Origin of the sequence: Polyangium spumosum, from assembly GCF_009649845.1 — a bacterium.
GTDB lineage: Bacteria > Myxococcota_A > Polyangia > Polyangiales > Polyangiaceae > Polyangium > Polyangium spumosum.
Map to the genome: position 1 here is coordinate 342,731 of NZ_WJIE01000007.1, position 114,520 is coordinate 457,250.

Genomic DNA, 114,520 nt, shown 5'->3' on the forward strand with positions numbered 1-114,520 from the left:
CCTCGTCTCGACCACGAAGTTCGAGGTCTTCCGCGTGCTCGACGCGCTCGCCGGGCTCGGCCTCGTCACCTTCGCTTTCGTGCGCCTCGGCCACGCGCCCAGCGCGGCCGGCGTGCTCACGGCCCTCGTCATGCTCGTGGCGGCCACGGTGGTCCTTTATTCGATCTGGATCCTCGTCATCGCCGCGGCATTCTGGGTGGTCCGCGTGGACAACCTCGCGTACCTCTTCGACTCGATCTTCGATTTCGCGCGCTGGCCCGTGTCCGTGTTCAAAGGAATCTGGAAGTTCGTCTTCACCTTCGTCATCCCGCTCGGCGTGATGACGACCTACCCGGCCGAGGCGCTGCTCGGCGCGCTCGCCACAGAGACCGCCGTCGCCTCGATCTTCGGCGCGACCGCGCTCGCCGTGGCCGCGCGCGCCGTCTGGACCCGCGCCATCGGCCATTATACCTCCGCTTCGAGCTGAACGTCCCGCGATGCCCTCCGATCTAGCCCTCGACACGAAAGTCACGCCCGTCCCCGGTTCGTCCGGTCATTACACAACCCATTTGCCCGACGCCTGGAGCTGGAACCTGCCCTCGGGCGGCGTGCTCATGACCGTGGCGCTGCGCGCGATCGAAGACGCCATCGGCGACGCGACGTTTCGCCCGGTCTCGGCGACGTCGCTCTTCTGCACCCCCGTCCCGGCGGGGCCACTCGAGGTGCGGGTCGAGATCCTCCGGCGAGGGAATGCGGCCGTGCAGGCGCGCGCCGCGCTCCGCGCCGAGGCGTCCCCGGGCACGGACCTCGAGGTGAGCGCGACCTTCGCCCGGGAGCGGCCCGGGATCGACCTCATCGACACCTCGCCTCCACGTGTCCCCGATCCCGAGCAGGCCCCGCCGATCGTGGAGCCGCGCCGCTCGACCCCTGGCCGGACCGAATACCCGTTCCTCGACAACTTCGACTCGCGCCTCGGGCTCGGGCACGTCTGGTGGGAGCCCGGCTGGTCCGCGGGGCCTGCTCGTTATGCGCGCTGGATGCGTTACAAGATCCCCCAGCGCCTGCCGGACGGCACGCTCGATCCCTTCGCGATCCCGCCGATCGCGGACCTCATGCCCCCCGCCCTGCGCCAGAAGCTCGGCCCGGACGGCCCGCCTTTCCACGCGCCGAGCCTGGACCTCACGGTGCATTTCCTCGACCCCACGACGAGCGAATGGCAACTCGTGAGCGTGTGGGCGCGCAGGGCGCGGATGGGTCACGCGACGGCGGAGGTGGAGGTCTGGGGCGCGGACGGCAAGCTCACGGCGTACGCGACGCAGACGATGTTTCTGCGCAAACCGACCCGGTAGCGCCGAGTGCATTGACGAACCACGCGGACCCCCGCACGATGCCTCGCCATGGAACGAAAGAAGGCGCGATGGGCGGCGATGCTCTCGCTCGTCGCGGCGCTCGTGTTGCCTTCCCGCGCGCGCGCCGACGCCGTCCCGCCCGCGCCGACCTCGTGTCCCAGCGGGACCCACGGCATCACCGGGCACCTCGGCGCGGGCTGCGCCCCCGACCACTGCCCCACCGGCTCCGAACCTGCCGTCTGCGACGGCGGCGCGCGGCCTTGCTGCTTGATGGAGCTCTGCAACATGCGCGACGGGAGGTCCTGCGCGCCGAACGCGTGCGCCGAGGTGCGGATGTGCGTCGCCCCCGGCGTCATCCGGACCCCGGGGTCCGGCGCCAGCCATCGAGAGGCCGTGAGCTACGTGAACGAGGACAAAGGCTGCGCGCCGGGCTCGACGCAGGAGATCGTGGCCACGTGCCTGAAGACGACGTCCGCGACGAGCGCGCCGGGCCGCCGCGGCGCGATCTGCTCGTGTGATCTCGGCGCGAACGAGCCCGGGGCGCTCCCGCTCGCCGCGGGCGTGATGGTTTGTCTCTTCGCATGGGCGCGGAGGCGCGAAGCCCGATGCTGAAATGGCTACTCGTCGGCCTCGTGGTGTTCTTGATCTACCGGCTCGTGCTGAAGCGACCGCGTTATGATCGGCTCTTCTCCCCGGACCACCTGATGGAGCTCTCCCGCGGGCTCGGCCGCGCCAAGGAGGCCGCGCTCGGGCGCGTCGGGAAAGGCCCGCCGGCGGATCCGTTCGCCGAGGGCAATGCGTTCGTCACGTCGGCCGACATCGCCGTGGTGTACACGGTGGCGAAAGCCGGCGAGGACGGACACGAGCACCACGTCTCGCTCTCGCATCGCGGCGGCCCGTTCGCCCGCGCGGCGGCTGGGTTTCTGGCCGCGGCGATCCGCCGCTTGCTCGGGGTCGCAGAGGCGCCCGGCGTGCTCGCGGTCTCGAGCTCCGGGGTCTACCACTTGATCTTCCAGGTCCCCGCCGCGGAGGAGGCGCGGTTCGCAGCGCGCTCCGTCCCGGAGCTCGACGAGGAGGCCGCGCGGGCGCTGCTCGGCGCGGCCATGGACGAGCGGGGCGATTTGCTCGCGCGCCTCGGCAAGCTCGACGTGAAGCTCCCGAAATGATGTTCTTGGGGTTCCGAAAGGAGCTTCTCATGACACGACGACTTCGCTTCTTCGCTCTCTCTTGCCTCGCCACGCTCGGCGCCGCCTCCGCCTTCGCGACCGACGCCGACGCCTGCGGCGGCTGTTTCCATGCGGCAGACGATCCCGAGACCACGGTGGTGACGGGCCATCGCATGGCCTTCGCCATCTCCCCGACGCAGACCGTGCTCTGGGATCAGGTCGAATACACAGGATCGCCGCAGGAGTTCGCGTGGGTGCTCCCGATCAAAAAAGGCGCGCGCCTCGAGGTCGCGAGCAACGCCTGGTTCGAGGCGCTCGACGCGGCGACCTCGACGCGCGTCGTCCAGCCGCAGCTCTTCTGCGCCGACTTCGGCGGCGGCGACTTCGACAACTTCGAGAGCACGGACAGCGGCGGCAGCGGCTGCGGTTGCTTCATGATGAGCGCGGACTCGGCGAACTACGCGGGCGGGGGCACGGGCGGCGGCGAAGACCTGGCCCCGCCGCCGCCGCCGGTGGAGGTCGTCCGCCGCGAGACCGTCGGGCCCTACGAGGTCGTGACGCTCGCGACCGACACGCCCGGCGTGCTCACGGATTGGCTGCAGACCCATGGATTCGCGGTCGACGCCGAGATCCAGCCGATCATCGACCAGTACGTCGCGGAGGACTTCGACTTCATCGCGATGCGGCTCGCGCCGGGCGAGGGCGTGCAAAGCATGAAGCCCGTGCGCGTGCTCTCGCCGGGCGCGACGCCCGTCATGCCCCTGCGTATGGTCGCGGCGGGGACGGGCGCGAACACGGCGATCACGCTCTACGTGATCGGCGAGGGGCGCTGGGAGGCGAAGAACTTCCCGAACGCGAAGCTCGAGCAGGCCGAGGTCACGTGGGACTTCGCGACGCAGAGCTCCGATTATTCGGTCCTGCGCAGCGAGGTGCTCGCGAAGGACAACGCGCGCACGTTCCTGTCCTCGTACGCGCGGCAAGGTCCGCTGCTCTCCCCGGTGCAAAACTCGACGGGGCAGATGACGCGGTACATGACGGACGCGAGCCCCCAGCAGTACTCGACGATCGGCGATCTCTTCGTGCAGACGGCGATCCTGAACGGCGAGGCGTCCGAATTCGAGGCGGACTGCGCCGGTCGCTTCCTGAAGTACGCGCCGAGCGCAGACGTCGTCGTGAACCCCTGCGCCGAGGACGGGACGTGCGCCGCGGTCGAGCCGGGCCAGATCGACGCGCGCGACTTCGAATGCGCCGGTGTGATGGAGGGGACGACGCTCGACGACCTCGCCGTCGCGTTCACCGGAATGCACCCGTCGAGCGTGTGGCTCACGCGGATCGAGGGCAACCTCTCGCGCGTGGCGCTCGAGCTCGACCTCGAGCTGCAGGCGGAGAAGACGCAGGTCGAGGTCGACAACTGGCTCACCGCGGGCAAGAAGCAAAACACGCCCTGCGTGGAGTCGGCCGTGGCGCCCCTCCTGAAGGACACGGGCGCGACGCCGCGCGAGCGCCGGCAGCGCAAGGAGTTCGCCGCTGCATTGCTGGCGCTCGTCGGCATCGGCGCCGCGCTCGGCCGCAGGGTGCGCCGCGCGCTGCCGGCGCCCTCGGCGCAATGAAATGAAGGATCCGGCGGGGCCCTCGGAGGAACGTCTCGCATGACGGTGACGCACATCGCAGACCGGAGGGCGCGCGACGAGCTCGCGCGGCTCATGGAACGCTTCGCCCGAAGGCCCCGCCCGATCCACGTCGTGAAGAAGTCCGCATACTGGCACCAGCGGGCCGCCGGCGCGGCCCTCTTCGCCGTGACGTTCGGCGGCCAACACAAGTACCTCAGCCATTACGTCACCACGCTCGGCCACACGATCTACGTGCCCGACGATTTCGACGACTGGGCCCCGACCCGCGCCCTCGAGATCCTCCGCCACGAGGCGGTGCACGTCGCTCAATTCGAGCGGTACGGCTGGGTCGTGATGGTGCTCTTCTACGGCGTCCTGCCCTTGCCGATGGGCCTCGCCTGGTTCCGCGCCCGCTTCGAGTGGGAGGCGTACGAGGAGACGTTACGCGCCGTCGCCGAGGTCGAGGGCCTCGCCGCGGCCCGCGCCCCGGCGCTGCGGGAGGAGATCGTGCGGCGCTTCACCGGGCCGGATTATGGCTGGATGTGGCCTTTTCCGCGCACGATCGAGCGCTGGATCGACGAGGCGCTCGTGAAGATCGAGGGCGAGCTCGCGCAAAGCGAGCCCTCGACACCGTCTGCCGAGAAGCGTTAGCCTGCCCCGGAGGTAAAGCCGCCGTGTGGATCATCCTGGCCCTCTTCGCCGCGCTCGTCGTCGCCGTCACGATCTACGACGTGACGCAGACGAAACACGCGATCCTGCGTAATTTCCCGATCATCGGCCATTTTCGTTATCTGCTCGAGGCCGTGGGGCCGGAGCTCCGGCAATACATCGTCACGAACAACGACGAGGAGCGCCCCTTCAGCCGCGACCAGCGCCGGTGGATCTACGCGTCGGCGAAGAAGGAGAACAACTACTTCGGGTTCGGCACGGACAACGACCTCGAGCAGAGCCCGAACTACCTCATCGTCAAGCACGCCGCTTTCCCGCTGCCGGAGCTGCACGCAGGCGAGCCCGGCTACGACCCGGGCTACCGGGTGCCGTGCGCGAAGGTGCTCGGCGGCAAGCGGGCCCGGAAGAAGGCATTTCGCCCGAATTCGGTGATCAACTCGTCGGCGATGAGCTACGGCTCGCTCTCGGGCGCGGCCGTCGAGGCGATCAACCGCGGCGCGAAGCTCGCGGGCTGCATGCAGAACACGGGCGAAGGCGGCGTGTCGCCCCACCACCGGCACGGCGGCGAGCTCGTCTGGCAAATCGGCACGGGGTATTTCGGCTGCCGCGACGAGCAGGGGCGCTTCAGCATGGAGCGCTTCCTCGAGACGGTCGCCTCGGCGCCCGTCCGCGCGATCGAGATCAAGCTGAGCCAGGGCGCGAAGCCCGGCCTCGGGGGCGTCTTGCCGGGCGCGAAGGTGACGGCCGAGATCGCGAAGATCCGCGGCATCCCCCTCGGACAAACCTGCATCAGCCCCGCGGCGCACACGGCATTCTCGTCGGCCGACGAGCTGCTCGATTTCGTGGAGAAGCTCGCCGAGGCCTCGGGCCTGCCCGTGGGCATCAAATCGGCCGTCGGCGAGGACAGGTTCTGGAAGGACCTCGCGAGGCTGATGGCCCGCGGCGATCGCGGCGTCGATTTCATCACGATCGACGGCGGCGAGGGCGGCACGGGCGCGGCTCCCCTCGTGTTCAGCGACCACGTGGCGCTGCCCTTCAAGATCGGGATGCCGCGCGTCTACCGCGCGTTCGCCGAGGCCGGGCTCGCCGAGGACCTCGTGTTCATCGGCTCGGGCAAGCTCGGCTTCCCCCACGCCTCGCTCCTCGCGTTCGCGCTCGGCTGCGACATGATCGCGGTCGCCCGCGAGGTGATGCTCTCGATCGGCTGCATCCAGGCGCAGGAGTGCCACACCGGCAAATGCCCCACGGGCGTGGCCACGCAGAACCGCTGGCTCGTGCGGGGCCTCGATCCGACGGACAAGGCCGCGCGCTTCGCCAACTACGTCACGGTCCTGCGCAAGGAGCTCTTGCAGCTCGCGCGGGCCTGCGGCGTGCCCCATCCGGCGCTCGTGACGCTCGCAGAGCTCGAGATCCTCGACGACCGGCTCCACGCCCGCCCGGCCGCCTCGGTGTTCGAGTACCAGCCCGGCTGGGGTTCTCCCTCGGCCGCGGACATCGAGGCCATCCGCGCGATCATGGCCGGCAAGCCCGCGCCCGCGCTCCCCGGCGCCGAGGGGCTCGTCATCGCGCCCGGCTGAGCCGCGCCCTTTCGCGTCTTCGAAAACGAAAGCGCCGCCCGAGGGGGCGGCGCTTTTTCATTTCACGCGGGCCCGGGAGAGCGCCGCGGCAGGCTCACTTCGCGTCGACGGGGATCTTGACCGTCTCGACGAACGGCTCGCAGGTCGACTCCGTGCAGACGGCGCCCTTGAGCTGGGCCTCGATCACCTTCTTGCCCGGCGCGGAGGACGTCGCCACGACGGTGAAGCTGAGCTCTTCCTTCGAAACCTTCGCGTCGGACGCGACGAGCTTCGCCTTCTCCACGCTCACGCCCTCGGGCGCCGTGAGAATGAGCTTGTGCGGGTACTCGAGGTTGACGTGATACGCGCCCTTCGCCTTGACGGTGATGGTCGCCGAGCTCTTCTCGCCGGACTTGCCCGTGGCCGGCGAGATCTTGAGGTCGTACTTGTCGCCCGCGAACGCGGCGCCGGCAAAGGCAAGGATGGCAACAGCAGCGAGCGAAAGGGCTTTCTTCATGACGACCGTCCTCCTACGTGACTTCCGTTTTCAGCACGTCCCGTGCCAGACGTCAACGCCGCCGCACACCCGAAACGGCCGCGAGCAAATACCGTAAGCTCGCGATTTTCCGTCGTTACAAGCCGGGACGTCGGGAGACGCAACATACGGGGATGGATCAAGAACGGACCGGGTGGCCAAATATTCATCCACCCAGCAGCGGGACGATCCGGTGTTCGGCCCGATAAAACTCGAACTGCTGCTCCGTGCCGTGCCAGTACGCCACGCGCACGCGGGAGGGGATGGTGAGGCCACCCTCGGTGCGCTCCTCGTCGACGTCGACCCCGAACGGGATCCACGTGAAGCGCTTGTCCTTGGTCTGGTTCGACCAGCGAAGCAGGCTCGCCGAGCGCACCCGGCCCACGTCGTCGAGGGCGATGGCCACCGTGTGTGGCTCGCCGGCGATCCGGAGCGTGGCGCGGATCGCGTCGGGCCCCTCGACCTCCCACCGCACGCCCCGCGAAGGCAGGAGCGAGGCCGGCGCGAGGATCGACTCGATCGCGAGCCGGCCCGCCGCCGAACGGCGCACGTCGAGCCCCCGCGCATGCGCCACGGGCACGGCCCCGATCGCATAAAACTCGGTGCCCGCGTCCTCACCCTCGAGCCAGTCGTAGCCCACGAACTTGCTGCGCCCACCGCCCACCGAGGCCTTCCACACGAACCCGCGCGGCGGCGCGAGCAGCGCCTCGGCCTCCATCGGGCGCCACGCGTCCGTCGGCGACAGGCGCATCTCGCCGCGGATGGCGAGGCGCACGGCCGGATCGAGGGGCGCGCCCTCGGCGAGCGCATGCCGGAAATAACGCGCCACCGGCTCGGGGAGGCCATCGAGCTCGCTGGGATCGAAGCGGCCTTCGATCGGCCGTGGCAAAAGAGCGCGCCACTTTCGCTGGATCACGCGGTCGCCATAGAGCCGCCGGCCCGCGAGGAAGACCGCTCCGCCGAACAACGTGCCCGTGACCCCGTAGACGATGCGGGGGATCAACCTGCCGCCGCCACGAGAAGCCATCCGCTCCTTCGCCTTCCTTTCAGGGCGTCGCGCCGGCGTCCATCTTCGCACGCGAGAGCAGGATGGCCACCTCCATCGGCATGGGCGTGCCGCAGAGCTCGCTCACCTCGGGCTTGAGCGTCTCGGCGTGTGGCTCGTATCCCTCGGCCTCGAGGAGCACGTTCACCGGGCCGCTCGTCCAGAGCTCACACACGAGCGTGGCGAGGTCGACGGGCGGCGGCTTGTTGCGATCGAGGTGGCAGACGAAATTGGCCCCGTCGTCGAGCGTCCTCCACGTGCTCGTATCGGACAGGACGAACGGGGGTTCGTCCCCGGCGCTCCACTCGACGACGATACGAAGGTCCGGCGGGAGCGGCTCGCCCTCGGCGCGGATGTCGAGGACGAAGAGCGGCTCGGGAGGTCGTACGGGACAACCCCCCTCGCCTCCCTGCCCGCCGTCCACGCTGGGCGGCGGACGCGGAGGGCTCTCACATGCAGAGAGCCCCGTGAGGACGACCCCGAGAACCCCTACGCCCAAGGCGAACGCTCTGCGTGAAGACACAGTGCGTCGAGATTAACCGATTTTCCGGACGATCAGTTGGGCGGGGGCGGCGGCGGGGCGATGGTGCCGAGGTTCAGGCCACCGGGGTACTGATAACTCGTGGCCGAGCCGTACCCCATGACCTGGATGCCCACGGGCTCCGTCGCAGTGAGCACGTGCGCGCCGTTCTTTCCAGGCCCGAGCGGGACACGCGTGATGCCGAAGTTCGAGCTGATCGGCGTCGGCGAGGCGCCGAGCACCTGCCCGTCGAGGGTCACCGTCGCCGAGAGCGGCTGCACGATGTCGACGTAACTCTCGTTGTAATCGTTCGGCGCGAGGAAGACGTACTTCAGGCGGTACTGCTCGACGGCCGTGGCGAGGCTCTGCGCCGGATCCCCATTGTCGCCGAACAGGTCGACGAGCTGGGTGCCGAGCTGGAAGGAGGCGACGGCGAACTCGTGATCGCCGACGATCTCGAAGTCCTGCCCGACCTGCCCGAGGTCGAAGACCTGGCCCGCGTTGATGCTGAGCGGCGCGCCCGGCGGCGTCGCGCCCGGGTAGGTGAGCTTCGTGCCGTTGACGTTGCCAAAGACACGCACGACGTGGCCAACGGCGCCGCCGCCCGGCGAGGTCGGGACCGTGACGAAGTAGCGCTTGCCGAGGGTCTCGGCGGGGAAGACGGACTCCTCGATGTGGTCACACGCCACCACGCCTTCGGGCATCTGCGTGCACGGGATCCCCGCGATGACCTGGACAGGTTTGTCCGCGTACACGAGCGAGCCGGCAGGATCGGAGCTCGGCGCGAAGAGGACCTCGACGACCTCGCCGCGATTGACGGAGAAGCTCGCGAGGCCGTTCGCCGGGGTGGACGGGATGCCGCCGCCACCAACGATCTCACCCTTGCCCGAGACCTTGACCTGCACGTTCGTGCCGTCCTGCGTGCCGGTGACCGCGAAGTACGCGCCGATGTTCGCCCCCGCCCACCCCTTGTAGCTCGTGATGCGGTAGTTGCCGGTCATGGCCGTGGCCGGGAGGAGGAGCGAGGCGTCGTTCGAGTAGGAGAAACACTCGAGCGGCCCGGGGAAGCCGCAGAACTGCCCTGGGCACGAGCTCCAGTCCTTGCCGGGCGGGCCGCCCTGCGGGCCGTACTCGAGCGCGTTGAACTGGTACACGGTGACGGGGCGCGAGCTGACGAGGTGGTAGGCGCCGTCCGCCACGCGCACCGTGGCCGAGAGCGGCGTGGCGCTGCCACAATTGTTGGCGTCCGGGCCCTTCAGCTCGGGCACCCACGGCAGGTAGATCTTCGCGAGGTCGTTCGCCGGCACGGTCGCCGTGGCGACGGTGGTAGCGCCCCGCGTGACCGTGACCTCCGCCGGCTGATCCCCCGCGTTCGCCACGACGACCGCGTAGTCGAAGATCGACCAGACGTTGTTCGCCACGACCGTCGGCCAGAAGTCGCAGCCGATGTACGTGCGCGCCGCCGCGGCCTCCTCGCACGTCACGGGGTCGACGCCGGGATCACCACCACCCGCGCCACCCGCGCCGCCGACGCCGACGAAGATGTCGCCGCCCATGCCGCCGTTGCCGGGACCGCCGGGTCCGCTCGGGCCCTCGCCTCCCGCGCCGCCGTCGCTGAAGTCGTTGCGGCCCGACGTGGCAGAGCAAGAGGCCGCGAGGGCCCCCGGAGCGAGGAGGAGCGCGAAAGCGACGAGGGTCGTGTGCTTGAGCCCGGAGGAAGTCATGCGCCCGATTATCGGGCCCGCGCGAACCGAGGCACAAGGGCGATCGGGCGCCCCGCGAAGTTCAGTGCGCGGCGCGGTTCCGCTCGTGGATGCTCTCGAGGATGATGACCGCCGTCTCCTCGATCGCGCGGCCCGTGACATCGACGACGGGCCAGTCGGGGTGAGCGCGGAAGATGTTGTGCGCGAACTCGAGCTCCGTGCGGACGTGCTCGCGCATGGCGTAATTCGTCTCGGGGGGCATGCCGAGCTGGCGCAGGCGCGCCTGGCGGATCTCGCAGAGCTGATCGAGGCCGATCGTGAGGCCGACGATTCGATCACTCGGCGCCTCCTCGATCTCGTGCGGGAGCGGGACGCCGAGCACGAGCGGCAGGTTCGCGACCTTGAGGCCGCGCTGCGCGAGCAGCGTCGAGAGCGGCGTCTTCGAGGTGCGCGAGACGCCGACGAGGATGATGTCGGCCTTGCGGAAGTTGCGCGGCTCCTTGCCGTCGTCGCTCTTCACGGCGAACTCGACGGCCTCGATGCGGCGGAAGTACTCGTCGCTGAGCGGGAGCATCGCGCTCGGCAGGTTGATCGGCTCGCGGTCGAGGAAGGTGCCGAGCTTGCCGATGAGCGAGCCGATGACGTCGATCGCCTCGATCCGCAGCTCCGCCGTCGCCGAGTGGATGAACTCGCGCAGCTCGGGGCTGACGACCGTGAAGACGAGCAACGCGCCCTCCTTCGCGGCGCGCTCGAGGACCGGCCGCGCGACCTCCTTCGTGCGGACACGCGTGTGCAGGCGGATCTGCACGCCGGCTTGCGGGAACTGGAGCAGGGCCGCGCGGACGACCTTCTCCGCGGTCTCGCCGGTCGAGTCGCTCAGCACGTCGATGAACTTGGACATGGGCTTGCTCATTCTGGTCTTCGTCTCGGTCGGATCGTGGACTCGCGCTGGTTGAGGCCACATCCCTCGAACGACAAGCCTACCCAAAAAGGTTCTTCAACTTGTCCATGAAACTCTCGCCACGCTCCGGCTCCTGCGGCACCTCGCCGAGCGTCGCCGCGAGCTGCGTGACGAGCTCCTTCTGCTCGTCCGTCAGCCGCTTCGGCACTTCCACGCTGATTTCGACGAGTTGATCGCCGCGGCCACCCGTGACGCGGTGCACGATGCCCTTGCCTTTGACGCGCAGCACCGAGCCCGGCTGCGTGCCCGAGGGGATTCGAAGCTTGCCCTTGCCATCGAGCGTGGGGATCTCGACCTCGCCGCCGAGCGCGGCGACCGGGAAGGAGATCGGGAGCGAGCAGACGATGTCGTCGCCGACGCGGCGGAAGAACTCGTGCGGCGCGACGCGGATAGTGAGCTCGAGGTCGCCCGGCGCGCGATCGGGGCGCGTGCAGTTGCCGCCGCGCTCGACGAGGCGCGTGGCGCCGTTCTCGATGCCCGCGGGGATCGTGACCTCGATCGTGCGCGCCTTGGCCACGACGCCCGCGCCGCGGCAGCTCTTGCAGGGGTCGAGCACGATGCGGCCCGTGCCACGGCAGCGCGTGCACGGCCGCTCGATGGCGATGGGGAAGACGCCCTGCTGCATGCGGACGCGGCCGCGGCCGAGGCACATGCTGCAGCGCTCGGTCTGCGTGCCCTTCGCCGCGCCGACGCCGCCGCAGTCGTTGCAGGGCTCGACGCGCTCGTAGGTGATCTCCTTCGTGCAGCCGAACGCCGCTTCCTCGAAGCTGATGCGGATCTCTTTCTGGAGGTTGCCGCGGTCGCCGACCTTGATGCCGAGGGCGCCGAGCAGGTCGCCGAAGAGCCCGTCGATGTTGAGGTCGTTGAGATCGACGTAGTTCGCGCCGCCGAAGGGCCCGCCCGCCGGCGAGGCGCCGCCCACGCCCATCGGGCCGAAGCGATCAAACGCGGCGCGCTTCTGCGGATCACTCAGGATCTGGTAGGCCGCGTTGATCTCCTTGAAGCGCTGGTGCGCGCCGTCGTCGCCCGGGTTCTTGTCCGGGTGGTGCTGCCCTGCGAGCTTGCGGAAGGCGCTCTTGATCTCGTCCTGCGTCGCCGAGCGGTCGACGCCGAGCACATCGTAGGGATCACGCACGGAGGCCGGAATAGCACCGATCCGGACGAGGGACGAGGGGGGTACGGCCGGACCGGCGCACGTTCAAGGGAGGGCTTTTCGGGTCGGGCACTCGCCTTCGCCCTGGTAGTCGCCGAGCGTGCGCGCCTGGGCGAGGACGTAGTCGTACGCGGTCTCGATCGGGACGCCGGCGAGGCTGTACTTGTCGGGCGGGAAGACATCGGCCGCCTTCGTTTGCCTGAGCTCGTCGAGCGTCGTCTCGCCGTCCATGTCGAGGTCCGCGTCGGCGATGTACTGGGCGTAGCGCGCCGTGACCTCGGCGCCGGCGGTGATGTTGTTGAAGAACCAGTGATCGCCGTGGATCGTGGGTTTGACCGGCACGCTGCCGCCGGCCGGGACCGCGAAGCCGGGGATCTCGTCCTCGGTGGCGCAGTCGTCGTACGACGTGCCCGCGGGCAAGCCCCAGCGGAAGGTCTTCGTGGTGGCGCCGTTCGTCATCGAGCCCTCGATGTAGAGGGACCAGCCGTTGTCGGCGAGCAGCTTGCGGTCCGCTTCGGCGGTGGGCTCGAGCGCCTTCGTGTTCGCGTCGGCGTTCGGCAGATCGAAGCCGAAGCGATCCCAGCGGGTCGCGCTCGCGTCACTCCACGTGGTCACGACGTACCCGCCGGCCGGGACCTTCTTCAGGTCGAGCACGTACACGTCGGGCGCGGAGAGCGACTCGGACGCGTCGGAGCGAGAGGCGCGGAAGTTGCCGATCGTGATGAGGAAGCGGTCGTAGGTGACGCTCCAGCCGTCCTGGATGTCCTCCTCGCCCATGCCGGCGGCGAGGCCGTTCGGGATGGTGTCCTCGGCCTCGACGAAGATCTGCGCCGAGCCCTTCTCGGGCGTCGCGCCGTCCTCGCCGCCGCAGCCGACGGCGAAGAGGGCCACGGTGGAGAGGACGAGGAGCTTCGGTCGCATCACGCACACTCGCTTCACTTGAATCACCTCCGCAAAAGCAACGTGAAGCGTTTAGCAAGCGAGTTGCATTAGCGCAAGGGCGAACGAGCGCGAGCGGCGCGGCGCTTCGGCGCACGTGAGGGCAGGCCCGCCGGGGGCGGCGTGGATCACTTGGTGAGGGTGTACTCGTCGATGACCGGGTCGGTCTCGTCGGGCCGGAGCTCGTGCGACTCGATGGTGAGCGAGGTCTTGCTGGCCTTGAGGAAGGAGTAGAAGCCGAAGACGCTCTTGCCGTCGTAGGTGAAGCTCTTGTCGGTCCACACGCGCGTGCCGTTGCCGTACGCGTCGGCGCCGGCGCCGGCGCAGACCATGTAGACGGTGCCCTTCGCGCCCGGCATCTGCACGACCGGGTCGAGCGTGCCCTCGGCGAGCGGGCCCGTGAGGGGCTTCGTGCGCTCGTAGTTGTGGTCGTGGCCGAGGACCATGAGGTCGACCTCGTACTTGTCCCAGATCGGCACGAAGAACTGCCGCCCGAGGAGCACGTCCGCGTCATCGCCGTGCGACGAGGCGGAGAACTCGGCGTGGTGATGCACGCCGACGATCCACGGCACGTTCGCGCGGTTCGTGTTCGCCGCCTCGAGGTCCTTCTCGAGCCACGTTTTCAGGAGCGCGGCGTATTCGGGGTTTCCGTTCGGCGACGTGACCCAGAAGTCGTCGACGACGACGACGTGGACCGGGCCGATGTCGACCGAATAAAAGAGCTCGCTGTACTTGGGGAACCTCGTGATGTCCTGGGGGAGGACGACGCTGCTGTAGAAATGGGTGGTGTGGTTCTCGTGATTGCCGTGCGTCGAGAGGGTGAGGATCTGGCCGAGCGTGAGGAGGCTGCCGTCGGCGTCCTTCGCGGCGAGGTCGAGCCAGAGGTGCCATTCCCCCTGATCGGTGGCGAGATTGATCATGTCGCCCGAGAAGAGCTGCGCGGTGACCCCGGCCTTCATCATGCGGCGCTGGATGAGGCGCCAGGCCTGGTTGTCCTGGCCGCGCGCGTCGCCCGAGACGCCGAGGAGGACCTCGGTATTCGGGTCCGTCGGCGTGGTCGTGAAGGAATGGACCTCGCTCCAGACCTCCTTGCCCGCGGCCCCGCCGCCGACGCGATAATAATAGGTGGTCGCGGGCGAGAGGCCGCAGACGTAGGCCTCGTGCATGCGGTCCTCGCCTTGCGGCGCGAGCTGGCCCTCCGGGGTCACCCAGGTGACGCCGCGCCTGCGATTCTCGGCGGGCCAGGTCGACGGGTCGGGCGTGGTGCCCCACTGGACCTCGGTCGCGAGCGTCTCCATGTCCGTCTGCCAGCCGAAAGCCGCGGAGGTGGCGGGGTCGGCGCGGCCAGGAGAGCCGACCTCGACGTTGCCGCCGAGGCCGAGGCGGACGCGGCGGATGTCGGGCGCGGCGGAGACCCTGGCGCTGCCGCGCTGGAAATCGATGTATTCGGGGCGGGTGGCGATCTCGAATTCGCAGCCCTCGGGCTGGAAGCGCTCGATGTTGGGCTCGGGGGGCGGCGGCTGCGGGTTCTGGCTCGGCTCGTCCGCGCACCCGGCGGCGAAAAGCGCGCCCCCCAAGAGGCCCAAGGAAACGATCGTTTTTTTCATGAAGCCACCTCCACCCTCCACACGGCGAGCGGGAGCAGCCTAGGCCGGCCGAGCCCCGGCGGGAACCATTTTGCGCGCGGACGCTACACGACGAGGCGATATCCGCCGCCTGCCGACCGCGAAACGCGCCCCTCGCGCTCGAGCTTCACGAGGTGCGCTTCGAGGCTCATCCGCGCAATGGGCCAGACGAGCGGCGGCGTGTCCGCGTAGGCGACGGGCAAGAGCACGTCGAGGCTCGCGCCCTCGGGAGGAAACGGCCTGAGCGCGGCGAGGACCTTGGCCTCGCGCGCGAGGCGATGCGTGATGTAACGGCGGAAGAGCGTGGTCGGCTCGTCGATGGGCTCGCCGTGCGCCGGGAGCGCGACGGAAGCGGACAAACCCGCGAGGCGCTCGAGCTGCGCGAGGTACGTGATCATGTCGCCCTCCGTGGGCTCGATGAGGATCGTGCCCTCGCTCGCGACCATGTCGCCGACGATCGCGGCGCCCGTGTCCTCGTCGAAGAGGCAGATGTGCCCCGGCGCGTGGCCCGGCGTGTGGAGCACGCGGAGCCGCATCGGCGAGGGCCCGTCGAGCACGATGCGCTCGCCCTCCTCGACGTGGCGATCGACGCGGACCTCCCCTTCGAGGCGCAGCGCCGTCTCGTGGTGCGCGAGCAGCGGCAGGCGGAGCTCGTTCGCGAAGAACCAGGCGCCGCCCGCGTGATCGGCGTGGTGATGGGTGAGGACGATGCCGATGGGGTGACGGCCGCGGCTCTCGAGGGAGCGCGCCCACGCGAGCCACTCGCGCCGCTCGTCGTCGAACGGCGTCGCCGGCTCGACGAGCAGGACCTCCCGCTCGCCGAGCGCGTAGCTGTTCGTGTGGGTGGCGGGAGGCAAGGTGGGCGTGAGCGACGGAAATCGCTCGACACCCAGCGTCACGCGCCACGGCCGTCCCATGTCGTTTATCGCTCGAGCACGACGGCGAGCGCCTCGCCGCCGCCGATGCAGAGCGTCGCGAGGCCACGTTTGTCGCCGCGATCCTTCATGGCGTGGATCATCGTCGTGAGCAGACGCGCGCCGGTCGCGCCGATGGGGTGGCCGAGCGCGACGGCGCCGCCGCGCACGTTGACCTTGGCGTTGTCGATGCCGACGAGCTTGTTCACGGCGAGCGTGACGACGGCGAAGGCCTCGTTGATCTCCCAGATGTCGATCTGCTCCTTCGTGAGCTTGGTCCGCGCGAGCGTGTTCTCGATGGCCGCCGCGGGCGCGGTCGTGAACCACTCGGGCTCCTGGGCGGCGCCGCCGTAGCCGGCGATGCGCGCGAGCGGCTCGAGGCCCATCTCCTTGACGGCCTTCTCGCTGGCGAGCACGAGCGCCGAGGCGCCGTCGTTGATCGACGAGGCGTTCGCCGCGGTGATGGTGCCGTCCTTCTGGAAGGCGGGCTTGAGCGTGCCGATCTTGTCGGGCCGGGCGTTGGGCGGGCCCTCGTCGAGCTTCACGACGACGGGATCACCCTTCTTCTGCGGCACGTTCACGGGCGTGATCTCCGCGTCGAAGAGGCCCTCCTTCTGCGCGGCGATGGCGCGGCGGAAGCTCTCCTTGGCGAACTCGTCCTGCGCCTCGCGCGAGAACTCGTACTTCTTCGCGCACGTCTCGCCGGCGTTGCCCATGTGGAAGTTGCCGTAGGGATCCCAGAGGCCGTCGTGGATCATGCCGTCGACGATCTTGTTGTCGCCCATGCGATAGCCGTTCCGGGCCTGCATGAGGTAGTACGGCACGTTCGACATCGACTCCATGCCGCCGGCGACCACCACGTCCGCGTCGCCGAGCGCGATGCTCTTGGCGCCGAGGATGACGGCCTGCATGCCCGAGCCGCAGACCTTGCCGACCGTCGTCGCCGGCACGTTCTTGGGGATGTTCGCGTAGATGGCGGCCTGGCGGGCGGGCGCCTGGCCGACGCCGGCGCCGAGGACGTTGCCCATGAAGACCTCGCCGACGCGATCGGCCGGGACCTTCGCGCGCGCGAGGGCCGCCTCGATGGCGACGGCGCCGAGGCGCGGGGCGGGGAGGGCGGAGAGGGCGCCGAGGAAGGCGCCGATGGGCGTGCGGGCGGCGCCGACGATGTAGACGGGAACGGGCAAGGTCATCACATCCTCCGGAGGCTCGGGCGCAACGTAGCGCGCGCCTCGGAGAAGCGAACTACTCCATCATGTTGCACTGCACAAGAGACGCCTCCCGATCTGCCTCGAGGGCCTTTGCGAGCAGGCGCCTGCCGCGGTGGAGGCGGCTCATGACGGTGCCCACGGGCACACCGAGCTTCTCGGCGGCGTCCTTGTAGGTCATCTCCTGGAGGTCCACGAGGATGAGGGCCTCGCGATACACGGGCTGGATGGCCTCGAGGGCGCGGAGCGTGGGCGGCGAGAGCGCGGTCATCTCGGAGACGGCGGGCGCGGCGGTCCAGGCGTTCGGGTCGGAGTAGAGGACGTCGAGGGCGCGGCGCTCGCGACGATTGCGGCGACACTTGGTGATGAAGACGCTGAAGAGGATCTGGTGGACCCACGCCTTCAGGTTGGTGCCGGGGCGGTACTGGTTCTCGAAGCGGAGGGCGCGCTCGACGGTGTCCTGCACGAGGTCCTCGGCGAGGGCGCTGGAGCGCGACATGCGGAGGGCGCGGCCGAAGAGCTCGGGGGCCAGCGCGGCGACGCCTCGGCGGAGATCCTCGATCGAGTGTGCGTGAAGGGTCTTCGGGGTGGCGAGGGCCTGAGCGAGCATGGGTCGTGACCTCCTGGTGACCCCTCGCTTTCGCAAGGCGGGTGCCGAGGCGTGGCCCGCCCCAAGTGTCTGAAATGATTGGATCGGAAAGGGAGGTGGGTCCCGCGGACGTGTCTCTCCGACACCGGGGCGTGTCCCTCTGCCAACGCAGCGTGGGAAGGCGGGGGATCGTTCGGGCGTACGCCGCGCGCTTCAGCCCGCCAGCGGATCCGCCCCCCGCGCGAGCGCCGCGAGGATCTCCGGGACCAGGTCGGGAATCTCGCCCGCGAACAGGCCTCGATCGCAGCCGGTGCGGGCGCGCCAGAGGTCGCCGGCGAGCGCGTGGACGAGCACGCCCGCGCAGGCCGCCTCCTCGGCGGACATGCTGCAAGCAAACGCCGCGATGAGGCCGGTCAGCACGTCGCCGGAGCCGGCCGTGGCGAGGGCCGGGTTGCCCGCCATGCAGATGAAGAGGCGGCCCTCGGGCGTGGCGATGATCGTGCGGGCGCCCTTGAGGATCACGGTGGCGCTCGTGCGCGCGACGGCCTCGCGGACGGCGCCGAAGCGGTCCTGCTCGATGGCCGTCGCGCTGCGGCCGAGCAGGCGGCCGAGCTCGCCCGGGTGCGGCGTGAGCACGAGGCGGCCTCTGGCTTGCGCGAGCGACTCGGGGCGGCCGGCGAAATGGGTGATCGCGTCGGCGTCGACGACCTTGAAGCCGTCCCAGCCGAGCACGACGTGATCAACCGCCGCCCGCGCCTCCGCGCCGAGGCCGAAACCAGGGCCGATGGCGACGGTGCGGCGTCCAGCGAGGGCCGCGTCGAGTGAAGGGCCGATGCGGCTCGGGTCGATCCGCGTGGTCATCACCTCGACGACGCGTGACTCGAGCGACGTCGCGGCGTCGGGCCAGGTGCCGATCGTGACGAGGCCGGCGCCGGCGCGCATCGCGGCCTTCGCCGTGAGGAGCGAGGCGCCGAGCTTGCCGGGTGAGCCCGCGACGACGAGCACGTCGCCGGCCTTGTGTTTGTGCACGCTCGCCTCGCGCGGGGCGAAGTACGAGCCGACGGTCTCGCGGCGGATGACCTCGGCGACGACGCCGACGTGGGCGAGGATCGGCGGATCGGGGACGCCGAGGTCGACGACGTGCACGTTGCCGGAGAGGCGCGCGCCTTCGGGCGTGAGCATGCCGATCTTGAGGTGGCCGAAGGTGACGGTGTCGTCGGCGCGCACGGCGATGCCAAACGGCGAGCCGCTGTCGGCGTCGAGGCCCGAGGGGATGTCGAGCGCGACGAGGCGGGCGGAGGCGTCGTTGAGGACGGCGATGACGTCGGCGAGGTGGCCGGTGATGGGCCGGTCGAGGCCCGTGCCGAAGAGGGCGTCGATCACGAAGTCGGCGCGCGCGAGCGCGGCGTGCAGCGGGCCGAGGCTCGAGCCCTCGGGCACCTCGAAGAATCGGCCGCCGAGGTCGATGTACGCGTCGTGGTTGATGCGCGCGTCGCCGGTGACCTTCTCGCTCCTGCCCGCGAGGTAGACCTCGACCTCGGCCCCGCGCGCGTAGAGGTGCCGCGCCACGACGAACCCGTCGCCGCCGTTGTTGCCCGTGCCGCAGACGACGACGACGCGCGCCTCGAGCGGGTACCTCGCGGGCTGACCGGGGCTCTGCACGTGGCGGACCGGGAACGAGCGGGCGCGCGCCGCGATCACGTCGGCCTCGTGGCTCGGCGCGCACGGGCAGCGGCGCGCCTCGATCATCGCGGAGATCACGTCGGCGGCGCCGCGCCCTGCGTTCTCCATGAGGACGACGCCCGGCACGTGGCAGGTCTCGATCGCGTACTTGTCGAACGCGCGCATCTGGGCGCGCGTGAGGACGGGGATCATCGCGAACGGCCTCGCATGCCGCGGTCGACGGCGCGACGAAGATCCCGCACCGCGCGATCCATCCCGAAGAACACCGCGTCGGCGATGACCGAGTGGCCGATGTTGACCTCGACGATGTCGGGGATGGCCACGACGGGCCCGACGTTGTGGCGCGTCAGGCCGTGGCCCGCGGCGACCTCGAGGCCGAGCGCCGAGGCGCGGGCCGCGGCGCGCTTCAGGCGATCGAGCTCGTGCTCGGCTTGCTCCCCCGACGCGTGACAGTACTCGCCCGTGTGCAGCTCGATCTGCGCGACGTGGAGGGCGGCGGAGGCCTCGACCATCTCCTCGTCGGCGCCGATGAAGAGGCTCACCTTGATCCCGCGCTCCTTGGCCATCTTCACGGCGGCCTCGATGCCGGCGCGCTTTCCCTTCACGTCGAGCCCGCCCTCGGTCGTGCGCTCCTCGCGGCGCTCGGGGACGAGCGTGATCACGTCGGGACGCACCCGCGACGCGATGCCGATCATCTCCTCGGTGACGGCCATCTCCAGGTTGAAGAGCGTCTGCACCGAGGCGCGCAGGCGCGTGACGTCGTCGTCGGTGATGTGGCGCCGATCCTCGCGCAGGTGCGCGGTGATGCCGTCGGCGCCGGCCGCTTCGCAGAGGCCGGCGGCGAAGACAGGATCGGGGTACCGCGTGCCGCGCGCGTTCCGCACGGTGGCGACGTGATCGATGTTGATGTGGAGGCGGACCGGCATGGCCGGACTCTACTACACGGCGGGAGTCAGCGCGTCACGGCCGCCGTGCTGGCCTGCGTGAGCAAATCCTGAATGTGCTTCACCAGCTTCGCCGGGTCGGTCACCACGCCCTCGGCCAGCAACGCTTGCTCGTAGAGCAGCTCGGACCAGAGCTTGATCGGCTCTGCGCTCGGGTCCTTCTCGGCCAGCGCGCTCAGGTTCTTCACGATGGGGCTCTCGGGGTTGAGCTCCAGGATGCGCTTCGCCTGCGGCGCGTCCTCGCCCATCATGCGCATGATCCGCTCCATGTTGACCCCGAGGTCCCCCTCGGCGGCGACGAGGCAGCTCGCGCTGTCGGTCAGGCGCCGCGAGGCGCGCACGTCCTTCACCCGATCACCGAGCGTCGACTTCACGGCCGAGACCGCGCTCTTGATCTGCTCGCCGGCGAGCTCGTCCGCCTTCTCGTCCTTGTCGCCGAGGTCGATGTCGCCGTGGGCGATGCTGCGCAGGCGGCGCTTGTCGTATTCGGTCAACGACTGCACGACCCACTCGTCGACCGGCTCGGTCATCAACAGCACGTCGTAGCCGCGCTTCTTGAAGGCCTCGATGTGCGGGCTCTTCTCCAGCGCGCGGCGGCTCGTGCCCGTCAGGTAGTAGATCTCCTTCTGCGACTCGGGCATCGCCGCGACGTACTGCTTCAGCGAGAGGAGCTGATCCTCCGGCGTGTTCATCGAGCCGAACCGGCAGAGGTCCGCGATCGTGTCCTTGTTCTTCCAGTCGACCGACACGCCCTCCTTGAGGACCTTGCCGAACTCCTTCCAGAACTTCGCGAACCGCTCGGGCTCGCTCTCCGAGAGCTCCTTCAGCCCCTTGAGCACCTGCTTCGTGATCTGCGCCTCGATCTGCTTGAGGGCCTTGTCCTCCTGCAGCATCTCGCGCGAGACGTTGAGCGAGAGGTCCTCCGAGTCGACCACGCCGCGCAGGAAGCGCAGGTAGATCGGCGCGACCTTGTCGCAGTCCTCGACGATGAGCACGCGCTTCGCGTAGAGCCGCACGGCCCGGCGATCACGCTGGAAGAGGTCCGGCGGCGCCTTCTCGGGCACGTAGAGCAACGCGTGGAACTGCACCGGCGCGTCGATGGAGACGTGCAGGTGCCAGAGCGGCGTCTCGCCTTCGTAGCCGCCCGTCACGTGCCGGAAGAACTCGGCGTGTTGCTCTTCGGTGATCTGCGACTTCGGCAGCGTCCAGAGCGCCGCCTTGCGGTTCGCGACCTCGCCGTTCACCGAGATCGGGAAGTGCACGAAGTCCGAGTACTTGCGGATGATCTCCTTGATCCGCCACGCCTTCGTGTACTCGCGCGTGTCCTCCTTGAGGTGCAGCGTGATCGTCGTCCCGGGGTGCTTGCGCTCGCCCGCGGCGACCGTGAACGAGCCCGCGCCCGCCGAGCGCCAGAGCACGGCCTCGGCCCCGGGCAGCATGGAGAGCGTCTCCACGTCGACGCGCGCGGCGACCATGAACGCGGCGTAGAAGCCCACGCCGAACTGGCCGATGAGCTTGACCGCGGCGTCCTTGTCCTGGGCCCTGCGGAGCTCCTCCGCGTGGGACTTCAGGAACTCGAGCGAGCCGCTCTTGGCGATCGTGCCGAGGTTCTGGACGACCTCGTCGCGCGTCATGCCGATGCCGTTGTCCTCGATGACGATCGTGCGCGCCTCGTCGTCGAGCTTGATCGAGATCGCGGGCTCGCCCTCCTGCTCGGTCACGTCCTTGCGCGTGAGGGCGAGGAAGCGGGCCTTGTCGAGCGCGTCGGAGGCGTTCGAGACCAGCTCGCGGAGGAAGACCTCCTGGTTCGCGTAGAGCGAGTTGATGACGAGGGACAGCACCTGCTGCACCTCCGCCTGGAACGGCATCTCCACGGCGGCAGGGGAGGCGGCGGGGGGTGCTTCGGGGTTCGGGGAGGCTTCTTGGCTCATGGCGACGACGAAATGGATCCGCTTTCGGGAAATGCAATCCCCCTCCCCGCACGAAATCCGGCGCTGCTACAGTGGCCGCGTGTTCCCGACCGAACGTCCCCGCCGGCTCCGCCGCTCGTCCGCGATCCGGAGCCTGGTCCGCGAAACCTCCCTGGCCCCCTCCGACCTCGTCCTGCCCCTCTTCTTCAACGAGGTGCTCGACGCGCCACGCCCCGTCTCGACCATGCCGGGCGTCTCCCAGCTCCCGGTCGCCGCGGCCGCCGAGCAGGCGCGACTCTGCCGATCGCTCGGGCTCGGCGGGGTCATCCTCTTCGGCCTGCCCCGGACGAAGGACGCGAGCGGCTCGTCCGCCTACGATCCGAGCGGCCCGGTGCCACGCGCGGTCGCGGCCATGAAAGACGCGGCGCCGGATCTCCTGGTGATCACGGACGTCTGCGTCGACGAGTACACCGAGCACGGCCACTGCGGGATCTTGAAGCCCGGCCCGCGCGGTGATCTCGAGGTCGACAACGACGCGACGCTCGAGGTGCTGGCGAAGGCCGCGCTCGTGCACGCGGCGGCGGGCGCGGACGTCGTGGCGCCGAGCGACATGATGGACGGGCGCGTGGGGGCGATCCGGCGCGCGCTCGACGGCGAGGGCCACGAGGGCACGGCGATCCTGTCGTACGCGGTGAAGTACGCGTCGAGCTTCTACGGCCCGTTCCGCGAGGCCGCGGACTGCGCGCCGAAGTTCGGCGATCGCGCGGGATACCAGATGGATCCGGCGAACACGCGCGAGGCGCTGCGCGAGGCGCGGCTCGACGAGGAGGAGGGCGCGGACCTCCTGATGGTGAAGCCGGCGCTGCCTTACCTCGACGTGATCACGCGGGTGCGCGCGGCCTCGCCGCTGCCGCTCGGCGCGTACAACGTGAGCGGCGAGTACGCGATGATCAAGGCCGCGTCGGCGGCGGGGATGATCGACGAGAAGCGCGCGGTGCTCGAGCTGCTCACGTCGATCCGGCGCGCGGGAGCGGACTTCATCCTGACGTACCACGCCGTGGACGCGGCGCGCTGGCTCGGCTGATGGGCATCACCACGCGATGGGTGATGCTCGCGGGCGCGCTCGTGCTCGCGCTCGTGGGATCGAGCGGCTGCAACACGATCAACGCGCTCGGCCCGAACTGCGACCGCTCGGCGGAGAACAACACGCCGGTGCGGTACGTGGAGGGCACGGTGGAGAACGGCGTCTACATGAGCACGCCGTGGAAAGGGGAGCTGCTCTGGTTCCCCGCGGGGATGCGTTACGAGCTCGAGCACGGGCTCGGCGAGGTGCCGCGCTTCGTGGACATCTGGCTCTCGTTCAACAAGTGCGGGACGAAGGACAGCACGGTCGCGCCCGCGTCGGGCAACCAGGCGGAGCTGCGCACGGTCGACGCGAACAAGCTCGTGATCGTGAACGGGAGCTGCGTGGACTACTGGCTGCTCGTGGTCGCGGGGACAGGGAACGGGGAGCCGGATCCGATGATGGATCCGGAGGCGATGGGCGACCGGAGCTGCGCGGATGAGGATGCGGGGATGTGAGGGGGTGGGGTCGTGCTGACCGAGCAGGAGATCGCGAGTCTGGCGGCGGATCTGGAGAGCTTCCGGGTCGAGCGGAAGCAGTCGTTCACGTCCGCGAAGAGCGCGATCGAAGAGGTGATCTGCGCGTTCGCCAACGACCTGCCAGGCATGGGAGAGACCGGCGTCCTCTTGATCGGCGTTCATGACAAGACGGGCGAGCCCACCGGGCTCGAGGTGACCGATCAGCTCCTCCAGCAGATCACGGGCATCCGCAGCGACGGAGCGATCCTCCCCTTTCCTGTGATGCACGTGTACAAGGCCACGCTCGCGGGAAAGGACATCGTCGTCGTCGAGGTGCAGCCCTCGCACGAGCCGCCCGTGCGCCTGCGCGGTCGTGTGCGCATCCGCGTGGGTCCTCGTCGTGACACGGCCACGCGAGACGAAGAGCGCATCCTGACCGAACGACGTCGCAACTGGGACGGGCCGTTCGACCAGCGCCCCATCCGTGGATCGACCCTCGACGAGCTCGACCTGAAGCTCTTCGAGCGAGAGTTTCTGCCCAGCGCTGTCGCGCCGGAGGTCCTTCGCGAGAACGGCCGCTCGATCCCCGAGCAGCTCGCCGCGCTGCACCTCGCGTCACCGGACGCCGTGCCGAACGTGGCGGGGTTGCTCATCCTCGGTCGCGAGCCGACGACCTACCTGCCCGGAGCGTACGTGCAGTTCCTGCGCGTGGACGGCACGGAGCTGACGGATCCGATCGTGGATCGGAAAGAGCTTTCAGGCCCCTTGCCGGAGGTGCTGCGGCGCATGGACGAGATCACGAGCGCGCACATCCATGTCGCGACCGCCGTGACGGGTGGTCCGGTGGAGCGACGCTCGCCGGACTACCCGATGGCGGCGCTCCAGCAGCTCCTCCGCAACGCGGCGATCCACCGCAACTACGAGACGAGCAACGCGCCCCTCCAGTGGTACTGGTTCTCGGACCGGATCGAGATCCACAACCCGGGTGGTCTCTTCGGCCGCGCCACGCCGCAGACGTTCGGCAAGCCCGGCGGGAACGACTATCGCAACCCCACCGTCGCCGCGGCCCTCTACCAGCTCGGCTTCGTGCAGCGCTTTGGCATGGGCGTCCCGCTCGCGCGGAAGGCCTGCAAGGACAACGGCAACCCAGAGCCGGAGTTCATCCTCGAACCGTCCACCTTCGGCGTCATCGTCAAGGCACGCGCATGAAGCGGATCGCGTTCCTGAACAGCAAAGGCGACGTCGGGCAGACGACACTCGTCTACCACCTCGCGCACATGCTTGTGGACCAGGGGCATCGGGTGCTCCTGCTCGATCTTGATCCGCAATCCGGCCTGACAGCCATGTGTTTGCCAGAGGATCGAATCGAGGATCTCTGGAGCGACTATCCATTTGAAGACCGCACCGTCTTCGACGCGGTACACCCGCTCCTCCTCGGGACAGGCGACATCCGGAAGCCGCACGTGGAGGAGCTGAAAGAGGGCCTGGCGCTCGTGCCCGGGGACGTCGCCTTGTACGCGTTCGAGGAGACGCTCTCCGATGCATGGATACGTGCCCTCAACGGCGATGCGTATGCCTTTCGCGCACTTTCGGCATTCCATCGGCTCATCGCCATGGCCACCGAACAGCACCGACCGGATGTGACTCTCCTCGACGTGGGTCGCGGCCTCGGCGCCAACACACGCGCCGCGCTTCTCGCCGCTGACTTCGTGGTCACCCCACTCGCGCCAGATCCCTACTCCATGCTGGGGCTTCACAACGCCGGGATGACCCTCCCCAGCTGGCGAGACCACTGGCGGCTGATGCTCGACGGAAGCCCTAACGTAGAACTCGACCTGCCCACCGGGCAGATGGAACCGCTGGGCTACGTCGTCATGCAGGCCGTGATGCGCCTATCAAAACCGATCAAAGCCTACGAGAAGTGGCTGGAACGAATCGCCGGCACGTACCATCAGTCGATCCTACACGACCGTTTCTTCCTCCCCTCTTCCCAGGGGGATCCGTGGTGCCTCGGCATCATGCGCAACTACCAGAGCCTCATGCCGCTCGCGCAGGATGCGCGGAAGCCAATGTTCGACTTGCGCCCGGGTGACGGCGCCATCGGCGCGCACATGGAAGCCGTCCTACGTTGCCGCGAAGACTTCGAGCGCCTCTCCACATCCATCCTCACCCGCGCCGACGAGCTGAGCGCCCAAGCCCCGTAACCGCGGCGAAAGGCGGAACGACTCCCGCGAAGCGCGGAACGACTCCCGCGAAAGGCGGAACGACTCCCGCGAAAGGCGGAACGACTCCCGCGAAGCGCGGAACGACTCCCGCGAAGCGCGGAACGACTCCCGCGAAAGGCGGAACGACTCCCGCGAAGCGCGGAACGACTCCCGCGAAGCGCGGAACGACTCCCGCGAAGCGCGGAACGACTCCCGCGAAGCGCGGAACGACTCCCGCGAAGCGCGGAACGACTCCCGCGAAGCGCGGAACCCCTACTCCGCCGCGTGCGCCTCGCCCCGGCTGAACTGGAGCTGATACAGCCGCGCGTACGCCCCGCCCTGCGCGAGCAGCGTGTCGTGGTTGCCCTGCTCGACGACACGACCCTTGTGGAACACGACGATCCGATCCACCGCGCGGATCGTCGAGAGCCGGTGGGCGATGATCAGCGCCGTACGGCCCTGCATCGCGGCCCAGACCGCCTTCTGCAGGCGCGCCTCGGTGTCGCTGTCGATGTTCGCCGTGGCCTCGTCGAGCACGAGGATCGGCGGGTCGCGGTAGAGCGCGCGCGCGAACGCGATGAGCTGACGCTCGCCCGCCGAGAAGTTCGAACCACGCTCCTCGACCTTCGCCTCGAGCCCGCCCTCGCGACGCTCGAAGAGATCGAGCGCGCCGATGCGCTCGAGGGCGCGCACGACACGCGCCTCGTCGACCTCGACGTCACCCGCCGCGATGTTGCTCGCGATCGTCCCCGGGAAGAGGAAGACCTCCTGCGGCACGACGGCGAACTTCTTGCGCAGCTCGTCACGCTGCGTGGCCTTCACGTCGCGCCCGAACACACGCACGTGGCCTTCCTTCGCCTCGTAGAGGCGCAGGAGCAACGACGCCACCGTCGTCTTGCCCGCCCCCGTCGCGCCGACGAGCGCGATCTTCTCGCCCTTCCCCGCCTGGATCGAGACGTCCCGGAGGATCGGCACGCCGGGCTTGTACTCGAAGTCGACGTGGTCGAGCTCGAACGCGATCGACTCGTCTTTCTTCTCGACCTTCTCGGCCTGCCCTTCCGATGCCGCGGGCACGGGCGCGTCCTCCTCGTTGTTCTCGAGGAGCTGGAAGATGCGCTCCGCGCCGGCCATCGCCGACTGGAGCTGCGTCATGCGCGCCGAGAGATCGCGGATCGGGACGAAGAACATCTCGATGTACGCGACGAACGTGACGAGCGTGCCGAACGAGACGCGGTCCGAGAGCGATCGGACACCCGCGTACCAGAGCACGGCCGCGATGCAGAGGCTCTGCACGAGCTCGATGGCCGCGTCGAGGGCCGCGTCGAAGACGATCGAGCGGTTGTTCGCCTGCCGGTACGCCTCGTTGATGTCGTCGAACTCGAGCGAGCTCTTCTCCTCGCGCGCGTAGGCCTGCACGACGGCCATGCCCGAGATCTGCTCGTTCAGGTAGGCGTTCATGCGCGCCGTCTTGACGCGGATCTCGCGGAACGCGTCGCGGATCCGGCGCCGCGTCCACATCACGCCGAGCGCGACCGGCGGCACGGCGACGAACGTGATCAACGCGAGCTGCCAGTCGCGCTGCAACATCACCACGACGATGAGGACGAGCCGCACGAGATCGCCGAGCGCGTTCAGCGTGCCCGAGGCGAACATCTCGTTGATGGCGTCGACGTCGTTCGTCACGCGCGTGACGAGCCTGCCGACGGGCGTCCGATCGAAGAAGCCGAGCCTGCGCGTATGCAAGAAGCGGAAGACGTGCGCGCGCATGTCCCCCGCCGCCCGCGCGCCCGCGAGCTGCATGAGGTAGACCTGCGGGAACGCGATCGACTGCTCGAAGAGCTTCAAGACGAGGATGAGGGCGCCCATCTGCATGAGCGTCCGCGCCGCGTCCGGCTGATCGAAGGCGTCGAACGTCCGCCCCATGAGCCAGGGCTGGAGCACGGCGAGGCCCGAGCCCGCGAGCAGCAGGAAGAGCGAGATGACGAGCCACTTCGCGTGCGGCCGGATGAAGGGCCAGAGCCCCGCGAGGATACGCGTGTCGAGGCCCTCGCCGAGCCGGTCCTCCTCGTGAAAACGCGCGAGCGCCTTCTCGGCCCGGCTCTTCCCGGGCGCCGCCTTCGTCGCGTCGGTGGCCTTGGGATCCACGGACAAACTCGTCATGCGGGCGCGGCCTCCGGCGAGGGCATCGAGGACGGCAGGTCCTCGGCGCCGAACGCGGCGAGCTTCTCTTCGATCTCCTGCTCCTCGGCGAACGACGCGTACAGGCCCCCGGCGAGGACGAGCTCCTCGTGCGTGCCCTCCTCCACGACGCGCCCGCGCTCGAGCACGAGGATGCGATCACACCGCTTCGCCGCGGCGACGCGGTGGGTGATCAAGACGAGCGTGCGGCGCGCGGCCTGGCGCTCGATGGCGCCGAGGATCGCCGCCTCCGTCTTCGCGTCGACCGCGCTCATCGGGTCGTCGAGGACGAGGACCTTGGGCTCGCGCAGGAGCGCGCGGGCCAGCGCGACGCGTTGCCGCTGGCCACCCGAGAGCTGCACGCCGCGCTCGCCCACGACCGTGTCGAAGCCGTCCGGCAAGGACTCGATCTCCGCGAGCACACCCGCCTCGGCCGCGGCGGCGCGGATCTTCTGCATGGCCTCCGGCGAGTCCTGCTCTTCGAGCGAGTAGCCGATGTTCTGCGCCACGGTCGTCGAGAAGAGGAACGCGTCCTGCTGCGCGTAACCGATGCTCTCGCGCACGACCTCGAGCGGCAGATCGCAGATGTCGTGTCCGTCGAGGAAGACCGCGCCGCGTGGCGTCGGCAAGAGCCGCGGCAGGAGCGTGGCGACCGTGCTCTTGCCCGAGCCCGTGCGCCCGACGATCGCGAGCGATCCGCCCGCGGGGATGCCGAAGCCCACGTCCTCGAGGACCTTCCGCTCGCCGTGCGCGAACGCGAGGCCCTCGACGCGCAGCGCGCCGGAGACGTCCTTCGGCGCGGGGAGCGGGCCGCTCACGACCTCGGGCACGGCGTCGAAGATCGCCTTGAGCCGCATGTAGCTCGCCCGGCCACGCGCGACGATCGAGGTCACGAAGCCGAGCGCGAGCATCGGCCAGACGAGGCGCCCGAGCGCGGCCCAGAACGAGACGAAATCCCCCTTCGAGATGTCGCCGCGCAAGACGAGCGAACCGCCGTACCAGAAGACGATGATCGTGCCCGCCGCGAGGATCGAGCCCATGATCGGCTGCATCGATCCGCGGATACGCGCGAGCCCCAGGTTCTTCTCGACGTAGTCCCGGTTCGACCGCTCGAACGTGGCGATCTCGGCCTCCTCGAGCGCGAAGCTCCGGACGACACGGACGCCCGCCAGGCTCGCGAGGACGCGGTCGCTCATCTTGCCGAGCGCCTCCTGGTTCTCGCGCATGCGCTGGAACATCCGCGTCGAGAAGGAGCGCGTGATCAGCATGAGCACGGGGAACGTCGCGAGCGCCGCGAGCGTCAGCTTGCCGCTCACGCGCGCCATGACGTAGAGCGCGCTCGAGAACGCGAACACCGAGTTGACCACGTTGAGGATGCCGAAGCCGAGGAGGAGGCGGACCTGCTGCAGGTCGCTCGTCGAGCGGCTCATGATCTCGCCCGTGGGCATGCGCCGGAAGAACGCGGGGCCGAGCTTGTGCAGCCGCGCGAGCAGGACGGCGCGCAGCTCGTACTCGACGTTCCTGCCGCCGGTGAACATCGTCCAGCGCGAGAGGACACGCACGACCGCCGCCGTGACGACCACGCCCAGCATGAGCAGCGCATCGTCGGCCGCGTCGCTCGCGCGGAGCTGCTCGGCCGCGTCGACGGCGTCGCGCACGAGGAAGTCGCGCTTCGCCATGAGGAGCTGCTGCACGGCGAGGAGGAGCGCGCCGCTCACGTAGAGCCAGAGGTTCCTGCGGAACTGCGCGCCGAGCCCCGAAGGGAACTCGGCCGGATCGAGCTTTCGCATCAGCGCGCTTTGCGAGGCATCGGGGCCGCAGGCCGCCGGTGAGAGCTCTGGATCGCAGGCCGCTCGCGCCCTTCGGGCACGAGCGCGAGGTCCGTCACCTCGATCCGCGTCGACAGGAGCCCGAGGAGCACGCGCGCGCCGCCGCGCCCGTCGAGCTCGCCGACGACGCCGATCTTGTCCGCAAACGCGCCACTCAAGACACGCACGCGCGCGCCCTTCTCCATCGTCGTCGGTCCCGCCGCGGCCGGCGTCGCGGACGCAGGCGCGGGCGTGGGCGTCGCCGCGGGCGGAGGCGCCACGCGAGGCGGCGCGGGCGTCTGCTCGCGATCACGCGGCGGGGGCGGCGCTTGCGGGCGCTGCGGCTCCTGCGGCCTGCCGGAGCGACGCTCGCGATCGCCCTCGGCCTTGCTGCCGGGCTTGAACAACGTGTCGAGCGACGGCCTGCGCGGCGCGCCGTGCCCCGGACGCGCGCCGTGCCCGAACGGGAGCGCCGAGACGCGTGGCCCCTCGGCCTCACCACGCGCCTTCGCCTCGGCGAGGGATCGCTCGCGCGCGGCGGCTTGCTCGGCCTGCCACTTCTCGGTCTGGGCCGAGGCCTCCGCGTGCGTCCGGGCGCGCTCGCGCTCGATGCCCTCGAGGCGCCGATCGAGCGCGATGTGATCGTTTTGCCGCGACCAGGCGACCAGCGTGTAGATCGGCGCGAGCGCGAGCAGCGCGTCCTCGAGCTGCTCGTCGATCGTCTCCGCGTGCTCGATCGCGAGCTCGCGCGGCACGGCCCAGCCGATCCAGAGCGGCACTTGCCCCTCGGCCGCGCGCTCCAGCATGCCCTCGATCGCCTCGGGGCTCGCCGCGCTCGCCTCCACGCGCTCGGCCCCGACGCCCACCGCGAACTGCTCGGGCAGCGCGCGGAGCGCGGCCGTGAGCTCGGCGGCGAGCCCGTCCTTCGCCGCGAGGCGCGCGCGCAGGTTGTCGATGTCGACCTTCGCCTCGGGGTGCACGGCGAAGCAGACCTCCACGCCGTGCGCGTCGATCCGGAGCGCGAGGAAGGCGTGCCGACCGTACGGGCTCGGATCATCGATCACGGCCGAGATCGATCGCCCTGCGTCGAGCAAGCGATCGAGCTCCTCGCGCGCGGCGGCGTCGCGCCAGAAGAAGACCCACTGGCACTCCACGCGTTTCTTGTTGCGCAGGGTCGGGTGCTCGTCGGAGCCGTGCACGTCGACCGTGATCCCGAGCCCCGCGAGGCGCGTGATCACGCCGCGGGCCCAGGCGAGCGCGCGTTGCTTCACTTCGAGGCGCGGGCGCGAGTAGGCGTTCGACGTCGCCTTCTCGGGGGCGTAGGCGTCGAAATCGCTGTCGGTCAGGTGCAAGGGGGCGTGGGTCATCGCTCTGCTCGAAGGGCGCTCCTCGTGGCGTGGCGGCGTGCGCGCGGAGCTGCCTCGCACGTGCTCTGCAACGAAGGCGGGTGGCGTCGTGGCTCCCCTTGTAGCACTGGCGAAAACCCGGTGATATCCCCTCGCGCCTCCGCGCCGCTCGCACAGCCGAGGCGGACCGCGGAGCCGAGGAACGAGCGCCTTGACCCCGGGGGGCTCCATGTCACCTTGCTCTCCACGATCTCCGAACGCTCGCCCTGCGAAGGCGGGCGTTTTCCCGTGAAATCAGCGGCTCGAAGAGGTTCCGGAGTGTCCATGGAGCAGCCCCGAGACGAGCAGATCAACTGCGCGAGCTGCGGCTCGTCGTTCCTCTTTTCCGCCACCGACGCGGCCGCGCGCGCCGAGCGTGGCCTTTCGTCCCCGCCGACCCTGTGCAAGCCCTGCTGGCGCGAGAAGCGGTCGAAGAACACGGGGCCGGGCCGCGGCGCAGCATCCTCGTCTGCCTCGCCGCGCCCGAGAGATCCGCGCCGCAACGAGCCCCACGCGCGCCCCGGTCGCTACACGGGCGACGTGAACGAATACCGCAGCCCGATGCCCGATCCGCACTTCGCTACGTACCCCACGCACGGCCGCCCGGCCTCCCCGGCGCCCCGCGGCGGCGGTTTCTCGCATCGCGGCCCGGGCCCGCGTGGCCGAGGTTTCCCGATCACGTGCGCGGCCTGCGGCGTCGCGGCGACCGTCCCGTTCAGGCCGGCCGAGGGCCAGAAGGTCTACTGCCGGGCCTGCTTCCAGGCAGAAAAACCGTCCTGAAGGACAGCCCCTCACCCCGAACCCCTCTCCCGCCGGGAGAGGGGAGAAGATTTTTCAGACGATCTCGCAGGTGAGCTCGGGCGTGAACCCGAGCTCGCCCGTGGTGATCGCCACGCGTACGTCGAAGCTCGCGGCGCGGCGCGCGGTCTCCTCGACCATCCCCACCACCCAGAGCCGCAGCGCGAGCGAGGCCGGCTCGAACTCCGCGATCTGCAGGACCACCTTGCCGGTCTGGCTCGAGCCCACCTTCCACGCGCCGAAGCTGAAGAGGCGCGACCAGATCGAGATCCCGCGGCGGATCGCGATCTGCAGATCCGGCGCGGGTCGGAGCACGCTGCGCACCGTGTTGTGGAGCTCGCCGCCGATCGCGAGGCGGCCGAGCGCGCGCCATCGTGAAGGCTCGTGCAGCGAGATCGCGGTCGCGATCTCCATGTACGCGTCGAGCGCCTCGAGGTCGTACGCGACGAGCGCGTTGATCGAGTCGTTGAGGAAGTCCTCGGCGTACCGCTGCGGGAGCTGCGCGACGACCTGCTCGCGCACGCGTGGCCCCGCGTCCTCGGTGAGGGCCTTGTCCACGGCGCGGAGCACGGCGCCGCGCACCTGGTACATGCCGGGGAAACGCGACGACGCCGAGCGCGAGGGGACGTAACGCGACGGCGGCCCCGCGGAGGACGAGCTCGCCGAAGAGGTCCCCGACGTCGAGGCCGCGCTGCGCGCCACGCCGAACGGGCGCGGCATCGCCGGAGGCACGAGCGGCTCGACGTTGCGCTGCGGGGCGATGTAGTCGCCTCGCGGCGGCGGCCCGGGATCACTCGCGCGACCGGAGCTGCCCGAGATGCTCGGCACGACGCGCGTCGGCGCGTACGGGATCGAGGCCCCCGGATCGCTGAAGCTCGTGCGCACGGCGGGCCGGATCGGCGGCGGAGGCGGCTCGCGCATGGGCGTGTTGTTCAGGCGATCGGGCTCGGGCAGGATCGTGGCCGGGGGCGACGGCGGCGGCATGCCTTGCGCTTGCTGCACGCTCGCGTGCGCGACGCGCCTCGGCACGTTGATGATCCGACCGAGCGCCATCGAGCGCTTCATCGGATCCGACGAGAAGCGCTCGAGCTCGCGGGCCACCTCGCCCGCGGTGGCGTACCTCTTCATCGGATCCTTCTGCAGGAGCCTCGCGACCACCGCCTCGAGCCGCGGATCGACGTGTACGCCCGCCGCGGCGAGCGTGGGCGCCTCGGCGTGCACCACGCGGAACGCCGTCGCGACGGCCGTCGGCGCGCGGAACGGGCGCGTGCCCGTGAGCAGCTCGTAGAGCAACACGCCGACGGCGAAGAGATCGCTGCGGCCGTCGATCGGCGCGTCGCCCGTGGCCTGCTCGGGCGAGAGATAGTCGGGCGTCCCGAAGACCACGCCCGTGCGCGTGCGCGGCGAGGGCCCGCTCGAGTCGAGCACCTTCGCGATGCCGAAATCCAGAAGCCTTACGACCGCTTGACCTCGCGACGCGTCGAACGCGACGAAGACGTTCTCGGGCTTCAGATCACGATGGATGATGCCCACGCGGTGCGCGGCGTCGAGCGCCTCGAGCACCGGGATACACGTCCCGACCGCGGCGTCGACGTCGAAGCGCCCGAGGCGCTGCAACGCGGAGCCCACGCCCTCGCCTTCGAGGTGCTCCATCACGATGTAGGGGCCCATCTCCCCCACGCCCGCGTCGATCACGTCGACGATGTTCGGGTGGCGGATGCGGTTGACCGCCTGGGCCTCCTGGAAGAAGCGCTGCGCGAGCTCGGTGTTCTCCGACAGCTCGGGGTGGAGGAACTTGATCGCGACCGCGCGGCCGGCGAGCACGTTCTCCGCACGAAAGACGTGACCCATCCCGCCACCGCCGATGCGCTCTGCAAGGCGGTACTTGTTGTCGACGATCGCGCCGGGGGCGGGAGTTCGAGAAGCCATTCAGCCGGTGGACATGCTCGGATCCAGGTGGACTCGCCTCGGGGTTCGGCCCTCGGCCCCGCCTCGAGGCGGAGCCACTACGATACCCGCCTCCCAGGGCGAGGAGCCACTTCGGATGGTGCCAAGATAGCGAATCTCGGAGAGAGTTGGGGCCTCTTCGTTCCGCCCCCTCGTCCTTGTGCGCCGTTGTTGGGCCATCCCACGTTCCTTCCCCCAGGATCGCGTGACAAACTTCACATTGCTCCGCGCCGTCCCGCCTTCAACCCGGAGGAACGCGGAGAGCCGCGAGGGTCGTGGCGAGCTCGGCGAAGCCCCGTCCCATGGCGGCGTGGGTCACATACTTCGGCGGGACGGGCAACGTGGGCAAGTAGGCGCGCACGTTCGCCACGCCGATCGTGGTCGTGAACGCCACGAAGGCCGCCGCGTCGTTGCCGCTGTCGCCCACGAACGCATGGGCCAGCCGCGCGCGGACCGGGTCCTGCCCGAACGCGGATTCGAGGAGGCGGAGGGTGCCCGTCGCCTTGTCGGCGGGGTCGTACGAGAGGTGCAGGTGCACGCTCGACGCGAGCGTGTGGACCCCGCGCCGCGAAGCCTCCGCGCGCATGGCCGCGACGTCCTCGGCCTGCGCGCGGCAGTGTTCGCCGATGTCGAGGGTGACGTCCGTGAACCGAGCGGCGTTGTCGTCCGCGAGCGCCACGGTCGGAAAGCGCCGGCAGAGCTCCTCGGCGAGGGCCCGGAGCTCCACGCGCCGCGCCCCGGCCGCCGCGAGATCCGCCGGGAACACGCAGCTCGAGCGAGGCGCGCCGGGCGGGCGCCGCTCCTTGACGAAGGCCACGGCGCCGTTCTCGGCGACGGCCGCGTCGATCGGCCACTGTCGCACGAGCACCTCGGCCCACCCGGCGGGCCGCCCCGTGCACGCGACGAGCCGGAGCCCCGCCTCCCGCAACCGGAAGAGCGACGCATACGCGACCTCCGTGAGCTCGCCGTGATCGAGCAGCGTGTCGTCCAGATCGAAGACGAGCCCCGAGAGGCCCCGCGCCTCCTCCGGGCGGAGCGCGTCGATCGGGCGCGACGGGTTCTGGGGCGCGGAGCCCGTCACAGCGCCTCGAGCCGCGCGATCACGCTCTTCAGGTAGAGCCCCTCCGGGAACGCGGCGCTCACCGGGTGGTCCGCGCCCTGGAAGTGCCGATCGAAGATCACCGCGTGCATCCGCGCCTCCCGCGCGCCGAGGGCGAGCGCGCGCGCGAGGTCGTCGATCGACACCGCGCTCGAGCACGAGCAGAGCACGAAGATCCCTCCGGCCTTCGTCGCCCGGCAGCCCGCGGCGGCGAGCGCCTTGTACGCGCCGAGCGCCCCCTCCTTCGCGCCGCGCGTGGGCGAGAGCTTCGGCGGATCGCAGAGCACGATGTCGAAGCCGCCCTCGGCCGAGGCGCGCGAGAGCGCGTGGCGCGCGTCCTCGCGCTGGAAATGGATCCGCCCGAGCAGCCCGTTCTTGCGCGCGCACTCGGCGCCGACCTCGATCGCGAGCGCGCTCTCGTCGACCGCGACGACCTCCGTCGCGCCTCCCCGCGCGGCCGCCATCGCGAACGTCCCCACGAAGGAGAACGCGTCGAGCACCCGCCGCCCGTGCGCGAGCTGCTCGACCCGCGCCCGGAGCGTGCGCTGATCCAGGTAAAAGCCCGTCTTTTGCCCGAGCGCGAGCGGGATCTCGTACGCGAGCCCGCGCTCCATGAACGTGAACCGATCGAGGCTCGTGTCTCCGCGGACCACCCCCGCGGCGGCCTCGAAGCCCTCCTTCTTCGCGAGCTCGACCGAGGTGCGGTCGACGATCGCGCGCGGCGAGAGCAGCTCGGAGAGCGCGTCGAACACGATCCCCTCGCGCCGCTTGACGCCGATCGTGCCGATCTGCACGACGGCCACGTCGCCGAGGACGTCGACGACGAGCCCGGGCAGCCCGTCCCCCTCGGCGTGGATCAGCCGATAGGCCGTGGTCTCGTGGCCCGCGGCGTGGTTCGGCAGCCCGAGGTCGCGCCGGTGCTGGATGGCCCGCTCGATGCGGCGGCGGAAGAGGGCGCCGTCGATGGGCGCGTCGTCGCGGGTGTAGATGCGGACGGGGATGGCCGATCGGGGGGTGTAGAGGCCATGTCCCAGGGTCGAGCCGTGGGGATCGACGACCTTGACCTCGTCGCCGGCGAGGGCGCCGCCCTCGATGCGGGCGATGGCCTGCGCGAAGACCCAGGGGTGTCCGGTCCAGACGGGCCTCACGTGGCCCGGCTTGAGGGTGACCGTGGGGATGGGGGACCCTGTCCGACGCCCCTCGGGGCGCGCAGGACTCGGGTCGGGGGCATTGGCGGAAATTTTCGCGCGCGCGTTCATGGGGACGTGCCGCTCCGGGGTGCGGGGCCGGTCGGAGAAACGAGGGGCGCCCTGCTCGGAAGGCGTACCGATGGGCGACCGGCTGGGGTATTGTTCTCTGTGGGCAGGAGCTTGGCCACCGTGTGAACCATTCATCACAGCCCGCCGTGGCGGACGATGCACGCGATTGCACCGAGATCTCGCGTGGAGCGTCTACCGAAGCATGCTGGCCGATGGCACTCCGGTTGCTAGGCTGCAAGAACAAACGAGGAGTCGTCCCATGCGCCGCTTGACCCCTGCTTTGATCGTGGCCGCCGCTGCACTGAGCCAACCCGCCGTCGCGCTCGCGGACTGCCCGCCTGGCGCGTGGTTCTGCGAGTCGGAGGACCTGGGCCCGGACAACGTGCAAGTCGCTCCCCCCGAGGCCGAAGCGCTTCCGCCTCCGCCCGCCGCCGAGGAGCTGCCCGAGGTCGATGAGCTGCCGCCCGCGCGAACCGCGCCCGCGCAGCGCTCGCAACCTCCGGTCGTCATCTATCAACCCGCGCAACCCGCGCCGCGGGTCGTGCAGACCCAGCCGCAGGCGCGCACGCAGATCATCATCATCGCGCCGGGTGCCAGGACGCACGTGGTTCGTCGGCGCCACCCCGCCGTTCGTGTCGCGCCTCCGCCGGCTCCGCCGCCGCCGGTCCGTTACACCACGGCGCCGTCGCGCCTGCGCGTGCCGCACACGGCGCCCGCGAAGCGCCGCTGGCAGCCGGAGTGGGGCCTCAACCTGCGCCTGCAGGGCCTCACGATGGGCGGCGATCGCCACCGCGACAACGGCAGCCCCGCCGCGCACCCCGACGCGGGCATGGGCGGCTTTGGTCTCGGGTTGCGCTACCGCCCCGTGCCTGCGTTCGCCGTCGAGGGCTCGTTCGACATCATCGGCGGGACCGACTTCAACGGCTTCGATCGCGTCGAGACCCCGTTCTCGCTGAACGGCCTCCTCTACGTGAACCCGCGCAGCCGCGCGCAGTTTTACCTGACGGGCGGCGTGCACTGGTCGAGCGCGACGGTGCAGTCGGAGAACGCGGACCCGCGTTTGTCGCCGAACCGCGACAACAACAACTTCTCCGCCGAGTACAGCTACTTCGGCGGGCAAGGTGGCATCGGCCTCGAGTTCCGCGTCTCGCGCAGGCTCGCGCTCAACGTCGACGCGCTCGCGTTCGTCCGCACGCGGACGGACGACAACGCCGAGAGCGGGCCGGCCGAGTTCATCGACGCGAACACGGGTCGCTCGACGAACACCTCCGGCGGCGGCCTCTTCCGCGGCGGCCTGACCTTCTGGTGGTGACGGGCGCGCCGGGCCACCCGGCGCCGCGCCCTCGCCGCTGCTAGATCCTCCCCACGCCGGCCCGGCCCTCTCTCCTCGCCGGGCCACACATCCCCCGATGCAGCGACTTCGCACCAAGCGCGGCCTCCTCCTGGCGATCGCCGGGGGGGTGGTCTTTGCTCTCACGTCCCCTCCGACCGACCTCTATCCCGCGGTGTTTCTCGGCCTCGCGCAGCTCGCTTGGTCCATCGAGGATGCGCCGACGGCCTTGCGCGCGTTCGGCCGCGGCGCTGCGTGGGCCACGGCTGCGGGGATCGTGGGCCTCCGCTTCGTGCCGAGCGTGGTCCAGCGCTTCACGGACCTCGGCTCCGCGGCCTCGTACGCGGCGCTCGTCCTGCTCGCCGCGGGGCAATCGCTCATCTGGGCGATCGGCGCGGCCGCGACGCACCTCTTGTATCGCCGCGCTCGCGCGCCGTTCGTCCTCGCCTTCGCCGTCGGCGTGTTCGTGTCGGTCTCGCTGCCCTCGGTCTTCGCGTGGACGCCGGCCGGCCTCGTGAGCCCCTGGCCCGCCCTCTTGCAGCTCGCGGACATCGTCGGCGAGCGCGGCGTGTCCGTGATCTTCGCCGTCTCCGCGGCCTTCCTCGCGCGCGCTCTGCAGGCGATGTTCGCGCAGGACGCGATCACGATGAAGGCGCGCTTCACCAGGAAGACCACGGTCCCGCTCGCGATCGCCGCGGCCATCCCCGCGCTGCTCGTGATCCACGGCAAGCTCCGGATCTTCATCCTCTCCACGCAACCCTCGGTCGTACGCACGGTCCGCGTCGCGCTCGTGAACCAGGCCGTCGGCCCGAAGGACCGCTGGGATCCGAAGAACCACACGTCGATCCTGCGTGACTTGCGGCGCCTCACGCAGGAAGCGGAAGCGCGCGGCGTCGACCTCACCGTGTGGCCCGAGGCGGCTTACCCCTACCCGCTCATGCACGGCGCGACCGAGGCGCCTCGTGGATCACGCGCCGTGCACGGCGACGGCGCGCGTGGGCCGATCCTGCTCGGGCTCATCATGCAGGAGCCGCCCACGGCCACGAGCCCCGGACGCGTGGAGGTCAACAGCCGGAACTCCGCCACCCTCGTCCTGCCGGACGGCTCGCTCCAGCCCTCGCAGGACAAGCTCGAGCTGCTCTGGTTCGGCGAGACCGTCCCGCTCGGCGCGTACCTCCCGTGGCTTCGCCGCATCTTCCAGGCGAGCGGCGGCCTCGTCCCCGGCACCGAGCCTCGCGCGCTCGTGCTTCCCCACCCGGACGGGGCCGTGCGCATGGGCGTGCTCAACTGCTACGAGGACACGCTCGCCGGCGTCGGCCGGTGGATCACGCGCGACCTCCGGCCGAACCTGCTCGTGAACGTCACCAACGACGCCTGGTTCGTGGGGACCGCGGAGCCCGAGCTCCACGCGCGGCTCGCCGTCCTGCGCGCGATCGAGCATCGCCGCGATCTCGTGCGCGCCGTGAACCTCGGCGTGCTCTCGTGGATCGACGCGCGTGGCATCGTCGTCGCGCGGGACGACTCGATGTCGCCCTCCACGCTCTTCGTGACGCCGACGCTGCGCGACGGCTCCCTCACGATGTACGGTCGCTTCGGGGAGACGCCGGTCGCCGTGACGCTCGCCGCGCTGGTGGTTGCGTTCGCGCGGCGGGCGCGTCGCGAGGGCGCGAAAAACGAAACCGGCGCGAGCAACGAGGCCCGCGCCGGTTCCGGCAAAAAGGAAACGTGAAGCCGAATGTCGGCTACGCGCCCACCTGATCCTTGAGGCCCTTGACCGGCGTCGCGCGGACCTTGCGGCTCGCGGGCTTGCCCTTGATGGTCATGGGCTCCTTCGTGAACGGATTGACACCCTGCCGATCGGCGGTGGCGGGCGTCGCCTTCGCCTTGAGCTTGACGAGCCCCGGGATCGTGATTTCGCCCGGACCATCCGATCCGAGTTGCTTGGCCACGAGCGCCGAGAGCGCGTCGAGGACGCCACCCACGGCCTTCTTGTCGAGGCCGGTGCTCTCGGCGAGAGCGGCCGTGATCTGGGCTTTCGTCAGCTTGCTAAGAGGCATCCTGCCCTCCTCTTGGATCGCCGCCCGAAATCGGTGACGACCTCATCAAAATGGCTCGGTCCGAGCACGTCCTGGACGCGAGCGGGCGACCGTTTAACAGGCGCAGTCGGGCCTCGCAAGGCAAAATCTCGCCGAGCTCACCGGGCGACGCTCGTCGTCCGCGCGCTCGCCGCCGCCTCGAGCTCCCGCGTCCGCGCCGTCATCTCGCGGTCCTCCGCCGCCGTCCGGTGGTCGTAACCGACGAGGTGCAGGAGGCCGTGCGCGAGCAACATCGTGAGCTCGGCGAGCAACGTGCGGCCTTGCTCCGCGGCCTGCCGGCGCGCCGTGTCGATCGAGAGGATCACGTCGCCGAGCTGCCCTTCATGTGGCCAGCCGGCGCCGATCTCCGCGCCCTTCGCCCCCTTCGGCTTCCACCCCGCGGGGCGCTCGTGCAGCGGAAACGAAAGGACGTCCGTGGGTTTGTCCTTGTGCCGATACGAACGATTCAGCTCGTGGATCACCTGATCGTCGACGAGCGCGATGCTGAGCTCGACGCCCTTCAAGCCCAGGTGATCGAGCATCTTGCCGGCCCGGCGCCGGATCACGGCGGGCGAGGCGCCTTCGAACGGGCCGCCCCGCGTCGCGACCTCCACCACGTTCTCGGCGGGCGCGGGCGGGGCGCTCTTGCCCTTCTTCTTCGTCGCCACGGCTACGACTGCGGGATCTTCTTCGCGTCCGCGAGGAACTGCGCGAGCCCGATGTCGGTGAGCGGGTGCTTGAGGAGCTGCTTGATCACCTTGAGCGGCAGCGTCGCCACGTGCGCGCCGATCATCGCCGCCTGCACGAAGTGCACGGGGTGGCGCACGCTCGCGGTGAGCACCTCCGTCTTGAACCCGTAGTTCCCGTAGATCTGCACGATCTGCTGGATGAGGTCCATGCCCTCACCGGAGATGTCGTCGATCCGGCCGACGAACGGCGAGACGTACGTCGCGCCCGCCTTCGCCGCGAGCAGGGCCTGCGACGCGGAGAAACAGAGCGTCACGTTCGTCTTGATACCCTCGGCCGCGAAGATCCGGACCGCCTTCAGGCCCTCGTCGATGAGCGGGACCTTCACCACCACGTTCTCGTGGATCGCCGCGAGCTCACGGCCTTCACGCAGGATCTCCTGCGCCTCGACCCCGACCACCTCGGCCGAGATGGGACCGTCGACCACCTCGCAGATCTCCGCGATCGCCGCCTTCGTGGGCTTGCCTGCCTTCGACAAAAGCGAGGGGTTGGTCGTCACGCCGTCGATGACGCCCATCGCCTGCGCTTCTTTGATCTCTGCGATGTCACCCGAGTCGATGAAGATCTTCATGGCGCTCTCCGCCGGGGTGCTTAGCGCGCGCGGCGCGGCGCGTCGATAGCCGAAAGCCGGGCACGAGCCGCCCACGACGGCTCCATGCGGGAGCGGTGAAGGACACGTGACACCGTTCGTCGGGACGCGCGGGCGAGCAGCCCGAAGGCCGAGATTCGCGTAAGATGCGACCATGAGACCGCCGCGCATCACCCGCCCCTCGACCTTCCTTTGCACCATGGCCCTCTCGCTCCCGCTCGCCGCGCTCGCGGCCGGGTGCGCCGAAGGCGGCAGCAGTACGAACACGACGAGCAGCTCGAGCCAAGGCGGCGCAGGGCAAGGCGGCATCGGCGGGCAAGGAGGACAGGGCGGCGAAGGCGGCGCAGGCGGCCAGGGCGGCGCCGGCGGGCAAGGGGGCCAAGGCGGAGGAGGAGGCGCGCCGAGCGGCGTGGTGATCGAGTGCCCCGCGCCTCCGCTCACGCCGCCCGCCGAGGGCACGTGCGCGGTCGTGAAGCAGGGGACCACGGGCACGATCTTCCGCGGCACCGTGCTCGCGCCCGATCAGACGCTCCACCGCGGCGAGCTCGCGCTCGACAAATCGGGCAGCATCGCCTGCGTCGACTGCGACTGCAGCGCCTCGCCCGCCGCGGCCGATCCCACGATCATCGAGTGCGCGGACGGCGTCATCTCGCCGGGCCTCATCAACGCGCACGACCACATCGGCTTCGCGAACAACCCGCCGAAGACCCACGAGGGCATCCGCTACACGCACCGCCATCAGTGGCGGAAGGGCGCGCCGGGCTTGCCGAAGATCCCGGTGAACGGCGGCGCGAGCGGCGACGTGGTTCGTTTCGCGGAGCTGCGCTTCGTGATGAGCGGCGCGACCTCGACCCTCGGCGCCGGCGGTCAGGCCGGGCTCCTGCGCAACCTCGACGTGCAGGGTCGCATGGAAGGCCTGCCGATCCCGCCCGCGGACTCCGACACGTTCCCGCTCGGCGACAGCGGCGGCCTCATGCTCGAGTCGGGCTGCAACTACCCCTCGCCCACGTCCGCCACGGAGGTCGCCGACAAGGACGCGTACGTGCCTCACGTGAGCGAGGGCATCGACCTCGCGGCGCACAACGAGATCACCTGCCAGGTCTCGGGCGCGAACGACATCGTCCAGCCGAACACGGCGATGGTGCACGCGATCGGCTTCAAGGCCGACAACTTCGCCGAGATGCGCAAGGACTTCAGCAGCGTCGTCTGGTCGCCGCGCTCGAACGTCGATCTCTACGGCAACACCGCGAGCGTCACCTTGCTCGACACGCTCGGCGTGCCCATCGCGCTCGGCACCGACTGGGTGGCCTCGGGCTCGATGAACCTGCTGCGCGAGCTGCGCTGCGCCGACGAGCTCAACACGCTCCATTACAACGGCCACTTCAACGACCAGGAGCTCTGGCGCATGGTCACCACGAACGCCGCGCTCGCCGCGGGCGCGGGCGACATCGTGGGCATGCTCAAGCCGGGCTACGTCGCCGACGTCACGATCTTCGACGGCAAGGCGCGCAAGGATCACCGCGCCGTGATCGGCGCCGGCGTCGAGGACGTCGTGCTCGTCCTGCGCGGCGGCAAGGTGCTCTACGGCGACGACGCGCTCGTCGCCGATCCGAGCGTCGGCGGCGGAGACTGCGAGACCTTGCCCGTCTGCGGCAGGGCCAAGCGCGCGTGCGTCGCCAAGGACTTGAACGGCATCTCGCTGCAGCAGATCCGCACCGCGGGCGAGGCGTTCTACCCGCTCTTCTTCTGCAACGACAAGACACCCGACATCGAGCCGAGCTGCGTGCCGTGGCGCGCCGAGTACCCGAACGGCGTCACGGCCGAGGACGACGACGGCGACGGCATCACGAACGACGTCGACAACTGCCCCAAGATCTTCAACCCGATCCGGCCGCTCGACGACGGCGCGCAGGCGGACATCGACGGCGACAAGATCGGCGACGTCTGCGACGCGTGCCCCTTCGACGCGGGCGACGCCTGCGACGCGCTCGACGCGAACGACATCGACGCCGACGGCGTGCCGAACGGCATGGACAACTGCCCCGAGGTGGCGAACGCGGACCAGGCCGACGCGGAGAACGACGGCCACGGCGACGCCTGTGATCCCTGCGAAGAGCCGAACTTCGGCACGCCGATCTGCCCGCCCAAGCCCATGCTGATCGAGGTCATCCGCAACCCGATGCACCCGCAGCACCCGGCCTCGGGATCGGGCGTCGCGGTCAAGGACGTCTACGTCACGGCCATCCGCCCGAACACGGGAAACAGCCGCGGCTTCTACGTGCAGGACACCTCGCTCGCGCCCTTCAGCGGCATCTTCGTCTTCACGGGCAGCACGGCGCCCGCCGTCCAGGTCGGCAACCGCGTCAGCATCACGGGCAAGTACGAGGAGTACTTCGGCCTCGGCGAGATCACGACGCCGATCGTGACCATCGAGGACGCGGGCACGACGCTGCCCTTCGGCCCGATCGACGTCGCCGAGCCCATGACCATCGCGACGAACGGCATGTTCGCCGAGCAGTTCGAGTCGATGCTCGTGCGCGTGGTGAACGTCGGGATCGTCGCCGTGAACTCCGACGCGCCGAGCGACTACGACGAGTTCACCGTCACCGGCAACCTGCGCATCGACGATCAGATCACCGACGCCGCGCTCAACATGGGCCTGAACAACGCTTGCCCCGTGGGATCGACGTTCACCTCGATCACCGGCGTCCACGGCTACTCGTTCAACCACTTCAAGCTCATGCCGCGAAACAAGAGCGACGTGGTGTTCGTCGAGTGTGATCCGTTCGTCCCCTGAACGGACCACGAAGCCCGGCGAGGGGATGCGGCTCGTGTCCCCTCGCCGAACGTCCTCCCCTCAGCTCAAAGGTTCGTCGCGATCGCCACGCCGGCGAGGTCCGTCCCGCCGACGAGCACGGGCAGGCCGAACGTGCCGGCCTGCAGGCGCAAGTGTTGCGCCCTGCCGTCCGTGTCCACGTAGACGAGCTCGGCCTCCGCGTCGCCCGCGCCGAGCGCGAGCGCGGGCCTGCCTACGAGCTCCGCGGAGTCGATGACCCCCACGGGCGAGAAGCTCGTCCCGTTGAAGCGCGAATAGTTGAGCTTGCTCGTCGCCGCGTCACGGAAGGCGAGCAGCGCGCCGCCCGAAGGCAAGGCGAGCAGCGCGGTCTCTGTGGACTTCGCGCCCGTGATCTCCGCCGGCTGCGTGCTCCAGGTCCCGCCCGTGCGCGTGAGGAAGAAGAGCTGCTTGTCCGTCGCACGCGCGAAGACGACCACGAGCTCCGGACCCTGCGAGAGCGCCGCGATCGCCGGCGTGCTGTCGTCGACGTCGAAGCCCGCGACGTGTTGCGTCGCCGCTTCCCACGCGCCTGCCGCGCGGCGCTGCGTGTACAGGTTCGGATCGTTCCACCCGTCGTTCGTGATCACCGGATCCAAACCGAGCACGGTGATCGCCGCCGCCGCGTCCCCCAGGCTGTACGTGCTCGCCCCGACCTTCACCTCTTCGTTCGTCGGGCCGAACCCTCCCACCGCCGTGAACGCGGCGTACCAGTAGCGGTTGTCGTTCACGTCCTGGTAGACGATGTGGGCCGCGGCGCTCGAAGCCGCGGCGCTCGGCATCGCCCGCGTCGTCAGGTTGTTGCCCAGGTTCGTCACGGCGCCGAAGCCGTTCGCCTCGGTCCAGATCGACACGCGGACCCGGTCCTTCGTCACCACGTCCGTGCTGTGCAGGACCGCGACGCCCGTCTTCTGGCCGGGGAGGATCACGAACGCCGGCGCGTCCGTGCTCTTCTCGTCGTGCGCCGTCTCCATCGTCCAGCCGTCCTTCGACTGGAACCGGTTCGTGATGCCGCCTTGCGCTCCGACCGCGAACATCACGAGCGCCGGGCACGCGGGGCAACCGGGCGCGTCGCAGCTCCCGGGCAAACCCGGATCCACGGGGCAACCACCCATGCCGCCGCTGCCGCCCGCGCCGCCGCTCCCGCCGCCGATGCCGCCGGCGCCGCCGATCCCGCCGGAGCCGCCGCTGCCGCCGCCCGCACCGCCGATGCCGCCCGCGCCGCCCATGCCGCCGCTGCTCGAGCTCGACGACGTCGCCATGCCGCCGCCGCCGCCCGTGCCGCTGCTGCTCGACGATCCCGCCTCGCCGACCTTCGCGTCGTCGATCGGGCAGCCGTAAAGCGCCACGCCGAGCAGCACGAGCGTGATCCCTCGATAGTGCCCCTTCGCCATCGTCAGAACGCTCCCTGCAGCACGAGCCCGCCGTCGCCGCGCCCGACGTACGGCACCACGTGCACGCTTTGCGCCTGCGGTTTCTTCTGCGAGAGCCCGCGCGCGATGCCGAACACCGCCGCCCCGATCCCCGCCGCGCCCGCCGCCGTCAGGCCCACGAAGAGGTAAAAGCTGCGATCCTTGCGCGTGTTGTCGTCGTCGGGCCGGTAGGAACTCGCTGGATCACAAACGGGCGGAGCCCCGGGGCAGTTCGCCTGGATCCTTTCCTCCGCGGCCATCTGATCGAAGCGGAAGTACACCCCGGCCCCCACCGCCGCGAGCCCGAGCCCACCCGCGATGTACGCCCAGGCCGGCACGCCGCCCGAGGCCGCGGGCGCCCCGGGTTTGTCCGGGGGCGGAGGCGGCGGCGGAGGCTTCACCACCGCGGCCGCGGGCACGAGCGCGAGCTCCACCGTCGCCGTCTGGCCCTCTGCGAGGTCGATGGGCTTCTCGATCTTCTCGTAACCCGGCGCGGTCGCCGAGAACGTGTGGTTGCCCGGATCGACCGGGATCGCCTCGCCGAGGGCCGCGAGCGGCAGGCGGATCCCGTCGCGCACCACCTCGAGCCCCTCGGGCCGCGGGCTCACCACGAGCTCCACGCGGGCGAGGCGCTTCTCGATCGCCGCGATTCCATCCTTCGCCACGCGCTCGAGCTGCTTCTTGCGCTCCTCGCCGAGCGTGTCCTGGTTGAGCTGCAACGCGCGCCGGTAGTCGACGAGCGCCTGCGTCAGCTTGCCCTCGTGCTCGTGGCAGAGCGAGATGTTGATCAGCGTGCTCGCCGCGGGGTTCAGCTCCATGCTGGCCTCGAACTTCGGGCAGCCCTCGGCCCAGTTGTCCTCGGACACGAGCTTGCGGCCGCTCAGGTAGAGGGCCTCGGCCGCCGCGGGATCCCGCGGTTTGTCCTGACCGAGCGCGCGCCCGGGGCACACGGAGAGGGTCACGAGCGCTAGGGCGGCGAGCGCTCGCGGGAGCGCCGCCGGGATCGGACGTTCAATATTCATCGAGCGGATTCTTGGGGGTCTTCGACGTGCCGGTGCCCGGGCGTTTGCCGCGGCTCCACCCGCTGGTCGGGGGGACCGGCGGGGCGGGTTTGTCCGAGGCGGCCGACGTGATTGACGTGGCCGACGTGGCCGCCGCCGCCGATGCTGCCGCCGACGCCGAGGGCGCGGGCTCGGGCTCGACGTCGGGCGCGGCCGAGGCCGACGACGCTGGCTCGGGGATCGTGGCCGGCTCGGCGCTCTCGAGCACGGCCGGGACGACCGCCGCGGGCACGGGCGACGAGGCCGTCGGCGCGGACGTCGGCGTCGGCGCGGCGGTGGGAAGCACGGCGAGGGGCCCGCCTTTGGGCCAGAACACGAGCGCGTAGCCGACCGCCCCGACGCCCCCGACGAGCAGCAGCACGGCGAGTATCGGCGCGACCGACGAGCGCTTCCTGGTCTTCGCCTCCGCCGGGGAGCTCGGGGGCTCGCCGCTCGATCGGGTGAGCGCGGGGGCCGAGAGATCGCCGCCGGGCGAGGATGGTTCGTCCTCGGCCTCGGGCGCCTGAGGCAACGACGACGCCCCGCCCTTCTCGATGGCCGCGACGTTCGCGGGGACGGGCGGCGCGGTCGCGGTGATCGCGGCGTCGGCGGGCGGCGGCAGGGAGAGCGGCAGCTCGCGCGCCGGCTCGAGCACGATCGAAGGCAACACCGCGCGCGAGACCGGCGGGACGGAGATCGTGGGGGGCTTGACCTCGAACGCCTCGGCGAGCGCCACGATCATGGCCACGGCGCCGTCGAATCGTTCGCTCGGGTCGAGCGCGATGGCCTTGCCGAACCACGCGTCGAACGCGGGCGGCAAGCTCACGCCGAGATCCCTCGCGCGTTCGCTCGCGGACACCTGCGCGCCGCGCGCCACCAGCATCAGGTAGGGATAAAGCCCCTGGGCGCTCTTGCGCTCGCGCGCCCAGTACGGTTTGCCCACGAGCATCGTGAAGGCGATGTGGGCGAGCGAATATCGATCGACGCCGGGTCCGATCGTGTCCCCGGCGATCTGCTCGGGCGCCATGTAGAGCGGCGAACCGACGCTCTTCGTCGTGTTCGAACTCGCGGTGCCGTCCGCCACGATTTTGGCCACGCCGAAATCCAGGATCTTGAGGCGCGGCGAGCCGTCGTCCCTCCGCGTCAGGAACAGGTTCTCGGGCTTCAGATCGCGGTGGATGATGCCGGCGGCGTGGGTGCGATCGAGCGCGAGCGCGGCCTGGTGCAGGAGCGTGACGACCTCTTCGGGCGGCAGCCGCTTGCGCACCTTCAGGAGGGCGCCGACCTCCTCGCCCTTGAGCAGCTCCATCACGATGAACGGCATGCCGGTGGCTTCGTCCACGCCGGCATCGAGCGTCTCGACGATGTGCTCGCTCTCGATCCCGGCCGCGACCTTGGCTTCGAGCTCGAAGCGCGCGCGCATCTCGGGATCACTCACGAGGCTCGGCAGCATCACCTTCAACGCGCGGCGTCGCTCGGTGTTCTTCTGCAAGACCTCGTACACCGCGCCCATGCCGCCGGCCTTGATGCAACGCACGACCTCGTACGCCCCATGAAAGGTGGCGCCCGTCGCGAGGACGGCGATGTCGGCGTTCCGATCGGCCATGGCCCTCCGGAGGGTAGCAAAACCTCTCTGCGTTGGGCTCCTTTCCGGTCACAGAAGCAAGATCCACTCCGATTGCTGCGCCGCGATATTTTCATCCAAGTCGCGATCGTGATGCCAAACACACATTGCATTTCGCGAGAAAGCGTGCGTTTTCAGGGGCCACGCGCCCCGCTATCGTCGTGCGCGTCGCGGGCGGACGCTCGCGAAAGGAGAGATATGTCGCGCGTGCGGCCCCTCGTGGACCTGCGGACGATGATCGAGCTCGGGCGCTGGCTCGGCCCCTGGACGGACGGCCAGGCGGCGCCACGCGACGTCACGCGCGAGGAGCTCGTGATCGAGGGGCATCGGGCCGGAGATCGGCCGTTCTCGGCCTTCGTCTATCGCTCGGGTCGTCGCGCGCCCGTGGGCTCGCTCCTGCTCGTGCCGGGGCTTCATTACCTCGGCCCGCTCGACCCGCGGATGGATCGGTTCGCGCGGATCCTCGCGAATGCGGGCCTTTGGGTGCTCGCGCCGCGGCTGCCCGATCATGCGTCGCTGGTGCTCGGCGAGGGCGTGTTCGACGACCTCTCGCGGGCCTTTTCGGCGCTGCTCGCTCTGCCGGATCGGCCGCCGGGCCGGCCGTCCGTCTTCAGCATTTCGTTCGGCTCGCTGCCCTCGCTCTGGCTCTCGGGGCGGTCGGGGCTCGCGTCCGAGGTGGGGTCCCTCATCGTGTTCGGGGGGTATGGCGATTTCGAGGAGACGCTTCGATTCTGCCTGTATGGCCGGCCGGGGGCGGCGCACGATCCGCTGAACCGGCCCGTGGTCTTCATGAACCTCATGCCGTGGCTCGAAGGAAGGCCCGACGACCCGGGCCCGCTCTCCGCCGCATTACGCCGTTACGTGGAGGCGACGTGGGGGCGGCCCGAGATGAAGGCCGACGGGAAATGGCAAGCGGTCGCGCGGTCCGTCGCGCAGGAGCTCGCGCCCGAGCACCGGCCCTTGTTTTTCGCCGCGACGGGGGTGGAGGGCGACACGAAGGCGCTCTTCGAGGTGGCGCTCGGGCGCTCGGGTGACGCATTCGGGTGGCTCGATCCAGGGCCATTCCTCGGGGGAATTCGTTGCCCGGTGCATTTCATCCACGGCGCGGACGACGACGTGATCCCGTACGAGCAGGCATTTTCATTGGCGAAGCGGCTGCCCGAAGGGGTTTGTCGAGGCGTGCACGTGACCGGTCTCTACGGGCACACGCACAAGGCGGCGGGCACGTCGCTCCGGGACGTGCAGGCAATGGCGCGGGAGGGGGTGACGCTCCTGCGGATGCTGGCGGCGGTGGCGAGGTGCGGCGCGGGCTGAAGAAAGCGGCCTCAGGAAGGCTCGGCCTTGCCCTCGGAGCCAGGGCGCGCATAGTCACCGGCCTCATGTCCGACACCATCTCCCAGGCCCTCTTCGAGCGTGCCCGCGCCGTCATCCCCGGCGGCGTCAACAGCCCCGTCCGCGCCTTCCGCGCCGTGGGCGGAAACCCCGTGTTCATCGCCCGCGCCAAGGGCGCGCGTGTCTACGGCGAGGACGGCAGCGAGTACGTCGATTACGTGGGCTCCTGGGGCCCGGCGCTGCTCGGCCACGCGCACCCCGACGTCCTCCGCGCCGTGCAGGAGGCCGCGGAGGGCGGGCTCTCGTTCGGCGCGCCGACGTCGCGCGAGGTGCGCTTCGCCGAGGCCGTACGCGCGCTCTACCCGGGCATGGACAAGCTCCGCTGCGTCTCGTCCGGCACCGAGGCCACGATGAGCGCCATCCGCGTGGCCCGCGGCTTCACGCGCCGCGACGTCATCGTGAAGTTCGAAGGTTGCTACCACGGCCACGCCGATCATCTGCTCGTCAAGGCCGGCAGCGGCCTCGCCACGTTCGGCGTCCCCGACTCGGCCGGCGTCCCCGAGGGCACCGCGAAGACGACGCTCACGCTCGCCTACAACGACATCCCGGCGCTCGAGGCGCTCTTCAACACGCGGGGCGGAGAGATCGCGGCCGTCATCGTGGAGCCCGTCGTCGGCAACATGGGCTGCGTGCCGCCCGAGCCCGGCTTCCTCGAGGCCATCCTCTCGCTCTGCAAGAAACACGGCGCGGTCTCGATCTTCGACGAGGTGATGACGGGCTGCCGCCTCGCGCGCGGCGGCGCGCAGGAGCGTTACGGCCTGCGCGCGGACCTCACGACGCTCGGCAAGATCATCGGCGGCGGCATGCCGCTCGCGGCCTACGGCGGCCGGGAGGACGTGATGAGCGTGGTCGCGCCGCTCGGGCCGGTCTACCAGGCAGGCACGTTGAGCGGAAACCCGGTCGCGGTCGCCGCCGGGCTCGCGACGATCGAGCGGCTCGTGCCCGAGGTGTACGAGAAGCTCGAGCGGCTCGGCGCCGCGCTCGAAGCAGGCCTGAAGGACGCGGCCGCGAAGGCCTCCGTGCCGGCCACGGTGCAGCGCGTGGGCTCGATGATCACGCTGTTCTTCAACGACAAACCCGTGCGCTCGTGGGCCGAGGCCTCGCAGAGCGACACGAAGCGCTTCGCGGCGTGGCACGCGGGGATGCTCTCGCGGGGCATCTACTGGCCGCCGTCGCAATACGAGGCGGCGTTCCTCTCGGCGGCGCACACCGACGAGGACATCACGCGCACGGTCGAGGCCGCGCGCGCGTCGCTCGGCTGATCCTGCTCGATCCCGTCACCGCCGCGTCTTCTTGCGCGCCACGCGGGCCACGAGCCCCGCGAGGAGGAGCGCGAGCGCGGCGGGGGATCCGGGCGGCGCGTACGAAGCGCTGCACATGCCGGACGGCGGGGTCTCGTAGAACGGGGCCGGGCCGGGGCCGACGTCGTCCGGGATCATCGCGCCGCCCATCCCGCCGCCGCCTTCGCCGCCCGCGCCGCCCGCGCCGGCCGAGCTCGACGACGACGAGCTCGCGCTCGACGCGCTGCCGCTGGCGTTCGGGTCCGTGATGTTGACGGCGGCGCACGAGTAATAATAGGGCTGCGACGCGCCTTGCATGAACTGGCGGAGCTGCATCACGCAGTTCTGGCAGGGCGTGTTCGGCACCGTGATCGTCGCGCTCACGAGCCCGCCCGACTGCGAGTTCATGTCGGCGGCCTCGTAGACGACCGCGTTGTTCATGTCGGTGCGCGTGACCGTGTCGATCGCCTTGGTCGAGAGGGACACGCGGAACATGCCGCTGTGGTTCACGGTCTCTTTCCAGGTGACCTGGAGCGTTTGTCCGACGACGAGGTCGGTGACCGGGTACCCCGAGGCGGGGCAAGCCGAGGCGGAGCCATCCTCGGCGGGATCCTCGGGCCCGGCGCCGAAGTAGCAGCCGCAAGGGCCGCTCTTCGCGTTGTCGTCGTTCGTGAGCGGCTGCGGGTTCATGAGCACCGCGTGCGCGAGCGCGCTCGAACCCGCGAGGAGGACCGCGGAAAAGGCGAGAAGGGCAGGAGTTCGGAGAAACATGGTCACCTCGGGCACGCCGAGGGTAACCGAGTCCCGGGCGGGAGAGGGCTCAGAACGAACCGGGCGGCATGCTGGGTGGTACGGCTTTGACTTTGTACCGCATGCGGAACGCCGCGATCGTGGCGCCGAGCTCGGCGCGCGAGACGAGCCGGCCGCGGCCGCGGATGCAATCGAGCAGCTCCTGATACAGCTCGTAGAGGAGCATCTCGTCGACGAGCGTGTTCGTCGTGGCGGGGAAGAGCTGGTTGCGCATCGCGATCTTCGAGCTCGCGACCGCCTCGTCCGTGACGCGGACGAACCCCACGGCGTGGAAGTTGCCGGCCGCGTCGACGCCGATCACGGAGGACGCGACGGGGCTCTTGCATTTGCCCGACTCGTAGATCCGGCGGATGTTCTTGCGGACGTCGCCGAGCGCGCCCGTGGTGGGATCGAACTCGTGCGAGGAAGCGCCGGAGCTGGAGAGCGCCGCCATCGAGCCGGGCCCCGCGGTCCCGAAGAGGTCGATCTCGCCGCTGCGGAAGGTGCGCGACTTCTCCCCGCTCGGGACGACGCCCTTCGAGGCGAACCAGCTCTCGAGCAGGAGCGAGATGATCTCGATGCTGTGGTGCTTCTTGGCGAGGTGGAAGGCGTGCACGCGCACCAGCGGGAGGAGCAGCTTGCGGCAGATCTCGTTCTCCTGCTGCTGCTTGACGCTCGCCACGTCGGTCGGGTGCGAGGTGCCGTCGAACTGCACGACGAAGAGCGGCAACCGCTCGGCGTCGACGGCCACGAGATCGAAGGTGGCGCGGGACACGAACTGCAAGAGTTCGTCCGAGAGGCCGTTGCCCTCCGTGCGGAAGACGTCCTGCGCCTTCACGCGCATCAGCACGCCGGCGCCGAGCCTCTTGCAGACCGTCGAAAGCCCGAAGCTTACCGCCTCTTCGGTATGGTGAACGAGCTTCTTCAGGTTTCCGTTCATCGCGCGACCGCTGGCCTACGGTAGGCTGATAGCGGCTGTGACCGCAACCGGAGACGACAGCAATCCACGGTGATTCTCTTTACAGGATCTCACGAAGACTCTCCTTGTCGAGAGGTTCGCCGGACGAGGCGCGAGGTCCACGCGTCACGCATGTTTGGTGGTCGCGTTGCAGTCGTGCTTTTTGCGATCTCGATCCTCGCTCCGTGCATCACGCTCGGCTGCAGGTCCGCGCCGCGCGCGGAACGAGCGTGCCCCGCGGGGTTTCGCGCGGACGAGGCGCGCAGGGCGACGATCCTCGCGAAGCTCGGCGAAGCTCCGGTCGGGGCGGACACGCGTGACCGGGCGCTCGCGAAGGAGAAGGTCACGTTTTGTTTCGGCCGCCTCGGCGTGTCGTCGGTGACGACCTCGGGCGTGGTGCTCGTCGACGAGGCGCTCGCGACGTCGGAAGCGGCCGCGCGCGTCGGGCACTTGCTCACGCACGTGGCCGAGGGGCTCCGCGTGGAGCCGCGCGAAGGATCGGACGAGAGCTGCGAGGTCGTCACGACACGCGCGCTCGCCGCGGAGGCGAAGGCGCTGTCGATCGAGCTCGGCTTGCGACGAGCGTTCGGCGTGTCTCCCGCAGACGCCCGCGTACGTTACGCGTTCGAAAGCGACTTCTGGGCCACGCCGGAGCAAGCCCGCGAGGCGCTCGTGCTGGCGTATCTGCGCGCGCACCCCGACGGCGCGCCGGGCATCGACGCGCTCGCCTCGGGTTACGCGCGCCGCTGCCGCGAGGCCCGCGACGCTTCCTCCGCGCGTTGACGGCGCCGCAGGAGGGACACGGCCCCGAGCGCGCCGAACGCGAGGGCGCCGAGCGACGCATCGAGCGGCGTCGAGGGCGCGAGGCGACACCCGCAACCGCCCTCGCCGCCGGAGCTCGACGCGGAGATGGTGGACGCCGACACGGGCACGCAGACCTGCAGCGTCTTGCAGGTCGCGCCCTGGGCGCACGTGTCGCCGTTCGCGCACGAGCCCACGACGTTCGAACGCTCGTAGTCCGCGAGGTCCGCGTCGGGCGGCAGGAGGCCCGCGCAGAGGATGGGGGCGACGCAGAACGGGACGTCCCGGCACGTCTCGTCGCTCGCGCACTCCACGCCCCCCGCGCACACGACGGGTCGGCAATACGGCCCGCCATGGCACGCCGCGCCCTCGGTCCCCGCGGGGCACTTGGCGGGCGGAGGCCCGACGACATCCGCGCGCGCAGGCGTCACGAACACGAGCGCCGACAACCCGAAGACCACGATCAGGAACGAAGGAAGCTTCATTCGATCTGCCCTACGCGATCCCACGCGTCTCGTCGACCGCGAAGGCACGTCGCGGCCCCGCACGAGGAGCGCTACGTTCGGGTGGAGCGCTCATGGACTCTCTCCGCGCCCGCATCGCGCGACGCCTCGAGCAGGGGATCACGCCCTCCCTGCCCGGCCGCGCCCTCGCGAGCGCGTGGGCCACGCTCGCCGCCGCGCGTGTCGCGCGCCCCGTGGCGCTGCCCGCAGGCGCGCGTGTCGTCGGCGTCGGCGGCGCCGTCCTCGGCGGCGCGGGCAAGACCCCCGTGGCGATCGCGCTCTCGCGCGCGCTCGCCCTCGAAGGTCACGACGTCGCCTTCATCGGACACGGCTACCGCTCGAGCGTCGCTTCCCCGCGGCGCGTCCTTCCCGACGATCCCGTCGCGCTCGTCGGGGACGACGCCCTCTGCGCCGCGCGCGCGCTCGCGCTCACGGACACGCCCGTCTTCGTGGCGAAGCGCCGCGCCGAGGCCCTCGCGATCGCGGTGCGGTCCGGAAAAACCTTCCTCGTCGTCGACGGCCTTCTCCAGGCAGCGCCTCGCCGCCTCGACGACGCCGTCCTCGTCCTCGACGGCGAGAGCCCGTTCGGCGCGGGCCTTTGCCCACCGCTCGGTGACCTCCGCGCCCCGGCCTCGGCCCTCCTCGAGGCGGCCGATCACGTCGTCGCGCTCGGCGGCGCGAACGCGCCGGACCTGCCCTCCTCCGCCGTGCCGCTCGCCTCGTCGATCGACGGCGCCCTCGACGCGTCTGGCCGCCGCCACGACCTCGCCTCCCTCGCCTCGCGACGTGTTGGCTTGCTCGTGGCCGTCGCGCGCCCGGGTCGCCTGCTCCTCTCGCTCCGCCGCGCCGGCCTCCGCCCGTACGCCGCCTCGTGCCTGGCCGACCACGCCTGCTTCGACCCGGAAACGCTCGAGCGTGCCCGGAGCCTCGGCCTCGACGCCTGGCTCACCACGCCTCGGTGCGCTACCAAGCTCCCGCCCTGGCTCGGCGCTGCCCCGGTCCTCACCCTCGATCATCGGGTCGACGTGGGGCCGCTCCTCGCTCGGCTCCTTCGAGGCTCGCGCGAGGGCGCGCCTGCCTGTGCTAGGCTCCCCGCCCCATGAAATGGACGCGTTCGCTCAGGTTGGTCGTGACGGCGATGGCGCTCGTCACCGCTCCTCTTTCTCTTGCGACGGTGGGCTGCGCGGGCGGCTCGGGTAACGCGAAGACCGCGGACGTCACACCGGGCGACATGCCCTCCGGCGCGAGCTGGACCGGCGTGTACTTCAGCGAGCTCTACGGCTACCTGCACGTCGTGCAGGACGGTAACGCGGTCGAGGGCAAGTGGATCCGCCCGCACAAGGACAAGTGGGGCACGCTCAAGGGCGAAGCCAACGGCGACGTCCTGAAGTTCGAGTGGACCGAGTACACCACGGGCCTCGTCGGCCCCAACGCCTCGAAGAAGGGCCGCGGCTACTTCAAGTACAAGCGCCCCGCGGGTGACAACGTCGACGACACGTTCGCCGGCGAGATCGGCTTCGACAAGGACGAGGTCGGCGAGCCCTGGGACGCGGTCAAGCAGCGCAACGTGAACCCGGACCTCGCGTCGATCGGCGGCACCGGCGCCTCCGACCTCGGCGGCGGCGACTGGGATTCGGAGAACAAGGAACAGGGAGCGCCCGAAGAGCCGGCGAACCCCTGACGAACGGCTCGGGGGCTCCGCTCGCCCGAGCGAGATTGCGACCATGGCACGACCTCAACCGCAAGGAATCAAGTTCCGCGAGCCCCCCATCTTCGAGCGGGGGACGGCCGGGCGCTCGGGCGCCTCGCTCTCCCCGCTCGACGTGCCGGACGTCGATCCGGCCGCGTTTTACGGGGCCCTCGCTCGCAAGGAGGCCGCGGGGCTGCCCGAGGTGAGCGAGCCCGAGGCGTTCCGGCACTTCGTGCGCCTCTCGCAGTGGAACTTCTGCATCGACTCGCAGCTCTACCCGCTGGGGTCGTGCACCATGAAGTACAACCCCAAGATCAACGAGTGGGCCGCGCGGATCCCGGCCTTCTTGAAGATGCACCCGGAGACGCCGGACGAGCTCGCGCAGGGCTCGCTCGAGGTCATGTGGCACGTGCAGCAGATGCTCAGCGCGGTGAGCGGCATGGACGCCTGCTCGCTGCAGCCCTCGGCGGGCGCGCAGGGCGAGCTCACGGGCCTCATGATGATGCGCGCCTACCACGAATCGAAGGGGCGCAGCCCGAAGAAGGTCTTCATCCCCGAGAGCGCGCACGGCACGAACCCGGCCTCCTGCGCGCTGAACGGCCTCGTCGCGGTGAAGATCGAGAAGAACCCGGGCGGCGTCGTCACGCCGCAAGAGGTGCTCGCCGCGATCGAGCGTGAGGGCGGCGACGACGTCTGCGGCCTGATGATCACGAACCCGAACACGCTCGGCGTCTACGAGAAGCACCTGCCCGAGATCATCGAGATCGTGCACGGCAAGGGTGGCCTCGTGTACGGCGACGGCGCGAACACGAACGCGATCATGGGCCACGCGCGGCCCGGCGACATTGGCGTCGACGTCATCCACATCAACCTGCACAAGACCTTCACCACGCCGCACGGCGGCGGCGGCCCCGGCTCGGGCCCGGTCTGCTTCAAGAAGCACCTCGAGCCCTTCCAGCCCGGCCCCGTGCTCGTGCGCAAGGACGACGGCACCTTCGCCTTCGATCGGGATCGCCCGCAGTCGATCGGCCGCCTGCGCGCCTTCTACGGCAACTTCGGCATGTTCATCCGCGCCTACACCTACCTGCGCGAGATGGGCGGCGAGGGCCTCAAGATGGCGAGCGCGCTCGCGGTCCTCAACGCGCGTTACCTCTGGGTGATGCTCAAGGACACGTACGCCGCGCCGGTGCCGGAGGCGTGTATGCACGAGGTCGTGCTGAGCGACGTCGACCTGGAGAAGCAGACGGGCGTCAAGACGCTCGACGTCGCCAAGCGCCTGCTCGACTACGGCTTCCACGCGCCGACGATCTACTTCCCGCTCGTCGTCCAGGGCGCGCTCATGATCGAGCCGACCGAGACCGAGACGAAGGAGACGCTCGACGAGTTCGTCGACGCGATGAAGGCCATCGCGCGCGAGGCCCACGAAGATCCGGCCCTCGTGAAGGGTGCGCCGCACAACACCGTCGTCGGAAGGCTGGATGAAGCACGCGCGGCGCGGCAGCCTCGGCTACGTTGGCGACCGCAGTCGAGCTGATCAGGGACTCCGGTTCGCCCCAAATTCGCGAATCGGCTTTGTCCGTGCGTACAATGTCGTCCGCTTTGCGCCCGCTCCTCTCGGGGAGCGGGTGAGGTCAGAGCTGAACGAGCAACGGCGTGTCCCGGACCATCACCGACAACGTCGGAGAAATCGAGACGATCTGCAAGACCGACCCTGCGCGCGTGGGGGACCTGGTCAAGCTCGTCTTCCGCTCGGATGACGACGCGGATCCGCCGTTCAACGTCCGGATCAAGTCGCCCTCGGGCAAGGTGATCATCGAGCGTGTCTTGCGGGAGCTGCCCACGGGCAAGCCGCAGAGCGCGGCGCCGGTCGAGTTCACCGCCTCGGCCCCGGGCGCGTACAAGATCGAGATCTGGCAGCTCTACGGGAAGATTCGCGGAAACGCGGTCCTCAACGTGATCTCGGCGATGTAGCGGCCTCCGCGCGCCGCTTTCGGGAATAAACGCGCTCCTGCGCCTGTCCAGGCGCCGCGAGGCTTGCTATGTGCCTGCCGCACATCGAGAGAGATCGCGCGCGCGAGGCGCACGATCGAGCCACGACGGCCCCGCGAAAGCGCCTGCCAAGAGAACCCTCCCGGTCCATGCCATGCACGACGTCCGCGCCCTGAACGAGCTCGTCGCGAAAGAGAGTGCCTTCGTCGACAACCTGATCACCGAGGTCGGCAAGGTGATCGTCGGGCAAAACTACATGCTCGAGCGGATCCTGATCGGCCTGCTCACGGGTGGCCACGTGCTGCTCGAGGGCGTGCCCGGCCTCGCGAAGACGCTCACGGTCCGCACGCTCTGCGACGCGATCCACGCGAAGTTCTCGCGCATCCAGTTCACGCCCGACCTCCTGCCCGCCGACGTGATCGGCACGGTGATCTACAACCACCAGAAGGGCGAGTTCACCTCGAAGCTCGGCCCGATCTTCGCGAACCTCGTGCTCGCGGACGAGATCAACCGTGCGCCGGCGAAGGTGCAGAGCGCGCTGCTCGAGGCGATGCAGGAGAAGCAGGTCACGATCGGCGACACGACCTACAAGCTGCCCGATCCCTTCGTGGTCATGGCGACGCAGAACCCGATCGAGCAGGAGGGCACGTACCGCTTGCCCGAGGCGCAGGTCGACAGGTTCATGCTGATGGTGAAGGTCGGTTACCCGACGCGCGCGGAGGAGCGGCAGATCATCGACCGCACGACGGGGATCATGGAGGCCTCCGCGAGCCGGATCATCGAGCCCGAGACGCTCGTCACCGCGCGCAAGGTCGTGCGGGACGTCTACATGGATGATCGCGTGAAGGACTACATCGTCGACGTGGTCTTCGCGACGCGCGAGCCGAGCCAGAAGGGCATGAAGGAGCTCGCGAGCTTGATCGAGTACGGGGCGAGCCCGCGCGCCTCGATCGCGCTGGCGCTGGCGGCGCGGGCGCACGCGTTCTTGCGGCACCGCGGGTACGTGACGCCCGAGGACGTGAAGGCCGTGGGCCCGGACGTGCTCCGCCACCGCATGGTGCTGACGTACGAGGCGGAGGCGGAAGAGGTGACGACCGAGCAGGTCGTGCGGCGCGTGTTCGAGGTGGTCGAGGTGCCGTGAAGGCCGGCGCCCGCAAGAAAAAAGGCAAGGCGAAGGGCCCGAGCTTCGGGGAGCGGCTCCGTGCGTTCTTCGGGCTCGGCGACGAGCCGCCGCACGAAGACGCGCAGAGCAAGAAGGACCGGGCGCAGGCCGGGGCCGCGGACCTCTTGAAGCGGCTGCGCGTCATCGAGATCAAGACGAGCCACCTCGCGAACGAGCAGCTCTCGGGGACGTACTCGTCGGTCTTCCGCGGCCAGGGCCTCTCGTTCCGCGAGGTGCGCGCGTACAACCCCGGCGACGACGTGCGCTGGATCGACTGGAACGTGTCGGCGCGCATGAACGAGGCCTTCGTGAAGGTCTTCGTCGAAGAGCGCGAGATGACCGTGATGCTCGTGGTCGACGCCTCGGAGAGCGAGAGCTTCGGCACGCGGCGCGCCTCGAAGGCCGCGGTGGCGGCGGAGATCTGCGCGCTCTGCGCGTTCAGCGCGATCCGCAACAACGACAACGTGGGCCTCGTGCTGGCCACGGACCGCGTCGAGAAGATCGTGCCGCCGAAGAAGGGCGACAAACACGTGATGCGGGTCATCCGCGAGATCCTGGGGCACGAGCCAGAGAGCGCGGGGACGAACCTCCGGGTCGCGCTGGAGACGCTCTCGAAGGTGCAGAAGCGCAGGAGCGTCGCGTTCGTCGTGAGCGACTTCTTCGACAGCGGCTACGAGCGCGCGCTCGCGCTGGCCGCGAGCAAGCACGACGTGATCCCGGTCGTGCTCGAAGACCCGCGCGACCTCGAGCTGCCGGACGTGGGACTCGCGACGTTCGAGGACCTGGAGACGGGCGAAGAGGTGCTCGTCGACACCTCGGATCACAAGGTGCGCGAGCGGTACAAGGCCGAGATGCTGAAGATGCGGCGCGAGCGGGACAAGCTGTTCAAGAAGCTCGCGGTCGACACGGTCACGATCCGCACGGACCGGAGCTACGTGGAGCCGCTGCGCCAGCTCTTCGCGAAGCGCGCGAGGAGGGCCCGGCGATGACGAGGGCGAAGAGCGTCCCGGCGTTCGTCCTCGCGGCGGGCATGGCCTTCGTGGCGCGCCCCGCTGCGGCCCAGGAGGCGGACGCGGACGCGGGCGCGCGGGTGTGGGCGTCGTGTGTGGAGCGGGTGCCCGAGGGCGCGAGCCGGCCGAAGATCACGGAGACGTTCCCGGAGCGCGGGACGAGCGGCTGGGCCGCGCCGCTCGAGATCACGGTCGTGCACGGCAAGGGCGAGACCGTGATGCCCGGCGGGTTCCGCGTCGAACGAGCGAGCGACTCGTACAAAGCGCTCGAAGAGGCGGGGTTCGTCGTGCCCGACCCCGACGGCGGCGCGGGCCCGGTCGCGGCCACGGAGGCGGGCGAGGCGTCGTCCACGACGAAGGTGACGATCCCGTTCGTGGCCCTGCCCAAGAAGCCGGGCCGGAACGTGATGATGTTGCCGCCGGTGCCGATCACGCTGGCGCGCGCGAGCGGGGACATCGTCACGGTCTGCACGTCGCCGCACCCGATCCTGGTCGAGGATCCGATCGCGAACGAGCTCGATCCGAAGGTCCGCCCGAACCCCGAGGGCAGGCCGCAGCGCGAGGAGTGGGTGCTCGCCAAGCAGGTCGCGGCGGGCGCGCTCGTGGGAGCGATCCTCACGGCGATCGGCGCGTGGCTCTTCGTGCGCTGGTCGCGCAGGCCGAAGGCCGCGCCCTACGTGGCGCCGAAGCTGCCGTGGATCGCGGCGCTCGAGGAGCTCGAGGCGATCCGCGCGTCGAACCTCCTCGCGGACGGCAAGAACGACGAGTACTTCGATCGCGTGAGCGACTGCGTGCGCAAGTACCTCGGCGCGCGGTACGGCTTCGACGGGCTGGAGAGCACGACCGACGAGATGCAGCGAACGCTCGCGCGCGTGCGGCCGCCGGTGCGCGGGCTCGACACGATCACGCGCTTCCTCGAGGAGGCCGACCTCGTGAAGTTCGCGCGCGTCGTGCCGAGCGAGGACGACTGCCTCGCCGCGCTCGAACGGGGGATCACGATCGTGCGCAACACGACGCCTGTGAGCAAGGACGCGCCGGCGCGCAAAGAAGCGGCGGGAGGTGCGCCGTGAAGCGGCTCGCCCTCGTCCTCTTGCAGACCCTCGTGGTGCTCGCCCTCGCGCTCGCGTGGCCCTTCTTCGCGCGGCGCGACGCCTGGGAGAGCGCGAGCTTCGAGCTGCCGTGGTTGCTCCTCGGCCTCGTGGTCGTGCCCTTCCTGCTCTGGTGGGGCACCGCCGGCCAGGATCGGCGCACGCCGCGCCTGCGTATCGGCACGATCCACGCCTTCACCTCCGGCCCGCGTGGCGTGCGCGCGAAGCTCCGGGACCTGCCGGGCGTCCTGCGCGCCGTCTCGGTCGCGCTGCTCGTCACTGCGATCGCGCGGCCGATCTCGATCCTGCGCGACGAGCGCAGCGACGACAAAGGCATCGACATCGTCGTCGCGCTCGACCTCTCGGGCTCGATGCGCGCGATCCTCGACGCCAGGCCGGGTGATCTGCCGGGCCGGATCGTGCTCCCGCGCGGCAAGCGCCTCACGCGCCTCGATACGGCGAAGATCGTCCTCCAGGACTTCATCTCCCGCCGCAAGACCGACCGCATCGGCGTCGTCGTCTTCGGCAAGAGCGCGTACGTCCTCTCGCCGCCCACGCTCGACTACCACCTCCTGAGCGAGCTCGTCGGCAAGATGACCCTCGACGTCATCGACGGCTCGAGCACGGCGATCGGCGACGGGCTCGCCACGGCCGTCGCGCGCCTGCGCAGGAGCGACGCGCAGTCGAAGGTGATCGTGCTGCTCACGGACGGCGACAACAAGGAAGGCCTGGTCTCGCCGCAATACGCGACGCACCTCGCGACCAGCGTGGGCGCGCAGATCAGCACGATCCAGATCGGAAACGACGACGAGGTCGACGTCGAGGACGGCTTCGATCTGCTCGGCCAGCCGCGTTACGTGCGCCGCCGCTACCCGGTGAACCCCGAGCTGCTCAAGTGGATCGCCAAGACCACGGGCGGCGAGGCGTACATCGCGACCGACGCGCAGGCCCTCGCGCAGAGCATGCACGCCGTGCTCGACAAGCTGGAGAAGACGCGCTTCGAGGCGAGCCGCGCGTCGTTCGAGGACCTCTTTCCCTTCCTGCTCATCCCCGGCGTCGTGCTCGTCGGCCTCGACGCGCTGCTGCGGGCCTGGCTGCTCCGGAGGTTCCCGTGATCTTCGGTCAGCCCATCTTCCTCTTCTGCACGGCCCTCGCGGCCCTCGTCGCGCTCCTGCTCGCGCTCGGCGCGGTCTACCGGCGGCGCGCGGCGAAGGCCTTCGGCGACCTCGATCGGGTCGAGGCGCTGCGCACGAGCGACCCCTCCGTGCGCCGCGCCTGGAAGGCCGTGCTGCTCGTGATGGCCACGGCGCTCGCGTTCTTCGCCGCGGCGCGCCCGCAGTACGGCAAGGGGACGCGCCTCGTGCCCGCGACGAACGTCGACGTGGTCCTCGTGCTCGACTACTCGAAGAGCATGTACGCGCGGGACGTCGAGCCCTCGCGGATCTTCCGGGCGAAGGTCGAGGTCGCGCGGCTCGTGAAGGAGCTCGAAGGCGCGCGCTTCGCCGCCGTCGCGTTCGCCGGCGAGCCCATGGGTTTCCCCCTCACCGCCGACGGCGCCGCGGTCGCGCAGTTCCTCCGGCAGCTCGACCCGAACGACATGCCCGTCGGCGGCACCGCGATCGCCCGCGCCCTCACCCTCGCGCGGGACCTCTTGAAGCGGGATCCCAAATCGTCGGAGCACAAACGGATCGTCCTGCTCGTCACGGACGGCGAGGACCTCGAGGGGGATCCGGCCTCCGTCGCGCGGCAGCTCGGCGCCGAGGGCACGACGGTGCACGTCGTGCAGATCGGCGGCCGCACGCCCGAGCGTATCCCCGAGGTCGGCGAGGACGGCCGCGTGATCGGCTTCCGCACGGATCGGAACGGAAAACCCCTCACCACGGCGCTCACCGTGCACGGCGAGAAGCAGCTCGCATCGATCGCGACGTCGACGCCCGGCGGCGAGATCATCGTCGCGGAGAAGGGCACGACCGGGATCGATCGGATCGCCGCGGACCTGCGCAAGCAGATGAAGAGCGAGCTCGCCGAGAAGATCGAGACGGTCTACGCCGACGTCTACTACTACCCGCTCGGGCTCGCGATCCTCCTGCTCATCGCCGAGGCGCTGATCACGGACGCGCCGCTGCGCATCCTCCGCAGGAGGGCCGCGTCGAAGCCTCCGCCCGGCGAACGCAAACGAAGGGAGGTGCGTCGTGCCCCGGCCTGATCGGAAAGAGCGCGCCGCCCGCGCCTCGCGTGGCTCGAGTGATCTTCGCGGCCGCGCGAAGACCGCGGCGATCGCCCTCTTCGCCCTCGCTTGTGTGCTCGGCGGCGCGACGTGGCTCGCGTCCGGCTGCAGCGGGTGGGATCCTCGATCGCCCTTCGAGCGCAACGCGCCCGCGGTGGATCAGGCCCTCGCCGACCTCGACGCGGGCCGCTTCGAATCGGCCGAAGAGGCGCTCGAGACGTACCTCGGCACCGGGCCGTGCACGGACGCGGGGATCGGCCTGCCGGACGCGGTCCGCCAGAAGTACAACGGCTCGTTCGACCTCGGCCTCGTGCTCTTCTCGATCGCGGAGAAGTACGGCCGTCGCTTCGGCGAAGAAGAGATGGGCGACGGCGGGCCCGAGGAGGAGCAGCTCGCCGCGATGCGCTCGCTCGAGATCGACTGCGCGCTCATCGTCGCGCGGGCGATCGCCGAGGATCCGAAGGTCCCGATCGATCTACGCGCGCGCGCGCACTACCTCGCGGGCAACCTCGAGTTCTTGCGGAAGAAGTACGAGGAGGCCGTGCGCCACTACGACGACGCGATCGCGCTCGTCCCGGGTCTGCCCGAGGACGCGGCCGCCGACGGCATCGGGCGCGACGCCGCGTGGAACCGCGCGATCGCGCTCCGGCGCATCGAGGACGAGAAGGACGCGGGGCAAGACGCCGAGCAAGACGCCGAGCAAGACGCGAACCAGGACGCAGGTGAAGACGGCGGCGACGACGCGAGCGACGGCTCCGACGGCGACGATGGATCGGACGGTTCCGACGGCGGTGACGACGGCGGAAACGACGCTGGCGAGGACGGCGGCAACGACGCTGGCGAAGACGCTGGCGACGACGCCGGGAAAGACGGGGGCGACGGCGACGGCGGCCAGGATCAGGACGCCGGAGAGGACGCGGGCAAGGACGCCGGACAGCCGCCACCTCCGCCGCCGCAGCCTGCCTCGCCCGAGCCCCAGCCGGGCCAGGAAGATCGCATCCTCGACCGGTTCGAGGAGGCGCCGACCTACCAGGAGCAGGAGGCCAAGATGAAGGCCGGCACGCGGCGTGGTCGCGTGATGGAGGACAAGTGAGGGCCGGGGCGATCGCGGCCTTCGTGGCCGCGGAGATCACGCTCGTCGCCGCGGCGAACGTCGCGCACGCCGAGCCGCAGGTCACGACCCGCGTGAGCGCGCGCAGGGTCGAGGTCGGCGAGCCCTTTTCGGTGAACCTCTCCGCGCTCGTCCCGCCCGGCGAGCCCATGCCGAGTGATCCGCGGCTCGCGCCTCCGCGAGGCGCCACCATCCAGGGCGGCCCGTCCGTCGGCACCTCGATGGTCTCGATCAACGGCCATACGCGCCTCGGCATCGACGCGAGCTGGCAGCTCGTCTCGAACGCCCCCGGCCGCGTGAAGATCCCCGCGCCGAGCGTGCTCTGGTCGGGCAAACGTTTCTCGGGGCAAGCGGTCGAGGTCGAGATCGTCCCCTCGACCGGACGATCCCGCAGAAGCCACAACCCCTTCCTCATGCCGGGCGGCCCTGGCCTCTTCGGGGGGCTCTTCGGCGGCCACGATCCGTTCGACGACGATGACGACGACGACGAGCCGCAAGCCGCGCAAGACGAGAAGCTCGAGCTCAAGACCGCGCCCGATCCCTACGTGTTCGTCCACGCGCGCGCCGACAAAAAAGAGGCCGTCGTCGGCGAACAGGTGACGGTCTCGTTTTACGTCTACCAGCGCGTCAACGTGGAGATGGCGCCGGCGCGGGACGCGTCGATGACCGACTTCATCCGCATGTCGATGATCACGACGCCCGGCTTCGAGCCGCCTTTCCGCGCCAAGGCAGGCGGCAGGACGTACCTGGCGCGCCTCATCGATCGCGTGGCGCTCTTCCCGGTCCGCGCGGGTGATCTGCACATCGGTCCCATGACCATCAAGTTCTCGGGGCAACGCGTCGGCCGCCTGGTCGAGCGGTCGAGCGAGGACATCGTCGTCCGCGTGACCGAGCCGCCGCGCGCGAATCGCCCGCCGGGTTACGTGCTCGGCGACGTCGGCCGCTTCTCCCTCTCGGCCACCGTCGAGCCGCGCAAGCTCACGCAAGGTGGCTCGATCGCGGTCACCGTGCAGGTGAAGGGCAACGGCAACTTCCCGCAGACGCTCAACGTGCCTGCGCGCACGGGCGTCGAGTGGCTCGATCCCGAGAAGCGCGAGTCCATCGGCCCGCAAGGCGGGATCATCGCGGGCTACCGCTCGTTCGGTTACGTCGTGCGCATCCAGGAGCCGGGCGAGGTCGATCTCGGCAAGATCGATCTGCCGTACTGGGATCCTGCCTCGAAGCGGTACGACGTCGCGAGCGTCACGCTCGGCAAGGTCGACGTCGCGCCTTCCGCCGCGCCCGATCCTTCCGCTTCGCCCAGCGCCTCCCCGAGCGCCGCCCCTGCCTCTCCGAAGGGTGACGCCGATCCCTTCGCGACCTTGCCCTCCCCGCGCGTCACGCTCGGCGCCTTCGCCGCGCCCTCGCCGCCCCTCTTCGACGGCGCGAGCCTCTACGTCGCGATCGCCGCGCCTCCCCTCGCGTACGGCCTGCTCGCCGCCGCGGCCGCGGGCGCGCGCCGCCTCCGATCCCGCAGGGCCGCGGGCGCCTCCTCGCCTTCGCGCCTCGCGAACGTCGCGCTCGACGAGGCTGACGTCGCGCGCGGGCAGGGCGACACGAAGGCGCTCTCGGCCGCCGTCGAGCGCGCCGTCCACCACGCCATCAAGGCCGCGACGGACCTCGAGTCGCGCGGCATCCTGCTCGCCGATCTCGCGCGCGAGCTCGAAGACGCGGGCGTGCCGGAGGATCTCGCGGCGCGTACGCGAAGCCTGCTCGACGAGGCCTCGGCGCTCCGCTTCGATCCGGGCGCCACCGCGGCGAGCTTGTCGGAGTTCGCCACGCGTGGACGCGCGCTCGTGCGCGAGCTCCTCGCGCTCTCCGGGGGTGCGCGGGGATGAGGCGCGTGCAGGCCGTGGTGATCGCGCTCGTGCTCGCGCTCGCGGCCGAGGCGCGCGCGGACGTGTCCTCCGAAGACCTCTTCCGCGAAGGCACCGAGGCCCTCGGCCGCGGCGCGTACGGCACCGCGATCGAGCGCTTCGAAGCGCTCGCCGACATGGGCTTCGTGCACCCGGACGCGAGCTTCGGCCGCGGACTCGCCTACGTCGCGCGTGTGCGCGCCAGCGCCGATCGCCCCGGGGATCTCGGCCGCGCCGCGGCGGCCTTCGAGGAGACCCTCCGCCTTCGTCCTTCGGACCTCGAGGCTGATCACGCCCTCGACCTCGTGCGCGCGGAGGTCGTGCGCAGGCGCGCGCGCCGCGGCAAGGACGCGACCACGGTGCGCCCCACGCTCGATCGTGCCGTCATCGGCCTCGCGTCCGAGCGCACCTGGAGCCTGCTCGCGCTCGCGTCGAGCGTGCTGCTCTCGATCGGCCTCTTCCTCCGCAAGAGCCGCGCCTCCTCGTTCTCCGTCGCGGGCCGCATCATGGCGCCGACGGCGCTCGTCTTGCTCCTCGTGTTCTTGCCGCTCACGATCGCGGCGCGCAGGCTTCGGCTCACGACGCGCGCGGGTGTCATCGTCGTGCCCGAGGTCCACCTCGTCGACGATCACGGCACCGCGCTTGGCGGCGAGCCGATCCCCGAGGCGCACGCCGTCGAGGTCGGCGCGTCGCGTGGCTCGCTCGTTCACGTGCGCTGGGGCGGAACCGAAGGATGGATCCCGAGCGGCAGTGTCCGCTTGCTCTCGCCGTGACGTCCGTCCGGAGACCTCGAACGATGTCGCGAGAACGCGGTGTCGTCGTGTGCTAGGTATCCGCCGTGTGGGTCCGCCGCGCTGCCATCCGTCCCGTCCCGTCCTTCGCGCAGGTCCCTCTGCGGGCCCTCTCGGAGGTCGAGGAGCAGCTCGCGGAGGATGACGAAGAGGCGCGGCAGAAGCTCGACGAGGCGTTTGCTCGCTTCGAGCAGACCCAGCCTGCGCTGGCGGATCGTATCGCGCAGGTCCTCGGCGGGCCTCTCGATGAAACTGCGCTCGCGCTCGGGTACTTCCTGACGCTCGCCGTCTGGCTCGCCTTCGACAACGTCTTTGATGAAGACCTCGCCGAGGTCACGCCGCTCGCGCTCGCCGGGGTCGAGGAGTCGCTCAAGCTCGACGAGCAGCTCCGCATGGCCGATCCGGCCGAGGCGGTCGACTCCGACGACGTGATCGCCATGGAGCAGCCCGACGTCCTGTCGTTCGTGCACGAGCACGTCGACGCGGCGCTCGAGGCGAACGCGAGCGAGGTCGACGTCGACGACGTACACGAGATTTATCGTGTCGTGTTGATCGAGGTCCTCGCGCTGAGTTACGCGGTCCGTCCCCCGACGAACTGGGGGATTCAGATGACGACCGAATTTACCGCTTGATCGCGGCTGCATCCTCCGTTGACCGCGTTGACGCGGTCCCGAGGCCATCTTACGCCCGCGGCATGCGCAACTTCGGCATTGTCTTGGGCATTGTGAGCCTCGCCTTCACGGCGGCTTGCACGGGTGGCGGAGACACTGGCCTCGCGGGAGGGACGATCACCGGGCCTGCGGGCAGCGGCGCGTCCGGTCCGGGCGGCGGCGGCCAAGGCGGCGGCGGCCAAGGCGGCGGCGGCCAAGGCGGAGGTAGCGGCGGCGAAGGTGGCATCGGCGGCGGCGGCCAAGGCGGGATGGGCCAGGGCGGCATGGGCGGCGGCGCGCCGATGGCCGTGCTCGATCCGAACAAGGACGGGCCATACACGTTCGCCGAGGTCGACGACAACCAGTGGAAGGCGCCGACCGGCGACACGGTGCCGATGCACGCGGCGTATCCGACGGCGGGCCCTTCGAGCGGGCCGTATCCGGTCGTCGTCGTGGCGCACGGCTTCCAGCTCCCGGCGAGCCAGTATTACGGCTACCTCGAGCGCCTCGCGAGCTTCGGCTACGTCGCCGTCACGGCCGACTATCCGACCTCGTTCGCCGGCACCAACAACACCGAGGCCACGCAGAACATCATCAGCGCCCTCGACTGGGTCGCGTCGAGGCCCGAGCTGAAAGGCGACACGGCGAACGCCGGCGCCACGGGGCACTCGCTCGGCGGCAAGCTCGCGGTCTACGCGGCGAAGATCGACGCGCGCTTCAAGGCGACGATCGTGCTCGATCCTGTCGACGGCGCGCCGGGCAACCCGCTCGACCCGAACCCGGACTGCAACCCGCCGGCTTGTATCGACGTGAGTAACGAGCTGCCGATCACCAAGCCCACGGGTTTCCTCGGCGAGACGCTCGACAGCACGGGAGGCGGCTTCGGGCAGGCGTGCGCGCCGGCGGAGCACAACTTCCTCACGTTCTACGCGAAGACCACGGCGCCGAGCCTCGCCGTCACGGTGAACGGCGCCAACCACATGAGCTTCCTCGACGACGTCTCGAGCTGCGGCTTCACCTGCAGCGTCTGCAAGATGGCCACCCTCCCGAACGCGACCGTCAACGCCCTCTCCAAGGCCTACGTCACCGCGTTTTACGAGCGCTACCTGCGCGGCAACGCGGGCTACGACACCTACCTCACGGGCGCCGAAGCCAAGACCCGCTACGTCGATCCGGGCACGATCACCATCCAGTCGAAGTGAGCCGTCGCGGCGCACCCCCTGCGCCGCGACGCACGCCTTGCGTCAACCCGCGAGCAGCTCCGGGTGACGGACGACGAGCACCGATCGGTCCGCGTGGTTCACGACCTTCGCCGCCGTCGTCCCGATCAGCCGGTCGATCCCCTGATAGCCGTGGGACCCGATCACGATGAGGTCCACGTTCTCCTCCTTCGCCGCCTGGCAGATCGCCTGCCACGGCGTCCCGACGGCCACCTTCACCGGCCCCCGCAGCTCCTCGGGCACGCGCTCGATCTCCTTGCCCACGTACCGCAGCGCTTCTTGCTCCAGCAGCCCCTCGAGCGAGCCCGGCGGCAAGGCATACGCCTCCGGCGGGATCTCCACGGGGATCCCGATCGCGCGCATCAGGATGAGCTTGCTGCCCGTCTTTCGCGCGAGATCGATCGCCGCGTCGAGCACGTCCTTCGACCGCGGGGAAGCATCGAGGCCAACCAGAATCCGGTGCATACAGTCTCTCTCCTTCTGCGCGGCAAGGGCCTAACACGACCCGTGCCACGCGCGAAGCACTCCCGTGGGGCCTTTACCGGCACGGATCTTCCAAGCAGCCTGATCCTTCATGCGAAGGCCGCGTATCCCCGAGAGCTGGCCCCGCCGGCGGGTGTGGCCCGTCCTCGGCGCCCTGCTCGCGCTCGGCGCGCCCCTCGGCCTGCTCGTGCTCCGCGCCCTCGTCGCGCGGCGAGCGCCCACCCCGACCTTCCTCCTCGCGCAGATCGAGGCCGACCCCCTCACGCTCGGCTACCTCGGCCTCGGCACGCTCGTGGTGTTTGTCCTGCTCGGCCGTCGCCTCGGCGCGCGTGAGGACCTGCTCGCCGCCACCTCCATGAAGGATCCGCTGACGGGCCTTTCGAACCGCCGCCACCTCGACGCCCGCCTCGCCGAGGAGATCGCGCGCCTCGCGCGGCACGAGGGCTCCGTGGCCTTCCTCCTGCTCGACGTCGACCACCTCAAGCAGATCAACGACCGCGGCGGCCACGAGGCCGGCGACGCCGCGCTCACCGCGGTCGCCGAGGCCTTGCGCCGCACCTGCCGCGTGATGGACCTGCCCGCACGTTACGGCGGCGACGAGTTCGCCGTGCTCCTGCCCGCGACGACGGCCTCGCAGGGCCTCGAGCTCGCCGAGCGGATCCGCGCCGCCCTGCGCGACATGCCTGGCGCGCCGACCGTGTCCATTGGCATCGCCGACCTCGATGCCGTCCTCGCGCCTCGCCCGCTCGCGCTCTTCGAGGCCGCCGACGCGGCGCTCTACGCGGCGAAAAACGCCGGGCGGGATCGCGTGATCCTCGCGCCGTCCCGGCCGGCCTCGTTTGGCGAGGGGGCCGCGGGCTGATTCTGCGCTACCCTGAGCGAGGGAGAGGACACGTTTTGAGCCGAGGAGACAGCAGCCTGCCGCTTGCTCCGAGTGTCGACGCCATCCCCTCGATCGACGCCCTCCCGCCGCCCACGACGCTCCTTCGCACGCCGGCCTTCTGCGACATGGTCGTCGGCTCGCACCGGCTGCGCCTGCTCCAGGACGGCGCGCAGGCCTTCCCTGCGATGCTCGAGGCCATCGCGCACGCCCGCTCCACCCTTTGCCTCGAGACGTACATCCTTCGCGACGACCACGTCGGACAGACCTTCGCGTGCGCCCTCGCCGAGCGCGCGCGCGCGGGCGTCGAGGTCAACCTGCTCTACGACGCCTGGGGCTCGTCGGTCTCGAGCGAATACGTCGAGGGCTTGCGCGAGGCGGGCGCGCGGGTCGTCGCGTTCCGCCCCGTCCTCCACGCGCTCCAGAACCGGAAGCTCTTGCGGCACGTGGTCCGGCGCAACCACCGCAAATCGTTGATCGTGGACTCGCAGATCGCGTTCACGGGCGGGATCAACCTCTGCGACGATTACGCGCCGCGCGACCTCGGCGGCGCCCTTCCCTGGCGCGACACGCACCTCGCGCTCGAGGGCCCTGCGGCCATGGAGCTTCAATATTACTTTTTGCGCACGTGGAAGAAGGCCAAGGGCCCGGCCCTCGACGAGCCCCTCTACAGCCTGGCGAGCCGCCGCCCCGATCCACGCGTCCGTGTGATCACGAGCGACGTGCACCGCGGCCGCGCGGGCATCCGCGACGCGTATCGCGCGGCCATCAAAAAGGCCACGCGTCGCATCTGGATCACGAACGCGTATTTCCTCCCCTCCCTCGGCTTCTTGCACGCGCTGAGCGAGGCGGCGAAGCGCGGCGTCGACGTGCGGATCATGGTCCCCGGCACGACGGACGTGCCCGCGGTCCTGCACGCGTCGCGTTCGATTTATGGCCGCCTTCTCGAGGCGGGGGCGCGGCTCTACGAATGGAAGGGCCGCGTGTTACACGCGAAGACGGCGGTGATCGACGGATACTGGTCGACGGTGGGCTCGAGCAACCTCGACATGCAATCGCTGCGGCAGAACCTCGAGGCGAACGCGCTCGTCGAGGACGAGCGCTTCGGCCTGGCGATGGAGGCGATGTTCCTCTCGGACGTGCCCCATTGCGAGGAGGTCACGGCGTCACGCTGGGAGAAGCGTCCGCCGTGGGAGCGCGCGGCGTCGTGGGCGGCGTATCTGTTTCGGGATTGGTTGTGATGCGTGGGGCCCCTCGGGGTCTTCGCGCGGCATCCCGCGCCCGACCCAATCGCCACGAGAGGTCTCCCTTCGCGACGCCGCGCCCGATACATAGGCCTCCAGGGGTCGAGCCCTCACGGCGCCGCTCGACGCAGGGCCCCTCGGGGGCCTCCACCTCGGACCTCACGCCCAGCTCGACACCCCTCCCCCCTCGCCCTCTCACGACCCCCGCACGTGCCTTCGCCCCCGACACCTCGGGACCTCGCGCCTCTCCCCCGCACAAAACCCGGTCACTGCCTTCATCCTCGCCCCGCGCGCCCGCCCCGAAGCCCCCCAAAGCCCTCCGCTTCGTCCCGCCGCGCGTACAAAATCCACACGGTGCCCGGCCTTCGCGCGACCTTCCTCGCTTCGAAGCCTCGAACCGCCGTCCCCCTCCGCGACCTTCGCCATGTATTGGCCTCCAAGACCCCCAGCTTCGGGCGCTCTCTCCCGCGCGTCGGCCTCGGTGAGGCCCCACCTCGGCCGCGTCCTCCCGTCCTCGAAGCCCGGAGAGGCCCCCACACGCGCGCCGCGTCTCGTCGTCTCGCCGCGTGACGCTTCTTTTTCCCCCGCCGCTCGCCGCGGTTCGAGCCCCCGCCGCGCCTCACGTCCGCGCGCCCTCGCGTTTGCGGGCCTGCCTCAGCCTCGTGCATGACCGAGCTTGCCCAGGCCTTCCCCTCCGAGGCCCGACTGCGCGCAAGATTCCAACGTCGACGGCCCTCCCCGAGGGCCACGTGCGACTTGACGGACGCGTCGTGATGGCGCGAGCATGCCCGCCATGCTGGTCGACCTCGCAGACTTCCTCCGGTTGAACCAATTTCCCGTCGGCAGACGCCTGTTCACCTTCCTTCGGGTGCGAGAGATCGCCTCGGCGCTCCCTGCGCCCGCGATCGAAGCCCTCGTCGTCGAGGCGATCCTCGCCGATGAAAAGACGTACGCGCTCGAGCAACGCTGGGCTGCGAAGCGCCGGGTGGGCAAGGCCTCGGCGAAACAGGTCCGTGATCAGAAGGCGCTCCAGCAAGCCGACATCCAGCTCGACAACGCCCTCTCCGGCCTGCGCGGCGCGGGCGAGGCGCTGCTCCGAGGCGCCGACGAGGTCGAGGACGCGGAGCTCATCGCGGACGTCGAGCATTTCCTTCACGAACTCTTCCCGAATGGCGTCTCCGCCATCACGAACGCGCCGTACGACGTGGAGCTCGTCGGAGCGAAGACGATCGTCGGCAAGCTGGAAGGCGAGCTCGCGCCGGTCGTGCAGAAGCTCGGCCTCACCCACAATGCCGCGCGCGTCGTGAAGCTGACGCAGAAGTACGACGAGGCCTTGGCCGCGGTCGATAACCTCGAATTCGGCACCGTGAAAGCCGCGCGCGAGGTCGGGCAGAATAACCTCTTGCGGATCGTCGCCAGGATCCTCGGCACGTACGACGAGCCGACGGGCGATCACGCCGAGAAGCGGGCCAAGCTGCTGGCGCCCGTGGTGAAGCAAAACGAGGCGATCCGGCAGCATATCCGCGCGCGGAGGAGCGCGCCCGATGTCGACCCGAAGACGGGGGAGGAGCAGCTCCCGGAGGAGACGACGCCGGCGGGAGGCGCGGAGGAGCCGATACCGACGAACGGGGGCTGAGCGAGCCGCGCCCTCGGAGCGTATCTACGGGCGGATGCCCAGCAGATTCAGCGCGTCGGCCCAGAGGGGCCATAACGTGCGGTAAGGGTGGGTCGCGAGGAGGACGCCGCCGTTCGGGAGGCGGCGGACGTGGTAGGGGGCGTGGTGCTCGATGAAGCGCTCGTGTCTCTCGGTGACAGTGATCTCCCGCGTGGGCGCCCCCTCCGTCCTCGCATGGATCGCCTTCCGGGCGAGCGGCTCGGCCGCGCGCCATTCGTCGTCGCGCAAGGCTGCCGCCGACGCTTCGAGGGCGTCGAGTAGCGTATTCGGCGGCGTCGCAATGGCGCGCACGACCTGCTCGCGGGTCAGCACCTCGTCACCGGGTCCGATGGGGCGCGCCCCCTTGCGTGCCAGCGGGGAGAAGTAGCGGCGCCTGGGGTCATCCAAGCTCGCCTCATCATCATCCTTGCCGTGCATCCCTACCCCGTCGACCAAGGTCGCGATCCCGATACGCGCGCCTTCGGGAGCGGCTTCGACGCGCGCGGCGAGCTCGTCCAAGGAGAGCCCTGCGATATACCCGATCTTGTACCCGTCGTGGACGTGGACCCACGAGAGGGCAAGGTCACGCGCGATGGCCGCGGCATTGGCGTGGTACGTCGCGTTGCTCTCCAGCGGCGCACGCCACGGCCACCAATCGGCGCACGCTCCGAACGTGACGAGCCCTGCGTCCGGCGCGCAGAGGCCGAGGAGAAGATCCTCCACATCGCCTTCCGTGTCGATCGCCATGGCCGCCGCCTCGACCGACGTGGAGCGCGGCCCCATTCCGAGACGGTGCGGCTCGCGACGATGAAAGAATTCATCGCGATCACCCCCGGATAGGCTCATCGGGGTGTGGTACACGACGACCTTATACGCCTCCTCGCGAATCTCGACGCTCAGATTGCAGGTCCACCGTCCTACGCGGAAAGGCCTGCCCACATAAAACGACGCCTGCGCCATCTCCTTGCCGAGGTGGGCCCGCACGAGCCTCCGCGCCTCCTCGAGCGAAATATACTCGTGGCCCTCATCGCCACCACGCCCCTCCAAATACACGGCGAGGACGTCACCACCGAGCGCGGCCAGGGCCGCCACGAAGGCGTCGGCCCTGACCGTTTGGTCGCACCACGCATAAAAGAAGGGGCCTGATTCGCTCATAGCTCGATCACCCAAATGACGTGGCCCTCGATGAGCTTCGGGCCGTCGGAGAACTTGACGAGGACGCCCTCGACGACCCCATAGTCTGGATTGTCCAACTTCGCTCCCTTCTTCACGATGAGCTCGATACGCGTGACGTCGCCTTCGAGGTGCAATTCCTTGAGCTTCTTCATGCCGTTCGTCAGTTGTTTGACCGCCGTTCCAACCTGCACCTGCTTGTCACCGCCCTTCACCTCGCTCACCACCAGCAGGTTCTGCTTCGTCACCGTGAGGAAGTCCGGTGCTTGGGCGACACCTTCAGGGACGCCGTTTCCTCCCTTCGGGATCCCAATCGCCGACCGCACCCCGTCATCGCCCACCCCAAGCATCGCCCGTCCTTCGTTCTTCATCAAGTAGAGCCCCGCCTTCTTCTCGAAGTCATCCATCGGCAGCTTCGTGACGGCATGGCGCAGGCCCTTCCACTGGTCGATCTTACTCGCCCTGAGCGCCTGGGCAAACTCCTCCCCGAGGCTCAGCACGCCAGCCGCGACGACCTTCGCCCCCGGCTTGACCCCGACCGCCTTGATCCCCGCCCAAGCCTTGGTGATCTGCCCGAACCCGAAGCCCACCGCGGAGCCAATGCGCTCCTCGTCCGTCAGCTCCTCGCCGCCGGGCAAACAGAACCGCTTCCCCGTCACCGCCTCGCAAAGGTCGAGCGCCGGTCCCACATACGGCACGAATCCAATGCCGATCCGCGTCGTCGCGTGCACCAGCGTCTTCATCACCTCCGCATAGGCCCCGAACTTGTCCCCGGCGAACGAGACCGCCCCCGCGAACGCGCGGATCGTCTCCACGAGCTGGGTCTCTTCGAGGTTCAGCGTGAAGCCGTCCCACTGGTTGAGGTTGTCCTTCATCTCCTCGGCCAGCGGGCCAAAAGCCGTTCGCAGGACCCCGTCCACCTGCGCCCGCAGATCCGCCGGCACCGGCGAATCCAGGAACCAATCCGACGCGTCCATGAACTGCTTCACGTAGTTCGTGACCCGGATCTGCGCATTCAGGAACGCCGCCGTCTCCGCCTGCGACACGCTCATCCGCGCGAGCAGCGCTTTCTCGATCGCCGCCATGTTCGCGCGCCACGCCCGCACGTGTGTCACGAAGTCCGCGCGCTTTACGACCACATTGCCCAGCACGTCCTCCGACAGCGCCGCGATCACCGCGTCCGCATACGCCGCATAAGGATCCTTGCCCGGATCAAATGCACCCGCGACACCCGAGACATCGGGCACCTCGACCCACGGCGTCTGCGACGGCGATAACCCGTACTCGTTGGGATCGTCCGGCGAAAACCCCGCCGCACGTGCTTCGCCGGTCACGAGATCCACGACATCATCCGCCTGCGCGCCGAAATGGTCGAGCAAGCTCGCGAGCTCGTCCTTCAAGTCCTGCACGCTCTTCTTCAGGTCCGCGAGGAGCTGCTTCAGCGCGGCCCGCGTCGCATCGTCGATGACCCCTTCGTATCGCTTCAGAATGGCGTCGAGGTCGACCGCGCTGATCTCGTCGAGTGGCCTCGAAACGAGATCATGCAGCTCCATGTCGAGCTGCTGGAGCAGATCGAGCCGCTCCGCGAGGTCCGCCGCCTTCGAGGCATTCTCGAGCAGCCACTTCCGTTCGGCCGCGATCTCGACCTCCAGGATGGCGATGTCCTGCGCGAGCGGCGGGTTGATCTCGGAGAGCGTGAAGCCGACCTGCGTGCTGCCGTTGAAGGCGACCCCGTCGCGCCGGACGAGGAACAGCGGCTTCTGGAGATCGATCGTGGGCGCGACGAGGGTCACGACGTCCAGCGCCTGGACGCAGGCGTCGTTGCCCGAGGAGCTCTGCACGCTGAAGGTGAACTCATTCGCGCCCATGCGCATGAGCACGGAGTCGAACGGCGCCTCCGCGATGTTGCTCCGTGGGCCATCCGGAATCGACACGTACGCCCCGGGGACCTCGAACGTCGGGATCGGCGTCTGGTTGACCCGGAACCCCGCGTCCCCGTCATTCGCGAGCCTCGCGTCGCCGCAGGAATGGGCCGTATGGGCCCACTCCCAATGAATGATGTACGGCGTCCCCGCCCACGCGCTCGCAGGCGCGAAGAACACGAGCACCACGAACCACAAAGCAAACAATCGTCTCATGTCCCCTCCGCGCCGCGGAGCGCGGCATCATGCAAAACGGCAGCCCCCTTCACGTCCCCCGCGGCGAGCTTCGCGCTCGCCGCGTCGAGCAACACGCCGCCCACGCCTTGCGCCTTCATCGTCGTGATCCCCGTCTGGACGAGCCCCGGCAACGTCGTCGCGCGGTACGTCGCCGCTGCCTTGAAATGGGGGCGCATCGCCGCGCAGCCCTTCTCGCGCCACGACGTCGAGGGCAACTCGCAGAGCGGGCGCATCTGCAGAAAAGCCGTGACCTCGTCGTATCGTTTCGCGAGATACGGAATCGACAGCTTCACCCCGAGCGGCGGCGCCTTCTCGAATGCGAGCACCTGCGCCTCGGCGCTCTCGTGAAACGTCGCCTCCGCCTTCGTGACCTTCGCCTCCACGACCTGCGCCCGCACGGCTTCACTCTCGCCGAGCAACTGGAGCGCTTGTCTGCGCATCGTGATGCCGAAGAGCAGCGAGATCGCCGCCCGATCACTCCGGCGAATACGCCGCTCGACATACCCGAGCATCGCGTGGATCGAGCGTTGCGCGCTACTCGTCATGTCCGGGTTCGGCGCGTCATGCGCGGTCATGAAATCGGCGTGCGGCGCGAGCGCCTCCTGTGAGCTGACCTCGAATTGCGCCACCTCGGCCGAGAGTTTCATCGCCCGCAGCACCATCTCCTGCGGCGCTGCGCTCGCGCCTTGCGCCGTCTTCAGCAATGATTGCTCGATCCCGTCGAGCTCCACGAGCGCCGCCTTCGACGCGTCCGCTGCGAACTTCGTATACGCCTCACTCTCCGCAGGCTCGGTCCCCCGATACGCCTCGAAATCGGCAACGAGGGTCGCATACGCCGCCGAGAGCGGCCCGACCTCGAGCGTCACCTGGTCCAGGACCGCCTGCACCGCGCCCATCGAGAGCTTGTCCGCCGCGATCTCCGCGACGAGTGGCTCCTTCTCTGCGTTCGCCTTCGACACGAGCGCCGCCTCGAACAACCCCACCGCGTCCACCGGTGTCTGCTCGAGAAACTGGTTTTGACCGATCCGCGCCGACACGAGCCGCTCCCGCACGCGGCCCGCCATGCTCGCCCGGTAGGACTCGGCGCATCGCTGCATCTCGCGCACGTATCCGAGCGTTTCGTCGATGTCCCCGAGCCACTTCTCCATCTCGGCGGGGCTCGAAGTGAGCGTATCGAGCGTCATCCCTTCCGGAGGCTCGGCCCACATCTCGATGGGCCTCGATCCATTCGCCGCCGCCTGGAGCCAGGCGCGTCCAGGGCCGTCCCCCGACGAAACACAGTATTCACTCCCCTCGACTGGAGCCGCGCACATACGGCCCCGCTCTTCGTTTTCCCCCGACCACCACGCACACCCAGGCAACACGACGCCCGGCGCCGCGACGACGAGCGCCGCGACGAAGAAATCCCCTCGTCTCATCTGGAATCCCCTCCTCGGATGAGGTCTGGCCCTATCTATCAGGGGGACGAACGGGTCGGGCAAGACAAAAGGCAGGGGCCTCGGACGTACCCTGTCCGAGGTCGAACCCCGCGCCCTCCCCGCTTCCGCGCCTCGCTCGTCCCCGCCCTCGTCCCCTCACCGCCCCCCCTCGACGAGCGAGAGCGTCGGTGAGCGGCCGGCGTCATCCGCCCCAGGCCCGCCGGTTGCATGACGCCCGCCTCCATCATGGCGAGCAGCAAACCTCCGCCTCGCGCCTCCATCACCGACATCCACCGCCTCCCGATCCGCGTCGTTGGCACCGGCGGCAAGGAACTGCTCGTAAATTGCCCTCGTCGCGGCAACGAGGTCCATGTCGATCGCTGCACCCTCTGCGCGGCGTGCACCGGCCTCTCCATCCGCGACCGGTACCTCGTCTGCATCCCCCAGCCCGACACGCCCGACAGCGACAAGAACGAGCCGCCAGGGGAGAGCGATGCACCCCTTGCATCCGAGGCGCAGATTCTGCGCCGCCGCGCTTGCCGGGTCGGCTGGTTCGGCGCGGACGTTCCCTTGCTCGAGGACGGGATCGAGGGCAACGTGGCCCCCCCCGAGAGCTCGTGATGGACGCTTCTTCCGGCGATGACAATAACGAGACCCTGGTCCAGGAGCTCCTGCGGTACGTGCGATTCGGCGAGGAAGACGCGCGCCTGCTCCGCGCCCTCCGGCCCCTCGCGGCCCCGCATTTCGAGCGGATCGCCACCGCCTTTTACGACCGCATTCGCGAGCACGCGGACGCCCACGACGTCTTCACCGGCGAGCCGCAGATCAAGCGGCTCCAGGGCACCATGGTCCAGTGGATGGATCGGCTCTGCGCCGGTCCGCACGACGAGGCGTATTTCCAGAAGACCCGCGTCATCGGCCGCATCCACGTCCAGATTGGCCTGCCGCAGCGTTACATGTTCGCCGCCATGGCGCTCATCCGCGTCGCGCTCCTCCGCGTCGTCGACGACACCATGGGCGACCTCGCCCGCCCCTGCCGCGAGGCCCTCGACCGCGCCCTCGATATCGAGCTCGCGGTCATGCTGGAGAGCTACCGCGACCATTTCGTCGCCCGCACCCAGGCCCGCGAGCGGCTCGCGCGCGCCGAGGTCGACCTCGCCCTGCGCCGCACCGAGCACCGCTACGTCAGCGCCGTCGAGCTCGCCCGCGTGCTCGTCGTGGGCCTCGATCGCGAAGGCAGGATCCGCCTCTTCAACCGCGAGGCCGAGCGCGTCACTGGCCTCGGCCGCGAGGAGGTCATCGGCGCGCTCTTCCACGAGGCCCTCCTGCCCGAGGGCCCGCGCGAGGAGCAAGCGGGGCTCTTGCAAGCGCTGCTTCGTGGCCGCGACGACCACGAAGGTCACGAGGCCCTCGCGGACGTCGAGACCGCGGTCCGCACCCGCGCGGGCAAGATCCGCGACGTGCGCTTTCAGCTCGCGTATGCGCCGGGCGACGACGACGACATCGTCCTCTTCGCGTTCGGGCGCGACACGACCGACGAGAACGCGCTCGCCGCGCGGCTCCGCCAGAACGAGAAGCTCGCGGCCGTGGGCACGCTCGCCGCGGGCCTCGCGCACGAGATCCGAAACCCGCTGAACGGCGCGCAGCTCCACGTCACCTTCCTCGAGCGCGGCCTGCGCAAGGGCGGCGCCGACGCCGAGCAGCTCGAGGCCGTCCACATCGTGGGCGAGGAGATCAAGCGCCTCGGCAAGCTCGTCAGCGAGTTCCTCGATTTCGCGCGGCCGAAGCCCCTCGACCTCCGCCCCACCTCGCTCCTGGCCGTCTGCGAGCGCGCCGCCAAGCTCGTCGAGGCCCGCGCCCGCGACACCGGCGCGACCCTGCACCTCGAGCTGCCGGCGACCGAGCTCGTCCTCGACCTCGACATGCCGAAGATCCAGCAGGTCCTCCTGAACCTCCTGCACAACGCGGTCGAGGCGCTCGAGCCCACGGGCGGCGGCACCGTCACCCTGCGGGCGCGGCGCAGGCCGCGGGACGTCGTCCTCGAGGTCGAGGACGACGGGCCGGGCCTCACGAGCCCCGACGCCCCGATCTTCGACCCGTTCTTCTCGACGAAGCCCGAGGGCACCGGCCTCGGCCTGGCCATCGTCCACCGCATCGTCACCGATCACGGCGGTACGATCGACGTCGACAGCCACCCCGGCAGGACGGTATTCCGTGTCGCACTCCCCGTGCGTCTCGGCGCGGCCGAGCCCGAGGGGAGCGCGGGGAACATCCTCCCTCGAGGTAGCGCATGACGGATACGAAAATCGCGGGCAAACCCAGGGCACGCGTGCTCGTCGTCGACGACGAGGCGAGCGCCCGCTCCGGGCTCGAGAAGCTCCTCCGGCAGGAGGGTTACGCGGTCGACGTCGCGCCCGACGGGCCGACGGCGCTGCAGATCGCGAGTGATCGTCCGCCGGACGTGGTGGTGACGGACCTCAAGATGCCGAGGATGGACGGGCTCGAGCTCTTGCAGAAGCTACGCGCCATGTACCCGAGCGTGCCCGTGATCATGGTGACCGCGTTCGGCGAGGTCTCGACCGCGGTGCAGGCCATGCGCTCCGGCGCCGACGACTACCTCACGAAGCCCGTCGATTTCGACGCGCTCACGCTCTCGATCGAGCGCGCGATCGAGCGGACGAACCTCAAGGCCGAGGCCGAGGAGCTGCGCCGCCAGCTCCGCGAGCGCGAGGGCGAAGGGTTCGAGGGCCTCATCGGGTCGAGCGCGGCGCTGCAGAAGGTCTACCGCGTCGCCAAGCAGGTCGCGCCCGCGCGCGCGACGGTGCTCATCACGGGCGAGAGCGGCACGGGCAAGGGCGAGCTCGCGAGGGCGATCCACAAGAAGAGCCCACGCGTGAATGGACCGTTCATCACGCTGCATTGCGCCGCGCTCGCCGAGAGCCTGCTCGAGAGCGAGCTCTTCGGCCACGAGCGGGGCGCCTTCACCGGCGCGGACAAACGCCGCGTGGGCCGGTTCGAGCAGGCGAACGGCGGCACCTTGTTCCTCGACGAGGTCGGCGAGATCCCCCCGGCGACGCAGGTCAAGCTGCTGCGGGTCCTGCAGGAGCGCACGTTCGAGCGGGTCGGCGGCAACGAGCCGGTCGAGGTCGACGTCCGCCTGATCGCCGCGACGAACCGTGACCTCGCGAAGGACGTGCACGAGGGCCGTTTCCGCGAGGACCTCTACTACCGGCTGAACGTCGTGCACGTCGAGATGCCGCCGCTGCGATTGCGCGGCAGCGACGTGCTCCTGCTCGCCGACCATTTCCTCCGGCGCTTCGCGGTGGAGAACAAGAAACGTATCGACGGCTGGAGCGACCGCGCGCGCGCCAAGATCCTCGCCCATCGCTGGCCGGGCAACGTGCGCGAGCTGGAGAACGCGATCGAGCGCGCGGTGGTGCTCTGCGAGGGCTCGAAGATCGACGAGGAGGACCTGCCGATCGACGTGGCCCCGTTGCCCAAGGGCGCCGTGCGGATCCCCGGCGCCACGATGGCCGAGATCGAGCGGTTCGCGATCCTCGCCACGCTCGACGCGACGAGCGGCTCCACGACGAAGGCCGCGGAGATGCTCGACATCAGCGTACGCACCATTCAGTACCGACTGCACGAGTACGGCGTTTCGGCGAAGGAAAAAGAGAAAAAGGGCGCGGGCTGAACCCTCGGACCTCAAAAGGATCTCGCTGGCACGGGGTTTGTAGGTACCTCGTGCCGTGAAGACGAAGCAGCAGCCGCGGCGATTGGTCCTTCTGGTGGACGACGACATCCGCTCGGCGCGTGTCTTCGTGCGGATGCTCCGCGAGGACGGATTCGACGTCGAGCTGGCCCACGACGGCGCCGTCGCCATCGGCAGGCTCTCGCGCGCCCCTGCGCCCGACGTCCTCGTGACGGACCTGCAACTGCCGCACGCCGACGGCATCGCCGTGGCGAAGTACGCGCGCTCGTGCAACCCCCAGCTCCCCATTTTCGTGGTGACCGGGTATCCGCAGATCGTCGCGGCGCACGCCAAGGGATTCGATCCGGAGCCGCGGATCTTCACGAAGCCGCTCGATTATCCCACGTTCGCGATGGAGCTCGATCGGGCGGGCACGTGAGCGCAGAGCTTGCGCGCCGCCGCAAACGGCGCGCCCCGCGGGGGTTTCTCCCGTGCTAGCTTCCCGCCCATGACGGAGTTTCGCCGTTTCCGCGGCACGCTAGGTTATCTCACGAACGACGCCCTCGAGGCCGCCGTGAACTGCGCCCTCGCGCTCGAGCGCCCCCTGCTCGTGAAGGGCGAGCCCGGGACGGGCAAGACGCTGCTCGCCGAGGCGATCGCCCAGACGCTCGAGACCGAGCTCATCCCGTGGCACGTGAAGAGCACGACGCGGGCGCAGGACGGGCTCTACGTCTACGACACGGTGCAGCGCCTCTACGACTCGCGCTTCGGCGACGGCGACGTGCGCGACATCCGCCGCTACATCAAGCTCGGCCCCCTCGGCCGCGCGCTCGCCTCCGAGAGACGCGTGATCCTGCTCATCGACGAGATCGACAAGGCCGATCTCGAGTTCCCGAACGACCTGCTCCACGAGCTCGATCGCATGCGCTTCCGCGTCGTCGAGACGGGTGACGAGTACGTGGCGAAGGAGCGGCCCGTCGTGATCATCACGAGCAACAACGAGAAGGAGCTGCCGGACGCCTTCCTGCGCCGCTGCGTCTTCCACTTCATCGATTTCCCGGACCGCGAGTTCATGCGGCAGATCGTGAACGTGCACCACCCGGAGCTCTCGCGGGCGCTCGTCGATCAGGTGCTCGCGGTCTTCTACGAGATTCGCAACATGTCGCGGCTGCGCAAGCGCCCCTCCACGAGCGAGCTCATCGACTGGATCGCCGCGCTCCGCAAGGCCGGGATCGACGAGGTGAAGCTCGAACAAGCGCTGCCCTTCCTCGGGGCGCTGCTCAAGAAAGAGCAGGACCTCGTCGCCTACGCTGACCAGCTCGCCGGCGGACGCAAATACCGCTCCTGACGCGCCGCATCCTGGATCGTCGTTCCCCCACCGTGGGGCCTCGTGGATCCAGGCGCTTTGCCCCACCCCCCGCCCATTCTCGCGCAACGACACCGTATCCTTGCGGCGTCGCTGTGTCTTTTGGCGGATCCTGCTATGGCACGAAGCCTGCAGCGGAATTCCCCTCGAACGGCTTGTTTCTCCGACCCGCAGAAGACGCTTGACGCCGACGCGGAAACGAGAGAAAGCCGAACGACCGTACGCGGAGGTCTCGGATCTCCGAGTTCGGACTGGGAGGCCGTCATCTGCCAGCGCGCAATAAGGCGTAGACTGAGTCCAGGGGACGGCGCGACCAAACGGAAGAGGTTAGCACCATGGCTCTCAATGCGTATCTTCGGCTGAAGGGGCAGAAGCAAGGCGAGATCAAGGGCTCCGTGACCCAGAAGGGTCGCGAGAACAGCATCATGGTCATCGCGGTCTCGCACGAGATCGTGAGCCCCCGCGATCCGGCCAGCGGCCTGCCGACCGGCAAGCGCATGCACAAGCCCTTCGTCGTGACGAAGGAGCTCGATAAGGCGTCGCCGCTGCTCTACAGCTCGCTCGTCAACAACGAGAACATCTCGGAGTGGGAGCTCAAGCACTACACGCCGCAGGTGAAGGCGCAGCAGGGCGTGGGCACCGAGGTGAACCACTACACGGTGCGCCTGATCAACGCGAACATCGCGTCGATCAACTTCCGCATGCCGAACAACCGGAACCCCGATCTCATGAAGTACGCCGAGTACGAGGAGATCTCGTTCACGTACCAGAAGATCATCTGGACGTGGACCGAGGGCGGCATCACGGCCGAGGACGACTGGGAGACCCCCCTCGTCTGAGACTGGGCTGACGCCCAGCAAAATCAGCCGGGCGGCCTTCGGGTCGCCCGGTTTTGTTTTGTCTGCCGACGTGGGGGCTCCGGTCGGTCCGGTGAATCCGTCTCAGTCGTAGTACGCCGGCGCGTGGCGCAGGGACGAGATCTGCTCGAAGTCGTGCTGGATCCAGAGGGTGGCTCCCCGCGCTTCGAGGAACGACTCGATGGCCATCATCGAAGCGCGCGTCGCCGCCTCGTCGGCGTTGAAGCTCGGCACCGTGCGCCGCTCGCGGGCACCCGTGAAGTGGTAGAGGTCCCCGGAGAGCACGACGGGGCCCGTCTGCTCCAGCTCGATGAACAGCACCTGATGCCCCGGGGAGTGCCCGGGCGCGGGCAAGATGCGCACGCGGCCGTCCCCGAACACGTCGTGTTCGCCCTCGAGCACCCGCGCTCTCTCGGCGCTCAGCTCCGCGTAGCTCTTGGCGTCGAAGCCGTAGAGCTCCGGGTTCGGACCGAAGGCGGCGTCGAACTCGGCGCGCTGGATGAGGAGCGTCGCCCCGCCGAAGTGATTGGCGTTCCCGCTGTGGTCGTCGTGGAAATGGGACAGGGCGAGAAAGTCGACCTCGTCGGGCGTGACGCCGATCTCTTCGAGCTGGGGCAGCAGCGGCTTCGTCACCGACAGATCGAATCCGCCGTTGAAGACCGTCACCGGCTCCGGCCCGAGGCGATCGTCGATGCCCGTGTCCCACAACAGCTTTCCCTTGGGATGATCGATGAGGAAGCAACTGTTCGTCAGCTTCTTTGCCGTCCCTTCGTCTTCGCCGGGGGTGAGCAGCGAGAGGTCGTTGATCGTGACGTTCCCGCACTCGAGCACGTACACGCGCAGGGCGGGCGTCGTGTTCGCCGTCTTCGACGGGCCGGTGCAACCGATGACGAGCAACGCGCCGGCGAGGGTCGCGCCTGCGCGCGAGACGATCTGGAGGAGCTCGCGCCCCAGGTGACGACCGAGATGAAAACCGAGGTTGAACATGCCCGAGAACCTAGGCGGTCCCGGGTCATGCGCCCATCGCATCACGCCGATTCCAGTCATTCACTTTCCGAATATCATGACCCCATGAGCGCCCCTGCGCTGGACTCCCTGGACCTCAACAAGCTCGTCGCCCTCGAAGCCCTGCTCCGCCACCAGAGCGTCTCCGCAGCCGCGCGGGAGCTCGGGCTCACCCAACCCACCCTGAGCCAACTGCTCGCGCAGGTGCGCCTCGTGTTCGACGATCCGCTGCTCGTGCGCACGGGCAATCGCATGGTCGCGACCTCCAGAGCCGCGGCCCTGCGAGGGCCTCTGGCGGACGCCATCACCAGCGTGCGCAGATTGGGGCAGGAAGCGGTGTTCGTCCCGGGGAGCGCCGTGGCTCGACTGCGCGTCGCCTGCACCGACTTCGTCGCGGGCCTCGTCATGCCCGCCGTCGTGCGGCGGCTCCGCGCGGAAGCGCCCGGCCTCCACGTGGAGCTTCAGAACTGGGGCGCACGACGGGCGGAGACCCTGGCCACGGACGAGCTCGACCTCGGCATCGGCACGGGTTCCCGCCCCCTGAGCGGCATCTATCAGCGCAAGCTCTTCACGGACGAGTTCGTCTGCATCGCCGACAAGAACAACCGCGCCGCACACCGAAACTGGACCCCTGCCGGCTTCGCGTCGCTGCCCCACGCCCAGCTCAGCGTGAAAGGCGTCGGCACGGGCGCGGTGGACGCCGCCCTCGCGGAACAGGGCCTGTCGCGCACCGTGGCGGTGTCCCTGCCCCACTTCTGGCTCGCCGCCGACTTCATCCTCGGCACGGACCTGGTGCTGACGGTGCCCCGGAGGTTGTGCGCCGCCCTCACGGCCCGCTCGCCCGGCCTCAAGCATGTCCCCCTGCCCCTCTGCGTGCAGGGCTTCACCGCCACGCTGCTCTGGCACGAGCGCCGCCACCACGACCCCGCCCACCGCTGGCTGCGCGACGGCATCGTCGAAGCGGCGCAGAGGGTGTGACCTGCGCGGGTTGAAGTCAGGGCGCAATTTCGCTAAGGCGTGCCCTCGTGTTCTCCGGTGCGCGTATCGCCGTGGTGATCCCGGCGTTTCGAGAAGAGGAGCGGATCGCCGACACGGTCCGGCGCGTGCCGGCGTTCGTGGACCACGTCGTGGTCGTCGACGACGCGAGCGACGACGAGACCTCGGCCGCCGCGCGCGCCGCGGGAGACGAGCGGCTCGTGCTCGTCCGGCACGCGGAGAACCGCGGCGTCGGCGCGGCCATCCTGACCGGTTATCACGAGGCGCAGGCGCTCTCCGCCGACGTCGCGGCCGTGATGGCCGGCGACGGGCAGATGGACCCGCTCGACCTGCCCACCGTGGTTGGCCCCGTGGCGCGCGGGGAGGCCGATTACGTCAAAGGCGACCGCCTGCGCCACCCCTCGGTCTTCCGGGACATGCCGCTCCACCGGCTGCTCGGCACCTCGGCGCTCGCCTGGATGACACGACGCGCGGCGGGGCTCTCGTCGCTCTCGGATAGCCAGTGCGGTTACACGGCGATCGGCAGAGCGGCGATGGAATGCCTGCTCCGCGAGGGGATGTGGGCGCGATATGGATACCCGAACGATCTGATCGGGACGCTGGCGCGGCGCGGCTATCGAATCCACGAGGTGCCGGTGAAACCCGTCTATCGCGGCGAGGCGAGCGGGCTCCGGCCGTGGCACATCTTCACGATCGGGTACGTCGTCGGCCGCGTGGCCGTGCGGCGCGCCGCGGATCGGGCGGAGCGGAGCGCCACACGATGAGCCCCTCGAAATTCCTCCAGAACCGGGACAACCGGAAGGCCCGGACAACATCCAACTTCCCGAAGCCCGTCGCCGAGGCCGAAGGGTCGTCGTGTGCCCAAAACATTGGGCTGACGCACGGCCCCTTCCGCGGCTAGCGTGGCGGCGTGGCCGGGACGAAGTCGACCAAGCAGAAGGAGCAAGGGCCTTTGACCAAGAGCAGCGGACGAAAGCTCTTCGGCACGGATGGAGTTCGTGGGACCGCAAACGAACCGCCCATGACGCCCGAGATGGCGTTGCGTCTCGGCCGCGCCATCGCGTTCGTCGCGCGGCGCGGCAAGGGCCGCAAGGTGCGTGTCGTCATCGGCAAGGACACGCGCCTCAGCGGCTACATGTTCGAGACCGCGCTCGCCTCGGGCATCTGCGCGATGGGCGGACACGTCATGCTGAGCGGGCCGATCCCCACGCCCGCCGTCGCGCAGCTCACGCGCAGCATGCGCGCCGACGCCGGCGTCGTGATCAGCGCGAGCCACAACCCGTACGGCGACAACGGCATCAAGATCTTCGGCCCCGACGGCTTCAAGCTGCCCGACGCCGAGGAGGCCCAGATCGAGCGGCTCATGGAGGGCCACGAGCTCGACGCGCTCCGCGTGACGGGCGCGGCGATCGGCGACGCGATGCGCCTCGAAGACGCGCGCGGCAGGTACGTGGTCTTCTGCAAGAACACGTTCCCCGCGCAGCTCTCGCTCGACGGCGTGAAGCTCGTCTGCGACGCCGCGCATGGCGCCGCCTACAAGGTCGCGCCGCTCGTCTTCAGCGAGCTCGGCGCGGACGTCATCCCGCTCGGCGTGAAGCCGAACGGCCGCAACATCAACCGCGACTGCGGCGCCTTGCACCCCGATCACGTGGCCTCCGAGGTCGTGCGCAAGGGCGCGGCGCTCGGCATCGCGCTCGACGGCGACGCCGACCGCGTGATCATGGTCGACGAGAAGGGCCAGATCGTCGACGGCGACGCGATCATGGCGCTCGTCGCGCTCCGCCTGCTTCGCCAGGGCAAGCTGCCGCGTGGGACCGTGGTCAGCACCGTGATGTCGAACCTCGGCCTCGAGCGCGCGCTCGCCGCCGAGGGCGGCCGCGTCGAGCGCACCGCGGTCGGCGACAGGTACGTCGTCGAGGCCATGCGCGCCGGCGGCTACAGCTTCGGCGGCGAGCAGTCGGGGCACCTCATCTTCCTCGACCACGCGACCACGGGCGACGGCATCGTGGCTGCGCTGCAGGTCCTCGCGATCATGCTCGAGTCGGGCAAGCCTCTCTCGGAGCTCGCCTCGCAGGCGATGCAGCGCGTGCCGCAGGTGCTGGAGAACGCCACGTTCGTGCGGCGCTTGCCGCTCGAGTCGATGGAGACGATGCGCCTCGTCGTCGACCGGGTGGAGAAGACGCTCGGCGGCAAGGGCCGCGTGCTCGTGCGCTGGAGCGGCACCGAGCCGAAGCTGCGCGTGATGGTCGAGGGCGAGGACGAGGCGCAGATCGCGAGGTACGCGCAGGAGATCGTCGAGGCCGCGAAGAGCGACGTGTCGAGCGTCGCGACGAGCTGAGGTCGGCGCTCAAGGCTTCTTCGCGAGGCGCGCCCGCGCGGCGGAGGCGGTCTTCGTGTCGCCGATCTTCTCGGCCAGGCCGAGCATCCGGAGCCAGAGCGCCTGCGCCTCGTCCGGCTTGCCGGCCATGTCGAGCGCGGTCGCGAGCTGGAACGTCGCGCCGTAGTGATCCGGGTGGTGCGCGAGGACGGCGCGGAAGTGCGCCGCCGCGGCATCCGGGTTTTTCCTCTTGTAGAGCGCGTCGAGGCCGAGCTGCATCGAGTCCGTCGGATCGGAGAGCGAGAGCCCTTGCTGGCTCTCGTCGATCGCGGCGACGCGGGCGCGGGCGTGTTCGGCCGTCTTCGTGTCGCCGATCGCCTCGGCCATCGTGATCATCTTCGCCCAGAGCGGCCGCGCGCCGCGCGTGTCCCCCGCCTGTTCGAGCGCCGTCGCGAGCTGGAACGTGGCGCCGTAATGCTCCGGGTTCTGCGCGAGCACCTCGCGGAACCGCGCCGCCGCGAGCACGGGATCGCCGCGCGTGTACAACGCTTCGAGCCCGAGGTTCATCGGATCCGGCGCCGCGTTCGTCGGCTCTCGTGTGGCGGCGGGCCGCGGGATCGCGGGAGCGGTCGCGGCGCCTGTCCTGCCCGGTTTTTCGGGCGGGCTCGACGATTTCCAGGCGACGAAGATCGCCACGACGACGACCACGGCGGCCGCGAGCCAGACGAGCACGAAGCTCGGCCCGCTCGCCTCGCGTGGCGCCCGCGTGGTGGCCTTCTCGTCCGTCGTTTTTGCGTGTTTCTCGGCTTCCGTCACGGCGACCTTCCTCCGGATGACGAGCCCCACGAAGAGGGCCCCGAGCGCCCCGAAAAAGACGAGCGGGAACACGCTCGAGCCCGCGCGCGCGGCCGGCCCCGGCAGGGCGCCGAGCGCGCGGAGGACGTCGTACGTCGTGGGATCATAGGTGTGAAACGTGATGAACGTCTCGTGGAAGAGGGCGAGCTCGACCGCGGCGCACGTCATCACCCCGAGCGTTGCAAACCGCGGCCCCGGCGCGCGTCCGCCCCAGGGGAACGTGACGAGCGACCACGCGGCGAGCAGGCGCAGGATCGGATCGAGGACCACGAGGAAACGCAGGTTCTTGGGCAGCCCGGCGAACGCGGCGAGGCAAACGAAGAGCAGCGCCGCGAGCCAGAGCGCGCCACGATCCTCGCGAGGACGCTCGACCAGGCGCGCGAGCGCGACGATCACGAGCACGCAGACGATCGGCGCGAGCACGAAGAGGTCGAAGAGGGGCCGGTGCGGCGGGCCGCTCTGGTACTGGACGCCGTAGTCGCTGAAGAACGAGGCCTGCGTGAGGCGCAGCAGCGCCACGAAGGCGGAGGCGTCACGGCCGATCAGGACGAAGCCGGCGAAAAAGAGGGCCGGCGGTGCGAGAAAGAGCAAGGCATCGGCGCGGCGGAGGCGCGCGCGCGTGACGAGCGCGGTCGCGGCCACGAGGCCCGCGTACGGAAAGACGAACGCCTCCTTCACGGCGAAGGCGAACGTCGCGAGCAGGGCGAAGAGCGCCATCGGGCCCGCGCGCGCGCGGAGCTCCTCGTGTTCGTCCTGCAAGAGCCTGACGAGGGCCCACGTCGCGGCGAGGAACGCGGCGCAATACACCTCGTCCTGGAGCGCGCGGCGCGAGAGCGCGAGCTGCAGGGGCGAGATCGCCGTCAGCGCGGCGGCCACGAGCCCGACGCGCGGGCCCACGAGGCGCGCGCCGAGCAGGTACGTGAGGACGATCGACACGATCCCCGCGATCGTCGACAGCCACGCGAGCGCGCGGCCGTCACACGGCGCCTCGGCCGAGCACGCGAGCGTGGCCATCACGAAGTACCCGAAGCGCAGTGGCGTCGGCGAATCCGCGAGGTCCGCGCGCTCGAGGTGCGCCTGCACGAGCCGCGGGTACGCGGAGAGCCCCTCCTGCTCGAGGAAACGCGCCCCGGCGACGTAAGCCGCCTCGTCGCCGACCCCGTACGACGCGACGTCGTTCCACAGGATCCGGAGCGCCGCCCCGAGGCCCACGATCACCAGGAAGGCCGCGTACGTCGCGCGGGCTTCGGTTTGGCGCGTCATGGGCCTGCGTTGTACTCCGCCGGGTCGTCGTCACGAAAGCCCGGAGTCCGCCGCGTAACTTGACGTCCCCGCGTGGTCGCGGTTTTCTGCCCGCATGCGCCTCGATCGCCTGGGGCGGACTCGGTCGATCCTGACCGCGGCCGCGATCTTCCTGCTCGCGCGCCCCTCGTCCGCGCAGGAGGTGGGCGCCCTCGAGCGGTTCCAGCCCTCCGCCGCGGGGGACGCCCTCTTCGGCGTGCCCTCCCCCGGCGCCTCGGGCCACCTCGTGCCTCGCGCCAAGGCGGTCGTCGACTTCGGCCTGAACCCGCTCTCGATCCAGGACGGCGAGAGCCGGGCCGCCATCGTCTCGCAGCAGACCTTCCTCCACCTCAACGCCTCGCTCGCGCTCTGGGATCGGCTGCTCGTCTCGCTCGACATGCCCTTCGCGCTCACGCAAGGCGGCGACAGCCCCACCGTCGCGGGCGTGACGTTCCCCTCGCCGCAGTCGGCCGAGGTCGGCGACCTTCGCCTCGGCGCGCGTGTGCGGCTCTTCGGCGAGGATCGTGGCGCCTTCCAGATCGGCCTCGGCGGTCATCTCGTCGCGCCCACGGGCCCGGCTGGGTATGCGGCCGAGGGCGCGGTCCGCGGCGAGCCACACCTCGTCCTCGGCGGCCGCGTCGATCGTTTCCTGTACAGCGCCTCGCTCGGCACCACCTTGCGCGCCTCGGCGCGCCCGCACACCTTCGACGCGCGCGCCGGCGCCGCCGTCGTCTTCGGCGAGGACTTCTTCCAGCTCGGCCCCGAGCTCTCCCTCTCCACGCCCTTCGCGCGGGAGATCCTCCTCGACACGCCGGACACGCGCATCCGCACCGCGTCGGCCGTCTCGGCCGAGCTCCTCCTTGGCGCCAAACTCCGCCCGTTGCCCTTCCTCGTCGTCGGCGCCGCCGCGGGCCCCGGCCTCACGCAGGGCTACGGCACGCCCGTCTTCCTCGCGGTGGGCAGCATCGGCTACGAGCCTTTGGCCAAACCCGCCAGGAAGGACGACGACCCCGGCCCGAAGGCCGAGCCCAAGAAGAAGGGCCCGCCGCCCGACACGGACGGTGACTTCATCGTCGACCCGAACGACGCCTGCCCGAACGAGCCGGGCCTGAAGAACGACGACCCCAAGAAAAACGGCTGCCCGCCCGACGCCGACGCCGACGGCATCCGCGACGCCGTGGACGCCTGCCCCAAGGATGCCGGCGTGGCGAGTGACGACCCGAAGAAACACGGATGCCCGCCCGATCGCGACGGCGACACGGTCCCGGACACGACCGACGCCTGCCCGGACGAGCCTGGGAGACCCGACGCGGAGGCGAAGCTCAACGGCTGCCCGAAGGTCGAGGTCACCAAAAAAGAGATCGTCATCCTGCGGCAGATCCGCTTCCGGTTCGGGCAATCGAGCCTGTACCAGACGGTGGATCCGGTGAGCGACGAGCTCTTGCACGAGGTCCGCGACGCCATCCTCGAGCACCCCGAGATCGAGCTCATCGAGATCCAGGGCCACGCCGACGCGATGGGCCCGGACGAGTACAACATGATCCTCTCGCAGAGCCGCGCCGACTCGGTGCGCGCCTGGCTCATCAAGCGCGGCATCCCGCCCGAGAAGCTCGTGGCCAAGGGGTACGGCGCCTCGATGCCGCTCGGCTCGAACGAGTCGAAGGAGGGCCGGCAGCAGAACCGCCGCGTGAACTTCGTCATCATCCGGAAAAAAGAGCCCTGACACGGGAGCCTTGAACCCGGCGCGAGGGCGGCCCTAGAATCGGCGCATGCCTGCCCTCGCGCGTCTCTCGGTCGGATCCCTCGCGCTCTTCGTGCTGGTGGGCGTCGTCGGTTGTGACGCGGGCGGGCTCCTGGAGGTCGAGGACAAGCGGCCCGACCCGCCGGTCGTGGCGCAGGGTCATCCCGCGACGGAGATCGTCGCCGGCGGCACGAAGGTGAGCAACGGCAAGTACAAGCTCATCTACACGATGGGGCAACCGACGCCCCAGAGCGTGCAGAAGCAGCCGGAGGGCCGCCGGCTGAACGGCGGCATGCCCGGCGTGACGCAGTAGCCTTCAGACCCGCGGCCGCGCGAGCCAGCCGAAGACGATCACGCCGAGCAAGTTCGCCGCGAGGTCGCCGAGATCGAACGTCCGCGACGACACGAGCGCCTGCGTACACTCCTCGATCGTCGCGGCGAGCCCCACCACGACCGGCCCGGTCGGGAGCCGCAGCCGCGTCACGCGTGCGTCGTTCGTGGCCCTGCGCGCGAGGAACGAGGCTCCGCCGAGCAGCACGAAGTGCAGCACCTTGTCGAGGTACGGCGTGGTCAGGATCGAGAGCGGCAGCCCGCGTGCGTACGCCAGGCCCGAGATGATCCCGAGCAGGACCACGTACCCTGCGAGGGCGAGCCTCCATGCGCGGACCGAGCTCATCGCGTCGCCATCCTGATCGAGGGCCACAAACGACGAAGGGCGCCGCGTTGTGTGCGGCGCCCTCGTCGTCCTTCGTGCCGGTGGAGCTGAGGGGAATCGAACCCCTGACCTCCTGACTGCCAGTCAGGCGCTCTCCCAACTGAGCTACAGCCCCGTCGTCTTGGGAGGCGCAGTATCTACAGCGTCCCGCGCCGGTTGTCTCCCCTTTTTTTGGCGATCCCCCCCACAGCCATGCGCTTTTTTGGGGTGGGGGGGTCCGTCCCCGCTCAGAAGCCCATCAACTTCGCGATGTAGTACTTCATCGTCTCGGTCGTCCCGCCGCCGATGCGGAAGAGCCGCTGGTCGCGCCAGGCGCGGGCGATCTGGAAATCCTCGATGTAGCCCCAGCCGCCGTGGAATTGCAGGCAGGTGTCCATGATGTCGCTCACCACGTCGCCGACGAGCACCTTGGACATCGAGATGTATTTCACCGTGTCGAAGCTGACCGGCCCCTTCTTCACGTATCGCTCCTCGTTGTAATGGTCGAGGCACTTGTAAACGAAGGCCTTCGCCGCCTCGGCGCGCGTGTAGAGGTCGACGAACTTGTGCTGCCAGACCTCGCGCTTGATGATCGGCTTGCCGAACGCCACGCGCTCGCGGCCATAGTTGATCGTGTGCTCCAGCATGTAGAACGCCCCGGCGAGCGCGCTGACCGAGCCGATCAGCCGCTCGCTCTGGAAGTTCTGCATGAGATACATGAAGCCCATGTTCTCCTCGCCGAGCAGGTAACGCTTCGGGATGCGCACCTCGTCGAGGAAGAGCTCCGCCGTATCCGAGGACTTGTTGCCGATCTTCTTCAGCTTCTTCGAGACGGAGAACCCCTTCGCGCTCGTCGGGACCAGGAAAAACGAGCAGCCGTGCGCCCCTCGATCCGGCGTCGTCTTCGCGAGCAGCGTGATCCAATCGGCGCGCGTGCCGTTCGTGATGAACGTCTTTTGCCCGCTGATCACGTAGTCGTCGCCGTCCTTGCGCGCCGTCGTCAGGATGCCCGCCACGTCGCTGCCCGCCGCCGGCTCGCTCACGCCGAGCGAGATCACCTTCTCGCCCGCGAGCACGGGCTTCAGGACCTCCTCGATTTGCGCCGGCGTCCCGAGGTCGCTGATCACCGGCGTCGCCATGTCGCTCTGCACGAGCAGGCCCATCGTCACGCCGGCCAGGCGCGAGCGCGGCAGCTCCTCGGCCTTCACCGCGCTGAACCAGTAATCGAGGCCCATCCCCCCGTGCTCCTCGGGAAAATGGGCGCCCAGGATGCCGAGCTCACCGGCGCGCTTGAACACCCAATTCGGGAAACACTCGTCCGTCTCCCATTCCTCCGCGTGCGGCGCGAGCTCCTTCTCGGCGAACGCGCGGACGGTCTTCCGGAACTGCTCGTGCTGCTCGGTGAAGGGCAACCACATGGCCTCGGTCTCCTCGGTATTCGGCGTCCTCGCCCGGGTTTTCCCGGGGTTTCGAGGATGATTCGTACACGAAACATTCGCGGGCGCAAGAGGAAGAAACGTGCGTCTGCTTGCCGCGCCAGCACGCCGAGGGAACCGCGCGCCCCCGCCCCCAAGCTCTGCTAGCCTCGGTCCCCCCGGATGCGGTTCCTCCTCCTCTCGCGCAACGCCAATCTCTACTCGACCAGCCGGATCGTCCTGGCCGCCCGCGCGCGTGGCCACGAGATCACGGTCATCGACCCGCTCGACCTGCAGATCGTCGTCTCCAAGGGCCGGTCGAGCCTCCTGCACGACGGCAACCCCGTGCCGCGCTTCGACCTCGTGATCCCCCGCATCGGCGCGAGCATCACGAACTACGGCCTCGCCGTGGTGCGCCAGTTCGACCTCATGGGCGTGCCCGTGCTCAATAGCGCGGTCGCAATCGCCCGCAGCCGCGACAAGCTGCGCGCCCTCCAGCTCCTGAACCGCAAGAATATCGACGTCCCCGCGACGATTTGCGCCCGCAGCCCGGCCGGCGTCGATTCGGCCCTCGCCCTCGTCGGTTGCCCCGCCATCGTCAAGCTCCAGCAGGGCACGCAGGGCATCGGCACCATGATCGCCGAGACCCCCCAGGCCGTTCACTCCCTCCTCGAGACGCTCTGGGCCATGGGCCAGGACATCGTCCTGCAGGAGTACGTCCGCGAGTCGAAGGGCCGCGACATCCGCATCATCGTGGTCGGCGGCAAGGTCGTCGCCGCGATGCGCCGGGTCGCCAAGAAGGGCGAGTTCCGCTCGAACCTGCACCGCGGCGGCAAGGGCGACAAGGTCAAGCTCACGCCCGCCTACCGCAACGCCGCCATCCGCGCGGTCAAGGTGATGGGCCTCGAGGTCGCCGGCGTCGACATGCTCGAGTCCAAGAAGAAGCCGAAGATCCTCGAGATCAACAGCTCCCCCGGCCTCGAGGGGGTCGAGCGCGCGAGCGGGATCGACGTGGCCTCGGCCGTCATCGAGCACGCCGAGAAGTACGCCGCGACGCACGGGCGCATCTCGCAGCGCGAGGTCGACCTGCGTATCACGAGCGTCATCCACGACGAACGCACGCCGCCCCGGCGCATGCCGCCCATCCCCGCCCGCATGAACGGCCGCCTCAACGGGCGCGTCCGCGGAGCGCCGCCGTGAGCCTGCGCATCGAGCCCACGGGCGACGCGCTCGTCCTCTCGATCGACCGGCCGAAGACGCGTAACGCCCTCGACCGTGACCTCACGCGCCGCATCGCCGAGGCCGTCCGCGTCGCCGAGGCCGACCCCGCGGTCCGCGGCGTCGTGCTCACCGCGACGGGCGAGGAGACCTTCGTCTCGGGCGGGGACCTCCACGAGATCGGCCGCGCCGTGCGGGAGCAGGCGGGCCCCGCGGGGGTGCTCGACATGTACGAGGACCTCGCGGCGCTCGAGTCGAGCGAGCTGCCCGTGATCGCGGCCGTGCAAGGCGACGTCTACGGCGGCGGCTGCGAGCTCTTGCTCCTCTGCGACATGGTGATCGTCGAGGCCCACGTCTCGCTCGCGTTCCGGCACGCCCGCATGGGCCTGTCGCCGGCCTGGGGTGGGCTCACGCGGCTCGTCGAGCGCGTGGGGCCGATCGAGGCGCCGCGGCTCCTCTTCTCGGCCGAGAAGATCAGCGCCGAGGAGGCCGCGCGGATCGGGCTCGTGAACGAGGTCGTGCCCCGGGGACAGGCGCGCGAGCGGGCGCTCGGGCGTATCGGTCGTATCGCGGACGGCGCCCGCGCGGTGGTGGCGGCGCAGAAGCGCGCGCTCACGGCCGTACGCAAGGCCATGCGGGGCGACGCGATCGAGCGCGAGCGGGCGATCTTCGCCGAGGTCTGGGGCGGCCCGGCGCATCAGGCGGCGCTCGACGCCTTCTTCAAGCGGCGGGGCTGATCTTCACGGGACGAACAACCAGGCCTGGTTCCCGCTCATCCGCACGCGCCAGCGCTTCGACGCGGGATCCCAGTCGAACGACGCCACCTGCCCGCTCGACCCGACCGAGCCCACCTTGCGCGCGCCGCGTGGGCTCGCCGTGATCTCGTAGACGTCGCCTCCGGGGTCGATGTACCCGTGCGTCGTCCCGTCCTTCTTCGCGTACTTCCCGCCGGCCTGCGCCGGCGTGTCGATCGGCGCCTCGAGCGCGCCGCCCGGCGGCAGATACACGAGCCGCAGCTTGCCGTCCTTCGAGGTCGTGATGCCGCGTGTCCCGTCGGCGAAGGGCAGGATCGAGCCCACGCCGTCGCCTTGCAGATCCCCGACGATCGACGTCTCCACGTCCGCCGCGGGCGCGCCGTGCTTCGCGCGATGGACCACGCACGCGCCGGCGTCACACGGCACGTACACCGTGTCCGCGTCGAGCGCGCTCGCCCCGAGCGTGGAGACCGCGGCGTAGTCGGTCGATCGGAGCGCCTCGCCCGTGCGCGGATCCCAGCGGAAGAGCGTGCGTTGCGGCGCGATGACCACGTCGCCCGAGGGCAGGAGCGTGATGCGGATCTTGAACGAACCCACGCTGCCCACGAGCGGCCCGAACTCGGGCCCGAGCCGCCCGTCAAGCGCCACCGCGCGCACCCGCAGGTCGTCCACGGCCACGTACGCCGCCCGGTCCCCCGCGGTTTGTCCCGCGCAGCAGGCGATCTCCACGACGTTGCCGCCGAGCTCGATCGGCGCGCGGATCGTCGGCGATCCGCGCAGGTCGTCGACGCGCCAGAGCATGTTGTCGTCGCCGCCGCCGAGCAGCGTCTTCGTGAGGGGATCGTAGGCGACGGCCTGCTGATCACGCATCGCGAAGAACGACCGACCGCGGCGAAAGCCCTCGACGAGGGGCTCCGAGCTGAAGACCTTCCGGCCCTTCACCACGTCGGCGATCGCGAACTCGTCGTCGTCGCCCGCGTACGCGATCTCGTCGGGCCGATCGGGCATGGAGAAGACGTCGTTCACGTCGTCGTCCGTGTCGAACTCGGTCGCCTTGCCCGTGGCCACGTCGATCAGCGTCACGTCGTCGCTCTCCGAGCCGGACACCACGCGCTTGCCGTCCGCGGAGAACCGGATCCGCACGGGCACGTCAATCGTCGTCGCGGCGAGCTGCTTCAGGCTCGGGTACTCGACGACACGCACGTAGCCGCTGGAGAGCGCATACGCGAACCGCGACCCGTCCGGCGGCGCGGTGACGTCGATGACGGGCCCGGCGACGAGGCGCGAGCTCTTGGCGAGTGTCTTCGTGTCGTGCAGCCAGATCCCCGTCGCGCCGGCCACCACGAACGCGGAGCCGTCCCCGACCGCCGCGGCGGCCTCGGCCGTGTGTGGCACGAAGACCGTCTTGCCGAACCGCGTTTGCAGCGCGCCGCGGATCGGCAGCCGCGGGTCGAGCCTCAGGCTCGGCTTCGTCCCCGTCCCGTGGACGGGCGCGCGTTCGGCCTGCCCCTCCTCGGGCGTGAGTGGCCCGCTCGGCGCGGCCACCCCTCCGCCCACCCCGAGCCCGCCGAACCCCCCGAACCCCGGCGGCCCGGGCGGCGGCGACGATCCGGGCCCTGGCAGGCTCTTCATCAGCGACGTGCACAGGCCCATCGGGCAGCCGCAGCACCCCGACGCGCCGAGCACGAGGGGAAAGAGGCACGCGGCCGTGACACGCGCGAGGACACCAAAGGCAGAGGTACGCACCGGCCCATGAAAGCGAAAGGCCGGGCGCATGGGAAGGGGGCGCGACGCGAACCAGCGCGCCAGGTCACCGATCCTGCATCAAAATGACGACCGCCCTGTCAACGTGATGACGTCGCGAACAATTCAAATTGCAGGATTGCAATGTGGCGACATGCGGTGATACGCACGGAGGATGGTGGGAGGGGACATGCTCCAATCGTTTCTCGACGCGTGCCCGGGGATCTATTTCGTGACGAGCCCGGAGGGCGTCATCCGGAGGGCGAACAGGGAGGCAACCCGCGCCTTCGGTGATGCCTGCGCCGAGGGCCTTTCCCTCCTCTCGAACGTCCACCCCGACGATCGCGGGGAATTCGAGGCGCTCTGGGCGCGCCTGCCGGAGGACGGCGAGGCCGAACGCGTGGTCACCCGCCTGCGCGCCGCGGATGGGCAATACCAGGCCTATTCCTTCAGCGCGCGCCGCGTGAAGGAGGGCCCCGAGGTCCACGCCGTCCTCCTCCCCGCCCCGGCGGCCCCGCCTCCCCGCGAAAACGACCCGGAGAAGATGCTACGCGTGATCCTCGATCACCTCGAGCTCGCGCTCACCGTCGTGGATCGGGACGGCGTCGTCACCTTCAATGACGGCAAGGCCCTGATCACGAGTGGCCTCGGCCCGAACGTCAACCTCGGCAAGAACCTCGCCGAGACCTACGCGCACGATCCCGTGATCAAGGGGGGCACCCTCGGCGCCCTTCGCGGCGAGGACAAATATTACGTCGTCGAGGCGCACGGCATCCTCTGGGAAAACTGGTTTTGCCCGGCCAGGGACGAAAAAGGCGAGGTCATCGGCGCCATCTGCGTATCCCTCGACAAGAGCGCGGCGAAGCGGCAGATGCAGGAATTGCAACACAAGCTCGACCTCATCGAGCGGCAGCAGGAGGTCATCCGTGACCTGGAGACGCCCATCATGGAGATCTGGGAGCGCGTGGTCACGCTCCCGATGGTGGGGGTCGTCGACAGCGAGCGCGCCGCGCGGGTGATGGACGACCTGCTCGGGGCGGTCTCGCGGCTCAACGCGCGTTATGCGATCATCGACCTCACGGGCGTCGATATGGTGGACTCGGCGACGGCGGCGCACCTGCTCTCCCTCGTGGCCGCCATCCGCCTTCTCGGCGCCGAGGGCATCATCACCGGCATTCGCCCCACCGTGGCGCAGACCGTCGTCAGCCTGGGCCTCGACCTATCGCAGATGATCACCTGCTCGAACCTGCGGGAGGGCCTGCGGCTGTGTATGCGGCGCATGAACGCCCAGGCGACGGCGGGCGCCCACGCCGGCGCGCGCCTCTAGGATTGCTCAGGGAACGAGCGTGATTCGCTCATTCGGCGTGCGGGCCGAGGACGTGGCGCGGCTCGTGTACGAGCTTGACATCCATCGCGCCGGAGCCGTCGTTGACGGGCGTCGGCAAACCGCCGCCGTCGCCGAGGTATCCGGAGATTCCGGCACACGCGATCGCGCCGCTCTCGAGCCGCGCGCACAGGCGCCCGCTGCCGCTCGCGATCTCGATCGGCTTGCCGGCGAACGACAGCGGCTCGCCGCCGAGCACATCACGGAACTTTCCCGCGCAAGTCACGCGGTCCGCGCCGTCGACCGCGCAGACGAATCCGTCTCCGATCGCGACGTCGCGCGCGCGCTCGAACGGCATCGTCACAGCACCATCGTCGAAACCGGCGCCCCAGCAATACGTGTCGCCCGCGCGCGTGATCGCGCACGCCGTCGCGCCGTTCGATTCGAGGTGGACGACGTCGTCGAAGGCCCCCACGCGGTGCAGAGCGCCGTCGTCCTGCTCCTTGCCGTGCGCCACGCCGAGCACGCCATGATAATTGGCGCCCCAGCACCACACCGCGCCTGCTGCATCGGTCGCGCACGAGAACCCGGCGCCGGCCGTCAGCAGCGTTGCTCCACGAATCGGCACCTTGCTCCGCGCGTATTCGCTGCCCGCACCCGCCGGCGCCCGCTTTGCCTCGCGACCGCCGACGTCCCCGAGCACCGGCGGCAGGCCGTGCAAAAACACGGGGGCCACGCAGACGACCTCACCACGAACGATGGCGCAGACGTGGTAGTCGCCGACCGCGATTCGTGAAGCGCCCGCGAGCGCCGCGACCTCTCCGCTCCCGCAGGGCTTCTCGCACAGCGCGGTGAAGATCCCTTCCGTGCAGCGGACGGTGCCTTGCGAGAGCGTGCACGTACCCTCCATCGAGGTCGCGACCTGGTCTCCGCGTTCGAACGGGAGCTCGACGGCCAGCGCCGCGTGCTTGCTCTCGCAGAGATTCATCCGACCGCGCTTCTCGTCGCGCCCCCAGCACGCCACGCGACCGCCGTCGAGGAGCGCGCACGTGTGGAGCTCGCTCGCGACGAGAGCCGTGGCCTTCGCCGACCGATCGGCGAGCGGCGCCGCGCAGCCGAGCGGCGGCACGCCGGTGAGCGCCGGAGGCGGCGGCAACGAGGGCGCAGGAGCCGCCGGACGCTCGGACGCGCCCCCGCATCCGGCGAATGCCATGAGAACGAAGGCGACGGCCGAACCGGAGCGAGCGAACGGGACGGTGGCGGACGGCATGGGCGCGGGAGGGTAGCGAGCAGGAAGAACGATGCAAGGCCGCCCGCCGTCGAGCGCGTCAGTCCTCCTCGGTGAGCGCCTCCTCGGTCCAGGTGACGTCGATATCAAAATCGAAATAGCCGCGGGCCGTGGCGCGCAGCCTGCGATCCTCGCGGCTGTACTCCTGCACGAGCACCTCGCCGCCCGGGGTGAGGATGCCGCCGAACGTGAACAGCTCTTGCGGCTGGCTCTTCGCGTCGCGGATCGACACCGCGCCGATGAAATAGGGCGGCTCGATCCCCTCCGAGTTCACCTTCGTCTCGCTCGTGATGTCGCTCTGCAGGACGAAATCGAGCGAGATCGTCCACCGCTCCACGCCCTCGAACAGGGCGCAGCCATTGACCTTGGCGCCGTACGTGGTCTGCGCGGCGAGCAGCCATTGCTCCGACGGCGGAGGCCCCTCCTTCATCATCACGTCGAGCTTGCCCTTCACGGGATGGTAATCCTGGTTCACTGCCACGTTCGAGCAGGCGAGCGAGCGCCGATCGAGCGGCTCCGTGCCGCACGCGCAGGCAAGGAGAGCGGCGAGCGCCGCGAGGCCATGAATCGAAGCCTTCGTCTTCATCGAACGGACCTTTCATGCACAGGACGAGCGCGCCGCTTGCGCGCCCACGCCCCCGCGAGGGCGACGAGCCCGAGGAGCTGCGCGAATGAGCCCTCCGTCTCGGAGGACGCCACGCGGCAGCCGCACGACGACGCGTCCTCGTCGCCCTTCGAATCGGGCCAGGGGATCGGCGTGAGATCGGGATCTTTGCCTCCCACCCAGGGCGGGGGCGGCGTCATGCCGAGATACTCCCAATCGGAGAGCTCCCACTCCTTCCAGGGCACGACGGTCAAGGCCGTGAGGTTCTCCGCCAGGATCGTATCGAAGCCATGAAGCGCCTTCTCGTGGCGGCGCGGGTCGAGCTCCACGATACGCGCGTCCCATCGCCGCGGCGTGTACGACGGCCGGAGCCGCATCAATCGATCGTGATAAAATGCGCTCGCCGAGTCGTACCCGAGCCCCTCGGTCGCGTACAGCACGTGCCCCGACGGCGAGAGCGCCAGGTGCGCCCGCTTCACGTGTCCCTCCAGCACGATCGAGCCGACCTGCGACGCGAGCGTCCACAGGCTCAAGGGGTTCTCCAGAAGGACACGCTCCGTCAACGCCTCCACCTGGGCGCCCTCGCCGCCGCAGATCGCGTCGAGGGTCGCGACGTACGGCATGCCGTCGATGTCCACGTAATGGACGAGCCCGTCCTTGAAATCGGCGGCCACGATCTTGGTCGTCGACGCCTGCACGCTCCCGCCGCGGACGCAGGTGGTCTCGCCTTCGCGCCCCCAGGCGAGCCAGCCGCCGTCGATGGCGACGAAGCCCGAGGGATCGGGGATCGAGAGCGCGTACGTCTCGCCGCCCGGGAGGCGCAGCTCGCTCGCCGCGCCCGATTGCGCGAGCACGGCGAGCCCGCCTGGTGCATACGCGCAGGCGCTCGCCGACGCTTGCGCCGTGAGCGTCAGGGCCGAAGGCGCCTCCGCCGTCTCGCCGTCGAGCGCGAGTTCGAAGAGGCGCGTCTTTTCGCTCGCGGGCCTCTCCACGATGCAGACGCGCCTTCCATCCTCGCGTGCGCCGAGCGCGACCACGGGCCCGAGCGGCTCGGCGGCGATCGAGCTCTCGCCGGCCGCGTCGAGCAACGATTCGAACCTCGGCCGGTCGATCCACCGATACGTGCCGCCCCTTCGTGTCTGCCGCCAGAGCGCCCAGTCGGCTTCGCTCTTGGTCACGAACGTCCCGCCCTCCACGTTGCGTAGGTTCGCGAAGAACAGCGCCTCGCCCGGCTCGAGCTTCTCCGGGACCGGCACCCATTCGTGGTAGACGTACACCTGCGACGTGTAATCGGGCATCGCCACCGGGCTATCGAAGCCACACAGGGTGAGATCACCGACCGAGACGCAGCCGCCGCTCTCGTCCCCCGTGTCGGGAGGCAACGTGTACCAGGCGTACGAGGTGACGTGCAGCATTCCATGGCGGAACCACGCGCCCGCATGCGGCGTCATGCTCTTTTGCCCGAACGGCTCGCCGATCGTGCGGAACCCCGGGTCGAAATTGTAGAGGACCCCGTTTTCCCCATTGTCCTCGGCGAACATGCCGAGCGTCACCGCGCCGTCCGCGAGCGGCGCGAAATACGGCGACCTGTCGTCGAACGTCTGCAGATGCGCCACGCGCTCGGCGCGCGTGTCATTGATGGCCACGAGCCAGACCCCGCGGGTGTGCGTGTGGAGCGCGAACAGGTTCGACTGGGTCGGCGCGTGGTAGCCGGCGAGCGAGACGTAGTGGATATCGAGCATCTCCTCGGCCGGGTCACTACAACGCGTGGCCTCCTCCTCGGCCGATCCCAGGATCGGGCAGCCCGTGCGATCGAGGTCGATCACGGCAAACGCCCCGCCGTCGCGATATCGCATCACGCGCCGGTCGTCGTCGACGCGCTGGTAGGTCGTCGCGCCGAAGCCCGGGTCGTGGGCGGTGTCGGGCTTGCCCGCGGTCACCGTCTCCGCGCCCGTCGCGACGTCGACGACCCTGTTGCCGAGTAGCGCGTAACCCAGCCCGGCGTTGAAGTCCGGCGACGTCCCGTAATCGAAGTTCGTGCTCCTGACCGGCGCGCCGTCACCTTTCAGGCAACGAAAGCCGCTCATGTTCTCGACCCGATGACAGACGGCGCCGGGCCACACCCCCCGGATGTGCAGCCCGTGGACCTCGATCATGCGATCACGGAAGAGCGTCCAGTCGTGCATACGCATCGACGGCGCGAGCTTCGGCGCGGAGGACACGCGCGGCGGGCCGCTCGCCGGGTCGCTCGGATCGGTCGCGAAGAGGCGCACCTCGGTGCCATCGTGCACCCCGTCGTCGTCGCCGTCGGGGTCGAGATCCGAGAGGCCGAGGCTGATCTCCCGGGCGAGGGGCAGGCCGTCGCGGTCGGCGTCGAGGCGGGCCGGGTCGAAGAGCAGCGGGCGCAGCGCGAAATCGACGTCCATCTGGACGAAGGGCTCGCCGGTCGTCGGCACCAGATTGCCGATCGAGACCTCCATCGTGCTCCGCGCGAGCCAGGGTGGATGCGGCGCTCGCAGGGCGGCGCCGTCGGAATCGACGACGCAGAGCCGCGACCCGCAATCGAGCAACGTCGCCCCGAGCGTCGGGCTCCAGGCGATCGGCGCGGGCTTCACGCCGGCCGCGCGCGTGACGGCCGGCTCGGCGATCACGTGCACCACCTTGTCCGGATCGACGCGAACGAGCCACGTGGCCGTCTCGCCGTCGATCGGCTGCGCCACGACCACGAGCAGGCGCCCCGCGCCGTCGACCGTCGCGCTCGCGAGGTAAAAGGGCTCGACCACGGGCGCGTCGGTCCACGGGTACGGGTCCGGGAACGCCGCAAACGCGGCCTGGATCGCCGCGCGCGTGGCGAGCGGCGTGGGGGGCGCCGGCGCGTCGAGGGACAGGGTGTAAAAACCGTCCTGGGTCGGCAGATACACCGTGCCGTCCGGCGCCGCGGGCACCCCACCTGCGAACGTCTTGTCGAGCGCGGGCGGCATGCCCGCGGCGCCCGGCGGCAAGGCGAGCACTTGCTCGGAGTTCACGCCGCAGACGGCGCGATACACCGCGAAGCCCTCGGGGCTCTCGCCGCCCTGGCTGCCGGGGAGGGCGTCGTAGCCCCAGGCGAACGCGTAGAAGTGCTCGTCGCCGGCGCGGGCGGTGCCTTGCAAGCCGTGCCCGCCGTAGGTGGGATCGTTGAGGCTCCCCGGCGTGAGCACGTCGGGGCCGCCGCAATCGAGCTGGTTCCAGAGGCGCTGCAACCACTGCTTCTTCTCCGGATGGACGAAGAGCACCCCCGCGGACGCGCCGGGCAACGCCTCCCCGAGGGAATACCCATCGGGCCCCTTCACCTCGGCGCGCGCCGCGGGCGCGAGGCTGAGCAGGGCCCCGCAGGTCAACACGAGCAGGGGGAGAGGGGTGCTGGGACGGGGGCGCAGGGCCATGGAAACCAGGGTCGCTCCGTGCGCGCCGGGGCGTCAAGGCCCTCCGAAACGGCCGGGCAGACGCGCCGGAGCGAAGCGCAGATCCGCACGAACGAACGGCGAACCTGCAGGAGCAAACCGCTCGGACCCGGGGAGCGAACCACGAACCTGCAGGAGCGGACCGCTCGCCCGCAGGAGCGAACCGCTCGGACCACGGGAGCGAATCACGAACCCGCAGGAGAAAAAGGCTCGTCCGCGGGAGCGAACCGCAAACCCGCAGGAGCAAAAGGCTCGCCCGCGGGAGCAAACCGCTCGGACCACCGGAGCGAACCGCAACCCCGCAGGAACGATCCGCAAACCCGTAGGAACGATCCGCAAACCCGTAGGAGGGCAGGCGTGTGATGTGGCTCTCTTTACTCGGGTCGTGCGCCGAAGGTGCCCCGCCACCTAAACCGGCGGCTCCTCATTGTTCTCCCGCGCCGCCCGGTCCCCGAGCCCGAGCAGGAACGAGCCTGGCAACGTCGAGTTGATCTCCCGCCCCTTCCAGCGCTCGGGGCTGTGCCCCGGCGGCGGGAGCAGGCGCGCCATCGCCGTCGTGACCATCCCGAAGAGCCGCGGCGCCAGGCCGTGCAGGACCGGCAAGAGACGCCCCACGAGGCCGAGGTGCACCTCCCGCCGACCCTCCCGCGCCGCCCGGATGATCCGCCGCGCCGCGACCTCGGCGTCGATCGAGAGGAGCGGCAAGGACGAGAGCACGCTGAACCAGGCGAACTCCTCCCGCTGCCGGCCGAGGAACTCCGCATTGTAGAACGAGCCCGTCCGCATCGGCCCCGGCACCACCGTGGTGACCTTCGTTCCCCGCGCGCGGAGCTCGGCCGCGAGCCCCTCGGACAGGCCCACCATCGCGAACTTCGAGGCCGTGTAGCCGAGCATGTGCGGCAGCGGCACGCGCCCGCCGACCGAGGTCACGTTCACGATGCGCGCGTCCGCGCCGAGGTGCGGCAGCGCCGCGAACGTCGTATTCGCCGCGCTCCAGAAGTTCGAGCGCATCGCCTCGTCGAGCTTCGCCACGTCGAGCATGTCGAGCGGCGCCACCTGGATCACGCCCGCGTTGTTCACGAGCAGGTCGATCCGCCCGAAACGCGCGACGACGCTCTCGATGAAGGCCCTCGCCTCTTCCTCCTTGCCGAGGTCGCGCGCCTCGCCGAGCACGTCCGCGCCGTGACGGCTGAGCAGGAGGTGCATCGCCCGGCTCACCGCGCCCGCGTCCCGCCCACAGATGGCCACGTGGGCCCCCTGCCGGACGAGCTCCTCGGCCATGAGCAAGCCGAGCCCGCGGGATCCGCCGGTCACGACCGCGACCTTGCCCCGAAGGCTGATGGCGCGCGCCCGACGAGCGAGCCAGCCGAGCGACAATCCCAGCAATAAAAGACCGGCCAGCGCGGAGACCCGCGAAGAACGCCCGTGTAGAAATCGCGCCACGGCTCCCTCCCTTGGCTTTCGCAGGGGCAAACCGCATACCGCGGCGAACGGGCGCGCGGGCGCGAGCGTGAAGGGGGATCAGAGCTGGAAGAATTGCCGGATCTTGACGAGCAGCGCCGAGCTCTGCGCGTCGGCCTCGGCGCGCGTGCTGCGGGACATGGCGCGCGCGCTGAGGTTCTCCTCCAGGGCGAGCTGGCGATCGACGAGGGCGCGCGTGATCTGCTCGACGAGGCGCGGATCGCCGGCGAGCACCTCCTGGAAGGCGTCCTTGCCGACCACGACGAGCTCGCAGTCCGTGGTCGCTTTCACGGTGGCCGCGCGCCTCTCGCCGGTCATCAGGGACATTTCCCCGAAAAACTGCCCGGGGCCGAGCCGCGCGACCTCGGCGACGCTGCCGCCCTCGCCGCGGCCCACGAGCACCCCGAGATCACCTCGTTGCACGATGTAGAGCTCGCTGCCCGGATCCCCCTGACGGATGACGGCCTCGCCGGGCATGAAATGGCAGGTGCGCGAGAGCGAGGCGAGCCGCTCGAGCGAAGGCTCGGGCAGGGGCGCGAGGAAATCGACGGTCCGGAGCGCCGCTTTGCGGTGCGTGGCCTCCCGCCGCGCCTGCTCCGCGCGCGACTCCGCGGTCACCGCGTGCATTTCGACCGCGCGGCGCGGGACCGCAAGGGAGATGCCCGCGCGCTGGAGCGCGTACCAGACCCGGTGGCGGACGGTGGAGTCGATGCGGTCGCGCAGGGAGAAATCCTCGATGAAGTAGCCGACCTGATACTCGATGCCGCTCTCGTTGAAGCCGCGGGTCTGCGCGTTCGGCGCGGGCTGCGCGAGGATGCCGGGCACGTCGTGCACCGCCTCGAGCAGGGCCTCCTCGACGCGGCGCGGGGAGACGTCGTGGGGCGCCTGGACGATCACCAGGCGCCGCGCGATGTTCGTGGGCTTCGTGAAATTGCGGATCGTCGTCTTGGCGAGCACGCCGTTCGGGATGATGAGCTCGACCTGATCGAGCGTGAGCACGGTCGTCGCGCGCCAGTTGATCTCGACCACGCGGCCGATGAGCCGCGGATCGGGGTCGAGGCCGATCCAGTCGCCGACCTCGAACGGCCGCTGCGCCTGGATGGCGAGGCCGGCGAAGAGGTTGCCGAGCGTCTCCTGGAGCGAGAGGCCGATCACGGCCGTGAGCAGCGCGCTCGTCGTGAGCAAGGAGCCGGGCTCGACGCCGACCTCGCGCAGCACGATCGCGGCCGCGCCGAGGTAGACGAGCCCCTGGACGATGTCGCGGATGATCCGCGGCATCGGCTGCGCGAGGCGCGCGCCGATGAGCACGTCGACGACGAGCACGAAGATCGCGCGGGCCAGCGCGAAGAGCAGGAAAAACAGGCCGAGGACCTCGACCCCGCGGTCGATCTTGCCCTCGGGCAGCGGCAGCCGGACGAGCACGGTGAGGACGTGCAAGCCGAGGAGGACGATCGACGTCTTCAGCGTGCCCCGGCGCTCCGCTCTGGGCAGGGCGAGCGCGCAGAGGAGCAGCACCGCCGCGCCGACGCCGATACCGATCGCGCTTTGCCCGAGCTCCTGAAGCATGTCCTGTGGAGGTTCGGTGTTCATGTTGGCGAGGAATACCCGGTTCGGCGGCGCGCTCAGGGGCAACCCTGGCCCTGGCCGTCACAATCGTTGTAACAGGATTTGCAGACGAGGCAGATCGCGGTCTCGTTGTAGAGCTCGATCCCCTGCGGGAACGTCTGCAAGCACTTGTCGAAGCAGAGCTGATCCTGGCAGTTCGGGAGGCACTTCATGAGCCCGTCGCAATGCGGGCTCGCGACGCATTCGTTCCAGAGCGCGCTGCAATCCGCGTTGATCGAGCAGTCGATACAACCCCCGCAATCCCCCTGGCCGTCGCAGGCCATGGGGCCGGTCGAGACGCTGCTCACGACGCTCGGGCCGGGGCTCGGGCCCACCGAGACGCTGGGCTCGGGGCCGGGGCTCGGGCCCACCGAGACGCTGGGCTCGGGGCCGGGGCCCACGCTCGACACGCTGGGCCCGGGGCCCACGCTGGAGAGGGTCGTGCTCGATGGGCCCGTCCCTCCGGCGCCGCCCATCCCCTCGCCCGGGGTGTCCACGACGACCTTGGCGCCGCAGCCCGCGGTGAACACGAGCCCGAGGGCGGCCGAAAAAACGACGGCTGGCTTCATCGCGCGCAGCATACATCGGCGGGGCGCGGGCCCGCATCGATCTTTCGCTTCCCCCGAAGGCCACGTCGAGGCATGAATGGGGCGATGGGCGAGGCCCTCTCCCGTGTCCTGGACCCGACCGCGCTCGACGCCTGCGACAAGCCCCGCGGGCGGCTCGTGATCGAGGTCCCGCGCGGCTGGGCCGGCGCCGTGATCGAGGTCGTGATCCCGAAACGCGTCACGTGCGCGCGCTGCGACGGCGGCGGATGCGACGGATGCGGGCGCCGCGGAGGCCATCGTGTCCCGGGAGAAGACGAAGAGCGCCTCGTGCGTGTGCGGCTGCCCGCGGCGTTCGAGGGCGGCGTGGTGCTCCGGATCCTGCGGCCCTTCGGCGAGGACGGCGCGGGGATCGCGCAGCTCTTGATCGAGGCGCGCGCGGGCGAGGCCGCGAGCGTGGGCGTCACGTGGTGCGAGCCCGCCGCGCCCGAGGCGCCGAGCCGGGAGCCCGAGGCGCCTCGCGCCGCCGCTCTCTCGTTCGGCGCCGGAAGGGCCGCGACGGTCGTGACGATCGCGCTCGCGCTCGCCGCCCTCGTCGCGTTTGCCGTCGGGCGCTGACAGCCGCGCGGGGCGGCGTGTAGCATGGCGCCATGTCGCTCTTCGGCCGCGTCGCCGCATGGGCCCTCGTGGTGGGGCTGGCCTCGGCTTGTAACAAACCGGATCCCGAACCCGCGCCCGCCGCATCCGCGACCGCATCCGCGACGGCTTCCGCGCCCGCCTCCGTCGCCGCTTCCGCGGGCGAGGCGCCGCCCCGCCCTGCCCCGCCTCCCCCACCCCCGCCGAAACAGCACGAGGATCCGCGGCAGGTCCTCGCGCACATCCAGGGGAACCTCGAGCGCCTGGCCGCCGGGGAAAAGGTCGCGAAATGGCCCGCCGGCGGGGAGCCGCATCCATTCGAAGGGCTGGTCGAGGCGTACCAGGCCGTCCTCGCGGGGGAGACGAGCGCGGCGGACAAGCTCGCCGCGGTCGCGAAGGAAGCACGATCGCAGCTCGAGGGACGGCTGCGCGCCGCGGAGCTCAGCCTCGACAAACCAAAACCGGGCGACGCCGCCGATTACGCGCGCAAGGTCTCGGCGATCGCCGCGGCGAAGGCCGAGGGGCCCGAGGGGACGATGATCCGGCTCGTGGCCACGATGCGGCTCGTCGACGCCGCGCTCGTCCTCGCGAGCGCGGAGGACTACAGGAACGCGGAATACGATCTGTTCAAGCGCTCGGACGCGTATACCCGCACGGAGCGCGAGCGGTTCCGCGAGGGCGACTGGCTGCGCCTGCCTTGCCGCACGTTGCTCGGGCGGCGCAGCCTCGTCGAGGCGGCCGCAAAGCGCCTCGACAAGGCCGCGGGCCCGCTGCTCTCCTGCCCGACGCCGAGGGGAAAGGAGCGTGATTTCGACTTGATGGAGCGCTTCGTGAAGGACCCGGGCGCGGTCGTGGCGGAGGTGCTGCCCGAGGCGACCGAAGCGCCGAAGAAGGAAGAACCCGCCGCGCCCGAGCCGACGGCGCCTCCCGAGCCCTGGGATCTCCGCGCCGCCATCCTCTTCATGGGCGAAAAACCCGACGCCGCCTCGAAACCGCTCGAAGCGGCGGCCAAGAAGAGCACGGTGGGGAAACTCGATCACGCGTTGTTCCTGCACGCGCTCCGGCCCCAATCGGCGGCGCGCGACGAGAACATCAAGAAGCTGCTCGGCGAGGTCGAGAAGGCCAGCGTGGCCGCGGCGAAAAAAAACGACGACACGTTCCTCCTGGAGGACGCGTCGATCGATCGGCGCGTGTACGACGGCACGGACGAGAGCCTGCTCGGGATCGTCCGGGTCGCCTCCGCGAGCGGCGCCGCGAACACGGCGTCGGCCTTTTATGCGATCCCCTGCGCCGTGCTGCTCGCCCGGCCGAAGCTGCTCGAATCGACGACGCCGCTCTTCGGCGGAAACCGCGACAATTTTCTCCCGCGCTCGGGGTGCGCCTGGGGCCGCGGCTTCGTGCGGGGTTTTCCCGATCGAGAGCTCGAGGCGTACACGCAGGCGAGCGAGGAGGCCGACGGCCATTTTTACGTGAACCACGGCGGCTCGCTCCGCTTCGGCCTCGCCGCCGCGCTGAAGGCGAAGGAGGAGGCTATGCGGATCGATCCGAAGAGCCTGCTGCGTATCCCCACGCCGCCCACGACCTGGCCCTACGAGACCTGGTCGTACATGACGCCCGAGAGCCGCGCCATGTACGGCCGGCTGAAGAGGCTCGCCGAGGACCTCAGGACCAAGCTCGTGGCCCACGACAAGACCCGCGGCCTCGACGAGAAGCAGGCGAACGAAGCCGCCCACGTGGGCCTGTTCCAGGTCGTCTGGGGCGCCGCGTGTGGCGACGCGGCGCCGCCCCGCTCCTTGCGCAAGCTCGTCGTCGACGGGGCGAAGCCGGAAGAGATACGAGCGTTCCTTCAGGCCAGCGAACACGAAAAGGCGGTTCTCGAGCCGTTCCGCGCCTGCGCGAAGCACACGGGCATGGATCCGCTCGTGCACATGGCGGTGCTGAACGCCGCGGCGCTGCCGATCCTCTGGGAGATGAAGGTGGATCCGGCCAGGGCCGAGGAGCTCGACCTCGTGGTCGATCCGAACGCGCCGAACCATTTCGGAAAAACCCCGCTCATGGCGGCCGCGCAGCACGACCGCCTGGACGCCGCGCGCCGCCTCCTGAAGCGCGGCGCGGTCGTGCAACGGGCGACGTTCCAGCCGTACGAGCCGAAGCTCGCGCACGACGCGCGCACGCCGCTCATGTACGCAGCCGCGCGCGGGTCGCTGCCGATGATCCGGCTGCTGCTCGACGCGGGCGGGGACAAGTACGCGGCCGATACGAAGGGACGGATCCCCCTGCATTACCTGCTCGGCCACGGGCCGGTGCGGCCGAACCCGAACCTATCGCCGGCGGACCTCGCGGAGGCGGCGAAGCTCCTCTTCTGAAGGCAGGATCGGCGAAGGCTCCCCCGGCGACACGATCCACACCCGCCGCATCGCGCGCGTCACGGCCACGTGGAGCGCACGCCGATGTTCGGGTCCGTCGGGCCAAACGACTCCGTTCGCGTCCGGGATGATCACGTAATCGAACTCGAGCCCCTTCACCTCGGACACCTCGGTCACCTCGATCCCCGGCCCGAACGAAAAATCCCCGTCCTGCACCAGGCGGCACGGCATGCCGCGGGAGACGGCCTCGTGCACGGCCCGCGCCGAATGCTCGTCGCGCGTGATGATGGCCACGGAGGCATACGGATCATCGGCGCGCAATCGCCGCAGACCCTCGCATAACACCGCCGCCGCGTGCCCCTCGCCCGGCACGACCGTGCAGAGGACGGGCGCGCCCTCGCGTGGCGCGCGCGGCACCTCGGCGGGCGCGTCCGCGCCGAGAATGGCGTGGGCAAACTCCACGATGGGCCGCGGCGATCGGTAGGACGTCTCCAGGAACGCCGGCTCGCTTTTCACGGAGAGCGCCTCCATCACGGCCTCCCACGAGCGGAAATGGCCCGAGCGATCGATCCGCTGCGCCGCGTCCCCGGCCACGGTCACGCTGCCCTCCGGATCGAGCGCGCGCCCGATCACGCGGAGCTCGATCGGCGCGAGCTCCTGCGCCTCGTCGAGCACGATGTGCGCGTAACGAGACAGCGCCCCGGCCTTGGTCGCGCTCGCCCCCGTCCGGCGAAAGAGCCATTCGAACAGGATCGCATAATCCTCCACGTCCACCGTGCCCGCCGCCTCCTCGGGCGTGCCGGCGTCGAGCGTCTTCCCGTCGAGCGTGGCGAGGCGGCCCGCGTCCACGTGCGCATGCGCCTCCTCGCTCGTCATCGCGAGCTGCTGCTTCGTGTGCGCCGCGACTTGCTCCGCGATCCCGGCGGGAAGATCCCCCTCCGCGGCCTCGACCACGCGCGCGAGCAGCGCCCGATCCCCCACGAGCCTCCGGTGGCCCGCGCGCACGCGCGGCAGTTTGTCCTGCTCCTCCTTCAGCGCCTCGCGCAAGAGCCGCCCCTTCTCGCCGGGTGTTTCTTGCGCCAAACCCGCCTCGAGGGCCCGCAGCCGGTCCCGGAGGATCGGCTCCGCCCGCGCTTCGAGCGCCCTCCGCAGCGCGCCGCGAAAACCGAGCAGGCGGTCGAGCTTCCGCGCGACGGCGCTCGTGTCCTCGTCGAGGAGCCTGTCCATCGCCGCGAAGAGCGCCGGGTGGCGCTTCAGGCGGCTCGCCGCGAAGGGCGGATCCGGCGGCTCGTTCCGGGGCAACCACGAGAACACGCGGCGCGCCTCGGCGCGGATCCAGTCCTCGAACGTGCTCACCACGACGCCCTCCACGGCGAGGCCTTCGAGGATCCGCTCGGACAAACGGCGGAGCCCCGGCTCGGGGACGAGCACGAGCGTCCGTTTGGCGGGAAAGACCTGCGGAGAACGCCGCACGAGCGCCGCCACGCGATGGAGCGCCACCGTGGTCTTCCCCGATCCCGCCGAGCCGAGCACGAGCAGCGGCGCGCGTGGCTCCCGATCGACGAGGGCCCGCTGCTCGGCGTCGAGCGTGATGAACGGATTCCGCGTCTCCGGCGTTCGCCGCGGGGACGTGGGATCCACGAGCGTGGGGGCGAGGGCGCGTGATTCGAAGCGCCACGTGTCCCCCTCGCGGAGGAGCACGCCGCCCGGGACGGTGATACTCGCGAGCGCGCCGCCCTCGAACGAGAGGAGCCGCCGCTCCTCGACGACGCCCTCGATCGTCCGACCGTCCACCTCGATCTCGTATTCCTCGCCCTCCTCGCACGCGAAAAACACCTCCGCGATCGGGGCTCTTCGCCACTCCACGACCGTCACGCCGCGCTTCGCGTCGAGCATTGGCGCCGGGCCGAGCAGCACGTCGCGGGAGCGGCCCGCGACGCGGACGCGCAGATGCGCGAAATAAGGCGCCGCCGGATCCGGGAGCCGGCCTTCACGCGCCCGCTCCATCCGCGCGCGCACCTCGTGCATTTGCGCGAGCAGCGCGGGCCTGTCCTCCTCGCCGGCCGCGCGCCATTCGTCCCGGAGCGCGCGCAGCTCCTCGCCGTCCGGCTTCGCGCCGCGGCGAAGGCCTCTTGCCTCCGCGAGGGCCTCGCGCGTCCGCGCGAGGAGCGCGAGCTCCTCGGCGACGACGGAAGCGGGTTCGCTGGAAATGGACCGATTGCCCGTACCTTCCATGCTCCCTCCCGCCGCGTGACAAAAGGGTCACGGGCGAGGCGGAAACTACGGGCTGGGCCCCTTTCCAGCAAGACTTGAAAGGGAGAATGTTTTTGCTAAGATGTATGGCGTTGGTGAGGGGGACGATTCATCACTCGCTGACGTAGACGGTGCCGAGGCACATCTCGTCGTTCGTCCCCTCGCCCCAGTTGATGTCGTACATCTCGGGGTTGTCCCAGCTACACTTCAGATGCATCTGGTCGCCCGGCTCGAAGCGGGTGGGCGTCTTCAGCCGGTACGAGCCTTGCCAGTGGAAATCCCAGGCCGGGATGTCGACGAGGCACTGCTCGGCGGCGTCACGCACGATACGCAGAGACCCGCTCTTGCCGCGCGTATGCATGTGCAACCCGCCGAGGTAGATGTCGACGGGCGCATTCGACGGAAGGGCGCCGCCCGTGGCCATGTTCAAGAACGGCGTCGGATCCGCCTGGACCTCGTGGACGACGTCGCTCGTGTGCGCCGGGATCGTCATCGTCTGCTGCGTCACCCACGACAGCTTCGTGAACGGCATGATCGCGGCCTTCTTCGCGACCGTCTTGTCCGTGCGCACGAGGAGCTTCGTCTGGTCGGGGACCGCCGCCGCCGTCGACGTGTTGTAATGCATCTGCACGATGAGCTTCGACCCCGGGGGAATCTCGATCCCCGTGCCCTCCGGATAATCGCTGCCCACGCTGCCGGGCACCCACGCGCCGACCCAGCCCGCGGCCGAAGGCCCGCCGCCGGGGCCGCCGTAACACGTCCAGCCGACGCCCGGCTCGGCGTCGTCGAGCGCCTGGAACTCGGCGACCTTGTCGGGCTTGGCGACGAACGCGATCACGTGATGCACGATCGGCACGTGCCCCGGCTCGACGCCCAGGCCGGTGATGTATTGCGTCTCCTGCGCGGGCCAGTCGATGAAGAAGCAATGGTAATCGTCGGGCGAGACCTTCGGCGTGTACGCCTCGGGGATGGGCAACTCGAGATCGACGCGCGAGAGGCTCAGCGAGGTGTCCTCCACGGCCACGGGCGCGTCCGCCGGGTTGCCCTCCGGCGCGCCGTCGGCGACCCAGCGCGAGATCAGGTCGATCTGCTCGTCCGTGAGGGATCGATCCCCGAGGTAATCGTTGCAATCGCTGTCCGCTGGCCAGGGCGGCATCGTCTTCGCCACGACCGCGGCCTCCACGGCCCCTCGCGCGGCGGCCACCTCTTCGTAGGTCGTGAGCGCGAAGGGCCCGATGCCCCCCTCGACGTGGCAGTTGCCGCATTTCGTATCGACGAGCGGCTTCACGTCGCGGTAATACGTCGGCGCCTCCGCCGCGGGCGTGCCCGGCCCGCCGCTGCTCCCGCCATTCGTGCAACCCGCGGTCGCCCCGAGCAAGACGAGCACGCACGTGATCCGGACGCCGTCGAAAGCAAGCATGGTCTCCTCCTCTATCGATTCTCGTGATCCCGCGCCGCGCGGGCGAGCATCCCTTCGAGCTCGAGCCGCACGGCGCCGGTCGCCTCGTCCACCGAGAGCTCCTGGTT

At 70.0% G+C, this 114,520-nt stretch carries 97 protein-coding genes, 1 tRNA gene and 1 pseudogene (2 of these 99 cut by a window edge); 51 read left to right on the forward strand and 48 right to left on the reverse strand.

The window, feature by feature from the left end; translation table 11 throughout:
- The 7 genes in view from GF068_RS25590 to GF068_RS25620 are tightly spaced (at most 48 nt apart) and all read left to right on the forward strand, a layout consistent with a single transcriptional unit that may run on beyond the window.
- Positions 1–466, forward strand: the 3' portion of a protein-coding gene (locus GF068_RS25590; RefSeq protein ID WP_153822074.1) for an ABC transporter permease. Its footprint begins 320 nt before the window's first position; 466 of the gene's 786 nt are visible here — the last part of the coding sequence; the start codon falls outside the window, past its left edge; it ends in the stop codon at positions 464–466.
- Positions 467–476: 10 nt separating this feature from the next.
- A complete protein-coding gene (locus GF068_RS25595; protein WP_153822075.1) occupies positions 477–1,328 on the forward strand; it encodes an acyl-CoA thioesterase in 852 nt (283 codons plus the stop codon).
- Positions 1,329–1,376: 48 nt separating this feature from the next.
- Positions 1,377–1,940, forward strand: a complete 564-nt coding sequence (locus GF068_RS25600; protein WP_153822076.1) for a hypothetical protein — start codon at positions 1,377–1,379, stop codon at positions 1,938–1,940.
- Positions 1,934–2,494: a hypothetical protein gene (locus GF068_RS25605; protein WP_153822077.1), complete on the forward strand. Its 561-nt coding sequence runs from the start codon at positions 1,934–1,936 to the stop codon at positions 2,492–2,494. The genes GF068_RS25600 and GF068_RS25605 overlap by 7 nt, the downstream gene beginning before the upstream one ends.
- A gap of 29 nt (positions 2,495–2,523) precedes the next feature.
- Entirely contained in the window at positions 2,524–4,104 is a 1,581-nt protein-coding gene (locus tag GF068_RS25610; RefSeq protein ID WP_153822078.1) for a DUF2330 domain-containing protein, read from the forward strand.
- A gap of 39 nt (positions 4,105–4,143) precedes the next feature.
- Positions 4,144–4,755 (forward strand): hypothetical protein, encoded by a 612-nt coding sequence (locus tag GF068_RS25615; protein ID WP_153822079.1) that lies wholly within the window; start codon positions 4,144–4,146, stop codon positions 4,753–4,755.
- A gap of 23 nt (positions 4,756–4,778) precedes the next feature.
- Positions 4,779–6,350, forward strand: coding sequence for a glutamate synthase-related protein (locus GF068_RS25620; RefSeq protein ID WP_206079550.1), 1,572 nt, complete (start codon positions 4,779–4,781; stop codon positions 6,348–6,350).
- 94 nt (positions 6,351–6,444) lie between these two features.
- Here GF068_RS25620 and GF068_RS25625 read toward each other — a convergent pair whose 3' ends face one another.
- The 14 genes from GF068_RS25625 to htpG all read right to left on the reverse strand — a co-directional run bounded on the left by GF068_RS25625 (position 6,445) and on the right by htpG (position 22,079).
- Positions 6,445–6,846 (reverse strand): hypothetical protein, encoded by a 402-nt coding sequence (locus tag GF068_RS25625; RefSeq protein ID WP_153822080.1) that lies wholly within the window; start codon positions 6,844–6,846, stop codon positions 6,445–6,447.
- 184 nt (positions 6,847–7,030) lie between these two features.
- Positions 7,031–7,891 (reverse strand): DUF6544 family protein, encoded by an 861-nt coding sequence (locus tag GF068_RS25630; RefSeq protein WP_153822081.1) that lies wholly within the window; start codon positions 7,889–7,891, stop codon positions 7,031–7,033.
- Positions 7,892–7,910: 19 nt separating this feature from the next.
- Complete coding sequence (locus GF068_RS25635; protein WP_153822082.1) at positions 7,911–8,408, reverse strand: hypothetical protein; 498 nt, start codon at positions 8,406–8,408, stop codon at positions 7,911–7,913.
- Between the two features lie 56 nt (positions 8,409–8,464).
- Positions 8,465–10,153 carry an IgGFc-binding protein gene (locus GF068_RS46450; protein WP_153822083.1) on the reverse strand — a complete coding sequence of 563 codons (1,689 nt, stop codon included), beginning with the start codon at positions 10,151–10,153 and terminating at the stop codon, positions 8,465–8,467.
- 61 nt (positions 10,154–10,214) lie between these two features.
- On the reverse strand, positions 10,215–11,045 hold the full coding sequence (locus tag GF068_RS25645; RefSeq protein WP_153822084.1) for a pyruvate, water dikinase regulatory protein: 831 nt from the start codon (positions 11,043–11,045) through the stop codon (positions 10,215–10,217).
- A gap of 67 nt (positions 11,046–11,112) precedes the next feature.
- On the reverse strand, positions 11,113–12,228 hold the full coding sequence (gene dnaJ / locus GF068_RS25650) for a molecular chaperone DnaJ (RefSeq protein ID WP_338046565.1): 1,116 nt from the start codon (positions 12,226–12,228) through the stop codon (positions 11,113–11,115).
- A 63-nt stretch (positions 12,229–12,291) separates the two neighbouring features.
- Positions 12,292–13,167, reverse strand: coding sequence for a hypothetical protein (locus tag GF068_RS25655; RefSeq protein WP_153822085.1), 876 nt, complete (start codon positions 13,165–13,167; stop codon positions 12,292–12,294).
- Between the two features lie 146 nt (positions 13,168–13,313).
- Positions 13,314–14,792: a purple acid phosphatase family protein gene (locus GF068_RS25660; RefSeq protein WP_153822086.1), complete on the reverse strand. Its 1,479-nt coding sequence runs from the start codon at positions 14,790–14,792 to the stop codon at positions 13,314–13,316.
- Between the two features lie 83 nt (positions 14,793–14,875).
- Complete coding sequence (locus GF068_RS25665; protein ID WP_153822087.1) at positions 14,876–15,727, reverse strand: MBL fold metallo-hydrolase; 852 nt, start codon at positions 15,725–15,727, stop codon at positions 14,876–14,878.
- A gap of 5 nt (positions 15,728–15,732) precedes the next feature.
- Positions 15,733–16,917, reverse strand: a complete 1,185-nt coding sequence (locus GF068_RS25670) for a thiolase family protein (RefSeq protein ID WP_153822088.1) — start codon at positions 16,915–16,917, stop codon at positions 15,733–15,735.
- Positions 16,918–16,969: 52 nt separating this feature from the next.
- A complete protein-coding gene (locus tag GF068_RS25675) occupies positions 16,970–17,542 on the reverse strand; it encodes an RNA polymerase sigma factor (RefSeq protein WP_153822089.1) in 573 nt (190 codons plus the stop codon).
- A 192-nt stretch (positions 17,543–17,734) separates the two neighbouring features.
- The gene (locus GF068_RS25680; protein ID WP_153822090.1) at positions 17,735–19,396 is read right to left on the reverse strand and encodes an NAD(P)H-hydrate dehydratase; all 1,662 of its coding nucleotides are present in this window, start codon (positions 19,394–19,396) and stop codon (positions 17,735–17,737) included.
- Positions 19,393–20,130 (reverse strand): pyridoxine 5'-phosphate synthase, encoded by a 738-nt coding sequence (locus GF068_RS25685; protein ID WP_153822091.1) that lies wholly within the window; start codon positions 20,128–20,130, stop codon positions 19,393–19,395. The genes GF068_RS25680 and GF068_RS25685 overlap by 4 nt, the downstream gene beginning before the upstream one ends.
- 26 nt (positions 20,131–20,156) lie before the next feature.
- A complete protein-coding gene (gene htpG / locus GF068_RS25690) occupies positions 20,157–22,079 on the reverse strand; it encodes a molecular chaperone HtpG (protein ID WP_153822092.1) in 1,923 nt (640 codons plus the stop codon).
- Between the two features lie 31 nt (positions 22,080–22,110).
- Here htpG and hemB point away from each other — a divergent pair, with 31 nt between their 5' ends.
- The 4 genes from hemB to GF068_RS25710 are packed head-to-tail and all read left to right on the forward strand — an operon-like array spanning position 22,111 to position 25,843.
- Entirely contained in the window at positions 22,111–23,142 is a 1,032-nt protein-coding gene (hemB, locus tag GF068_RS25695; RefSeq protein WP_153822264.1) for a porphobilinogen synthase, read from the forward strand.
- Entirely contained in the window at positions 23,142–23,639 is a 498-nt protein-coding gene (locus tag GF068_RS25700; RefSeq protein WP_153822093.1) for a hypothetical protein, read from the forward strand. Before hemB ends, GF068_RS25700 begins: the two co-directional genes overlap by 1 nt.
- A 12-nt stretch (positions 23,640–23,651) precedes the next feature.
- Entirely contained in the window at positions 23,652–24,848 is a 1,197-nt protein-coding gene (locus GF068_RS25705; RefSeq protein ID WP_206079551.1) for an ATP-binding protein, read from the forward strand.
- On the forward strand, positions 24,845–25,843 hold the full coding sequence (locus GF068_RS25710; RefSeq protein WP_153822094.1) for a ParA family protein: 999 nt from the start codon (positions 24,845–24,847) through the stop codon (positions 25,841–25,843). Before GF068_RS25705 ends, GF068_RS25710 begins: the two co-directional genes overlap by 4 nt.
- Positions 25,844–26,116: 273 nt before the next feature.
- Here the strand turns inward: GF068_RS25710 and GF068_RS25715 are convergent, their stop codons facing one another.
- The 3 genes from GF068_RS25715 to GF068_RS44375 are packed head-to-tail and all read right to left on the reverse strand — an operon-like array spanning position 26,117 to position 31,196.
- A complete protein-coding gene (locus GF068_RS25715; protein ID WP_153822095.1) occupies positions 26,117–28,003 on the reverse strand; it encodes an ABC transporter ATP-binding protein in 1,887 nt (628 codons plus the stop codon).
- Complete coding sequence (locus GF068_RS25720) at positions 28,000–29,811, reverse strand: ABC transporter ATP-binding protein (RefSeq protein WP_153822096.1); 1,812 nt, start codon at positions 29,809–29,811, stop codon at positions 28,000–28,002. Before GF068_RS25720 ends, GF068_RS25715 begins: the two co-directional genes overlap by 4 nt.
- Positions 29,811–31,196: a KOW domain-containing RNA-binding protein gene (locus GF068_RS44375; protein ID WP_206079552.1), complete on the reverse strand. Its 1,386-nt coding sequence runs from the start codon at positions 31,194–31,196 to the stop codon at positions 29,811–29,813. The genes GF068_RS25720 and GF068_RS44375 overlap by 1 nt, the downstream gene beginning before the upstream one ends.
- Positions 31,197–31,499: 303 nt before the next feature.
- Between GF068_RS44375 and GF068_RS25730 the strand changes: the two genes are divergently transcribed.
- Positions 31,500–31,994 (forward strand): CxxC-x17-CxxC domain-containing protein, encoded by a 495-nt coding sequence (locus GF068_RS25730; protein ID WP_153822097.1) that lies wholly within the window; start codon positions 31,500–31,502, stop codon positions 31,992–31,994.
- 54 nt (positions 31,995–32,048) lie between these two features.
- Here the strand turns inward: GF068_RS25730 and GF068_RS25735 are convergent, their stop codons facing one another.
- The 3 genes from GF068_RS25735 to GF068_RS25745 form a co-directional block, all read right to left on the reverse strand.
- Positions 32,049–33,941 (reverse strand): serine/threonine-protein kinase, encoded by a 1,893-nt coding sequence (locus GF068_RS25735; RefSeq protein ID WP_153822098.1) that lies wholly within the window; start codon positions 33,939–33,941, stop codon positions 32,049–32,051.
- A gap of 259 nt (positions 33,942–34,200) precedes the next feature.
- Positions 34,201–35,040, reverse strand: coding sequence for an HAD-IIB family hydrolase (locus tag GF068_RS25740; RefSeq protein ID WP_338046567.1), 840 nt, complete (start codon positions 35,038–35,040; stop codon positions 34,201–34,203).
- On the reverse strand, positions 35,037–36,452 hold the full coding sequence (locus GF068_RS25745; RefSeq protein ID WP_338046568.1) for a class I SAM-dependent rRNA methyltransferase: 1,416 nt from the start codon (positions 36,450–36,452) through the stop codon (positions 35,037–35,039). Before GF068_RS25745 ends, GF068_RS25740 begins: the two co-directional genes overlap by 4 nt.
- Positions 36,453–36,576: 124 nt before the next feature.
- Between GF068_RS25745 and GF068_RS25750 the strand changes: the two genes are divergently transcribed.
- Both GF068_RS25750 and lnt read left to right on the forward strand, forming a co-directional pair.
- A complete protein-coding gene (locus GF068_RS25750; protein WP_170319672.1) occupies positions 36,577–37,629 on the forward strand; it encodes an outer membrane beta-barrel protein in 1,053 nt (350 codons plus the stop codon).
- Between the two features lie 97 nt (positions 37,630–37,726).
- Entirely contained in the window at positions 37,727–39,376 is a 1,650-nt protein-coding gene (lnt, locus tag GF068_RS25755; RefSeq protein ID WP_153822101.1) for an apolipoprotein N-acyltransferase, read from the forward strand.
- A gap of 13 nt (positions 39,377–39,389) precedes the next feature.
- Here the strand turns inward: lnt and GF068_RS25760 are convergent, their stop codons facing one another.
- The 3 genes from GF068_RS25760 to fsa form a co-directional block, all read right to left on the reverse strand.
- Positions 39,390–39,704: an HU family DNA-binding protein gene (locus GF068_RS25760; RefSeq protein ID WP_153822102.1), complete on the reverse strand. Its 315-nt coding sequence runs from the start codon at positions 39,702–39,704 to the stop codon at positions 39,390–39,392.
- A 137-nt stretch (positions 39,705–39,841) separates the two neighbouring features.
- Entirely contained in the window at positions 39,842–40,390 is a 549-nt protein-coding gene (gene ybeY / locus GF068_RS25765) for an rRNA maturation RNase YbeY (RefSeq protein WP_338046569.1), read from the reverse strand.
- Between the two features lie 2 nt (positions 40,391–40,392).
- Positions 40,393–41,040 carry a fructose-6-phosphate aldolase gene (gene fsa, locus GF068_RS25770; RefSeq protein WP_153822103.1) on the reverse strand — a complete coding sequence of 216 codons (648 nt, stop codon included), beginning with the start codon at positions 41,038–41,040 and terminating at the stop codon, positions 40,393–40,395.
- Positions 41,041–41,212: 172 nt separating this feature from the next.
- Between fsa and GF068_RS25775 the strand changes: the two genes are divergently transcribed.
- Positions 41,213–43,855: a thrombospondin type 3 repeat-containing protein gene (locus GF068_RS25775; RefSeq protein ID WP_153822104.1), complete on the forward strand. Its 2,643-nt coding sequence runs from the start codon at positions 41,213–41,215 to the stop codon at positions 43,853–43,855.
- Between the two features lie 65 nt (positions 43,856–43,920).
- Here GF068_RS25775 and GF068_RS25780 read toward each other — a convergent pair whose 3' ends face one another.
- Genes GF068_RS25780 through GF068_RS25790 form a run of 3 tightly spaced genes read right to left on the reverse strand, consistent with a single transcriptional unit; the run spans position 43,921 to position 47,949 of the window.
- Positions 43,921–45,285: a hypothetical protein gene (locus tag GF068_RS25780; RefSeq protein WP_153822105.1), complete on the reverse strand. Its 1,365-nt coding sequence runs from the start codon at positions 45,283–45,285 to the stop codon at positions 43,921–43,923.
- Between the two features lie 2 nt (positions 45,286–45,287).
- Positions 45,288–46,325, reverse strand: a complete 1,038-nt coding sequence (locus GF068_RS25785) for a PEGA domain-containing protein (protein ID WP_153822106.1) — start codon at positions 46,323–46,325, stop codon at positions 45,288–45,290.
- Positions 46,315–47,949 carry a serine/threonine protein kinase gene (locus tag GF068_RS25790; protein WP_153822107.1) on the reverse strand — a complete coding sequence of 545 codons (1,635 nt, stop codon included), beginning with the start codon at positions 47,947–47,949 and terminating at the stop codon, positions 46,315–46,317. The genes GF068_RS25785 and GF068_RS25790 overlap by 11 nt, the downstream gene beginning before the upstream one ends.
- Positions 47,950–48,165: 216 nt before the next feature.
- Between GF068_RS25790 and GF068_RS25795 the strand changes: the two genes are divergently transcribed.
- Both GF068_RS25795 and hemL read left to right on the forward strand, forming a co-directional pair.
- Entirely contained in the window at positions 48,166–49,281 is a 1,116-nt protein-coding gene (locus tag GF068_RS25795) for an alpha/beta hydrolase (protein WP_153822108.1), read from the forward strand.
- A 65-nt stretch (positions 49,282–49,346) separates the two neighbouring features.
- Positions 49,347–50,621, forward strand: coding sequence for a glutamate-1-semialdehyde 2,1-aminomutase (gene hemL / locus GF068_RS25800; RefSeq protein ID WP_153822109.1), 1,275 nt, complete (start codon positions 49,347–49,349; stop codon positions 50,619–50,621).
- A 15-nt stretch (positions 50,622–50,636) separates the two neighbouring features.
- Here the strand turns inward: hemL and GF068_RS25805 are convergent, their stop codons facing one another.
- Together GF068_RS25805 and GF068_RS47155 are read right to left on the reverse strand one after the other, a co-directional pair.
- Positions 50,637–51,596 carry an SCE4755 family polysaccharide monooxygenase-like protein gene (locus tag GF068_RS25805; RefSeq protein WP_338046584.1) on the reverse strand — a complete coding sequence of 320 codons (960 nt, stop codon included), beginning with the start codon at positions 51,594–51,596 and terminating at the stop codon, positions 50,637–50,639.
- Positions 51,597–52,041: 445 nt separating this feature from the next.
- A pseudogene (locus GF068_RS47155) lies at positions 52,042–52,368 on the reverse strand (DUF2726 domain-containing protein); the annotation flags it as partial.
- Positions 52,369–52,542: 174 nt separating this feature from the next.
- On the opposite strand from GF068_RS47155, the gene GF068_RS25815 reads away from it, so the two are divergent.
- Positions 52,543–53,169, forward strand: coding sequence for a hypothetical protein (locus GF068_RS25815; protein ID WP_153822112.1), 627 nt, complete (start codon positions 52,543–52,545; stop codon positions 53,167–53,169).
- Here the strand turns inward: GF068_RS25815 and GF068_RS25820 are convergent.
- Positions 53,121–53,672, reverse strand: coding sequence for an MYXO-CTERM sorting domain-containing protein (locus tag GF068_RS25820; RefSeq protein ID WP_153822113.1), 552 nt, complete (start codon positions 53,670–53,672; stop codon positions 53,121–53,123). The genes GF068_RS25815 and GF068_RS25820 overlap by 49 nt on opposite strands.
- Positions 53,673–53,764: 92 nt before the next feature.
- On the opposite strand from GF068_RS25820, the gene GF068_RS25825 reads away from it, so the two are divergent.
- The 14 genes from GF068_RS25825 (at position 53,765) to GF068_RS25890 (ending at position 68,505) form a co-directional block, all read left to right on the forward strand.
- On the forward strand, positions 53,765–54,793 hold the full coding sequence (locus tag GF068_RS25825; protein WP_153822114.1) for a tetraacyldisaccharide 4'-kinase: 1,029 nt from the start codon (positions 53,765–53,767) through the stop codon (positions 54,791–54,793).
- Complete coding sequence (locus GF068_RS25830; RefSeq protein ID WP_153822115.1) at positions 54,790–55,371, forward strand: hypothetical protein; 582 nt, start codon at positions 54,790–54,792, stop codon at positions 55,369–55,371. Before GF068_RS25825 ends, GF068_RS25830 begins: the two co-directional genes overlap by 4 nt.
- Positions 55,372–55,414: 43 nt before the next feature.
- On the forward strand, positions 55,415–56,914 hold the full coding sequence (gene gcvPB / locus GF068_RS25835) for an aminomethyl-transferring glycine dehydrogenase subunit GcvPB (RefSeq protein WP_153822116.1): 1,500 nt from the start codon (positions 55,415–55,417) through the stop codon (positions 56,912–56,914).
- A gap of 119 nt (positions 56,915–57,033) precedes the next feature.
- On the forward strand, positions 57,034–57,351 hold the full coding sequence (locus GF068_RS25840) for an emp24/gp25L/p24 family protein (protein WP_240807387.1): 318 nt from the start codon (positions 57,034–57,036) through the stop codon (positions 57,349–57,351).
- 172 nt (positions 57,352–57,523) lie between these two features.
- A complete protein-coding gene (locus tag GF068_RS25845) occupies positions 57,524–58,510 on the forward strand; it encodes an AAA family ATPase (RefSeq protein ID WP_153822117.1) in 987 nt (328 codons plus the stop codon).
- 146 nt (positions 58,511–58,656) lie between these two features.
- Complete coding sequence (locus GF068_RS25850; protein WP_153822268.1) at positions 58,657–59,520, forward strand: DUF58 domain-containing protein; 864 nt, start codon at positions 58,657–58,659, stop codon at positions 59,518–59,520.
- The gene (locus tag GF068_RS25855) at positions 59,517–60,611 is read left to right on the forward strand and encodes a hypothetical protein (protein WP_153822118.1); all 1,095 of its coding nucleotides are present in this window, start codon (positions 59,517–59,519) and stop codon (positions 60,609–60,611) included. The genes GF068_RS25850 and GF068_RS25855 overlap by 4 nt, the downstream gene beginning before the upstream one ends.
- On the forward strand, positions 60,608–61,744 hold the full coding sequence (locus GF068_RS25860) for a vWA domain-containing protein (protein WP_338046571.1): 1,137 nt from the start codon (positions 60,608–60,610) through the stop codon (positions 61,742–61,744). Before GF068_RS25855 ends, GF068_RS25860 begins: the two co-directional genes overlap by 4 nt.
- Positions 61,741–62,835 carry a vWA domain-containing protein gene (locus tag GF068_RS25865; protein WP_338046572.1) on the forward strand — a complete coding sequence of 365 codons (1,095 nt, stop codon included), beginning with the start codon at positions 61,741–61,743 and terminating at the stop codon, positions 62,833–62,835. Before GF068_RS25860 ends, GF068_RS25865 begins: the two co-directional genes overlap by 4 nt.
- Entirely contained in the window at positions 62,822–63,949 is a 1,128-nt protein-coding gene (locus GF068_RS25870; RefSeq protein ID WP_206079553.1) for a tetratricopeptide repeat protein, read from the forward strand. The genes GF068_RS25865 and GF068_RS25870 overlap by 14 nt, the downstream gene beginning before the upstream one ends.
- A complete protein-coding gene (locus GF068_RS25875) occupies positions 63,946–65,844 on the forward strand; it encodes a BatD family protein (RefSeq protein ID WP_153822119.1) in 1,899 nt (632 codons plus the stop codon). Before GF068_RS25870 ends, GF068_RS25875 begins: the two co-directional genes overlap by 4 nt.
- Positions 65,841–66,635: an outer membrane protein assembly factor BamD gene (locus GF068_RS25880; RefSeq protein WP_153822120.1), complete on the forward strand. Its 795-nt coding sequence runs from the start codon at positions 65,841–65,843 to the stop codon at positions 66,633–66,635. Before GF068_RS25875 ends, GF068_RS25880 begins: the two co-directional genes overlap by 4 nt.
- Before the next feature lie 65 nt (positions 66,636–66,700).
- Positions 66,701–67,285, forward strand: coding sequence for a hypothetical protein (locus GF068_RS25885; protein ID WP_338046573.1), 585 nt, complete (start codon positions 66,701–66,703; stop codon positions 67,283–67,285).
- A 92-nt stretch (positions 67,286–67,377) separates the two neighbouring features.
- Positions 67,378–68,505, forward strand: a complete 1,128-nt coding sequence (locus tag GF068_RS25890) for an alpha/beta fold hydrolase (protein ID WP_338046585.1) — start codon at positions 67,378–67,380, stop codon at positions 68,503–68,505.
- Between the two features lie 42 nt (positions 68,506–68,547).
- Here the strand turns inward: GF068_RS25890 and GF068_RS25895 are convergent, their stop codons facing one another.
- On the reverse strand, positions 68,548–68,988 hold the full coding sequence (locus tag GF068_RS25895; RefSeq protein ID WP_153822121.1) for a universal stress protein: 441 nt from the start codon (positions 68,986–68,988) through the stop codon (positions 68,548–68,550).
- A gap of 109 nt (positions 68,989–69,097) precedes the next feature.
- Here GF068_RS25895 and GF068_RS25900 point away from each other — a divergent pair, with 109 nt between their 5' ends.
- The 3 genes from GF068_RS25900 (at position 69,098) to GF068_RS25910 (ending at position 72,766) form a co-directional block, all read left to right on the forward strand.
- Positions 69,098–69,868 (forward strand): GGDEF domain-containing protein, encoded by a 771-nt coding sequence (locus GF068_RS25900; protein ID WP_153822122.1) that lies wholly within the window; start codon positions 69,098–69,100, stop codon positions 69,866–69,868.
- A gap of 35 nt (positions 69,869–69,903) precedes the next feature.
- Positions 69,904–71,127 (forward strand): phospholipase D-like domain-containing protein, encoded by a 1,224-nt coding sequence (locus GF068_RS25905; protein WP_240807389.1) that lies wholly within the window; start codon positions 69,904–69,906, stop codon positions 71,125–71,127.
- A gap of 796 nt (positions 71,128–71,923) precedes the next feature.
- Entirely contained in the window at positions 71,924–72,766 is an 843-nt protein-coding gene (locus GF068_RS25910) for a hypothetical protein (RefSeq protein WP_153822123.1), read from the forward strand.
- A 24-nt stretch (positions 72,767–72,790) separates the two neighbouring features.
- On the opposite strand, the gene GF068_RS25915 is transcribed toward GF068_RS25910, so the two are convergent.
- From GF068_RS25915 to GF068_RS25925, 3 genes are read right to left on the reverse strand one after another with little or no spacing between them, the layout of a single operon-like run.
- A complete protein-coding gene (locus GF068_RS25915) occupies positions 72,791–73,939 on the reverse strand; it encodes an amino acid kinase family protein (protein ID WP_153822124.1) in 1,149 nt (382 codons plus the stop codon).
- A complete protein-coding gene (locus GF068_RS45400) occupies positions 73,936–76,095 on the reverse strand; it encodes a hypothetical protein (RefSeq protein ID WP_240807391.1) in 2,160 nt (719 codons plus the stop codon). Before GF068_RS45400 ends, GF068_RS25915 begins: the two co-directional genes overlap by 4 nt.
- Positions 76,092–77,534 carry a hypothetical protein gene (locus GF068_RS25925; protein ID WP_153822125.1) on the reverse strand — a complete coding sequence of 481 codons (1,443 nt, stop codon included), beginning with the start codon at positions 77,532–77,534 and terminating at the stop codon, positions 76,092–76,094. The genes GF068_RS45400 and GF068_RS25925 overlap by 4 nt, the downstream gene beginning before the upstream one ends.
- Before the next feature lie 228 nt (positions 77,535–77,762).
- Here GF068_RS25925 and GF068_RS25930 point away from each other — a divergent pair, with 228 nt between their 5' ends.
- The 6 genes from GF068_RS25930 to GF068_RS25955 all read left to right on the forward strand — a co-directional run bounded on the left by GF068_RS25930 (position 77,763) and on the right by GF068_RS25955 (position 83,430).
- A complete protein-coding gene (locus GF068_RS25930) occupies positions 77,763–78,155 on the forward strand; it encodes a hypothetical protein (RefSeq protein WP_153822126.1) in 393 nt (130 codons plus the stop codon).
- Complete coding sequence (locus tag GF068_RS25935) at positions 78,155–79,828, forward strand: protoglobin domain-containing protein (RefSeq protein ID WP_153822127.1); 1,674 nt, start codon at positions 78,155–78,157, stop codon at positions 79,826–79,828. Before GF068_RS25930 ends, GF068_RS25935 begins: the two co-directional genes overlap by 1 nt.
- Positions 79,825–81,228 carry a sigma-54-dependent transcriptional regulator gene (locus GF068_RS25940; RefSeq protein WP_153822128.1) on the forward strand — a complete coding sequence of 468 codons (1,404 nt, stop codon included), beginning with the start codon at positions 79,825–79,827 and terminating at the stop codon, positions 81,226–81,228. The genes GF068_RS25935 and GF068_RS25940 overlap by 4 nt, the downstream gene beginning before the upstream one ends.
- A gap of 55 nt (positions 81,229–81,283) precedes the next feature.
- Entirely contained in the window at positions 81,284–81,664 is a 381-nt protein-coding gene (locus GF068_RS25945; RefSeq protein WP_153822129.1) for a response regulator, read from the forward strand.
- Positions 81,665–81,733: 69 nt separating this feature from the next.
- The gene (locus tag GF068_RS25950) at positions 81,734–82,573 is read left to right on the forward strand and encodes an AAA family ATPase (RefSeq protein WP_153822130.1); all 840 of its coding nucleotides are present in this window, start codon (positions 81,734–81,736) and stop codon (positions 82,571–82,573) included.
- 353 nt (positions 82,574–82,926) lie between these two features.
- Positions 82,927–83,430, forward strand: a complete 504-nt coding sequence (locus GF068_RS25955) for an Hcp family type VI secretion system effector (protein WP_153822131.1) — start codon at positions 82,927–82,929, stop codon at positions 83,428–83,430.
- 102 nt (positions 83,431–83,532) lie between these two features.
- Here GF068_RS25955 and GF068_RS25960 read toward each other — a convergent pair whose 3' ends face one another.
- Positions 83,533–84,435, reverse strand: a complete 903-nt coding sequence (locus GF068_RS25960; RefSeq protein WP_170319674.1) for an N-acyl homoserine lactonase family protein — start codon at positions 84,433–84,435, stop codon at positions 83,533–83,535.
- Positions 84,436–84,519: 84 nt separating this feature from the next.
- On the opposite strand from GF068_RS25960, the gene GF068_RS25965 reads away from it, so the two are divergent.
- The 3 genes from GF068_RS25965 (at position 84,520) to glmM (ending at position 87,787) form a co-directional block, all read left to right on the forward strand.
- Positions 84,520–85,431, forward strand: coding sequence for a LysR family transcriptional regulator (locus tag GF068_RS25965; RefSeq protein WP_170319675.1), 912 nt, complete (start codon positions 84,520–84,522; stop codon positions 85,429–85,431).
- 47 nt (positions 85,432–85,478) lie between these two features.
- On the forward strand, positions 85,479–86,213 hold the full coding sequence (locus GF068_RS25970) for a glycosyltransferase family 2 protein (RefSeq protein WP_338046574.1): 735 nt from the start codon (positions 85,479–85,481) through the stop codon (positions 86,211–86,213).
- Between the two features lie 146 nt (positions 86,214–86,359).
- Positions 86,360–87,787: a phosphoglucosamine mutase gene (gene glmM / locus GF068_RS25975; protein WP_338046575.1), complete on the forward strand. Its 1,428-nt coding sequence runs from the start codon at positions 86,360–86,362 to the stop codon at positions 87,785–87,787.
- Between the two features lie 9 nt (positions 87,788–87,796).
- Here glmM and GF068_RS25980 read toward each other — a convergent pair whose 3' ends face one another.
- Positions 87,797–89,884 (reverse strand): tetratricopeptide repeat protein, encoded by a 2,088-nt coding sequence (locus tag GF068_RS25980; RefSeq protein WP_153822134.1) that lies wholly within the window; start codon positions 89,882–89,884, stop codon positions 87,797–87,799.
- Positions 89,885–89,978: 94 nt separating this feature from the next.
- Here GF068_RS25980 and GF068_RS25985 point away from each other — a divergent pair, with 94 nt between their 5' ends.
- Together GF068_RS25985 and GF068_RS25990 are read left to right on the forward strand one after the other, a co-directional pair.
- Positions 89,979–91,625, forward strand: a complete 1,647-nt coding sequence (locus GF068_RS25985) for an OmpA family protein (RefSeq protein WP_153822135.1) — start codon at positions 89,979–89,981, stop codon at positions 91,623–91,625.
- Between the two features lie 46 nt (positions 91,626–91,671).
- Positions 91,672–91,956: a hypothetical protein gene (locus GF068_RS25990; RefSeq protein WP_153822136.1), complete on the forward strand. Its 285-nt coding sequence runs from the start codon at positions 91,672–91,674 to the stop codon at positions 91,954–91,956.
- Positions 91,957–91,959: 3 nt separating this feature from the next.
- Here GF068_RS25990 and GF068_RS25995 read toward each other — a convergent pair whose 3' ends face one another.
- The 3 genes from GF068_RS25995 to GF068_RS26005 form a co-directional block, all read right to left on the reverse strand.
- Positions 91,960–92,319, reverse strand: a complete 360-nt coding sequence (locus GF068_RS25995) for a VanZ family protein (RefSeq protein ID WP_153822137.1) — start codon at positions 92,317–92,319, stop codon at positions 91,960–91,962.
- A gap of 81 nt (positions 92,320–92,400) precedes the next feature.
- A tRNA-Ala gene (locus tag GF068_RS26000) sits at positions 92,401–92,473 on the reverse strand.
- A 112-nt stretch (positions 92,474–92,585) separates the two neighbouring features.
- A complete protein-coding gene (locus GF068_RS26005; protein ID WP_153822138.1) occupies positions 92,586–93,755 on the reverse strand; it encodes an acyl-CoA dehydrogenase family protein in 1,170 nt (389 codons plus the stop codon).
- A gap of 180 nt (positions 93,756–93,935) precedes the next feature.
- Between GF068_RS26005 and GF068_RS26010 the strand changes: the two genes are divergently transcribed.
- Both GF068_RS26010 and GF068_RS26015 read left to right on the forward strand, forming a co-directional pair.
- A complete protein-coding gene (locus GF068_RS26010; RefSeq protein ID WP_153822139.1) occupies positions 93,936–94,952 on the forward strand; it encodes an ATP-grasp domain-containing protein in 1,017 nt (338 codons plus the stop codon).
- Positions 94,949–95,707, forward strand: a complete 759-nt coding sequence (locus tag GF068_RS26015) for an enoyl-CoA hydratase/isomerase family protein (protein ID WP_338046576.1) — start codon at positions 94,949–94,951, stop codon at positions 95,705–95,707. Before GF068_RS26010 ends, GF068_RS26015 begins: the two co-directional genes overlap by 4 nt.
- Positions 95,708–95,710: 3 nt before the next feature.
- Here GF068_RS26015 and GF068_RS26020 read toward each other — a convergent pair whose 3' ends face one another.
- Positions 95,711–97,471, reverse strand: coding sequence for a WD40 repeat domain-containing protein (locus GF068_RS26020; protein ID WP_153822140.1), 1,761 nt, complete (start codon positions 97,469–97,471; stop codon positions 95,711–95,713).
- Positions 97,472–97,658: 187 nt separating this feature from the next.
- Here GF068_RS26020 and GF068_RS26025 point away from each other — a divergent pair, with 187 nt between their 5' ends.
- Complete coding sequence (locus GF068_RS26025; protein ID WP_170319676.1) at positions 97,659–98,795, forward strand: STAS domain-containing protein; 1,137 nt, start codon at positions 97,659–97,661, stop codon at positions 98,793–98,795.
- A 28-nt stretch (positions 98,796–98,823) separates the two neighbouring features.
- Here GF068_RS26025 and GF068_RS26030 read toward each other — a convergent pair whose 3' ends face one another.
- From GF068_RS26030 to GF068_RS26055, 6 genes are all read right to left on the reverse strand, one after another.
- Entirely contained in the window at positions 98,824–100,062 is a 1,239-nt protein-coding gene (locus GF068_RS26030) for an RCC1 domain-containing protein (protein ID WP_153822142.1), read from the reverse strand.
- Positions 100,063–100,120: 58 nt separating this feature from the next.
- Entirely contained in the window at positions 100,121–100,666 is a 546-nt protein-coding gene (locus tag GF068_RS26035) for a hypothetical protein (RefSeq protein WP_153822143.1), read from the reverse strand.
- On the reverse strand, positions 100,663–104,109 hold the full coding sequence (locus tag GF068_RS26040; RefSeq protein WP_153822144.1) for a hypothetical protein: 3,447 nt from the start codon (positions 104,107–104,109) through the stop codon (positions 100,663–100,665). Before GF068_RS26040 ends, GF068_RS26035 begins: the two co-directional genes overlap by 4 nt.
- A 426-nt stretch (positions 104,110–104,535) precedes the next feature.
- Positions 104,536–105,570 carry an SDR family NAD(P)-dependent oxidoreductase gene (locus GF068_RS26045; protein WP_338046577.1) on the reverse strand — a complete coding sequence of 345 codons (1,035 nt, stop codon included), beginning with the start codon at positions 105,568–105,570 and terminating at the stop codon, positions 104,536–104,538.
- 78 nt (positions 105,571–105,648) lie between these two features.
- A complete protein-coding gene (locus GF068_RS26050) occupies positions 105,649–107,178 on the reverse strand; it encodes a mechanosensitive ion channel family protein (RefSeq protein ID WP_153822145.1) in 1,530 nt (509 codons plus the stop codon).
- A 32-nt stretch (positions 107,179–107,210) separates the two neighbouring features.
- Positions 107,211–107,762 carry a hypothetical protein gene (locus GF068_RS26055; protein ID WP_153822146.1) on the reverse strand — a complete coding sequence of 184 codons (552 nt, stop codon included), beginning with the start codon at positions 107,760–107,762 and terminating at the stop codon, positions 107,211–107,213.
- A 72-nt stretch (positions 107,763–107,834) separates the two neighbouring features.
- Between GF068_RS26055 and GF068_RS26060 the strand changes: the two genes are divergently transcribed.
- Together GF068_RS26060 and GF068_RS26065 are read left to right on the forward strand one after the other, a co-directional pair.
- On the forward strand, positions 107,835–108,356 hold the full coding sequence (locus tag GF068_RS26060; RefSeq protein ID WP_153822147.1) for a hypothetical protein: 522 nt from the start codon (positions 107,835–107,837) through the stop codon (positions 108,354–108,356).
- 32 nt (positions 108,357–108,388) lie between these two features.
- Positions 108,389–110,740: an ankyrin repeat domain-containing protein gene (locus GF068_RS26065; protein WP_153822148.1), complete on the forward strand. Its 2,352-nt coding sequence runs from the start codon at positions 108,389–108,391 to the stop codon at positions 110,738–110,740.
- Here GF068_RS26065 and GF068_RS26070 read toward each other — a convergent pair.
- The 3 genes from GF068_RS26070 to GF068_RS26080 form a co-directional block, all read right to left on the reverse strand.
- The gene (locus GF068_RS26070) at positions 110,696–112,975 is read right to left on the reverse strand and encodes a UvrD-helicase domain-containing protein (protein WP_153822149.1); all 2,280 of its coding nucleotides are present in this window, start codon (positions 112,973–112,975) and stop codon (positions 110,696–110,698) included. The two genes, GF068_RS26065 and GF068_RS26070, sit on opposite strands and share 45 nt — an antisense overlap.
- A gap of 130 nt (positions 112,976–113,105) precedes the next feature.
- The gene (locus GF068_RS26075) at positions 113,106–114,413 is read right to left on the reverse strand and encodes a monooxygenase (RefSeq protein ID WP_153822150.1); all 1,308 of its coding nucleotides are present in this window, start codon (positions 114,411–114,413) and stop codon (positions 113,106–113,108) included.
- A gap of 11 nt (positions 114,414–114,424) precedes the next feature.
- Positions 114,425–114,520: the 3' portion of a TetR family transcriptional regulator gene (locus GF068_RS26080; RefSeq protein ID WP_170319677.1), read on the reverse strand. 537 nt of this gene lie beyond the right edge of the window; only the last 96 of its 633 coding nucleotides appear in the window; the start codon falls outside the window, past its right edge — the gene reads right to left on this strand; it ends in the stop codon at positions 114,425–114,427.

Excerpts from the sequence above, each read along its gene's own strand:
- GF068_RS25645 (WP_153822084.1), bottom strand. The coding sequence starts at position 11,045 with ATGAGCAAGCCCATGTCCAAGTTCATCGACGTGCTGAGCGACTCGACC.
- GF068_RS25710 (WP_153822094.1), top strand. The coding sequence starts at position 24,845 with ATGAAGCGGATCGCGTTCCTGAACAGCAAAGGCGACGTCGGGCAGACG.
- GF068_RS25985 (WP_153822135.1), top strand. The coding sequence starts at position 89,979 with ATGCGCCTCGATCGCCTGGGGCGGACTCGGTCGATCCTGACCGCGGCC.
- GF068_RS25730 (WP_153822097.1), top strand. The coding sequence starts at position 31,500 with ATGGAGCAGCCCCGAGACGAGCAGATCAACTGCGCGAGCTGCGGCTCG.
- GF068_RS25785 (WP_153822106.1), bottom strand. The coding sequence starts at position 46,325 with ATGAATATTGAACGTCCGATCCCGGCGGCGCTCCCGCGAGCGCTCGCC.
- GF068_RS25925 (WP_153822125.1), bottom strand. The coding sequence starts at position 77,534 with ATGAGACGAGGGGATTTCTTCGTCGCGGCGCTCGTCGTCGCGGCGCCG.
- GF068_RS25600 (WP_153822076.1), top strand. The coding sequence starts at position 1,377 with ATGGAACGAAAGAAGGCGCGATGGGCGGCGATGCTCTCGCTCGTCGCG.
- htpG (WP_153822092.1), bottom strand. The coding sequence starts at position 22,079 with ATGAGCCAAGAAGCCTCCCCGAACCCCGAAGCACCCCCCGCCGCCTCC.
- GF068_RS25735 (WP_153822098.1), bottom strand. The coding sequence starts at position 33,941 with ATGGCTTCTCGAACTCCCGCCCCCGGCGCGATCGTCGACAACAAGTAC.
- GF068_RS25930 (WP_153822126.1), top strand. The coding sequence starts at position 77,763 with ATGACGCCCGCCTCCATCATGGCGAGCAGCAAACCTCCGCCTCGCGCC.
- GF068_RS26010 (WP_153822139.1), top strand. The coding sequence starts at position 93,936 with ATGCGGTTCCTCCTCCTCTCGCGCAACGCCAATCTCTACTCGACCAGC.
- GF068_RS25910 (WP_153822123.1), top strand. The coding sequence starts at position 71,924 with ATGCTGGTCGACCTCGCAGACTTCCTCCGGTTGAACCAATTTCCCGTC.
- GF068_RS25935 (WP_153822127.1), top strand. The coding sequence starts at position 78,155 with ATGGACGCTTCTTCCGGCGATGACAATAACGAGACCCTGGTCCAGGAG.
- GF068_RS25595 (WP_153822075.1), top strand. The coding sequence starts at position 477 with ATGCCCTCCGATCTAGCCCTCGACACGAAAGTCACGCCCGTCCCCGGT.
- GF068_RS25675 (WP_153822089.1), bottom strand. The coding sequence starts at position 17,542 with ATGCTCGCTCAGGCCCTCGCCACCCCGAAGACCCTTCACGCACACTCG.
- GF068_RS25855 (WP_153822118.1), top strand. The coding sequence starts at position 59,517 with ATGACGAGGGCGAAGAGCGTCCCGGCGTTCGTCCTCGCGGCGGGCATG.
- GF068_RS25685 (WP_153822091.1), bottom strand. The coding sequence starts at position 20,130 with ATGCCGGTCCGCCTCCACATCAACATCGATCACGTCGCCACCGTGCGG.
- GF068_RS25610 (WP_153822078.1), top strand. The coding sequence starts at position 2,524 with ATGACACGACGACTTCGCTTCTTCGCTCTCTCTTGCCTCGCCACGCTC.
- GF068_RS26035 (WP_153822143.1), bottom strand. The coding sequence starts at position 100,666 with ATGAAGACGAAGGCTTCGATTCATGGCCTCGCGGCGCTCGCCGCTCTC.
- GF068_RS25665 (WP_153822087.1), bottom strand. The coding sequence starts at position 15,727 with ATGGGACGGCCGTGGCGCGTGACGCTGGGTGTCGAGCGATTTCCGTCG.
- GF068_RS25700 (WP_153822093.1), top strand. The coding sequence starts at position 23,142 with ATGGGCATCACCACGCGATGGGTGATGCTCGCGGGCGCGCTCGTGCTC.
- GF068_RS25780 (WP_153822105.1), bottom strand. The coding sequence starts at position 45,285 with ATGGCGAAGGGGCACTATCGAGGGATCACGCTCGTGCTGCTCGGCGTG.
- GF068_RS25820 (WP_153822113.1), bottom strand. The coding sequence starts at position 53,672 with ATGAAGCTTCCTTCGTTCCTGATCGTGGTCTTCGGGTTGTCGGCGCTC.
- GF068_RS25990 (WP_153822136.1), top strand. The coding sequence starts at position 91,672 with ATGCCTGCCCTCGCGCGTCTCTCGGTCGGATCCCTCGCGCTCTTCGTG.
- GF068_RS25660 (WP_153822086.1), bottom strand. The coding sequence starts at position 14,792 with ATGAAAAAAACGATCGTTTCCTTGGGCCTCTTGGGGGGCGCGCTTTTC.
- GF068_RS25940 (WP_153822128.1), top strand. The coding sequence starts at position 79,825 with ATGACGGATACGAAAATCGCGGGCAAACCCAGGGCACGCGTGCTCGTC.
- GF068_RS26060 (WP_153822147.1), top strand. The coding sequence starts at position 107,835 with ATGAATGGGGCGATGGGCGAGGCCCTCTCCCGTGTCCTGGACCCGACC.
- GF068_RS25915 (WP_153822124.1), bottom strand. The coding sequence starts at position 73,939 with ATGAGCGAATCAGGCCCCTTCTTTTATGCGTGGTGCGACCAAACGGTC.
- GF068_RS26050 (WP_153822145.1), bottom strand. The coding sequence starts at position 107,178 with ATGAACACCGAACCTCCACAGGACATGCTTCAGGAGCTCGGGCAAAGC.
- GF068_RS26070 (WP_153822149.1), bottom strand. The coding sequence starts at position 112,975 with ATGGAAGGTACGGGCAATCGGTCCATTTCCAGCGAACCCGCTTCCGTC.
- GF068_RS25745 (WP_338046568.1), bottom strand. The coding sequence starts at position 36,452 with ATGAATGGTTCACACGGTGGCCAAGCTCCTGCCCACAGAGAACAATAC.
- GF068_RS25630 (WP_153822081.1), bottom strand. The coding sequence starts at position 7,891 with ATGGCTTCTCGTGGCGGCGGCAGGTTGATCCCCCGCATCGTCTACGGG.
- GF068_RS25880 (WP_153822120.1), top strand. The coding sequence starts at position 65,841 with ATGAGGCGCGTGCAGGCCGTGGTGATCGCGCTCGTGCTCGCGCTCGCG.
- GF068_RS25750 (WP_170319672.1), top strand. The coding sequence starts at position 36,577 with ATGCGCCGCTTGACCCCTGCTTTGATCGTGGCCGCCGCTGCACTGAGC.
- gcvPB (WP_153822116.1), top strand. The coding sequence starts at position 55,415 with ATGGCACGACCTCAACCGCAAGGAATCAAGTTCCGCGAGCCCCCCATC.
- GF068_RS25670 (WP_153822088.1), bottom strand. The coding sequence starts at position 16,917 with ATGACCTTGCCCGTTCCCGTCTACATCGTCGGCGCCGCCCGCACGCCC.
- GF068_RS25775 (WP_153822104.1), top strand. The coding sequence starts at position 41,213 with ATGAGACCGCCGCGCATCACCCGCCCCTCGACCTTCCTTTGCACCATG.
- fsa (WP_153822103.1), bottom strand. The coding sequence starts at position 41,040 with ATGAAGATCTTCATCGACTCGGGTGACATCGCAGAGATCAAAGAAGCG.
- GF068_RS25605 (WP_153822077.1), top strand. The coding sequence starts at position 1,934 with ATGCTGAAATGGCTACTCGTCGGCCTCGTGGTGTTCTTGATCTACCGG.
- hemB (WP_153822264.1), top strand. The coding sequence starts at position 22,111 with ATGCAATCCCCCTCCCCGCACGAAATCCGGCGCTGCTACAGTGGCCGC.
- GF068_RS25680 (WP_153822090.1), bottom strand. The coding sequence starts at position 19,396 with ATGATCCCCGTCCTCACGCGCGCCCAGATGCGCGCGTTCGACAAGTAC.
- GF068_RS25790 (WP_153822107.1), bottom strand. The coding sequence starts at position 47,949 with ATGGCCGATCGGAACGCCGACATCGCCGTCCTCGCGACGGGCGCCACC.
- GF068_RS25615 (WP_153822079.1), top strand. The coding sequence starts at position 4,144 with ATGACGGTGACGCACATCGCAGACCGGAGGGCGCGCGACGAGCTCGCG.
- GF068_RS25895 (WP_153822121.1), bottom strand. The coding sequence starts at position 68,988 with ATGCACCGGATTCTGGTTGGCCTCGATGCTTCCCCGCGGTCGAAGGAC.
- GF068_RS46450 (WP_153822083.1), bottom strand. The coding sequence starts at position 10,153 with ATGACTTCCTCCGGGCTCAAGCACACGACCCTCGTCGCTTTCGCGCTC.
- GF068_RS25625 (WP_153822080.1), bottom strand. The coding sequence starts at position 6,846 with ATGAAGAAAGCCCTTTCGCTCGCTGCTGTTGCCATCCTTGCCTTTGCC.
- GF068_RS26055 (WP_153822146.1), bottom strand. The coding sequence starts at position 107,762 with ATGAAGCCAGCCGTCGTTTTTTCGGCCGCCCTCGGGCTCGTGTTCACC.
- GF068_RS25825 (WP_153822114.1), top strand. The coding sequence starts at position 53,765 with ATGGACTCTCTCCGCGCCCGCATCGCGCGACGCCTCGAGCAGGGGATC.
- GF068_RS25950 (WP_153822130.1), top strand. The coding sequence starts at position 81,734 with ATGACGGAGTTTCGCCGTTTCCGCGGCACGCTAGGTTATCTCACGAAC.
- GF068_RS45400 (WP_240807391.1), bottom strand. The coding sequence starts at position 76,095 with ATGAGACGATTGTTTGCTTTGTGGTTCGTGGTGCTCGTGTTCTTCGCG.
- GF068_RS26065 (WP_153822148.1), top strand. The coding sequence starts at position 108,389 with ATGTCGCTCTTCGGCCGCGTCGCCGCATGGGCCCTCGTGGTGGGGCTG.
- GF068_RS25995 (WP_153822137.1), bottom strand. The coding sequence starts at position 92,319 with ATGAGCTCGGTCCGCGCATGGAGGCTCGCCCTCGCAGGGTACGTGGTC.
- GF068_RS25715 (WP_153822095.1), bottom strand. The coding sequence starts at position 28,003 with ATGACGAGTTTGTCCGTGGATCCCAAGGCCACCGACGCGACGAAGGCG.
- hemL (WP_153822109.1), top strand. The coding sequence starts at position 49,347 with ATGTCCGACACCATCTCCCAGGCCCTCTTCGAGCGTGCCCGCGCCGTC.
- lnt (WP_153822101.1), top strand. The coding sequence starts at position 37,727 with ATGCAGCGACTTCGCACCAAGCGCGGCCTCCTCCTGGCGATCGCCGGG.
- GF068_RS25720 (WP_153822096.1), bottom strand. The coding sequence starts at position 29,811 with ATGCGAAAGCTCGATCCGGCCGAGTTCCCTTCGGGGCTCGGCGCGCAG.
- GF068_RS25760 (WP_153822102.1), bottom strand. The coding sequence starts at position 39,704 with ATGCCTCTTAGCAAGCTGACGAAAGCCCAGATCACGGCCGCTCTCGCC.
- GF068_RS25900 (WP_153822122.1), top strand. The coding sequence starts at position 69,098 with ATGCGAAGGCCGCGTATCCCCGAGAGCTGGCCCCGCCGGCGGGTGTGG.
- GF068_RS25845 (WP_153822117.1), top strand. The coding sequence starts at position 57,524 with ATGCACGACGTCCGCGCCCTGAACGAGCTCGTCGCGAAAGAGAGTGCC.
- GF068_RS25980 (WP_153822134.1), bottom strand. The coding sequence starts at position 89,884 with ATGACGCGCCAAACCGAAGCCCGCGCGACGTACGCGGCCTTCCTGGTG.
- GF068_RS25655 (WP_153822085.1), bottom strand. The coding sequence starts at position 13,167 with ATGCGACCGAAGCTCCTCGTCCTCTCCACCGTGGCCCTCTTCGCCGTC.
- GF068_RS26030 (WP_153822142.1), bottom strand. The coding sequence starts at position 100,062 with ATGCCGTCCGCCACCGTCCCGTTCGCTCGCTCCGGTTCGGCCGTCGCC.
- GF068_RS25960 (WP_170319674.1), bottom strand. The coding sequence starts at position 84,435 with ATGTTCAACCTCGGTTTTCATCTCGGTCGTCACCTGGGGCGCGAGCTC.
- GF068_RS26040 (WP_153822144.1), bottom strand. The coding sequence starts at position 104,109 with ATGGCCCTGCGCCCCCGTCCCAGCACCCCTCTCCCCCTGCTCGTGTTG.
- GF068_RS25830 (WP_153822115.1), top strand. The coding sequence starts at position 54,790 with ATGAAATGGACGCGTTCGCTCAGGTTGGTCGTGACGGCGATGGCGCTC.
- GF068_RS26075 (WP_153822150.1), bottom strand. The coding sequence starts at position 114,413 with ATGCTTGCTTTCGACGGCGTCCGGATCACGTGCGTGCTCGTCTTGCTC.
- GF068_RS25795 (WP_153822108.1), top strand. The coding sequence starts at position 48,166 with ATGTCGCGCGTGCGGCCCCTCGTGGACCTGCGGACGATGATCGAGCTC.
- GF068_RS26025 (WP_170319676.1), top strand. The coding sequence starts at position 97,659 with ATGCTCCAATCGTTTCTCGACGCGTGCCCGGGGATCTATTTCGTGACG.
- GF068_RS26005 (WP_153822138.1), bottom strand. The coding sequence starts at position 93,755 with ATGTGGTTGCCCTTCACCGAGCAGCACGAGCAGTTCCGGAAGACCGTC.
- GF068_RS25965 (WP_170319675.1), top strand. The coding sequence starts at position 84,520 with ATGAGCGCCCCTGCGCTGGACTCCCTGGACCTCAACAAGCTCGTCGCC.
- GF068_RS44375 (WP_206079552.1), bottom strand. The coding sequence starts at position 31,196 with ATGACCCACGCCCCCTTGCACCTGACCGACAGCGATTTCGACGCCTAC.
- GF068_RS25955 (WP_153822131.1), top strand. The coding sequence starts at position 82,927 with ATGGCTCTCAATGCGTATCTTCGGCTGAAGGGGCAGAAGCAAGGCGAG.